General features: G+C 59.4%; 105 protein-coding genes, 4 tRNA genes and 1 pseudogene (2 of these 110 cut by a window edge). 53 read left to right on the forward strand and 57 right to left on the reverse strand.

Annotation, left to right across the window (positions count from 1 at the left end):
• The 5 genes from msrP to ACA054_RS27565 all read right to left on the reverse strand — a co-directional run.
• Window positions 1-276: the 5' portion of a protein-methionine-sulfoxide reductase catalytic subunit MsrP gene (gene msrP / locus ACA054_RS27545; protein ID WP_497687016.1), read on the reverse strand. 738 nt of this gene lie to the left of the window's left edge; 276 of the gene's 1,014 nt are visible here — the first part of the coding sequence; the start codon lies at window positions 274-276; the stop codon falls past the left edge of the window.
• Window positions 277-339: 63 nt separating this feature from the next.
• The gene (pssA, locus tag ACA054_RS27550; protein WP_008055839.1) at window positions 340-1,197 is read right to left on the reverse strand and encodes a CDP-diacylglycerol--serine O-phosphatidyltransferase; all 858 of its coding nucleotides are present in this window, start codon (window positions 1,195-1,197) and stop codon (window positions 340-342) included.
• A gap of 144 nt (window positions 1,198-1,341) precedes the next feature.
• Complete coding sequence (gene ilvC / locus ACA054_RS27555; RefSeq protein WP_056859781.1) at window positions 1,342-2,358, reverse strand: ketol-acid reductoisomerase; 1,017 nt, start codon at window positions 2,356-2,358, stop codon at window positions 1,342-1,344.
• 48 nt (window positions 2,359-2,406) lie between these two features.
• Window positions 2,407-2,898: an acetolactate synthase small subunit gene (gene ilvN, locus ACA054_RS27560; RefSeq protein ID WP_003176102.1), complete on the reverse strand. Its 492-nt coding sequence runs from the start codon at window positions 2,896-2,898 to the stop codon at window positions 2,407-2,409.
• Between the two features lie 2 nt (window positions 2,899-2,900).
• Window positions 2,901-4,625, reverse strand: coding sequence for an acetolactate synthase 3 large subunit (locus tag ACA054_RS27565; protein ID WP_497687017.1), 1,725 nt, complete (start codon window positions 4,623-4,625; stop codon window positions 2,901-2,903).
• A 400-nt stretch (window positions 4,626-5,025) separates the two neighbouring features.
• Between ACA054_RS27565 and ACA054_RS27570 the strand changes: the two genes are divergently transcribed.
• Window positions 5,026-5,448, forward strand: a complete 423-nt coding sequence (locus tag ACA054_RS27570) for a DUF4124 domain-containing protein (protein ID WP_497687018.1) — start codon at window positions 5,026-5,028, stop codon at window positions 5,446-5,448.
• A 115-nt stretch (window positions 5,449-5,563) separates the two neighbouring features.
• Here the strand turns inward: ACA054_RS27570 and ACA054_RS27575 are convergent, their stop codons facing one another.
• Genes ACA054_RS27575 through mrcB form a run of 3 tightly spaced genes read right to left on the reverse strand, consistent with a single transcriptional unit; the run spans window position 5,564 to window position 8,989 of the window.
• Window positions 5,564-5,899 (reverse strand): YqcC family protein, encoded by a 336-nt coding sequence (locus ACA054_RS27575; RefSeq protein ID WP_497636585.1) that lies wholly within the window; start codon window positions 5,897-5,899, stop codon window positions 5,564-5,566.
• Entirely contained in the window at window positions 5,899-6,648 is a 750-nt protein-coding gene (locus ACA054_RS27580; protein ID WP_497687019.1) for a tetratricopeptide repeat protein, read from the reverse strand. The genes ACA054_RS27575 and ACA054_RS27580 overlap by 1 nt, the downstream gene beginning before the upstream one ends.
• Before the next feature lie 16 nt (window positions 6,649-6,664).
• A complete protein-coding gene (gene mrcB, locus ACA054_RS27585; protein WP_497687020.1) occupies window positions 6,665-8,989 on the reverse strand; it encodes a penicillin-binding protein 1B in 2,325 nt (774 codons plus the stop codon).
• A 114-nt stretch (window positions 8,990-9,103) separates the two neighbouring features.
• Here mrcB and ACA054_RS27590 point away from each other — a divergent pair, with 114 nt between their 5' ends.
• The 5 genes from ACA054_RS27590 (at window position 9,104) to ACA054_RS27610 (ending at window position 13,035) form a co-directional block, all read left to right on the forward strand.
• Window positions 9,104-10,660 carry a bifunctional aminoglycoside phosphotransferase/ATP-binding protein gene (locus tag ACA054_RS27590; RefSeq protein ID WP_497687021.1) on the forward strand — a complete coding sequence of 519 codons (1,557 nt, stop codon included), beginning with the start codon at window positions 9,104-9,106 and terminating at the stop codon, window positions 10,658-10,660.
• 91 nt (window positions 10,661-10,751) lie between these two features.
• The gene (locus ACA054_RS27595) at window positions 10,752-11,096 is read left to right on the forward strand and encodes a pentapeptide repeat-containing protein (protein ID WP_497687022.1); all 345 of its coding nucleotides are present in this window, start codon (window positions 10,752-10,754) and stop codon (window positions 11,094-11,096) included.
• Between the two features lie 243 nt (window positions 11,097-11,339).
• Window positions 11,340-11,612 (forward strand): TfoX/Sxy family protein, encoded by a 273-nt coding sequence (locus tag ACA054_RS27600; protein ID WP_007971093.1) that lies wholly within the window; start codon window positions 11,340-11,342, stop codon window positions 11,610-11,612.
• A 16-nt stretch (window positions 11,613-11,628) separates the two neighbouring features.
• The gene (locus ACA054_RS27605; protein ID WP_497687023.1) at window positions 11,629-12,438 is read left to right on the forward strand and encodes a Crp/Fnr family transcriptional regulator; all 810 of its coding nucleotides are present in this window, start codon (window positions 11,629-11,631) and stop codon (window positions 12,436-12,438) included.
• Window positions 12,439-12,717: 279 nt separating this feature from the next.
• Window positions 12,718-13,035, forward strand: coding sequence for a Rieske (2Fe-2S) protein (locus tag ACA054_RS27610; RefSeq protein WP_497687024.1), 318 nt, complete (start codon window positions 12,718-12,720; stop codon window positions 13,033-13,035).
• On the opposite strand, the gene sfsA is transcribed toward ACA054_RS27610, so the two are convergent.
• The gene (gene sfsA / locus ACA054_RS27615; protein ID WP_497687025.1) at window positions 13,032-13,745 is read right to left on the reverse strand and encodes a DNA/RNA nuclease SfsA; all 714 of its coding nucleotides are present in this window, start codon (window positions 13,743-13,745) and stop codon (window positions 13,032-13,034) included. The genes ACA054_RS27610 and sfsA overlap by 4 nt on opposite strands.
• Window positions 13,745-14,917 carry a pyridoxal phosphate-dependent aminotransferase gene (locus ACA054_RS27620; RefSeq protein WP_497687026.1) on the reverse strand — a complete coding sequence of 391 codons (1,173 nt, stop codon included), beginning with the start codon at window positions 14,915-14,917 and terminating at the stop codon, window positions 13,745-13,747. The genes sfsA and ACA054_RS27620 overlap by 1 nt, the downstream gene beginning before the upstream one ends.
• Before the next feature lie 332 nt (window positions 14,918-15,249).
• Between ACA054_RS27620 and dksA the strand changes: the two genes are divergently transcribed.
• From dksA to ACA054_RS27695, 15 genes are all read left to right on the forward strand, one after another.
• Window positions 15,250-15,693: an RNA polymerase-binding protein DksA gene (dksA, locus tag ACA054_RS27625; protein ID WP_046815673.1), complete on the forward strand. Its 444-nt coding sequence runs from the start codon at window positions 15,250-15,252 to the stop codon at window positions 15,691-15,693.
• 202 nt (window positions 15,694-15,895) lie between these two features.
• Window positions 15,896-16,792, forward strand: a complete 897-nt coding sequence (gene gluQRS / locus ACA054_RS27630) for a tRNA glutamyl-Q(34) synthetase GluQRS (RefSeq protein WP_497687027.1) — start codon at window positions 15,896-15,898, stop codon at window positions 16,790-16,792.
• Between the two features lie 78 nt (window positions 16,793-16,870).
• A complete protein-coding gene (locus tag ACA054_RS27635; protein ID WP_003176118.1) occupies window positions 16,871-17,047 on the forward strand; it encodes a hypothetical protein in 177 nt (58 codons plus the stop codon).
• Window positions 17,031-19,985, forward strand: coding sequence for a sensor histidine kinase (locus tag ACA054_RS27640; RefSeq protein WP_497687028.1), 2,955 nt, complete (start codon window positions 17,031-17,033; stop codon window positions 19,983-19,985). The genes ACA054_RS27635 and ACA054_RS27640 overlap by 17 nt, the downstream gene beginning before the upstream one ends.
• A 22-nt stretch (window positions 19,986-20,007) precedes the next feature.
• Window positions 20,008-21,447 carry a sigma-54-dependent transcriptional regulator gene (locus ACA054_RS27645; protein WP_497687029.1) on the forward strand — a complete coding sequence of 480 codons (1,440 nt, stop codon included), beginning with the start codon at window positions 20,008-20,010 and terminating at the stop codon, window positions 21,445-21,447.
• A gap of 817 nt (window positions 21,448-22,264) precedes the next feature.
• Entirely contained in the window at window positions 22,265-23,665 is a 1,401-nt protein-coding gene (locus ACA054_RS27650) for a polynucleotide adenylyltransferase PcnB (protein WP_497687030.1), read from the forward strand.
• A gap of 3 nt (window positions 23,666-23,668) precedes the next feature.
• Window positions 23,669-24,154 carry a 2-amino-4-hydroxy-6-hydroxymethyldihydropteridine diphosphokinase gene (gene folK / locus ACA054_RS27655; RefSeq protein ID WP_497687031.1) on the forward strand — a complete coding sequence of 162 codons (486 nt, stop codon included), beginning with the start codon at window positions 23,669-23,671 and terminating at the stop codon, window positions 24,152-24,154.
• A gap of 377 nt (window positions 24,155-24,531) precedes the next feature.
• Window positions 24,532-25,332 (forward strand): 3-methyl-2-oxobutanoate hydroxymethyltransferase, encoded by an 801-nt coding sequence (gene panB, locus ACA054_RS27660; protein WP_497687032.1) that lies wholly within the window; start codon window positions 24,532-24,534, stop codon window positions 25,330-25,332.
• Window positions 25,329-26,189 (forward strand): pantoate--beta-alanine ligase, encoded by an 861-nt coding sequence (panC, locus tag ACA054_RS27665; protein WP_497687033.1) that lies wholly within the window; start codon window positions 25,329-25,331, stop codon window positions 26,187-26,189. The genes panB and panC overlap by 4 nt, the downstream gene beginning before the upstream one ends.
• 236 nt (window positions 26,190-26,425) lie before the next feature.
• Window positions 26,426-28,090, forward strand: coding sequence for a glucose-6-phosphate isomerase (gene pgi, locus ACA054_RS27670; protein ID WP_497687034.1), 1,665 nt, complete (start codon window positions 26,426-26,428; stop codon window positions 28,088-28,090).
• Window positions 28,091-28,261: 171 nt separating this feature from the next.
• The gene (gene acs, locus ACA054_RS27675) at window positions 28,262-30,199 is read left to right on the forward strand and encodes an acetate--CoA ligase (protein WP_497687035.1); all 1,938 of its coding nucleotides are present in this window, start codon (window positions 28,262-28,264) and stop codon (window positions 30,197-30,199) included.
• Between the two features lie 49 nt (window positions 30,200-30,248).
• Window positions 30,249-31,118 (forward strand): oxygenase MpaB family protein, encoded by an 870-nt coding sequence (locus ACA054_RS27680; protein WP_497687036.1) that lies wholly within the window; start codon window positions 30,249-30,251, stop codon window positions 31,116-31,118.
• A 135-nt stretch (window positions 31,119-31,253) separates the two neighbouring features.
• Window positions 31,254-32,270: a class I SAM-dependent rRNA methyltransferase gene (locus tag ACA054_RS27685; RefSeq protein ID WP_497687037.1), complete on the forward strand. Its 1,017-nt coding sequence runs from the start codon at window positions 31,254-31,256 to the stop codon at window positions 32,268-32,270.
• Window positions 32,271-32,363: 93 nt separating this feature from the next.
• The gene (locus tag ACA054_RS27690; RefSeq protein WP_497687038.1) at window positions 32,364-35,318 is read left to right on the forward strand and encodes a DUF748 domain-containing protein; all 2,955 of its coding nucleotides are present in this window, start codon (window positions 32,364-32,366) and stop codon (window positions 35,316-35,318) included.
• On the forward strand, window positions 35,318-35,626 hold the full coding sequence (locus ACA054_RS27695; protein WP_497687039.1) for a DUF2845 domain-containing protein: 309 nt from the start codon (window positions 35,318-35,320) through the stop codon (window positions 35,624-35,626). Before ACA054_RS27690 ends, ACA054_RS27695 begins: the two co-directional genes overlap by 1 nt.
• Window positions 35,627-35,813: 187 nt before the next feature.
• Here ACA054_RS27695 and ACA054_RS27700 read toward each other — a convergent pair whose 3' ends face one another.
• Together ACA054_RS27700 and ACA054_RS27705 are read right to left on the reverse strand one after the other, a co-directional pair.
• Complete coding sequence (locus ACA054_RS27700; protein WP_497687040.1) at window positions 35,814-36,167, reverse strand: BON domain-containing protein; 354 nt, start codon at window positions 36,165-36,167, stop codon at window positions 35,814-35,816.
• A 1,184-nt stretch (window positions 36,168-37,351) separates the two neighbouring features.
• Window positions 37,352-37,768, reverse strand: a complete 417-nt coding sequence (locus ACA054_RS27705) for a pilin (protein WP_497687041.1) — start codon at window positions 37,766-37,768, stop codon at window positions 37,352-37,354.
• A gap of 225 nt (window positions 37,769-37,993) precedes the next feature.
• Between ACA054_RS27705 and pilB the strand changes: the two genes are divergently transcribed.
• The 6 genes from pilB (at window position 37,994) to ACA054_RS27735 (ending at window position 43,401) form a co-directional block, all read left to right on the forward strand.
• Window positions 37,994-39,691 carry a type IV-A pilus assembly ATPase PilB gene (pilB, locus tag ACA054_RS27710; RefSeq protein WP_497687042.1) on the forward strand — a complete coding sequence of 566 codons (1,698 nt, stop codon included), beginning with the start codon at window positions 37,994-37,996 and terminating at the stop codon, window positions 39,689-39,691.
• Window positions 39,692-39,693: 2 nt separating this feature from the next.
• Window positions 39,694-40,911 (forward strand): type II secretion system F family protein, encoded by a 1,218-nt coding sequence (locus ACA054_RS27715; protein WP_497687043.1) that lies wholly within the window; start codon window positions 39,694-39,696, stop codon window positions 40,909-40,911.
• Window position 40,912: 1 nt separating this feature from the next.
• A complete protein-coding gene (locus tag ACA054_RS27720; protein WP_497687044.1) occupies window positions 40,913-41,785 on the forward strand; it encodes a prepilin peptidase in 873 nt (290 codons plus the stop codon).
• Complete coding sequence (coaE, locus tag ACA054_RS27725; protein ID WP_497687045.1) at window positions 41,782-42,405, forward strand: dephospho-CoA kinase; 624 nt, start codon at window positions 41,782-41,784, stop codon at window positions 42,403-42,405. Before ACA054_RS27720 ends, coaE begins: the two co-directional genes overlap by 4 nt.
• Window positions 42,402-42,602, forward strand: coding sequence for a DNA gyrase inhibitor YacG (gene yacG, locus ACA054_RS27730; RefSeq protein WP_060543361.1), 201 nt, complete (start codon window positions 42,402-42,404; stop codon window positions 42,600-42,602). Before coaE ends, yacG begins: the two co-directional genes overlap by 4 nt.
• A 238-nt stretch (window positions 42,603-42,840) precedes the next feature.
• A complete protein-coding gene (locus tag ACA054_RS27735; protein WP_497687046.1) occupies window positions 42,841-43,401 on the forward strand; it encodes a magnesium transporter in 561 nt (186 codons plus the stop codon).
• Window positions 43,402-43,433: 32 nt separating this feature from the next.
• On the opposite strand, the gene ACA054_RS27740 is transcribed toward ACA054_RS27735, so the two are convergent.
• Genes ACA054_RS27740 through ACA054_RS27760 form a run of 5 tightly spaced genes read right to left on the reverse strand, consistent with a single transcriptional unit; the run spans window position 43,434 to window position 48,452 of the window.
• Window positions 43,434-43,751: a cytochrome C oxidase subunit IV family protein gene (locus tag ACA054_RS27740; protein WP_497636611.1), complete on the reverse strand. Its 318-nt coding sequence runs from the start codon at window positions 43,749-43,751 to the stop codon at window positions 43,434-43,436.
• A 13-nt stretch (window positions 43,752-43,764) separates the two neighbouring features.
• Complete coding sequence (locus ACA054_RS27745; protein WP_497687047.1) at window positions 43,765-44,469, reverse strand: heme-copper oxidase subunit III family protein; 705 nt, start codon at window positions 44,467-44,469, stop codon at window positions 43,765-43,767.
• Window positions 44,470-44,475: 6 nt separating this feature from the next.
• A complete protein-coding gene (locus ACA054_RS27750) occupies window positions 44,476-45,168 on the reverse strand; it encodes a cytochrome c oxidase subunit 3 (protein ID WP_497687048.1) in 693 nt (230 codons plus the stop codon).
• Complete coding sequence (ctaD, locus tag ACA054_RS27755; protein ID WP_497690385.1) at window positions 45,165-46,937, reverse strand: cytochrome c oxidase subunit I; 1,773 nt, start codon at window positions 46,935-46,937, stop codon at window positions 45,165-45,167. Before ctaD ends, ACA054_RS27750 begins: the two co-directional genes overlap by 4 nt.
• A gap of 48 nt (window positions 46,938-46,985) precedes the next feature.
• Window positions 46,986-48,452, reverse strand: a complete 1,467-nt coding sequence (locus ACA054_RS27760) for a cytochrome c oxidase subunit II (RefSeq protein WP_497687049.1) — start codon at window positions 48,450-48,452, stop codon at window positions 46,986-46,988.
• A 184-nt stretch (window positions 48,453-48,636) separates the two neighbouring features.
• Between ACA054_RS27760 and ACA054_RS27765 the strand changes: the two genes are divergently transcribed.
• Window positions 48,637-48,978 (forward strand): hypothetical protein, encoded by a 342-nt coding sequence (locus ACA054_RS27765; protein WP_497687050.1) that lies wholly within the window; start codon window positions 48,637-48,639, stop codon window positions 48,976-48,978.
• Between the two features lie 16 nt (window positions 48,979-48,994).
• Here the strand turns inward: ACA054_RS27765 and ACA054_RS27770 are convergent, their stop codons facing one another.
• A complete protein-coding gene (locus ACA054_RS27770) occupies window positions 48,995-49,684 on the reverse strand; it encodes an energy-coupling factor ABC transporter permease (RefSeq protein ID WP_497687051.1) in 690 nt (229 codons plus the stop codon).
• A 76-nt stretch (window positions 49,685-49,760) separates the two neighbouring features.
• Window positions 49,761-50,693, reverse strand: a complete 933-nt coding sequence (locus ACA054_RS27775) for a LysR family transcriptional regulator (RefSeq protein ID WP_497687052.1) — start codon at window positions 50,691-50,693, stop codon at window positions 49,761-49,763.
• A gap of 121 nt (window positions 50,694-50,814) precedes the next feature.
• On the opposite strand from ACA054_RS27775, the gene ACA054_RS27780 reads away from it, so the two are divergent.
• Window positions 50,815-51,057, forward strand: coding sequence for a DUF2790 domain-containing protein (locus ACA054_RS27780; RefSeq protein ID WP_497687053.1), 243 nt, complete (start codon window positions 50,815-50,817; stop codon window positions 51,055-51,057).
• 13 nt (window positions 51,058-51,070) lie between these two features.
• On the opposite strand, the gene ACA054_RS27785 is transcribed toward ACA054_RS27780, so the two are convergent.
• From ACA054_RS27785 to ACA054_RS27795, 3 genes are read right to left on the reverse strand one after another with little or no spacing between them, the layout of a single operon-like run.
• Window positions 51,071-52,339, reverse strand: a complete 1,269-nt coding sequence (locus tag ACA054_RS27785) for an OprD family porin (protein WP_497687054.1) — start codon at window positions 52,337-52,339, stop codon at window positions 51,071-51,073.
• Window positions 52,340-52,356: 17 nt separating this feature from the next.
• Window positions 52,357-53,574 (reverse strand): benzoate/H(+) symporter BenE family transporter, encoded by a 1,218-nt coding sequence (locus ACA054_RS27790; protein WP_497687055.1) that lies wholly within the window; start codon window positions 53,572-53,574, stop codon window positions 52,357-52,359.
• Window positions 53,571-54,938 carry an aromatic acid/H+ symport family MFS transporter gene (locus ACA054_RS27795; protein WP_497687056.1) on the reverse strand — a complete coding sequence of 456 codons (1,368 nt, stop codon included), beginning with the start codon at window positions 54,936-54,938 and terminating at the stop codon, window positions 53,571-53,573. The genes ACA054_RS27790 and ACA054_RS27795 overlap by 4 nt, the downstream gene beginning before the upstream one ends.
• 218 nt (window positions 54,939-55,156) lie before the next feature.
• On the opposite strand from ACA054_RS27795, the gene ACA054_RS27800 reads away from it, so the two are divergent.
• The 4 genes from ACA054_RS27800 to ACA054_RS27815 are packed head-to-tail and all read left to right on the forward strand — an operon-like array spanning window position 55,157 to window position 57,891.
• Window positions 55,157-55,783, forward strand: coding sequence for a DUF1780 domain-containing protein (locus ACA054_RS27800; protein WP_007970534.1), 627 nt, complete (start codon window positions 55,157-55,159; stop codon window positions 55,781-55,783).
• Complete coding sequence (locus ACA054_RS27805) at window positions 55,780-56,307, forward strand: MOSC domain-containing protein (RefSeq protein ID WP_497687057.1); 528 nt, start codon at window positions 55,780-55,782, stop codon at window positions 56,305-56,307. The genes ACA054_RS27800 and ACA054_RS27805 overlap by 4 nt, the downstream gene beginning before the upstream one ends.
• A gap of 51 nt (window positions 56,308-56,358) precedes the next feature.
• A complete protein-coding gene (locus tag ACA054_RS27810; protein WP_497687058.1) occupies window positions 56,359-56,532 on the forward strand; it encodes a DUF3094 domain-containing protein in 174 nt (57 codons plus the stop codon).
• 60 nt (window positions 56,533-56,592) lie between these two features.
• Complete coding sequence (locus ACA054_RS27815; RefSeq protein WP_497687059.1) at window positions 56,593-57,891, forward strand: NAD(P)/FAD-dependent oxidoreductase; 1,299 nt, start codon at window positions 56,593-56,595, stop codon at window positions 57,889-57,891.
• A 173-nt stretch (window positions 57,892-58,064) separates the two neighbouring features.
• Here the strand turns inward: ACA054_RS27815 and ACA054_RS27820 are convergent.
• The 7 genes from ACA054_RS27820 to rluD all read right to left on the reverse strand — a co-directional run bounded on the left by ACA054_RS27820 (window position 58,065) and on the right by rluD (window position 63,160).
• Window positions 58,065-58,141, reverse strand: a tRNA-Pro gene (locus ACA054_RS27820).
• Between the two features lie 95 nt (window positions 58,142-58,236).
• Window positions 58,237-58,312, reverse strand: a tRNA-Lys gene (locus tag ACA054_RS27825).
• Window positions 58,313-58,317: 5 nt separating this feature from the next.
• Window positions 58,318-58,394: transfer RNA gene (locus tag ACA054_RS27830), tRNA-Pro, on the reverse strand.
• Between the two features lie 9 nt (window positions 58,395-58,403).
• Window positions 58,404-58,479, reverse strand: a tRNA-Asn gene (locus ACA054_RS27835).
• A 301-nt stretch (window positions 58,480-58,780) separates the two neighbouring features.
• Entirely contained in the window at window positions 58,781-61,345 is a 2,565-nt protein-coding gene (gene clpB, locus ACA054_RS27840) for an ATP-dependent chaperone ClpB (RefSeq protein WP_497687060.1), read from the reverse strand.
• A 130-nt stretch (window positions 61,346-61,475) separates the two neighbouring features.
• A complete protein-coding gene (pgeF, locus tag ACA054_RS27845; protein ID WP_497687061.1) occupies window positions 61,476-62,201 on the reverse strand; it encodes a peptidoglycan editing factor PgeF in 726 nt (241 codons plus the stop codon).
• Complete coding sequence (gene rluD / locus ACA054_RS27850) at window positions 62,198-63,160, reverse strand: 23S rRNA pseudouridine(1911/1915/1917) synthase RluD (protein ID WP_497687062.1); 963 nt, start codon at window positions 63,158-63,160, stop codon at window positions 62,198-62,200. The genes pgeF and rluD overlap by 4 nt, the downstream gene beginning before the upstream one ends.
• Before the next feature lie 151 nt (window positions 63,161-63,311).
• On the opposite strand from rluD, the gene ACA054_RS27855 reads away from it, so the two are divergent.
• From ACA054_RS27855 to ACA054_RS27870, 4 genes are all read left to right on the forward strand, one after another.
• On the forward strand, window positions 63,312-64,334 hold the full coding sequence (locus tag ACA054_RS27855) for an outer membrane protein assembly factor BamD (RefSeq protein WP_497687063.1): 1,023 nt from the start codon (window positions 63,312-63,314) through the stop codon (window positions 64,332-64,334).
• A 136-nt stretch (window positions 64,335-64,470) separates the two neighbouring features.
• A complete protein-coding gene (locus ACA054_RS27860; RefSeq protein WP_497687064.1) occupies window positions 64,471-64,704 on the forward strand; it encodes a PP0621 family protein in 234 nt (77 codons plus the stop codon).
• Window positions 64,694-66,283 carry a sensor histidine kinase gene (locus tag ACA054_RS27865; protein ID WP_497687065.1) on the forward strand — a complete coding sequence of 530 codons (1,590 nt, stop codon included), beginning with the start codon at window positions 64,694-64,696 and terminating at the stop codon, window positions 66,281-66,283. Before ACA054_RS27860 ends, ACA054_RS27865 begins: the two co-directional genes overlap by 11 nt.
• A 2-nt stretch (window positions 66,284-66,285) precedes the next feature.
• On the forward strand, window positions 66,286-67,617 hold the full coding sequence (locus ACA054_RS27870; RefSeq protein WP_497687066.1) for a sigma-54-dependent transcriptional regulator: 1,332 nt from the start codon (window positions 66,286-66,288) through the stop codon (window positions 67,615-67,617).
• A gap of 102 nt (window positions 67,618-67,719) precedes the next feature.
• Here the strand turns inward: ACA054_RS27870 and thiO are convergent, their stop codons facing one another.
• The 7 genes and pseudogenes from thiO to ACA054_RS27905 form a co-directional block, all read right to left on the reverse strand.
• Window positions 67,720-68,820 carry a glycine oxidase ThiO gene (thiO, locus tag ACA054_RS27875; protein ID WP_497687067.1) on the reverse strand — a complete coding sequence of 367 codons (1,101 nt, stop codon included), beginning with the start codon at window positions 68,818-68,820 and terminating at the stop codon, window positions 67,720-67,722.
• Between the two features lie 55 nt (window positions 68,821-68,875).
• Window positions 68,876-69,277: a type IV pilin protein gene (locus ACA054_RS27880; RefSeq protein WP_497687068.1), complete on the reverse strand. Its 402-nt coding sequence runs from the start codon at window positions 69,275-69,277 to the stop codon at window positions 68,876-68,878.
• Between the two features lie 14 nt (window positions 69,278-69,291).
• Window positions 69,292-71,175 (reverse strand): annotated as a pseudogene (locus tag ACA054_RS27885) (pilus assembly protein); the annotation flags it as partial.
• Window positions 71,176-71,278: 103 nt separating this feature from the next.
• Window positions 71,279-71,749, reverse strand: a complete 471-nt coding sequence (locus tag ACA054_RS27890; RefSeq protein ID WP_497687069.1) for a pilus assembly PilX family protein — start codon at window positions 71,747-71,749, stop codon at window positions 71,279-71,281.
• Window positions 71,750-71,760: 11 nt separating this feature from the next.
• Window positions 71,761-72,474: a prepilin-type N-terminal cleavage/methylation domain-containing protein gene (locus ACA054_RS27895; RefSeq protein WP_497687070.1), complete on the reverse strand. Its 714-nt coding sequence runs from the start codon at window positions 72,472-72,474 to the stop codon at window positions 71,761-71,763.
• Complete coding sequence (gene pilV, locus ACA054_RS27900; RefSeq protein WP_497687071.1) at window positions 72,471-72,920, reverse strand: type IV pilus modification protein PilV; 450 nt, start codon at window positions 72,918-72,920, stop codon at window positions 72,471-72,473. Before pilV ends, ACA054_RS27895 begins: the two co-directional genes overlap by 4 nt.
• Window positions 72,917-73,390, reverse strand: coding sequence for a GspH/FimT family pseudopilin (locus ACA054_RS27905; protein WP_497687072.1), 474 nt, complete (start codon window positions 73,388-73,390; stop codon window positions 72,917-72,919). The genes pilV and ACA054_RS27905 overlap by 4 nt, the downstream gene beginning before the upstream one ends.
• Window positions 73,391-73,458: 68 nt before the next feature.
• On the opposite strand from ACA054_RS27905, the gene ACA054_RS27910 reads away from it, so the two are divergent.
• On the forward strand, window positions 73,459-74,007 hold the full coding sequence (locus tag ACA054_RS27910; protein ID WP_497687073.1) for a GspH/FimT family pseudopilin: 549 nt from the start codon (window positions 73,459-73,461) through the stop codon (window positions 74,005-74,007).
• Here the strand turns inward: ACA054_RS27910 and ispH are convergent.
• The 6 genes from ispH to murJ all read right to left on the reverse strand — a co-directional run bounded on the left by ispH (window position 73,984) and on the right by murJ (window position 81,485).
• The gene (gene ispH, locus ACA054_RS27915) at window positions 73,984-74,931 is read right to left on the reverse strand and encodes a 4-hydroxy-3-methylbut-2-enyl diphosphate reductase (RefSeq protein WP_497636636.1); all 948 of its coding nucleotides are present in this window, start codon (window positions 74,929-74,931) and stop codon (window positions 73,984-73,986) included. The two genes, ACA054_RS27910 and ispH, sit on opposite strands and share 24 nt — an antisense overlap.
• A 153-nt stretch (window positions 74,932-75,084) precedes the next feature.
• On the reverse strand, window positions 75,085-75,522 hold the full coding sequence (fkpB, locus tag ACA054_RS27920) for an FKBP-type peptidyl-prolyl cis-trans isomerase (protein ID WP_497690386.1): 438 nt from the start codon (window positions 75,520-75,522) through the stop codon (window positions 75,085-75,087).
• Window positions 75,523-75,529: 7 nt separating this feature from the next.
• Entirely contained in the window at window positions 75,530-76,042 is a 513-nt protein-coding gene (gene lspA, locus ACA054_RS27925; protein ID WP_497687074.1) for a signal peptidase II, read from the reverse strand.
• Window positions 76,035-78,866, reverse strand: a complete 2,832-nt coding sequence (gene ileS / locus ACA054_RS27930) for an isoleucine--tRNA ligase (RefSeq protein WP_497687075.1) — start codon at window positions 78,864-78,866, stop codon at window positions 76,035-76,037. The genes lspA and ileS overlap by 8 nt, the downstream gene beginning before the upstream one ends.
• Window positions 78,867-79,817 carry a bifunctional riboflavin kinase/FAD synthetase gene (ribF, locus tag ACA054_RS27935; protein ID WP_034148228.1) on the reverse strand — a complete coding sequence of 317 codons (951 nt, stop codon included), beginning with the start codon at window positions 79,815-79,817 and terminating at the stop codon, window positions 78,867-78,869.
• A 129-nt stretch (window positions 79,818-79,946) separates the two neighbouring features.
• Entirely contained in the window at window positions 79,947-81,485 is a 1,539-nt protein-coding gene (murJ, locus tag ACA054_RS27940; RefSeq protein ID WP_497687076.1) for a murein biosynthesis integral membrane protein MurJ, read from the reverse strand.
• A 252-nt stretch (window positions 81,486-81,737) separates the two neighbouring features.
• Here murJ and rpsT point away from each other — a divergent pair, with 252 nt between their 5' ends.
• The gene (gene rpsT, locus ACA054_RS27945) at window positions 81,738-82,016 is read left to right on the forward strand and encodes a 30S ribosomal protein S20 (protein ID WP_020798646.1); all 279 of its coding nucleotides are present in this window, start codon (window positions 81,738-81,740) and stop codon (window positions 82,014-82,016) included.
• 182 nt (window positions 82,017-82,198) lie between these two features.
• Here rpsT and ACA054_RS27950 read toward each other — a convergent pair whose 3' ends face one another.
• From ACA054_RS27950 to rplU, 5 genes are all read right to left on the reverse strand, one after another.
• Window positions 82,199-82,663, reverse strand: coding sequence for a CreA family protein (locus tag ACA054_RS27950; RefSeq protein ID WP_046052761.1), 465 nt, complete (start codon window positions 82,661-82,663; stop codon window positions 82,199-82,201).
• An 11-nt stretch (window positions 82,664-82,674) separates the two neighbouring features.
• The gene (gene proB / locus ACA054_RS27955; RefSeq protein ID WP_033041014.1) at window positions 82,675-83,793 is read right to left on the reverse strand and encodes a glutamate 5-kinase; all 1,119 of its coding nucleotides are present in this window, start codon (window positions 83,791-83,793) and stop codon (window positions 82,675-82,677) included.
• A 137-nt stretch (window positions 83,794-83,930) separates the two neighbouring features.
• Window positions 83,931-85,154 carry an Obg family GTPase CgtA gene (gene cgtA, locus ACA054_RS27960; protein WP_497636640.1) on the reverse strand — a complete coding sequence of 408 codons (1,224 nt, stop codon included), beginning with the start codon at window positions 85,152-85,154 and terminating at the stop codon, window positions 83,931-83,933.
• A gap of 193 nt (window positions 85,155-85,347) precedes the next feature.
• On the reverse strand, window positions 85,348-85,605 hold the full coding sequence (gene rpmA / locus ACA054_RS27965) for a 50S ribosomal protein L27 (protein ID WP_003176049.1): 258 nt from the start codon (window positions 85,603-85,605) through the stop codon (window positions 85,348-85,350).
• Window positions 85,606-85,639: 34 nt separating this feature from the next.
• Window positions 85,640-85,954, reverse strand: a complete 315-nt coding sequence (gene rplU / locus ACA054_RS27970; protein WP_003176051.1) for a 50S ribosomal protein L21 — start codon at window positions 85,952-85,954, stop codon at window positions 85,640-85,642.
• Window positions 85,955-86,193: 239 nt separating this feature from the next.
• On the opposite strand from rplU, the gene ACA054_RS27975 reads away from it, so the two are divergent.
• The 3 genes from ACA054_RS27975 (at window position 86,194) to ACA054_RS27985 (ending at window position 88,115) form a co-directional block, all read left to right on the forward strand.
• Entirely contained in the window at window positions 86,194-87,162 is a 969-nt protein-coding gene (locus ACA054_RS27975) for a polyprenyl synthetase family protein (RefSeq protein WP_497687077.1), read from the forward strand.
• Window positions 87,163-87,304: 142 nt separating this feature from the next.
• The gene (locus ACA054_RS27980) at window positions 87,305-87,646 is read left to right on the forward strand and encodes a zinc ribbon domain-containing protein YjdM (RefSeq protein ID WP_497687078.1); all 342 of its coding nucleotides are present in this window, start codon (window positions 87,305-87,307) and stop codon (window positions 87,644-87,646) included.
• 211 nt (window positions 87,647-87,857) lie between these two features.
• Window positions 87,858-88,115, forward strand: a complete 258-nt coding sequence (locus tag ACA054_RS27985) for a PA4570 family protein (protein WP_497636642.1) — start codon at window positions 87,858-87,860, stop codon at window positions 88,113-88,115.
• Window positions 88,116-88,262: 147 nt separating this feature from the next.
• Here ACA054_RS27985 and bamJ read toward each other — a convergent pair whose 3' ends face one another.
• From bamJ to ACA054_RS28000, 3 genes are all read right to left on the reverse strand, one after another.
• A complete protein-coding gene (gene bamJ / locus ACA054_RS27990) occupies window positions 88,263-88,880 on the reverse strand; it encodes a BamJ family beta-barrel-assembly machinery protein (RefSeq protein ID WP_497687079.1) in 618 nt (205 codons plus the stop codon).
• A gap of 120 nt (window positions 88,881-89,000) precedes the next feature.
• A complete protein-coding gene (locus tag ACA054_RS27995; protein WP_497687080.1) occupies window positions 89,001-89,294 on the reverse strand; it encodes a DUF6482 family protein in 294 nt (97 codons plus the stop codon).
• 135 nt (window positions 89,295-89,429) lie between these two features.
• A complete protein-coding gene (locus ACA054_RS28000) occupies window positions 89,430-89,918 on the reverse strand; it encodes a TIGR00645 family protein (protein WP_497687081.1) in 489 nt (162 codons plus the stop codon).
• Between the two features lie 158 nt (window positions 89,919-90,076).
• Here ACA054_RS28000 and ACA054_RS28005 point away from each other — a divergent pair, with 158 nt between their 5' ends.
• Window positions 90,077-91,906: a hypothetical protein gene (locus ACA054_RS28005; RefSeq protein WP_497687082.1), complete on the forward strand. Its 1,830-nt coding sequence runs from the start codon at window positions 90,077-90,079 to the stop codon at window positions 91,904-91,906.
• 5 nt (window positions 91,907-91,911) lie between these two features.
• Here ACA054_RS28005 and ACA054_RS28010 read toward each other — a convergent pair whose 3' ends face one another.
• Window positions 91,912-92,253 (reverse strand): PA4575 family protein, encoded by a 342-nt coding sequence (locus tag ACA054_RS28010; protein WP_497636646.1) that lies wholly within the window; start codon window positions 92,251-92,253, stop codon window positions 91,912-91,914.
• 315 nt (window positions 92,254-92,568) lie between these two features.
• Window positions 92,569-95,007: a Lon protease family protein gene (locus tag ACA054_RS28015; RefSeq protein WP_497687083.1), complete on the reverse strand. Its 2,439-nt coding sequence runs from the start codon at window positions 95,005-95,007 to the stop codon at window positions 92,569-92,571.
• Window positions 95,008-95,284: 277 nt separating this feature from the next.
• On the opposite strand from ACA054_RS28015, the gene ACA054_RS28020 reads away from it, so the two are divergent.
• From ACA054_RS28020 to ACA054_RS28035, 4 genes are all read left to right on the forward strand, one after another.
• A complete protein-coding gene (locus tag ACA054_RS28020; protein WP_497687084.1) occupies window positions 95,285-95,773 on the forward strand; it encodes a DUF3015 domain-containing protein in 489 nt (162 codons plus the stop codon).
• Window positions 95,774-95,868: 95 nt separating this feature from the next.
• The gene (locus ACA054_RS28025) at window positions 95,869-97,722 is read left to right on the forward strand and encodes an Lnb N-terminal periplasmic domain-containing protein (RefSeq protein ID WP_497687085.1); all 1,854 of its coding nucleotides are present in this window, start codon (window positions 95,869-95,871) and stop codon (window positions 97,720-97,722) included.
• Window positions 97,723-97,914: 192 nt separating this feature from the next.
• Window positions 97,915-98,271, forward strand: a complete 357-nt coding sequence (locus ACA054_RS28030) for a hypothetical protein (RefSeq protein ID WP_497687086.1) — start codon at window positions 97,915-97,917, stop codon at window positions 98,269-98,271.
• A gap of 70 nt (window positions 98,272-98,341) precedes the next feature.
• Entirely contained in the window at window positions 98,342-98,836 is a 495-nt protein-coding gene (locus ACA054_RS28035) for a GreA/GreB family elongation factor (protein ID WP_497687087.1), read from the forward strand.
• Here the strand turns inward: ACA054_RS28035 and gdhA are convergent.
• Window positions 98,833-100,170 carry an NADP-specific glutamate dehydrogenase gene (gdhA, locus tag ACA054_RS28040; RefSeq protein WP_497687088.1) on the reverse strand — a complete coding sequence of 446 codons (1,338 nt, stop codon included), beginning with the start codon at window positions 100,168-100,170 and terminating at the stop codon, window positions 98,833-98,835. The two genes, ACA054_RS28035 and gdhA, sit on opposite strands and share 4 nt — an antisense overlap.
• A 346-nt stretch (window positions 100,171-100,516) precedes the next feature.
• A complete protein-coding gene (gene ettA / locus ACA054_RS28045) occupies window positions 100,517-102,181 on the reverse strand; it encodes an energy-dependent translational throttle protein EttA (protein ID WP_497687089.1) in 1,665 nt (554 codons plus the stop codon).
• 345 nt (window positions 102,182-102,526) lie between these two features.
• On the opposite strand from ettA, the gene ACA054_RS28050 reads away from it, so the two are divergent.
• From ACA054_RS28050 to ACA054_RS28070, 5 genes are all read left to right on the forward strand, one after another.
• Window positions 102,527-106,315 (forward strand): sensor domain-containing protein, encoded by a 3,789-nt coding sequence (locus ACA054_RS28050; protein ID WP_497690387.1) that lies wholly within the window; start codon window positions 102,527-102,529, stop codon window positions 106,313-106,315.
• Window positions 106,316-106,564: 249 nt separating this feature from the next.
• Window positions 106,565-107,818 carry a serine hydroxymethyltransferase gene (glyA, locus tag ACA054_RS28055; RefSeq protein ID WP_497687090.1) on the forward strand — a complete coding sequence of 418 codons (1,254 nt, stop codon included), beginning with the start codon at window positions 106,565-106,567 and terminating at the stop codon, window positions 107,816-107,818.
• Window positions 107,819-108,052: 234 nt separating this feature from the next.
• Entirely contained in the window at window positions 108,053-109,366 is a 1,314-nt protein-coding gene (locus tag ACA054_RS28060; RefSeq protein ID WP_497687091.1) for a C4-dicarboxylate transporter DctA, read from the forward strand.
• A gap of 84 nt (window positions 109,367-109,450) precedes the next feature.
• Window positions 109,451-110,155 carry a FadR/GntR family transcriptional regulator gene (locus ACA054_RS28065; protein WP_497687092.1) on the forward strand — a complete coding sequence of 235 codons (705 nt, stop codon included), beginning with the start codon at window positions 109,451-109,453 and terminating at the stop codon, window positions 110,153-110,155.
• 25 nt (window positions 110,156-110,180) lie between these two features.
• Window positions 110,181-110,870: a GntR family transcriptional regulator gene (locus ACA054_RS28070; RefSeq protein ID WP_497687093.1), complete on the forward strand. Its 690-nt coding sequence runs from the start codon at window positions 110,181-110,183 to the stop codon at window positions 110,868-110,870.
• Here ACA054_RS28070 and yjiA read toward each other — a convergent pair.
• The 3 genes from yjiA to ACA054_RS28085 all read right to left on the reverse strand — a co-directional run bounded on the left by yjiA (window position 110,867) and on the right by ACA054_RS28085 (window position 114,239).
• Window positions 110,867-111,838: a GTPase gene (gene yjiA / locus ACA054_RS28075; protein WP_497687094.1), complete on the reverse strand. Its 972-nt coding sequence runs from the start codon at window positions 111,836-111,838 to the stop codon at window positions 110,867-110,869. The genes ACA054_RS28070 and yjiA overlap by 4 nt on opposite strands.
• Window positions 111,839-111,959: 121 nt before the next feature.
• A complete protein-coding gene (locus ACA054_RS28080) occupies window positions 111,960-112,157 on the reverse strand; it encodes a YbdD/YjiX family protein (RefSeq protein ID WP_008052036.1) in 198 nt (65 codons plus the stop codon).
• Window positions 112,158-112,172: 15 nt separating this feature from the next.
• A complete protein-coding gene (locus tag ACA054_RS28085) occupies window positions 112,173-114,239 on the reverse strand; it encodes a carbon starvation CstA family protein (protein WP_497687095.1) in 2,067 nt (688 codons plus the stop codon).
• A gap of 159 nt (window positions 114,240-114,398) precedes the next feature.
• Here ACA054_RS28085 and ACA054_RS28090 point away from each other — a divergent pair, with 159 nt between their 5' ends.
• Window positions 114,399-114,480: the 5' portion of a PilZ domain-containing protein gene (locus ACA054_RS28090; RefSeq protein WP_497687096.1), read on the forward strand. Its footprint extends 287 nt past the window's final position; only the first 82 of its 369 coding nucleotides appear in the window; its start codon is at window positions 114,399-114,401; its stop codon lies off the right edge, out of view.

Consider the following 114,480-nt stretch of genomic DNA (forward strand, 5'->3'; position numbering starts at 1 on the left):
GTGCGTTGCGTCCTTGAACGGCGTGATCGCCTCATCCTTCACGCTGACGGCGCCCCACTGGGTGGAAGGAAGCTTTTCGCCAAACCAGGAGGGCGCGTTGCCAGGCTCGACATCCGGATAGCGCGCCGCTTCATCGGCCACAGCCCATCGAGGCAGGCTGGTCACGGCCAATCCGGCCACGGCAGCACCCAATACATTGCGTCGCGAAAGATAGAAGGATTCAGGCGTGACGTCCGACTCATGGCAGTCGGACGCTTTTGGGACTTTGATCAGCATGGCTACTCCGCAGCATTGGAGAACAGACGCACCAACAGACTGCGGAGTATGAGGGAAATTACATCACTCGGCGCTTTTGCGCCGACGAAGATGTAACAGGTATTGCACCGGACCGGATGCAGCGTAGGCGAGGAACACCAGGAGCAGAATACGCGGCGGATCACTGAACACGACCGCAAACACCAGCACCACGGCGAGGATCGCCACGAAAGGTACGCGCCCCTTCAGGTCCAGCTCCTTGAAGCTGTTGTACTTGATGTTGCTGACCATCAGCATGCCGGCCGCCGCCACCATCAGCGCAACCAGGAAGGACATCTTGGAACCCTGGATGCCGTAATCGCTGAACGCCCAGACAATCCCTGCCACCACACCAGCAGCGGCCGGGCTGGCCAGACCGATGAAATAGCGTTTGTCGGCCGTACCGACCTGGGTGTTGAAACGCGCCAGGCGCAACGCCGCGCCGGCTACATAGATGAAGGCGACCATCCAGCCGACCTTGCCCATATCGCCCAGGGCCCAGCCAAAGGCGAGCAATGCCGGTGCAACGCCAAAGGCGACCATGTCCGACAGCGAGTCATACTCGGCACCAAAGGCGCTCTGGGTATTGGTCATGCGAGCGACGCGACCATCAAGGCCGTCGAGCACCATCGCGACAAAAATCGCGATCGCTGCAAAAGCAAAATACTTGCTCGCACCGATCGAGTCACCGGCACTCAGGGCGCTCTGTGCGCTCATCGAGTTGATGATGGAATAGAACCCTGCGAAGAGATTCGCAGTGGTGAACAGATTCGGCAGAAGATAGATACCACGATGCCGGACTTTACGGCCTTCAGCGTCATGCCCTTCTTCGATGTGCTCATCGATGGGCAGAAGGCTTTCGGCGTCAGAAGCCTGCTTTGGCTCTTCGGGACGTTCGCTCATGGACATTACCTTGCAACGGGGTGGAAAGTTTCGACAGGTGTCTGGGACGACGGTTCGACCGCAAACGATGCAGCTTTATACCAGAACCGGTCACCCAAACGAAAAAACGCGGCCTAAGCCGCGTTTTTCGTACAAGTGCTCGACTTAGTTTTTGGCTTTGTCGACGATCTTGTTGGCACCGATCCAAGGCATCATGGAGCGCAGTTGCTCGCCGATGACTTCGATACCGTGCGCGGCGTTGTTACGACGCTTGGCGGTCATCGAAGGATAGCCGGTAGCGCCTTCGCTGATGAACATCTTGGCGTATTCGCCGTCCTGAATACGTTTCAGGGCGTTGCGCATGGCCTGACGGGATTCGGCGTTGATGACTTCCGGACCGGTCACGTACTCGCCGTACTCGGCGTTGTTGGAGATCGAGTAGTTCATGTTGGCGATACCGCCTTCGTACATGAGGTCAACGATCAGCTTCAGTTCGTGCAGGCACTCGAAGTAGGCCATTTCCGGCGCGTAGCCAGCTTCAACCAGGGTTTCGAAACCGGCTTTTACCAATTCAACGGTACCGCCGCACAGAACGGCTTGTTCGCCGAACAGGTCGGTTTCAGTCTCGTCCTTGAAAGTGGTTTCGATGATGCCGGTACGACCGCCACCAACGCCAGCAGCGTAGGACAGTGCAACGTTTTTGGCGTTGCCGGAAGCATCCTGATAGATAGCGATCAGGTCAGGGATACCGCCGCCCTTGACGAACTCGGAACGCACGGTGTGACCCGGAGCTTTCGGCGCGATCATGATCACGTCAAGGTCAGCGCGCGGAACAACCTGGTTGTAGTGGATCGCGAAGCCGTGGGAGAAGGCCAGGGTGGCGCCTTTCTTGATGTTCGGCTCGATTTCGTTCTTGTAGAGAGCGGACTGGAACTCGTCCGGGGTCAGGATCATGACCAGGTCGGCAGCCGCAACAGCGGAAGCAACGTCGGTCACTTTCAGGCCGTGAGCTTCGGCCTTGGCAACAGTCGCCGAACCTTTACGCAGGCCAACAGTAACGTCAACGCCGGAGTCTTTCAGGTTGCACGCCTGAGCGTGGCCCTGGGAACCGTAACCGATGATGGCAACTTTCTTGCCCTGGATGATCGACAGGTCGCAGTCTTTTTCGTAATAAACTTTCATGAAATTCCCCTATATATCCAGGCCGTTCAGGCCATTCGCTAATTTGGTTTAGATGCTGAGTACTTTGTCGCCGCGGGCAATACCGGTGACGCCACTGCGGACGGTCTCCAGGATCGAGGCGGTGCCAATGGACTGGATAAAGCTGTCGAGCTTGTCGCTGGTACCGGTCAATTGAACGGTATATACGCTGGCACTGACGTCGACGATCTGTCCACGGTAAATATCGGTGGTGCGCTTGATCTCGGCGCGCTGGGCGCCGGTGGCCTTGACCTTGACCAGCATCAGTTCGCGCTCGATGTGAGCACTTTCCGACAGGTCGACCAATTTGACCACTTCGATCAGCTTGTTCAAGTTCTTGGTGATCTGCTCGATGACCTCATCGTGACCGACAGTGGTCAGCGTCAGACGCGACAGGGTCGGGTCTTCGGTGGGTGCCACGGTCAGGCTTTCGATGTTGTAGTTGCGCTGCGAGAACAGGCCCACTACACGAGACAAAGCGCCAGGTTCGTTTTCCAGAAGCAAGGAAATAATGTGCCGCATGATTAAGTACGCTCCGTCTTGCTCAGCCACATATCGCGCATGGAGCCGTCTTTGATCTGCATCGGGTAGACGTGCTCGCTGGTGTCGACCGAAATATCGATCACTACCAGGCGATCTTTCATGGCGAACGCTTCTTCCATCTTCGACTTCAAATCTTTCGAATCGGTGATGCGCACGCCAACGTGGCCGTAGGCCTCCGCCAGCTTGACGAAATCAGGCAGCGATTCCATATAGGAATGAGAATGACGGCTGCCGTAGCTCATGTCCTGCCACTGGCGAACCATGCCCAGTACACCGTTGTTCAGGATGACGATCTTTACCGGCAAACCGTATTGCAGGCAGGTCGACAATTCCTGAATGTTCATCTGGATGCTGCCTTCGCCCGTTACGCAAGCGACGTCGTCATCCGGAAAGCTCAACTTGATGCCCATGGCTGCCGGGAAACCGAAGCCCATGGTGCCCAGGCCACCCGAGTTGATCCAGCGGTTTGGCTTGTTGAACTTGTAGTACTGCGCAGCGAACATCTGATGCTGACCCACGTCGGACGCTACAAAGGCATCGCCCTTGGTCACTTCGCACAGGGTTTCGATCACCGCTTGCGGCTTGATGACACTGCCGTCGCCCTTGTCATAAGGGAACAGGCCGCGGTCACCGCGCCACTCGTCGATCTGCTTCCACCAGCTGGCAACGGACTCCTTGTTCGGGGTCTCGCCGATTTCCTTGAGGATCGCGACCATTTCGGTCAGGACGCTCTCGACCGGACCCACGATCGGCACATCGGCCTTGATGGTCTTGGAGATCGAAGCCGGGTCGATGTCGATGTGAATGATCTTGGCGTTCGGGCAGAACTTCGATGGGCCGTTGATGACACGGTCGTCGAAACGTGCGCCGACGGCCAGGATCACGTCAGCATGGTGCATGGCCAGGTTGGCGGTGTAGCTGCCGTGCATGCCCAGCATGCCGATGAACTGGCGGTCGGTACCAGGGTAGCCGCCCAGGCCCATCAGGGTATTGGTCACTGGCAGGTTGAGCATCTTCGCCAACTCGGTGAGCGGCGCGGAGCCACCACCGAGAATCACGCCGCCGCCTGCGTACATCACAGGACGCTTGGCCGCCAGGAGCATTTCTGCCGCCTTGCGGATTTGCCCCGAGTGGCCGCGAACGGCCGGGCTGTAGGAGCGCAGCTTGGCTTTTTTCGGGAAGACGTATTCGAACTTCTCGGCCGGGTTGGTCATGTCTTTCGGGATATCGACAACGACTGGACCAGGACGACCGGATTGCGCCAGGTAGAACGCTTTCTTCATGACTTCCGGGATTTCCGACGCGTGCTTGATCATGAAGCTGTGTTTCACGATCGGCCGGGAGATACCGATCATGTCGGTTTCCTGGAAGGCGTCGGTACCAACCATGGTGCTAGGCACCTGGCCGGAAATCACCACCATCGGAATGGAGTCCATGTAGGCCGTGGCGATACCGGTGATGGCGTTGGTCGCGCCCGGGCCGGAAGTCACCAGTACCACGCCGGCTTTACCGGTGGCACGGGCGTAGCCGTCAGCCATATGGGTCGCGGCCTGCTCGTGACGAACCAGAATGTGGGTCACTTCCGGTTCTTTGAACAGGGCATCGTAGACATGAAGAAGAGCACCACCCGGGTACCCGTAGATATATTTGACGCCTTCGTCGCGCAAAAAGCGGACGAGCATCTCACCGCCAGATAAAAGCTCCACGTTGCTCACCTCTAAAACGCCAGAATACCGTCCACGAAAAGGGGGACGGGTCTTAATAGGTTTACTTCTCAGCAGAGCATGAGCGACGGTGGTCGCCGACTACGTCAGCACTGACTGAGCAAGTATTGGGATCGTCCCAAGTGTTGCGGGCCTTTCCCACCCAGCGCGAGGTAACGCGTTGCGGGTGTAACAGGTCGGCGCTGGTGTGCGCCTCATGATCTGCCGAGTGGGTCTGCTTCTGGCAGTCCCTCTACAGCGGACTTTGGATTCTTCTGTTTCGTCCCCTGCAAGTCAAGTCGTCTATGAGCTTTATTCTACTAACCACATGAGAACGCAAGAAAAAACCTGTAAACCCCATGTGTGTTAGCTTCAATTGCGCAACTTTTGACAAGGAATTGGCATGCGTACGCACTTCTTCATCGCCGGCCTGCTGGTCGCCCTTAGCCCGCTGTCCATGGCCGCGCAGATTTACAAGTGGGTCGACGCCCAGGGCGTCACCCATTTCGACGCTCAACCGCCTCGGGATCAGCCAGCCACTACTATCGTCACGCCCGCCTCACACTCAGGCAAGCCGGGCACTGCCGCACACAGCAGCACCATTGGCGACCAACAGGCTATCGACAAGTCGGTGAAGAAGCAGGTGACCGAGCAACAAAACCAGCTGAAGGCTTTCTGCGAACAGGCACGAACCAACCTGGCGCAGTTACAGAATAATCCGCGTTTGAGAGAGGAAGTGGATGGCCAGATGCGGCGTCTTGATGACTCCCAACGTCAGGAGCGCATCAGCGAAACGCAAAAGCAGATAACGCAGAACTGCATGTAGGAGCAAAGCTTGCTCGCGAAAAACGTCCAAGCAACGCGGGTATTCAGACAGCCCGTGTCACCGTTGACGACCATCGCGAGCAGGCTCGCTCCCACCTTTGATCGAAGATCGGGGTTCAGCGCGAAGCGGTGATCAATTGATCGAACTCTTTGAGCAAAACCTGCAGCTGCCGATCCTTGCCCTGGACATTGCGCCCGGCGAAGACCATTTCGGCCATCTCCTGAATTCCCGATGCATTCGGCAAGGGCAGATCCTGCTCCAGGATTGCTTTCATGCGCGGCAGGAAGATCCATTGCAGCCACTGCTCGAAGTCCAGCGTATCGACCGAAAACGGCTCAACGCTGGACAGCGCTTCAGCGGAGGGTGCGACTTCGTCCCACCACCCTTGCACCCGCAACTCACGCTCGATCAGCAGCAGCTGATCGGCGATTTGAAGAAAGCGCGCATCCATCACGAAGTAACCTTGGCTTTTTGACGAGCCAGCGTTGCGCCCGCAGAATCGCCCTGCTTCTCACGCGCCTGGGCGATCAATTCCCACAGGCTGGCCTGGAGTGCCGGACGCCCGTTGGCTAAGGTCAGGCCACGGCGAGCAAATTGCTCGGCCTGTGGCGCATCACCTTGAGCCATGCGCACTTGCGCCAGGCGATAGAGCACTTGCGGCTCACGCGGGGCGACACGCTGGGCACGTTCGAGGCTGGAAGAAGCGCCATTGAGGTCGCCGCCGGCCTGTTGCTGCTGAGCGGTAGTCAACAGGGCCAGTACCGGACCGTCCAGTTGTTCGTCGGCGGACAGGCCACCGGAACTGGCCGACGGAATCCCGCTCGGCGTCGAAGGCATGCTGTAGCTGCCCTGATTGACCGGCGCGGACTGGACCGGCGACGTGCCGATCGATCCTGGCGTAATCGGCCCCGGGGTAATCGGGCCTGGGGTAATTGGGGCAGTGCTGATCGGTGCCGACGTTGCCGCACCACCCCCTGGCACCATCACGACAACACCGGTATCGCCTTGTGGAATCTCTTGGGTCTGAGATTGCACAGGTCGTTTTACCGTCGTCTGACGGTAGCCTCCGTTCGCCGATACGCGCTCGCTATTGGAAACCTTGGTGCCGGAGTCTTCTACCGGAATCGAGCCGCGCTGTACCGTGGAGCAACCGCTGAGCAAAGCCACGGCGGTAACCGCTGGAATCAACCACTTGTTCACTTGAAACCCTCTTTGCTTAATTCATCCAGCCCTTGACCCAATCCATCACCGTTTCACCGTTGATAGGGCTTTCGCCACCACAAGCGGCACCGGGAGGCGGTTCGCTGCCGCGAATATACGGCATCTGCACGGCGCCCGGGCAACCGGCGTCGGAACCTTGGCCGGTTCGCGAATCGACCCAGGCCTGAACGATATTATCCGGCTGCGGCATGTCCAACGGCAACGGGTCGGCCTTGCGCATGAAGCTGGTCCAGACCTGCAACGCACCGGTGGCACCCGTGAACGGTGTCTTGCCGTTGTCGTCGCGTCCCAACCAGACCACCGCCAGCAAGTCCTGACTGAAGCCTGCGAACCAACTGTCTCGCGAGTCGTTACTGGTCCCGGTCTTGCCAGCCAGGGTCAAGGTTTTCGGCAACACGTTGTAGACCGAGCTACCGGTACCCTCACGCATCACGCGCTGCATGGCGCTCTGGATCAGGTAGATCGACGCCGGGTCAAAACGCTGCTGGATCTGGAACGGATAACGCTTGAGCGGCTCGCCTTCGGCCGTCAATACGCTACGAATCCCGCGCATCGGCGTATTGAAACCACCGTTGGCGAGCGTCTGGTACATGGTCGCCACTTCGATCGGGGTCATGCCGCCGGCGCCCAGCAACATCGACGGGAAGGCCGGGAACTCGCGACTGACACCCAGGCGCCCGAGTGTCTTGAGGACATTCGGCACACCCACGGCCAGGCCCAGGCGTGCGGTCGACAAGTTGTAGGAGTGCGCCAGCCCTTGATAAAGGAAAACCGTGCCGTGGGAGCGCCGATCATAGTTCTGCGGCTTCCAGACCTGGCCGTCCGCGCCCTTGACCGAGAAGGAATCGTCCGACAGCCAGCTGGTCAACGTGTACTGGCTCGGTTTTTCGAGTGCCGTCAGGTAAACCGCCGGTTTGATCAACGAGCCGATCGGCCGCACCGCGTCCAGTGCCCGGTTGAAACCGGCAAAGCCGGCCTGGCGACTGCCGATCATGGCCTGCACCTCGCCGGTTTCCGGATTGGTCACGACCATCGCCGCCTCGACTTCATCCGAACCCTTGCGGCCGGACAGACGCTTGAAGGTGTCGTTGACCGATGCTTCGGCTTTCATCTGCAGGATCGGATCGAAGCTGGTAAAGATCCGCAGCCCCTCTTCGGTCAAGTCTTCGTCGCGGTAGTCTTCGCGCAGCTGGCGCTTGACCAGATCAAGGAAACCGGGGAACGAGCTGTCCGCCAGACTGCCGCGCTTGGTCACGCCCAGGGGCATTTTCTTCGCGGCTTCGACTTGCTCGGCCGTGGCAACGCCCTGCTCCAGCAACACATCGAGCACCAGGTTGCGCCGCTCAAGTGCACGCTCCGGATACCGGCGCGGGTTGTAAGAGGACGGCCCCTTGACCATGCCTACCAGCAAGGCAACCTGATGCAGCTTGAGCTCGGCCAGTGGCTGACTGAAGAAGAACTGGCTGGCCAGCCCGAATCCGTGCACCGCGCGTTGACCGTCCTGGCCGACAAACACTTCGTTGAGGTAAGCCTCAAGGATTTCACGCTTGTCGTAGTGCAGCTCCAGCAGCAGCGCCATCATTGCTTCGGTCAGCTTGCGGCTCAGGCTGCGCTCGTTGGTCAGGTAGAAGTTCTTGACCAGCTGTTGGGTCAGGGTACTACCCCCCTGACGCATGCGACCCGACGAGCCGTTGACCCAGATCGCCCGGGCGATCGACTTCGGCGAGACGCCAAAGTGGTGATAGAAATCACGGTCCTCGACAGCGACCAGGGTCTCGAGCAGATACGGCGGCACCTGATCGATCTTGATCAGGATCCGGTCTTCGAGGTTTTTCGGGTACAGGCCGCCGATCAGCAGCGGTTCCAGACGGACCACCGACAACTTCGCACCCTTGGTCGCCGACAGTTCGGCCACGTAATCACCCGAGAAACGCACCCGCACCGGTTGCGCTTGCTCCATGCCTTCATAGAACTGGAAGCCACGGGTATTCAGATCGACGGTATTGCCGTTGACCGAGGCCGCGCCCGGACCGTTGGCCACGCTTTCACGGCGATAGCCCAAGGCATCGAGCTCGGTGAGAAAATCGTCCCTGCTCAGCTTTTGTCCGACGAACAGCTCGAGCGGACGCGCGTAGACCTTGGCCGGAATGGTCCAGCGCTTGCCGGAGAACTTCTCCTGCACGATGGCATCGAGGTAAACGGCGAACCCGGCCAGCACCACAAGGCCGACCAGGCTGAGTTTAAGGGCCCAGCCCAGCCAGGGCCGCAGGCCTCTGGAGGGGGGTTTCTTTGGGGTACGGGGGGATCGAGTACGAGTCATGGCGGCGGATTATACGCACTTTATTCATCCTCAACAGGAGGCCCGCGAGTTTGCGTTAGGCTGGCTAGACGCCATAATGACCGCCTGAATTTTTCCCACTCTTAAGGATCGCCTGTGAGCCAGTCACTGATCGCCGCCCTGCAAAACCCGGCCCTCTACCCGCATCCTGTAGATGGATTCAAGGTCATCGAGACCCACATTTCCTGGGTCGTGCTTACCGGCCCCTTTGCTTATAAAGTGAAGAAGCCGATGAACTTCGGCTTCCTCGACTTCACCACCCTTGAGGCTCGGGAGCATTTCTGCGCTGAAGAGCTGCGCCTGAACCAGCGCCTGACCCAGGATCTTTATCTCGAAGTGTTACCGATCACCGGTAGCGCTGAAGCGCCGCAACTGGGCGGCGAGGGTCCGGCCATCGAGTACGCGCTGAAAATGCGCCAGTTTGCCCAGGACGGATTGCTCAGCACGCTGCAAGCCAACGGCGAATTGACGCCCGCGCACATCGACCAGATGGCTGATCAGATCGCCCGCTTCCACCTGGACGCACCGCGTGTGCCGGCAGAACACGAAGCCGGTACCGCGGACAGTGTCATGGCTCCTGTGCTGCAAAACTTCGAGCAGATTCGCCCCTTCCTCAGCGACAAGGCCGACCTGCTGCAACTGGACGCCCTGCAGGCCTGGGCCGATAGCAGCTTCGAACGCCTCAAGCCACTGTTCGCGCAACGCAAGGCCGAGGGCTTCATTCGCGAATGCCACGGTGACATCCATTTGGGCAACGCCACCGTGATCGACGGCAGCGTGGTGATCTTCGACTGCATCGAATTCAACGAACCGTTCCGCTTCACCGACGTGTACGCCGACACCGCCTTCCTGGCGATGGACCTGGAAGACCGCGGCCTGAAGTGCCTGGCGCGTCGATTCATCAGCCAATACCTGGAGCTGACCGGCGATTACCAGGGCCTGGAACTGCTGAACTTCTATAAAGCCTACCGCGCACTGGTTCGCGCCAAGGTCAGCCTGTTCAGCATGCCGGCCGAGGCCACTCCGGTGCAGCGCGCCACGACACTGCGCCAATACCGCAACTACGCCAACCTGGCGGAAAGCTACAGCACCATCCCGTCGCGTTTCATGGCCATCACCCACGGTGTTTCCGCCGTTGGCAAAAGCCACGTGGCCATGCGTCTGGTGGAAGCGCTGGGGGCGATTCGCCTGCGCTCCGATGTGGAGCGCAAACGCCTGTTCGGCGAGCAAACCGTCGCCAATGACCTGCAGGCCGGCATTTATAGTGCCGACGCCAGCGCCGCGACCTACCAGCGCCTGCACGAAATTGCCGCGCTGATCCTGCACGCCGGTTTCCCGGTGGTAATCGATGCCACTTATCTCAAGCACGAGCAGCGCAACAACGCGGCGAAAGTGGCCGAGGCCACCGGTGCGCCTTTCCTGATCCTTGACTGCAATGCACCGCAAGCGGTGATCGAGAGCTGGCTGGCCCTGCGCCAGGCAGACAAAAAGGATCCGTCCGACGCCACCCTGGCCGTTATCGAAGCCCAGCAAGCCAGTCGTGAAGCATTGACGCCCGCAGAAATCCTCTGCAGCAAACGCGTGCAGACCAACGAAAGCGGAACCCTCGACACGGTGGTGGAACAGATTCGCCAGCGCCTGCCGGGCCTGTAAGGAAGCATTTCAGCCGTGAAGCCTGACCCGGCTTCGCGGCTGTCAAATAGCGGCACTATACTGGCGCCATGAATCCAACAGGTGACGCGACATGAGCCAGCCGAAACTGCTCGACACCCCGCTGTATGCCTTGCTGCACAAAGACGACATCTCGGGCTTCAACAAAGAGCGCCCAGAGCTTGGGCCTATCGACATGGTCGGTGGTGATTTCCGCGGCCTGGACCTGCGCGAACTGAACGCCGACGGCATCGATTTCACCGACGCCTATTTCCGCTCCGCCGATTTGCGCGGCATCGATTTTCGCAACACTTCGCTTGAAGGTGCGAGCCTGGCCCACGCACAGATTTCCGGCGCCTACTTTCCGGTGGAACTGAGCGCCGATGAAATCCTGATGTCGATGAATTTCGGTACGCGCCTGCGTTATCGCACCCGCTGACCGCCAGTCTGAATTGACAAGTCCAGCGCCCCCGCTTCGCGCTTGACTGTGGACTGCCTTGCTTGAAAATCTGCCAATTTGCTCGCTATTTCCCTCCTTTTCCTCGTTTTTAGCAGCACTACTGCCAGCTGCCGCTTAGAAGCATTTGCGTCAAAAACGAGCAAACAATCACGCTTTTCCTACTGATGGCTACACTCCTCAGAAGCTTGCCCACGCACCATTCGGCCATCGCAAGGAGGCTTGATGAATGATGAACTGCAACACCTGAAAAATCTTGGCAAGACGTCGGCGCAGTGGCTGCATGCCGTGGGCATCCACAGCGCCTCGGACTTGCGTCGCCTGGGGGCGGTGGATGCTTATCGGGCCGTGCGCACGCGCGGGTTTCGGGCGTCCAAGGTGTTGTTGTATGCAATCGAAGGCGCCCTAATGGACGTGCACTGGAACGACATTCCCGCCGAACGTAAGGAGGCATTGAACAAACAACTCGAAGCTATCTCGTCACGCCACAAGAATTGAACGAGTACCGCTCGCCATGTACCTACTCGGGGAACAACCGGCTTACGCCGAAACACTGATCAATCGACTGCAAAACATTCCCGCCAGACTGTTGCAGGGTTTGGCACCGAGTGGGCCCGCAGTCGAATTTCCTGCCATCGACGACCTCGCCGCCGCATTGCCCGGCGATCAACTGTTCACGCTGGATAACGGCCGGCTGCACGGATGTATCGATGATCGCGCGCTGTTCTATCTGCAGCAGGGCGATCTGATCGGTCTGCGCCAGGACGCGGGACTGCTCCGTTGTCGCTTGTGCAGCAAGACGCCCCTGGCGTTGACACCCTACCTTCGATCGCAGGTGTTCCAGCACATCCATGCAGACCAGACCCGCTCGGAGCTGTTCCTGCAGTACATGACAGGCCAGACCGCCCTGCTGTCCGATGCCGTGGCGCGCCTAAAGCAACCGGAATTTCGCGCCACCAACGGCTTCCAGCGCGTCGCCAGCGGCGAAATGCTGATCCATCAGGGCGATGAGGCGGACCATGTGTTCGTGATCATCGACGGCCACGCCGAAGCGTTTGTCGATGGATTGAAGGTGGGCGATGTGCCCAAGGACGAGATTTTCGGCGCCATGGCCGTGTTTACCGGCGAGAAACGCAACGCCACGGTCATCACCAGCGAACCTTGCACCATCATGCGCATTCCCAAAGACCAGTTTTTTAGCCTCACCCAGAGCAACCCGAAGATTGCCAGCAGCCTGATCGAGGGTATGGCCCGGCGAATAGACCTGCTGAATAAACAGGTTACGCAACTGACCGTACTAAAAACGACAGGCAGAACTCAATAAATACAAGGACTTGGAACGAGTGTGCGACACCAATTGAATAAATGAAAAATCACCTGTTGACTTGGTAATGAGAATCGATATGATTACCACAACTGGTCGCGAGACTAGTGGATATTCTGAAAAGCCCTTGGTTCGGACTCTCAGATTATCTCCTCATCAGGCTAATCACGGTTATTTGACCCGGCTCTTGCCGGGTCTTTTTTTGCCTATGAAAAAGTCGCGCAGCGCTGTAGCAAGTATCCTGAGCACCTGACACTGGCTTGCGACCTGAGGAACAGCATGAAATTTCTGTGTACAGGCATTGAGCTGGCCGATAACAGCAGCCGGGGGTTCGAGCTCGACCGCCAGAAACTGTTTGCCGTGCGCCGGGGCGGCCAGGTCTACGTCTATATCAATCGTTGCCCGCACCGTGGCGTCGGACTCGAATGGACCCCTGACCAGTTCCTCGACCCCAGCAACAGCTTGATTCAGTGTGCCACCCATGGCGCCCTGTTCTTGATCGAGGACGGTGAATGTGTCGCCGGCCCCTGCGCCGGGCAATCGCTGACCCAGGTCGATTGCCGCGAAGACGCACAGGGCATCTGGGTGAGCCTTTAACCGCCGAGCAATACCTCCAGACGCCGATCTACCACCATTTCCTCATGGGTCAGGCGCACACCGTAGGCCAGCACTTCAACCCCGCACGCCACGGCCTCACGCAAGGCCTGCGCGTAGGCTGAATCGATTTCTTCAGCCGGACGCACGGCTTCGATGCCACTCAGATTGACGCAATACAACTGCACCGCGCGAATCCCGTCCCGGGCCAGATGGGCCAATTCACGCAAATGCTTGGCCCCACGCTGGGTAACCGCATCAGGGAACGCTGCCACGGGCGTGCCGTCATAACCCAGGGTGACGCTTTTGACTTCCACGTACGCCGGCCCGCTCGGGTAATCGAGGCGAAAATCGATGCGGCTGCTTTCCTGACCGTAAGCGACTTCGCGTTTCAGCTCGGTGAAGCCGTTCAACTCGGTGATCACCCCCGCCCGCAATGCTTCTTCGATCAAGCCATTGGCCCGCCCGGTATTCACGCAGAACAAGCGCCCGTGCGGGGTTTCGCCGATTTCCCAGGTACCGGGCAACTTGCGCTTGGGGTCATTGGAGCGACTGAACCAGACCTGCCCGCCTTCGACCTGACAATTGAGCATCGAGCCCGTGTTCGGGCAGTGAATGGTCAGCAACTCGCCATCGACGGTTTCGATGTCGGCGAGAAAACGCTTGTAGCGGCGAATCAGCCGACCTTCTTCGAGGGGGGGATGAAAACGCATCAGCCTTGCCAACTCCGCAGACCGCGCCCGATACGTTCCACCGCTTCCTGCAAGCGTTCGAGGTTTTGAGTGTAGGCAAACCGCACGTGGTGCCCGGCTTGATACCGGCCGAAGTCCAGCCCCGGCGTAATCGCGACATGTTCGGTTTCGAGGAAGTGACGGCAGAACGCGAAGGCATCGCCGCCGAACTTGCTGATATCGGCGTACAAGTAGAACGCGCCTTCTGGTTCAACGGCGATACCAAAACCGAGATTCCTCAACGCAGGCAGCAGGAAGTCCCGACGACGACCGAATTCAGCGCGACGTTCTTCCAGAATCGCAATGGTAGCAGGCTCGAAACACGCCAATGCCGCGTGCTGGGCCATGCTTGGCGCGCTGATGTAAAGGTTTTGCGCGAGTTTTTCCAACTCTCCCACCGCCGCGTCCGGCGCTACCAGCCAGCCAAGACGCCAGCCCGTCATGCCGAAATACTTGGAAAAACTATTCAGCACAAAAGCACTGTCGTCGACTTCCAGCACGCTGGCCGCATCGGTGCCGTAGGTCAGGCCATGGTAGATCTCGTCCACCACCAAGTGACCGTGGCGCTGTTTGATGGACTGGGACAGCCCCGCCAGTTCATCGCGGGTGAGGATCGTGCCGGTCGGGTTGGCCGGCGAGGCCACCAGCGCACCCACGCTGTCGTGATCCCAATTCCGCTCGATCAAATCCGGGGTCAGTTGGTAACGCACGTCCGGACCTACCGGGACCAGCTGCGCGGCGCCTTCCACCAGCCGCAGGAAATGCCGGTTGCACGGGTAACCCGGGTCGGCCAGCAGCCAGTGCCTGCCCGGATCGACCAGCAAGGCGCTGGCCAGCAGCAACGCACCGGAACCGCCGGGGGTGATGAGGATGCGTCGCGGGTCGATGTTCAAGCCATAACGCTGCTGATAAAAACCCGAAATGGCCTCACGCAGTTCGGGGATTCCGCGGGCGGCGGTGTAACGCGTCTTGCCCCCCGCCAGTGCGGCCTGTCCGGCGCGGATGATCGGCTCGGCGGTGGTGAAATCCGGTTCGCCGATTTCCAGGTGGATCACATCGTGACCGGCAGCCTGCAATTCATTGGCCCGCGCCAGCAACGCCATGACATGAAAAGGTTCGATCGCGCGACTGCGGGCACTGTAGGACTGAGCCATTGGCCTTCCTTCAACAGGGAAAAGAACGATTCTACTCAAGCGCAGGAACGAGCGAGAACCTAAAGCGGTCAGAGGCCTTAAGACCCAGGCCACAAACGAGCTGAGCGAGTGCCCCAGGTTTGACTAAAATCATTAATTGAGCGGGTTCCAGAGCCACCAGGCAACGCTTTGCCATCATTTGCAAGCACCGCGGGCTGCGGCCTCGACATCCGGGAGTAGCGCGGTCTGATTTGATCTGGTAAGTTCGCCCGCTTGCAGCCGCAGGGCCGGCGGGTGCCGGTGATGGAGCAATCCTGCGCAGATGGATTACAAGAGTAGAGGCGGTCTATTTCATGTCCACCCAAGCAAAGCAACAAGCGAATCAGACGATCAGCGGCTTCGAGCCCTATGTTCAGAAAGCTGGCGAAGAGTACATGGGCGAGCCCATGCGCAAACACTTCACCAAAGTTCTGAATCAGTGGAAAAAAGAGCTGATGGAAGGTGTCGACAAGACTGTGGATCACATGAAGGACGAAGCGGCCAACTTCCCGGACCCGGCAGACCGTGCCAGCCAGGAAGAAGAGTTCGCTCTCGAGCTTCGAGCCCGCGATCGTGAGCGCAAGTTGATCAAGAAGATCGACAAGACGCTTCAGTTGATCGAAGACGAAGAGTACGGCTGGTGTGAGTCCTGCGGCATCGAGATCGGCGTCAAGCGCCTTGAGGCACGCCCTACCGCTGACTTGTGCATCGACTGCAAGACACTGGCGGAAATCAAGGAAAAGCAAGTCGGCAAATAATGGCGGCTTGAACGAAGAACGGAGCGTGCGAACGCTCCGTTTTTGTTTCCGAAATTCGCCTCGGCGCGAAACCCTGTGGGAGCGAGCCTGCTCGCGAAGGGGCCTTCAGTTTCAACATTAATGCTGGCTGACACACCGCCTTCGCGAGCAGGCTCGCTCCCACAGGTGGCTGGCGCAAGCCCGGACAAACAAACATCACCTCATGACCGCCATCACCAGTTCCTCCTACATCGGACGCTTCGCCCCCACGCCCAGTGGCCATCTGCATTTTGGTTCGCTGGTCGCCGCATTGGCTTCGTACCTCGACGCCCGCTCGGTCGGTGGCCGCTGGCTGATGCGCATGGAAGATCTCGACCCACCCCGCGAAGAACCCGGCGCTCAGGCGGCGATCCTCAAGGCTCTGGAGAGCTACGGTTTCGAGTGGGATGGCGAGATGGTCCGCCAGAGCGATCGCCACGATGCCTATGCCGAAGTGCTCAATCGCCTGTTCAACCACGGCCTGGCCTACGCCTGCACGTGCTCGCGCAAACAGCTGGAGCCGTACCACGGCATCTATCCGGGATTGTGCCGCAATGCCGGGCATGGCACCGAAGATGCCGCGATCCGGGTGCGCGCGCCCGAACTGGACTATCACTTCATCGACCGGGTGCAGGGCGAGTTCCACCAGCATCTGGGCCGGGATGTCGGCGATTTCGTGATTCGCCGGCGCGACGGGCTCTACGCTTATCAACTGGCAGTAGTGCTGGACGACGCCTGGCAAGGCATCACCGACATCGTCCGCGGTGCCGACCTGCTCGACTCCACGCCGCGTCAGCTCTACCTGCAGGAGCTGCTCGGCCTGCGCCAGCCGCGTTACTTGCACATCCCGCTGATTACCCAGCCCGATGGCAACAAACTCGGCAAGTCCTACCGTTCACCGCCGCTAACCGAAGATCAGGCTACACCGTTGTTGCTGCGAGCCCTGCGCGCTCTGGGACAAAAGCCCGGCGCCGAACTGGCTTACGCAACGCCTCGGGAAGTGCTGGACTGGGGAACTGCCCACTGGGATGCCCTGTTGATCCCGCGCACATTGAGCCTGCCCGAGGCGCAGCTACAGTGATCATGCTTGCAGTGGCGCGCCCATCCGTTACCATCGCCGCTCGTTTTCGGGCACGGGCATAAAAAAAGAGAGGCCGGGATGTACATCTATCGCTTGGTCCTGCTCCTGGTAGTGGGGATTTATCTGTTTTCCCCAGCCATCATGGATTGGTGGATCGACGCCACTGGCGCCTGGTATCGCCCTTATCTGCTCTGGCTGATCCTGATCGTCGTGACCTTCATCCTGCAGAGCCAAAAAGATGCCGATGAGCTTTAGCCTGACCCAGATGATCCTGATCAGCGCCGCGTACCTGGCGGTGCTGTTCGGCGTGGCCTGGGTCAGCGAACGGGGCATGATCCCGCGGGCGATCATTCGCCACCCGCTGACGTACACCTTGTCGCTGGGGGTCTACGCCAGTGCCTGGGCATTTTATGGCACCGTGGGCCTGGCCTATCAGTATGGCTACGGCTTCCTGTCAAGCTACCTGGGCGTTTCCGGCGCGTTTCTGCTGGCGCCGGTGTTGCTGTACCCGATCCTGAAGATCACCCGCACCTATCAGCTGTCGTCCCTGGCCGATCTGTTCGCGTTCCGCTTTCGCAGTACCTGGGCTGGCGCGCTGACCACGATTTTCATGCTGGTCGGGGTACTGCCCCTGCTGGCGCTGCAAATCCAGGCGGTCGCCGACTCCATCAGCATCCTCACCCGCGAGCCGGTCCAGCATCGCGTGGCGCTGAGTTTCTGCGCACTGATCACGCTGTTCACGATTTTCTTCGGCTCCCGGCACATCGCCACCCGGGAAAAACATGAAGGCCTGGTGTTCGCGATTGCCTTCGAGTCGGTCATCAAGCTGATCGCCCTCGGCGGCGTCGGCCTCTATGCGCTGTATGGCGTATTCGACGGCCCGCAACAGCTGGAGTTGTGGCTGTTGCAAAACCAGACCGCCCTTGCCGCGCTGCACACGCCGCTGCAGGAAGGCCCTTGGCGCACGCTGCTGCTGGTGTTCTTCGCCTCGGCAATCGTCATGCCGCACATGTACCACATGACCTTCACCGAAAACCTCAATCCGCGTTCGCTGGTCAGTGCGAGCTGGGGCTTGCCGCTGTTCCTGCTGCTGATGAGCCTGGCAGTGCCGTTGATTCTCTGGGCCGGCCTGAAGCTCGGCGCCACCACCAACCCTGAATATTTCACCCTGGGCATCGGCATCGCGGCCAACAGCAAGGCCCTGGCATTGCTGGCCTATGTCGGCGGTCTGTCCGCCGCCAGCGGCCTGATCATCGTCACCACCCTGGCCCTGTCCGGCATGGCCCTGAACCACCTGGTGCTGCCGCTGTACCAGCCACCGGCCGAAGGCAACATCTACCGCTGGCTGAAGTGGACCCGTCGGGCCCTGATCGTCGCGATCATCATGGCCGGCTACGGCTTCTACCTGCTGCTGGGTGCCGAGCAAGACCTGGCCAACCTCGGCATCGTCGCCTTCGTGGCCACGCTGCAGTTCCTCCCGGGCGTGCTGTCGGTCCTGTATTGGCCGACCGCCAACCGTCGCGGCTTCATCGCCGGGCTGCTGGCGGGGATCCTGGTGTGGCTGGTGACCATGTTGCTACCGCTGGTCGGTAACCTGCAGGGCTTCTACATACCGTTGTTGAACATGATCTACGTGCTCGATGACACCAGTTGGCACATGGCCGCGATCGCCTCCCTGGCCGCCAACGTACTGATGTTCACCCTGATTTCGCTGTTCACCAATGCCAGCACCGAAGAGGCCAGCGCCGCCGAAGCCTGCGCCGTGGACAACGTGCGTCGCCCGCAACGCCGGGAACTGCACGCCGCCTCGCCGCAGGAATTCGCCACCCAGCTTGCTAAACCGCTGGGTGCCAAGGCTGCGCAGAAGGAAGTCGAGCAAGCCCTGCGCGATCTCTACCTGCCCTTCGACGAGCGTCGGCCGTACGCCTTGCGCCGCTTGCGCGACCGGATCGAAGCCAACCTGTCCGGCCTGATGGGACCGAGCGTGGCCCAGGACATGGTCGAGACGTTCCTGCCCTACAAGGCCGGCGGCGAAAACTATGTCACCGAAGACATCCACTTCATCGAAAGCCGCCTTGAGGACTACCATTCGCGCCTGACCGGCCTGGCCGCCGAACTCGATGCCCTGCGCCGCTATCACCGCCAGACCCTGCAGGAGTTGCCGATGGGCGTCTGCTCGCTGGCCAAGGACCAGGAAATCCTCATGTGGAACAAAGCCATGGAGGAATTGACCGGGATCGCCGCGCAGCGTGTGGTCGGTTCGCGCCTGAGCACCATTGCCGACCCGTGGAAAGAACTGCTACAAGGCTTCATCAATGTTCCGGATGAGCACTTGCACAAACAGCACCTGGCCCTCGACGGCCAGACCCGCTGGCTGAACCTGCACAAAGCGGCGATCGACGAACCGCTCGCACCGGGCAACAGTGGCCTGGTGTTGCTGGTGGAAGACCTGACCGAAACCCAGATGCTCGAAGACAAACTGGTGCACTCCGAGCGCCTGGCCAGCATCGGTCGCCTGGCCGCGGGCGTGGCCCATGAAATCGGCAACCCGATCACCGGCATCGCCTGCCTGGCGCAGAACCTGCGCGAAGAGCGCGAGGACGACGGCGAACTCAAGGAAATCAGCGGGCAGATCCTCGAGCAGACCAAGCGCGTTTCGCGCATCGTGCAGTCGTTGATGAGCTTCGCCCATGCCGGCAGCCACCAGCACAGCGACGAGCCCGTCTGTCTGGCGGAAGTGGCCCAGGACGCGATCGGCCTGCTGGCCCTGAACCGGCGCAATTTCGAAGTGCAGTTCTACAACCTGTGCGACCCCGATCATTGGGTCGAAGGCGACCCGCAACGGCTTGCCCAAGTGTTGATCAACCTGCTCTCAAACGCCCGCGACGCCTCGCCTCCCCACAGCGCGGTGCGGGTCAAGAGCGAAGCCGGCGAACACACGGTCGACCTGATCGTGGAAGACGAGGGCAGCGGTATTCCGAAGAACATCATGGACCGATTGTTCGAACCCTTCTTCACCACCAAGGACCCGGGTGAAGGCACCGGTCTGGGCCTTGCACTGGTCTATTCCATCGTTGAAGAGCATTATGGACAAATCACCATCGACAGCCCGGCTGATGTTCAGAGCCAACGCGGCACCCGTATCCGGGTGACATTACCGCGTCATGTCGAAGCGACGTCCGCTGTGAACTGAGACCGTCGAGAGTATCGAATCAATGCCGCACATTTTGATCGTCGAAGACGAAACAATTATCCGCTCCGCCTTGCGCCGCCTGCTGGAACGTAACCAGTACCAGGTCAGCGAAGCCGGTTCAGTGCAGGAAGCACAAGAACGCTTCACCATTCCCACGTTCGACCTGATCGTCAGTGACCTACGCCTGCCGGGCGCGCCGGGCACCGAGTTGATCAAGCTTGGCCAAGGCACTCCGGTGCTGATCATGACCAGCTATGCCAGCCTGCGCTCGGCGGTGGACTCGATGAAGATGGGCGCGGTGGATTACATCGCCAAGCCTTTCGATCACGACGAAATGCTCCAGGCCGTCGCGCGCATCCTGCGTGACCGGCAATCGGCGCAAGCCAGCGGCGAACCGGTTGCCGGCAAAGTCGCCAATGGTGCGGCCAAAACCGGTAGCGATAACAGTAACGGTGAAATCGGCATCATCGGCTCGTGCCCACCGATGCAGGACCTGTATGGCAAGATCCGCAAAGTCGCGCCGACTGACTCCAATGTCCTGATCCAGGGCGAGTCCGGTACCGGTAAGGAACTGGTGGCGCGTGCCCTGCACAACCTCTCCAAGCGGGCCAAGGCACCGATGATTTCGGTGAACTGTGCGGCCATTCCAGAAAGCCTGATCGAATCCGAACTGTTCGGCCACGAGAAAGGCGCATTCACCGGCGCCAGCGCCGGACGTGCCGGCCTGGTGGAAGCGGCGGACGGCGGCACCTTGTTCCTCGATGAAATCGGTGAGCTGCCACTGGAAGCCCAGGCGCGCCTGTTGCGCGTGTTGCAGGAAGGTGAAATTCGTCGAGTGGGCTCGGTCCAGTCGCAGAAAGTCGATGTGCGCCTGATCGCTGCGACCCACCGCGACCTCAAGAGCCTGGCGAAGATCGGCCAGTTCCGTGAAGACTTGTATTACCGCCTTCACGTGATTGCCCTGAAACTGCCGGCCCTGCGCGAGCGTGGCGCGGACGTCAATGAAATCGCCAACGCCTTCCTGGCGCGTCAAAGCGCACGGATCAACCGGACAGACCTGAAGTTCGCCCCGGATGCCGAGCAAGCCATTCGTCATTACTCGTGGCCAGGCAACGTTCGCGAGCTGGAAAATGCGGTCGAACGTGCGGTCATCCTGTGCGAGAGCCCGGAAATTTCCGCCGAGCTGCTGGGCATCGACATCGAACTGGGTGACCTGGAAGACGACGAGTTCATCGGCCTGCCCCCACAGCAGGGCAACGGTAGTACAGGCAACAACAATCATGAGCCGACTGAAGACCTGTCCCTGGAAGACTACTTCCAGCACTTCGTGCTTGAGCATCAGGATCACATGACCGAAACCGAGCTGGCACGCAAACTCGGGGTCAGTCGCAAGTGCCTGTGGGAACGCCGTCAGCGCCTGGGCATCCCACGACGCAAAACCGGGGTACCGAGCGAGAGCTGAACCACACCTGTCTCATGTGCGGGTAACACGTGATTTTGTGAAAAAACTGTTACCTCAGGTTTTTCACGTAACAGAAGCCGGGGCTTACGGTAACGAAGCCCCGGTTTTTTTTGGCCCTCATTTACCCCAGCGACACGCCTAACCCCTTGTTTTACTGGGATTCACAAAAGTTGGCACGCACCCTGCTATATGTTTGGTACAAGAACAATAACAAGCAACGTACAAGACAATAAAAATAAGACGAATCGACTCACGCACAATAAAAACAAGACGGCGAGAGGCGCAGCTAACTGATTCTTTTGGAGAGGCGTTGTATTTGGGGCTTGCCCCACGACCAGGCCGAGAACAACAAAAAACTGTCTTAAGACAGAGCCTGAACTGGTTGGATCGCGAGATCACTGCAGCACAGCGACCAAAGCAATCCGTTTGCTCTTGGCTCCCGATTGGGAGGGTCATGAAGGAAAGCTTCATGGCAAGGGCACTCAACAAAAACAAAAAGCCCGAAACCAATAACAAAAATAGAGCATGCAACTACTTCTTGGGGAGCTTCGGCTCCCCTTGTAGTTTCTGCGATTTGAGCCCCGCCCCTGATTACTGTGGGAGCGAGCCTGCTCGCGAAAAACTCAAGAGCGGCGCTGGGTATCTGGTTCACCGCGTTATCGTTCACGTTTTTCGCGAGCATTCGAGCGTCGACCGGCTGCTCCTACGCCTCAAATCTGCTGTGTCCTACACCATCCCCCGACTAAATGCTAGAATCCCCGCCCATCATGCGGTCATTCTTCGTTTTGGCCGAACATTCCTTCAAACAGTGCATCCCATGCTGAAGAAGTTGTTCCAGTCATTCCGTACTCCCGTGCGTCGTACGCAACACATCCGCAGCACGCCTGAAGTGCTCAACAGCGGTCAACATTCGCTGCAAAAGGCGCAATTCAGCCGTTACGCGGTGAACATCGTCGATCGCCTGCAGGGCGCCGGTTACCAGGCCTATCTGGTCGGCGGCTGTGTGCGTGACATGCTGCTCGGCATCACGCCGAAAGATTTTGACGTTGCCACCAGCGCCACGCCCGAACAGGTACGGGCCGAATTCCGTAATGCACGGATCATCGGCCGCCGGTTCAAACTGGTGCATATCCACTTTGGCCGCGAAATCATCGAAGTCGCGACGTTCCGCGCCAATCACCCGCAAAACGATGAAGAGGAAGACACCAATCAATCCTCGCGCAACGAAAGCGGGCGCATCCTGCGCGATAACGTCTACGGGACCCTGGAAGAAGACGCGCAACGCCGTGACTTCACCATCAACGCCCTGTATTACGATCCGGTCAGCGAGCGCATTCTCGATTACGCCAACGGCGTGCACGACATTCGCAACCAACTGATCCGCTTGATTGGCGACCCCAAGCAGCGCTACCAGGAAGATCCGGTGCGGATGCTGCGCGCGGTGCGTTTTGCCGCCAAGCTGAATTTCGGTATCGAAAAACACAGCGCCGCGCCCATTCGCGAGCTGGCGCCCATGTTGCGCGAGATCCCGTCGGCCCGCTTGTTTGAAGAAGTGCTCAAGCTGTTCCTGTCCGGGCACGCTGCAGACACCTTTGAAATGCTGGTCGACCTGCAATTGTTCGATCCGCTGTTCCCGGCCAGCGCCGAGGCACTGGAACATAACCCGACCTACACCCATACCCTGATCAGCGAAGCCCTGATCAACACCGACCTGCGCATCAAGCAGAACAAACCGGTGACCCCGGCATTCCTGTTTGCAGCCCTGCTCTGGCCTGCCCTGCCGGCGCGCGTATTGCGCCTGCAAGACCGTGGCATGCCGCCGATTCCGGCGATGCAGGAAGCGGCTCACGAACTGATTGCCGAGCAGTGCCAGCGCATCGCCATCCCGAAACGCTTCACCATGCCGATCCGCGAGATCTGGGACATGCAGGAGCGCCTGCCACGGCGCAGCGGCAAACGTGCCGACCTGCTGCTGGACAATCCGCGATTCCGCGCCGGCTACGACTTTTTGCTGCTACGCGAAAGCGCGGGCGAGCAGACCGATGGCTTGGGCGAATGGTGGACCGACTATCAGGATGCCAATGACAGCGAGCGTCGCGACATGATTCGCGACCTCAGCGGCAAGGACGACGGCACCGGCGGCCCACGCAAACGGCGCCGCAGCGGCGGCTCCAAGCGCAAGCGCTCAGCAGACGCTTCGAGTACCACGGGCGAGTAATTCATGGAACGCATCTACATCGGCATGGGCAGCAACCTCGCTGACCCCGCCGAACAGCTGCGCAGCGCCATCGAGGCGCTGGCACAGTTGCCGCAATCGGAACTGGTCGGGGTTTCAGCCTTCTATCAAAGCGACTCGTTGCTCCCCGGCCAACCGCGTTACACCAACGCGGTTGCCGCTCTCGACAGCAATCTGGCACCGCTTGAGCTACTGGACGCTTTGCAGTCAATCGAAAACGGCCAGGGCCGCGAGCGCCTTGAGCGCTGGGGGCCACGCACGCTGGATCTCGACATCCTGCTGTTCGGTGACCGCCTGATTGACGAACCTCGGCTCAAAGTCCCGCACTACCATATGCAGGAGCGGGCCTTCGTGCTGTATCCGCTGGCCGAGTTGGCGCCTGCGAATTTGCGTCTGGCGGACGGTCGCCATCTGAGTGACTTACTCGCTGCCTGCCCGTTCGTCGGGTTGGAACGCATCACTACAAATTGACACAAACCCCTGTGGGAGCGAGCCTGCTCGCGAAAGCGATCCAGCATTCACCAGCAATGGTGACTGTCGATACGCCATCGCGAGCAGGCTCGCTCCCACATTGGTTCGTGCAGGACAAAAACTCCGCGATAAGCCCGCCCAGCCTGCTGAATCGCATCAGTAACCCCGGTAACACCACGGACGTAACAATGCGGTAACACACGCAATTGACTTCCCACGTTCTCCTCACGACTATAGGCGTCCCGCTGCCGCCAACACGGCATCAAGGGCGCAATCCAGGCCTTAAAAGCACGACAAAAGACCGTGCGCCTGTATTCAACGAAGAATCACGCGCGTTACTCGCAGTAGTTTCCACAGCGCCTGAATGAGGAATTTTCATGCCAGCCATCACCCTGACCACTCTGCAAGGTCTCAAGCACAAAGGTGAAAAAATCACCATGCTGACCTGCTATGACGCGACCTTCGCCCACGCCTGCAATCAGGCCGGTGTCGAAGTGCTGCTGGTGGGCGACTCCCTCGGCATGGTTCTGCAAGGTCATGACAGCACCCTGCCGGTCACCACCGCCGAAATGGCTTACCACGTGGCAGCCGTCAAACGCGGTAACACCGATGCGTTGATCCTTGCCGACTTGCCCTTCATGGCCTACGCCACCACGGAACAGGCCATGACCAACAGCGCCCTGCTGATGCAGGCCGGCGCTCACATGGTCAAGGTCGAAGGCGCGTTGTGGCTGGCGGACTCGATCCGCCTGCTGGCAGAACGAGGCATTCCGGTCTGTGCCCACATGGGCCTGACGCCGCAATCGGTGAACATCCTCGGCGGCTACAAGGTCCAGGGTCGCAACGAAAACCAGGCGCGGCAGATGCGTGCCGATGCGATTGCCCTGGAACAGGCGGGCGCGGCGATGCTGCTGCTCGAATGCGTGCCCAGCGAACTGGCCGAAGAAATCACCCAGGCCGTGAACATTCCGGTCATCGGGATTGGTGCCGGCCACAGCACCGACGGCCAGGTACTGGTCCTGCATGACATGCTGGGCCTGTCCATTACCGGTCGCGTACCCAAATTCGTGAAAAACTTCATGGCCGGCCAAACGAGCATTAACGCCGCCTTGAGCGCGTATGTCACCGAAGTCAAAGCGGCGACCTTCCCTGGCATCGAACATGGATTCTCTGCATGAACACCGTCAAAACCGTCCGCGAACTTCGGGCCGCCGTGGCCCGTGCCCGCAGTGAAGGCAAGCGCATCGGCTTTGTGCCGACCATGGGCAACCTGCACAGCGGTCATGTCGCGCTGATCACCAAGGCCACCCAACGGGTAGATTTCGTGGTCGCGAGCATTTTCGTCAACCCGCTGCAGTTCGGTGCCGGTGAAGACCTGGACAAATACCCGCGCACCCTCGCCGCCGATCAGGAAAAACTGCTCGAAGCCGGTTGCGACCTGCTATTTGCGCCAACCGTTGCAGAGATATACCCCGACGGCATGGCCGGCCAGACCCGCGTGAGCGTCCCGCAGATTTCCGAAGGCCTTTGTGGCACCAGCCGTCCGGGGCATTTCGAAGGTGTGGCAACGGTGGTCAGCAAGCTGTTCAACATGGTTCAGCCGGACCTGGCGGTCTTCGGCCAGAAAGACTTCCAGCAACTGGCGGTCATTCGCGCGCTGGTGCATGACCTGAACATGCCGATCCAGATCATTGGCGAGCCGACGGTGCGGGCCGCCGATGGCCTGGCACTGTCATCGCGCAATGGCTTCCTCAACGAAGATCAGCGAGCCGTGGCACCCGTGGTGTATCGCACGCTGAGCGAGATCGCCGAAGCGATCAAGCACGGTGAGCGCGATTACCCGGCCCTGATCCGCGCCAAGCTGCAACAGCTCGAAGCGGCGGGCCTGCGCCCCGACTACCTGGAAATTCGCCATGGGCTGAGCCTGCGCCCGGCAACCCCGGAAGATCGGGACCTGGTGATTCTGGTGGCGGCGTTCCTGGGGACGACGCGCTTGATCGACAACCTGCACCTGAACCTCGACACCCCCGCCTGAATTCCACCCCACATTTCCCCCCACACCTCCCCCCTGTAGGAGCGGCCGGTATAAAAAAGTACCGGTCGCAGGTCTTACAAAGCCAAGACAGATCGTCTCTCTGGGTTTACTGTTACCGGCCTGCGCTATTTAATCGTGTGCACGCAGGCTAACCGGGCACCACCCAGACAGTGGTCAGGACATTCCGGTATTTTCAGTGTCTTAAAGGCAGTTCAAGTAAAAGGAAACCCGCAGCGATGGCGTACTACCGCACCCCCCACGACGTGACCGCCCTTCCCGCCTGGCAAGCGTTGAAAGACCACCGCCAGGCCATGCAGGATTTCAACATGCGCGAGGCCTTCAACGCCGACCCGCAGCGTTTTACCCAATTCACCCTCAGCAGCTGCGGCCTGTTTCTCGACTATTCGAAAAACCTGATCAACGCCCAGACCCGCGACCTGCTGGTGTGCCTGGCCGACGAAGTCGACCTCAAGGGCGCGATCAAATCGCTGTTCGATGGCGAAATCGTCAACGCCTCCGAAGGACGCCCCGCCCTGCACACCGCCCTGCGTCGCCCGGTCGGCGACAAGTTGTCGGTCAACGGCGTCAACGTGATGCCTGAAGTGCACAAGGTGCTGAACCAGATCACCGACCTCGTGGGCCGTATCCACGACGGCCTGTGGCGCGGCTACTCCGAGAAGCCGATCACTGACGTGGTCAACATCGGCATCGGTGGTTCGTTCCTCGGCCCGGAGCTTGTGTCCGAAGCCCTGCTTGCCTATGCCCAGAAAGGCGTGCGCTGCCACTACCTGGCGAACATCGATGGCAGTGAGTTCCACGAACTGGCCATGAAGCTGCGCGCCGAGACCACGCTGTTCATCGTCTCGTCGAAATCCTTCAACACCCTCGAAACCCTGAAAAACGCCCAGGCCGCACGCGCCTGGTACCTGGCCCAGGGTGGTTCGGAAGCCGAGCTGCATCGCCACTTCATCGCGGTCTCGAGCAACAACGCTGCCGCCGTGGCGTTCGGCATCCGCGAAGAGAACATCTTCCCGATGTGGGACTGGGTTGGCGGGCGTTACTCGCTCTGGTCGGCCATCGGCCTGCCGATCGCCCTGGCCATCGGCATGTCGAACTTCAAGGAACTCCTGTCCGGTGCCTACACCATGGACCAGCACTTCCTGAACACCCCGTTCGAACAGAATATGCCGGTGCTGCTGGCCTTGCTCGGCGTCTGGTACGGCAATTTCTGGGGCGCGCAAAGTCACGCGATCCTGCCGTACGATCACTACCTGCGTAACATCACCAAGCACCTGCAGCAGCTGGACATGGAATCCAATGGCAAGCGCGTGCGCCAGGACGGTACTCCCGTCAGCACCGATACCGGCCCGGTGATCTGGGGCGGCGTGGGCTGCAACGGTCAGCACGCTTACCACCAGTTGCTGCACCAGGGCACCCAACTGATCCCGGCCGACTTCATCGTGCCGATCGTCAGCTTCAACCCGGTGGCCGACCACCACCAGTGGCTGTACGCCAACTGCCTGTCGCAAAGCCAGGCGTTGATGCTCGGCAAAACCCTGGCCGAAGCCCAGGCTGAGCTGCGTGACAAAGGCATGAGCGAAGAGCAGGTGCAGAGCCTTGCGCCGCACAAGGTGATCCCGGGCAACCGCCCGAGCAATACCCTGGTGGTCGAGCGCATCAGCCCGCGGCGCCTGGGTGCGCTGGTGGCGATGTACGAACACAAAGTCTTCGTGCAAAGCGTGATCTGGGGCATCAACGCCTTCGACCAATGGGGCGTGGAACTGGGCAAGGAGCTGGGCAAAGGCGTCTACAACCGTCTGGTCGGCAGCGAAGAAACGCCGGCTGATGACCCGTCCACTCAAGGGCTGATCAACTACTTCCGCGGTCGTCACCGCGGTTGATCTGACGCCATTCCTGCGGGGGTACTAACCTTGTAGGAGCCGGCTTGCTGGCGAAAGAGCCGTGTCATTCAACATTTTTGTCGACTGATACGCCGCTTTCGCCAGCAAGCCGGCTCCTACGAGGGTCGCGCAGCTCCCCTCTTGTCGCCAAAACAAGAATAAGGAACCGTCATGTTCGATATCAGCACGTTCCCCAAAGCCGATGCCGTCCGCCGGGCTGCACAACTGAGTCAAGACGACTATCACCGCCTGTACCGCGAATCCATCGAACACCCCAGCACCTTCTGGGCCGAACAAGCCACCCGCTTCCTCGACTGGAGCACACCGTGGCAGACTGTCCAGCGCTACGATCTGAAAACCGGTGAAGCCCACTGGTTTGCCGGCGCCAGGCTGAACGTCAGCTACAACTGCATTGACCGTCACCTGGCAACTCGCGGCGATCAAACCGCGATCGTCTGGGAAGGCGACGATCCCGCCGAATCCACACAGATCACCTACAAGAAACTTCACCATTACGTCTGCCGCCTGGCCAACGTGCTCAAAAGCCGTGGCGTGAAGAAAGGCGACCGTGTGTGCATCTACATGCCGATGATCCCTGAAGCGGCCTACGCCATGCTCGCCTGCACACGCATCGGTGCAGTGCATTCGGTAGTGTTCGGTGGGTTCTCGCCGGATTCGCTGCGCGACCGGATCCTCGACGCCGACTGCCGCACGGTGATTACCGCCGATGAAGGCGTGCGCGGCGGTAAGTTCGTGCCGCTCAAGCACAATGTCGACAAGGCGCTGCAAAGCTGCCCGGATGTCAGCACCGTGGTCGTGGTCGAACGGACCCAGAACCCGGTGAATTGGGTCGAGGGCCGCGACCTCTGGTATCACCAGGCGCTGCGCGACGTCGGCGACGACTGCCCGCCCGAGCCGATGGACGCCGAAGACCCGCTGTTCATCCTCTACACCTCCGGCAGCACCGGCAAACCCAAAGGCGTGCTGCACACAACGGGAGGCTACCTGCTGCAAGCGGCAATGACCTTCAAATATGTGCTGGACTACCGCGATGGCGAAGTGTTCTGGTGCACCGCCGATGTCGGCTGGGTCACTGGCCACAGCTACATCGTCTATGGCCCCCTGGCCAATGGCGCCACCACCCTGATCTTCGAAGGCGTGCCGAGCTACCCGAGCACCTCGCGGTTCTGGCAGGTGATCGACAAGCACAAAGTGAACATCTTCTACACCGCCCCCACCGCGCTGCGCGCCCTGATGCGCGAGGGCGCAGAACCGTTGAAGGAAACGTTCCGCGCCAGCCTCAGATTGCTCGGCACTGTCGGTGAGCCGATCAATCCGGAAGCGTGGGAGTGGTACTTCAATGTCGTCGGCGAACAACGTTGCCCGATCGTCGATACCTGGTGGCAGACCGAAACCGGCGGCATCATGCTCAGCCCTCTGGTCAGTGCCCAACACATCAAACCCGGCTGCGCCACAAAACCGATGTTCGGTGTACAACCGGTGCTACTGGACGAGCATGGCAAGGAAATCAAAGGCGCCGGCAGCGGCGTGCTCGCCATAAAATCAAGCTGGCCGGCGCAGATCCGCAGCGTCTACGGCGACCCGCAACGGATGGTCGACACCTACTTCAAACCCTATCCCGGCTACTATTTCACCGGCGATGGCGCCCGCCGCGACGAAGATGGCGACTACTGGATCACCGGGCGCATCGACGATGTCATCAATGTCTCCGGGCACCGCATCGGCACCGCCGAAGTGGAGAGCGCCCTGGTACTGCACGACAGCATCGCCGAAGCCGCCGTGGTCGGTTACCCCCATGACATCAAGGGCCAGGGCATCTACGCCTTCGTCACCCCCATGAACGGCGTCGAGACCAACGAAGAATTGAAGAGAACCTTGCTGGCCCACGTCAGCAAGGAAATCGGTAGCTTCGCCAAGCCCGACCTGATCCAGTGGGCGCCGGCCTTGCCGAAAACCCGTTCAGGCAAGATCATGCGCCGCATTCTGCGCAAGATCGCCTGTAACGAACTGGACAGCCTGGGAGATACCTCGACCCTGGCCGACCCGAGCGTGGTCCAAGGCTTGATCGACAAGCGCCTGAACCAGTAGTCCCCAAGGCGCGGCCAGTGGCCGCGCCCCCCCTCTGCCACGAGCCTCCATGGAATTCATCCGTAGCCGTATTGAAACCCAGATCATGAGCCTGACCGGTCTGTCCCTGGGCAAGCTCGACCTGGAAAACCCCAAGGGCGACCCCGGGCTGTTCGGACCGGATTCGGTGAGCTGGCAAGTCCACGGCGACTTCAGCAGCATGTTGATCGGCGGTATCAGCGCCCTGATGTTGCAAGCCTTGCACCCGCTGGCCCTGGCCGGCGTGTGGGACCATTCGAATTTTCGCGAGGATATGCTCGGTCGCCTGCGCCGCACCGGGCAATTCATCTCCGGTACCACCTTCGGCTCACGACAGGACGCCGACTGGCTGATCGAGAAAGTCCGCACCATCCACCTGCAAGTCACCGGCACCGCGCCCGATGGCCGGCCCTATGCCGCCAGCGATCCCGACCTGCTGACCTGGGTGCACGTGGCCGAGGTCAGCAACTTCCTCGCCGCGCATTTGCGTTATCGAAATCCGCACCTGTCCCTGGCCGATCAGGATCGTTATTACGCAGAGATCGCGTTGGTGGCTGAACGCCTGGGCGCCCGTGACGTGCCGCGCTCCCGGCAGGAAATTGCCGCTTATCTTGAGCGCGTTCGCCCGCAACTGTTGTGCGACGAGCGCAGTCGTGAAGTGCTGCGGCTGTTGTTGAATGCTCCCTCCCCCAGTCGTTTGGCCAGGCCGTTCGGCGGTTTGATGATGCAGGCCGGGATCGACCTGCTGCCGGATTGGGCCAGTGACATGCTCGGTGTGAGCCAAGGGCCGCTGCAACGCAAACTGATCCGCGCCAGCGTCAATCGCAGCGCACCGATGCTGCGCTGGGCGGTGCGCAATGGCTCGGTACATCGTGCGAAACGGCGTATGGGCCTGCTGTAGGAGCGAGGCTTGCCCGCGAAGAACGATAACGCGGTGAATCAGCCAGACCGGGGTGCCTGCTTCGCGGGCAAGCCTCGCTCCTACAGCTCAAGCTGTTAAACTCCCGCGCCCAATTCCACCTGCAAGGCGCCCAGCATGTCATCCTTGAATCAGGCGCTGCGCGCCGCCCTTGAACATCGCCAGGCTCTGCTGGCCGAGCTGCACAGCCAGGGCACAGACTGCTATCGCCTGTTCCATGGCAGCCAGGAAGGCGCCGGGGGGCTGACCATCGACCGCTATGGCCCACAACTGATGGTGCAGAGCTTCCACCAGTCGCTGGACCGCGAAGCATTGCTGCAACTGCACGAAATCGTCAATCAACACCTGGGGCTTGAAACCCTGCTGGTCTATAACGACCGTTCCCGTGGCAACTCGCGCATCGATCGTGAAGACACCGTCTACCGCGCCGATGAAGCCGCGCTGCAGGACCTGGTTGGCCACGAGTGGGGCCTCAATTACCGGGTACGCGGGCGCCATGCCGGGCAAGACCCACTGCTGTTCCTCGACCTGCGCAACACCCGTGGCTGGGTCAAGGAGCACAGCAAGAACAAACGCGTGCTGAACCTGTTCGCCTACACCTGCGGGGTCGGCCTCAGCGCCGCAGCCGGTGGTGCCAGCGAGGTGTGCAACCTGGACTTTGCCGAAGGCAACCTGGCGGTCGGTCGCGAGAATGGCTTGCTCAACCCGCAATTGCCGCCCATGGAATTCATCCAGTCCGACTACTTCCCGGCCATTCGCCAGTTGGCTGGCCTGCCCATCAGCCAGCGGCGCGGGCAGAAACTGCCGAGCTATCAACGCCTGGAACAGCGTCAATACGACCTGGTGCTGCTCGATCCCCCTGCGTGGGCCAAGAGTGCTTTCGGAACTGTCGACCTGCTGCGCGACTATCAGAGCCTGCTCAAGCCGGCAGTGCTGACCACCGCTGACAATGGCGTGCTCATCTGCTGCAACAACCTGGCAAAAGTCAGCATGGACGACTGGCGTGAGCAGGTTTTGCGTTGCGCCGAGAAGGCCGGCCGGCCGGTACGGGAGTGGACAGTCATGCAACCTGGCGGCGACTTCCCGTCGATGGACCAGCAGCCCCCCCTGAAAACCCTGATTCTGCAGTTCTGAAAGTCGCCCTTGTTTTCAGACAAATCCTGCCAGATGTGAGGACTTCGGAACCGAAATCGCGTGCCATACTCCAAGGCACTCCGATCCAGACAGATGAAGCCGCACATGTACAAAGGATTGATTCGCGCCATCGGCGCCTTGTTGACTGCTCTGGCCCTCTACAGTCTGCTGGGCTTTCTGATTTTGCCGGGCATCGCGTTGCGCGTTGCCAACCAACAGCTGGCCAACTACGCCACGACGCCCGCCACCCTCCAGCGTATCGAACTCAACCCGTTCAGCCTTGAAGTGACCCTTTGGGGCTTGAACATCGGCGAACCCGGCAAGGAGCAGCTTGGCTTCGAACGCCTGTACGCCAACCTGCAGCTCGACAGCCTCTGGACCAAGGCGCTGCATCTGTCGGATGTCGAACTGGAAAAGTCCAAGACCGAGGTGCTTTTCGACAAGGACGGCAAACTGAACCTGATCGGGTTGTTCAAACTGCCACAGAGCGAGCCGACGCCCGTGGATCCCGAGGCTAAACCGTTCCCGCTGCGCATCGACCGGATCAATCTGGCGGGTGGTGCCGTGCACTTCGTGGATGACCGTCCCAGCGAACCCATCGAATTCCTCTACGACAAACTCGATTTCGAGTTGAAAAACCTCAGCACCCTGCCCGAAGACAGTGCCGACATGACCTTGGTCGCCATCGGCCCGGGAGGCGGACAGGTCGACTGGACCGGCAATTTCAGCCTGATCCCGCTCGCCTCCGAAGGTAAGCTGAAAATCACCGACGGCAAGATGAAATCCTTTTGGCCCTATGTGCGCGACGCCGTGCCCCTGGACCTTGAAAGCGGTGTACTCAACCTCAGTACCGATTACAAACTCAACCTGTCCAAGCAAACCGAACTGCTGCTGAGCAACGTCGCGGTCAGCGTCGCCCCCTTCGCGATCAAGGCCCCGGACGGTCGGCCGCTGGTGAAACTCGAGCGTCTGGACATCAGCGAAACCACGGTGGACCTGGCCAAGCAACAAGTGGTGGTCGGCAAGATCCGCAGCCACAAGCTGGAAACCTGGGCAGCACTCGAAGCCGACGGGCAACTCGACTGGCAGAAACTGTTCGCCAGCCAACCGTCCAAACCGGCGGCCAAGGCCAACGCCGAAAAGCCGAGCACCCCGGCGGCCGCCGATTCACCGAAACCCGAACCGGCGACGCCAGGCAAACCCTGGCAAGTGCTGCTCAACGATGTGCAGTTGCGCGATTACAAAGTGCATCTGGCGGATCGCAAAGCGCAGCCTGCCGTGGAACTGGAACTGAGCCCGCTGAATCTCGATTTGCAGAAGTTCGACAGCCTCAATGGCTCGCCCTTCATCCTCAAACTCGACACCGGCGTAGGCAAACAGGGCAAGCTCACGGCCGATGGCGAGGTCAATCTGGCTCCAGTCAGCGCTCGACTCAACGTAAAGACCAAGGACATCGACCTGCGCGTCGCCCAGTCCTACATCAGCCCGTTCATTCGCCTGGAACTGCGCAGCGGCATGCTCGGTAGCGACGTGGCGGTCAACCTGAAAAGCACCGAACCGCTGGCCCTCAGCGTCACCGGCCGGGCCCAGGTCGATCAATTGCATACTCTCGACACCCTGAAAACCCGCGACTTCCTGAAATGGCAACAGTTGGTGGTCGAAGGCCTGAACTATCAACACGGCGACAGCCTGTCGATCGACAAGGTAAACCTGCTGCAACCCTATGCGCGCTTCATGATCAACGATGACCGGACCACCAACATCGATGATCTGCTGATCCCGCAACCGGCCGATACCGGCGCCAAGCCCGCCGCCGCCAAACCCGCCGCCAGCAAGGACAAGCCCCTGGGCATCCATATCGGTGGCATTGCCATCAACGACGGTTCTGCGAACTTCGCCGACTTCAGCCTGACCCCGAACTTTGCTACCGCCATTCAGCAGCTCAACGGTTCGATCGGAACCATCGACAGCCGTCAGGCGAAACCGGCCAGTGTCGATATCAAAGGCAAGGTTGACCGCTACGCACCGGTGACCATCAAGGGCGCGGTCAACCCGTTCGACCCGATGGCCAGCCTCGACATCGCCACCAGCTTCAAACGCGTGGAACTGACCACACTGACCCCCTATTCCGGCAAGTTCGCCGGTTATCGCATCCGCAAGGGTCGACTCAACCTCGATCTGCATTACGTGATCATCAAGGGCCAGCTCAAGGCTGAAAACAAGGTGGTGGTCGAGCAGTTGCAACTGGGCGAGAAGGTCGACAGCCCGGATGCCGTGAGCCTGCCACTGAAACTGGCGATTGCCTTGCTCAAGGATGTCGATGGCAAGATTTCCATCGAACTGCCGGTGACCGGCGACCTGAACAATCCGCAGTTCAGCGTGATGCCGATTGTCTGGCAGACCCTGCGCAACCTGATCGTCAAGGCCGCCGCCGCTCCGTTCAAACTCATTGGCGGATTGGTGGCCGGTGGTGGTTCGCAAGACTTGGGTACCGTGTCGTTCGCGCCGGGGTCGAGCGACCTGAACAAGGACGCCGAAGCGGCACTGGTCAAGCTGTCCCAGGCCCTCAAGGAACGCCCGGCCCTGCGTCTGGAAATTGAAGGCACCGCCGCCAAGAGCAGTGACGGCCCGCTGATTGCCGAGCAACGCCTGGAACGGGAATACCAGTACAACTACTACAAAATGCTCCAGCGCCGCGGCGACAAGGTGCCGGCGAAGGCGAATTTGCTCGAGGTGCCCGACAGCGAGAAAGGTCCGTTGCTGGAAGGGATCTACCGCACACGCCTGAAGGTCCAGCCACCCGCCGAATGGAAAGACCTGGGCAAAGAAGAACGCACCGCGAAAATGCGCGCGGACGTGATCCAGTTCTGGAGCTCCAGCGAAGTGCTCTTGCGTGAGCTGGGCCAGGAACGCGCCAGCAGCATCAAGGACTATCTGGTCGACAAGGGTCAGCTCGCCGACGACCGTGTGTACTTCATTGATGCCCAGTTGGGCGAAGCTGAAAAAGACGGCAAGGTCGTTACGCCATTGCATCTGGACGCCGAGTGATGGGCAAACGTCTGCTGCCGGATCTGGGTCTGGGTCTGGCGCTGGCGATCTCGGCCAGCCAGGCCGTTGCGGCGGATACCTTGCGTTGCGGCAGCCAGTTGATCAGTGTCGGTGATCGCTCCAGCGAAGTGCTGCAAAGATGTGGCGAACCGGTCAGCCGTGATCTGCTGGGCTACAAGCGCAGCGCAAATCGCCGGGAAGAGTTTCAGGTCGAAGAATGGACCTACGGGCCGAATGGCGGGATGTATCAGTACCTGCGGTTCGAAGGTAACCGCTTAGTGCAGATCACCAGTAAACGCGGCAGTTAAATCCAACACATACCCCTGTGGGAGCAGTTATTTTGCGTGGTCCTCAATAGAACAAGCCCCGACACGAATGCCAGGGCCTGTAATGGCCACATCCTTATGGCCGGTCGCATGAACTCTTCAGTTGCGGCAGACGTATGTCTCGGCCCGTCTACCGCGTCTTCTCCCAGTCCAGGCGAGAAGTCTTGCCTTAATCGGCTTTCAGGCCGTCAGCGGAGACCGCTTTGACGCCTTTGATTTTCTTGGTGATTGCCACGGCGGTGGATTTCTGGGCATCCGTTACCGCAACAGTGGACGACAGGGAAACAACACCTTTGTTGGTTTCGACCTTGATGTCAGTGCCTGGAATGCCTTTTTCGGTCACCAGGTCTGTTTTGACTTTGGTAGTGATCCAGGTATCGGAAACATCCTCTTTCGCTTCGGTGACTTCACCGGCGGCCAGCATCATCGGTGCTTGTGTGGCCTGAGTCTGGGCAAATGCAGCGTTGGCCATGGTCAGGGTCAGCGCGGTAGCAGTAGCGGCAGCAATAGCGAACTTCTTCATACGAGTAACTCCTGTTTTTCTGGAAAATCTGCTGGGTTATCTGTCAGCAGGGTTACTGGAGATATTGCGAACGCTGTGCCAACTTTGAAACAAGTGATAATTACTTATAAATCAACAACTTATAAAAACAGTCATTTTTCGCAATCATGCAAAATGCATGAGTTGGAAATTATCTACATGCAAGTTGCGGGTTTTGAAGAAGGCCTAAGGCCATGAATTGTTGGAAGTTTTCTCAATTACTCGATATTGCTGAACGACGAACAGAAAAATACCCCGCACAGGCCCAATGCTGTTCACTTAAGCATGGGGTTGTATATAAGAACTGGATTAGGGGGATATCCATTGCTGCGGTAACGGCCACCTATGGTTTCGCCCTTACGGCGAGTCCCTTTTTCAAACGCCAAAAAGGAACCAAAAGGCTTTGCCCCACCACTCGGTGCCTCGCTTAGGCTCGGCATACCCTCACTCCGGCATTGCTCCGTGGGTCGCCGCGATGGGCCATCCCTGGCCCAGCGCGGCTAAACCGGCGTCCTGCCGGTTTACCCACTGCGCAATGCCTGCGTTCGGCCATCGTGGTTTAACGGGGCGCCCAGATCTAAAGCCAAAGCGAGGCGGCCTGACAGCCGACCTGATTTTTACGGCTGTACCTGATCCCCTGTGGGAGCGAGCCGGCTCCGGGCGGCGTTCCGACGATGGACGTCAACGATAACGCGCCCTGTCTGGATTAACGCGCTGTCTGGACGTTCATCGCGAGCAGGCTCGCTCCCACAATTGGATCGCGGACAGACCTGCAATCAGGTCGGCTGTCAGGCCGCCTCGCTTTGGCTGTTGCTGTTGCTTTTGATTTTCTTGCCACATCGAGAGGCCGAGTGGAGGTTCTGCGCAGTGGGCAACCCGGCATGGATGCCGGGTTAGCCGCCGCCGGCCATGGATGGCCGATGGCGGCGGGCCCACGGAGCAGGACCGGAGCGAGGGTATGCCGAGCCACAGCGAGGCACCGAACGCCAGGGGCAAGAGCCCTTGGTTACTTGGGGCTCTTCCAAGTGACTCGCCGTAAGGGCGAAACCTTAGGTGGCCGTTACCGCAGCAACGGATATACACCCAATCCAAATATGCATCAGCCCCCAACCCAAAGTGAATAGCATTACCCGCACAGGCGAGGTATCAGGCAATAAGTGGATGGTTCAAGCTTTCGGGGCAACACCCGTGCAGCCTTTCGGCGCGTATTCCTGGTCGACACCGGTGGTGCACACCCAACCAGTCAACGAACGCGTCAGGGTAATGGTTTTATTCAGCACTGGCGCCGGAGCATTGAGGATTGTGCAACCAATCGTGCCCGTACCCTCTGCGGCTTTGCCCGCTGCTGTCGTGGTGCAGTTGGACGTGGTTGTACCGCCCACCTTCGTCAGATCCGGATCGGTCCCTTGATTCATGAGGTCTTCAAAAGGCACCTTCAATGCTGAAATCTCGGCCAGCCCAGCTGTGACCTTGGCCTTTGCCTGGTACTTGGAGTAAGCCGGGATCGCAAACGTCGCCAGAATCCCGATGATCGCCACCACGATCAGCAACTCGATCAGCGTAAAACCTTTTTGATTGTTCATGGACAGCCTCCGTGCATGAGTCGAAATCTCATGATCTGTACCTGCTGCAGCACAGCCCATGCCAGGCCCGACGCGCCCTGTTCGTGGGGTGCTCCGTCGCCAAGAAGCACCTTCCTACCCTCAGGAACCGCACTATCTGACACTTTTTGTCACCTCAAGACCGCAGGTTTGGTTCCATCGCTTGACTAGGCTATAAGTCTTGAATCGCTTGTGCCCGGTATCCCAATGAATGACATCGCCCTCAGCGGTCTGGCCAAACAATTGGTCCTGGCCGGACTGCTCACCGACAAAAGCGCGCAACAGGCGTATCAGCAAGCCCAACGCAACCGACTTTCGCTGGTCAGTTACCTGGTGCAAAACAAACTGGTGAAAAGCCGCCAGGTGGCAGAGATCGCCTCCGAGCACTTCGGCATGGCCCTGCTGGACCTTCATTGCCTGGACAAGGACACCCAACCCAAAGGGCTGGTCAGTGAGAAACTGGTGCGCCAGCACCACGCCCTGCCCCTCTGGCGCCGCGGCAACAAACTGTTCGTGGGGGTTTGCGACCCGACCAATCACCAGGCCATCAACGACATCCAGTTCAGTACGGGGCTGATCACCGAAGCGATCCTGGTCGAAGAAGACAAGCTCAGCGACGCTATCGAGAAGTTCTTCGACACCCACGCCACGGGGCTCGGAGACATGGCCGATGTCGACCTCCATGGCGTGGACATCGAAGCGATCGACGACAGGCAAGACGCGATGGTCGGCCAGGATGCCGATGACGCACCGGTGGTGCGTTTCGTCCACAAGATGTTGCACGACGCGATCAGGAGCGGCTCGTCCGACCTGCATTTCGAGCCCTACGAAAAAACCTACCGGGTGCGCATGCGCACCGACGGCATGCTGCGCGAGGTCGCCAGACCACCGATTCAATTGGCCAATCGTATCGCAGCACGCCTGAAAGTCATGGCCAGCCTGGACATCTCCGAGCGCCGCAAACCCCAGGACGGGCGAATCAAGATGCGCCTGTCAAAGAGCAAATCCATCGATTTACGGGTCAACACCCTGCCGACCCTGTGGGGCGAGAAAGTGGTGCTGCGGATTCTCGACCCCACCAGCGCCCAAATGGGCATTGATGCCCTGGGCTATGAACCCGAACAGAAAGACCTGTACATGGCCGCGCTCAGGCAGCCACAGGGGATGATCCTGGTCACAGGTCCCACCGGCTCGGGAAAGACCGTTTCGCTGTACACCGGACTGAATATCCTCAACACCGTGGATATCAATATCTCGACCGCCGAAGACCCGGTGGAGATCAACCTGGAAGGCATCAATCAGGTCAACGTCAATCCGAAACAGGGCATGGACTTCGCCCAGGCGCTGCGCTCGTTCCTGCGCCAGGACCCGGACGTGATCATGGTCGGCGAGATCCGTGACCTCGAAACCGCCGAAATCGCCATCAAGGCCGCCCAGACCGGGCACCTGGTGCTCTCGACCCTGCACACCAACAGCGCCGCGCAAACCCTGACCCGCCTGCACAACATGGGCATCCAGGGTTTCAACATCGCCACCTCCGTCAGCCTGATCATTGCCCAGCGCCTGGCGCGCAAGCTCTGCAGCCATTGCCGGGTGCCCCTGGAGATTCCCCGCGAAACATTGCTCAAGGAAGGTTTTCCCGAGGAACGCATCGGCACATTCACGATCTATGAGCCGGTCGGTTGCGATCAATGCAACGGCGGTTACAAAGGACGAGTGGGAATCTATGAAGTGGTGAAGAACACTGCGCAGCTGCAGCGGCTGATCATGGCCGAAGGCAATTCACTGCAAATCGATGAGCAGATGCGCAGGGACGGCTTCAACGACCTGCGCACCTCAGGCTTGATCAAAGCCATGCAGGGCATTACCAGCCTTGAAGAAATCAACCGGGTCACCAAGGACTGAACATGGCAGTCAAGGCAGTAAGAACCAGCGTGTACACCTGGGAAGGCACAGACAGGAAAGGCACGAAGGTGTCGGGCGAGTTGAGCGGCCAGAACCCGGCGCTGATCAAGGCGCAGTTGCGCAAGCAAGGCATCAATCCCGGCAAGGTGCGCAGGAAAACCACGTCGATTTTCCATCTGGGTAAACGCATCAAGGCCCAGGACATTGCCCTCTTCACCCGGCAGATGGCGACCATGATGAAAGCCGGCGTGCCGTTGCTGCAGTCGTTCGACATCATCGGTGAAGGCTTCGACAACCCTGCCATGCGCAAGCTGGTCGATGAGGTGAAACAGGAAGTGGCGGCGGGCAACAGCTTCGCCGCGGCCCTGCGCAAAAAACCGCAATATTTCGATGAGTTGTACTGCAACCTGGTGGACGCCGGGGAACAGGCCGGCGCACTGGACACCCTGCTCGAACGGGTAGCGACCTACAAGGAAAAAAGCGAAAGTCTCAAGGCGAAAATCAGGAAAGCCATGACCTACCCGCTGATCGTCGTGTGCGTCGCGATCATCGTCACCGGTATCCTGCTGATCAAGGTGGTGCCGCAATTCGAATCCGTCTTCAAGGGCTTCGGCGCTGAGCTGCCGGCCTTCACCCTGATGGTCATCGGCCTCTCGCAATTCATGCAAACGTGGTGGTGGCTGTTGCTGGGTGCGCTCACCGCGGCCGTTTTCGCTGTGCGCCACGCCCTGAAAACCTCGCAAGGTTTTCGCGACCGAATGGACACCTGGTTGCTGAAACTGCCGCTGATAGGCACCTTGATGTACAAGTCCGCCGTGGCCCGTTTCGCCCGCACCCTATCGACGACCTTCGCCGCCGGTGTGCCGCTGGTCGAAGCCCTGGAGTCGGTGGCCGGCGCCACCGGCAACATCGTGTTCAAACGCGCGGTGTTGCGCATCCGGCAGGACGTTGCAACGGGCATGCAGCTGAATTTTTCCATGCGCACGTCCGGCATATTTCCGAACATGGCCATTCAGATGACCGCCATTGGCGAGGAGTCTGGCGCTCTCGACGACATGCTCGACAAAGTCGCCGGTTTCTACGAGGACGAGGTCGACAATATGGTCGACAACCTCACCAGCCTGATGGAGCCGTTCATCATGGTGGTGCTGGGTGTTATTGTCGGCGGCCTGGTGGTCGCGATGTACCTGCCCATCTTCCAACTCGGCTCAGCGATCTGACATGCCCTTGAACGAAATTCTGACTCACTTCCCGCTGGCTTTCGTCGTCATCGCCGGGGTGATCGGCCTGCTGGTTGGCAGCTTCCTCAATGTACTGGTCTGGCGCCTGCCGAAAATGCTCGAGCGCGAGTGGCGCGTGCAGGCCCATGAAATCCTCGGGCTGCCCGGCGAAACGCCGTTGCCAACCTACAATCTGATGCTGCCGCACTCCCAATGTCCACATTGCGGCTACCGGATTCGTGCCTGGGAAAACATTCCAGTATTCAGCTTCCTGTTCCTGCGTGGGCGCTGTTCGGCCTGCGCGACGCCGATCAGCAAACGCTATCCATTGACCGAACTGGCCTGCGCCCTGCTGTCGGCATTCATTGCCTGGCACTTCGGTTTCGGCTGGCAAGCCGGCATGGCGATGCTCCTGACCTGGGGCTTGCTGGCCATGAGCCTGATCGACGCCGAGCATCAACTGCTGCCGGATGTACTGGTGCTACCGTTGATGTGGCTGGGGCTGATCGTCAACAGCCTCGATCTGTTCGTGCCATTGCCCGAGGCGTTGTGGGGCGCCATTGCCGGCTACATGGCGCTGTGGACAGTGTCCTGGGTGTTCAAGCTGATCACCGGCAAGGACGGCATGGGGCATGGCGATTTCAAGCTACTGGCGATGTTTGGCGCCTGGGGCGGTTGGCAGATCCTGCCGCTGACGATCGTCTTGTCATCCCTGGTGGGCGCGATCATCGGCGTGATTTACCTGCGAATGCGCAAGGCAAAAACATCGACGCCAATCCCTTTCGGCCCCTATCTGGCCATTGCCGGCTGGATTGCCATGCTCTGGGGTGGTCAAATAACCGACTTCTATTGGCAGTTTGTCGGTCTGAAATGAATACCCCTGTGGAAAAACCCTGGATTCTCGGCTTGACCGGCGGCATCGGCAGCGGCAAAAGCGCGGCGGCCCAGCACTTCATCGACCTGGGTGTGCACGCGGTCGATGCCGATCATGCCGCTCGCTGGGTGGTGGAACCTGGTCGCCCGGCACTGGTGAAGATTGCCCAACACTTCGGCCCCGGCGTGTTGCAAGCCGACGGGCAACTGGACCGCGCCGCGTTGCGCAAACTGATCTTCGAAGTACCCGAGCATCGCCTTTGGCTGGAAGCCTTGTTGCATCCGCTGATCGCCGAAGAGATTGCCCATCACCTGGCACTGGCAAAATCACCTTACGCGATCCTGGTTTCGCCGCTGCTGATCGAGTCCGGCCAGTACGCCATGACCCAACGGGTCCTGGTGATCGATGCCCCCGAACAATTGCAGATCGAGCGCACCCTGCGGCGTGACCAGACCAGCGAACAGCAGGTCCAGGCGATCCTCAAGGCCCAGTCCAGCCGTCAGGATCGCGTAAGCCATGCCGACGACGTCGTGGTCAATGACCGCGACCTCGCCTGGCTGCACAGCGAGGTCGAACGCCTGCATCACTTTTACCTTACTTTGCGTGGAGGCCAGTCATGAGCCAGATCCCAACCGTCGAATGCCCAACCTGTGGTGCCCCTGTCGAATGGAGCCCCGAGAGCAAATTCCGGCCGTTCTGTTCCGATCGGTGCAAACTGATTGACCTGGGCGCCTGGGCGTCGGAAGAGCACAAGATTCCAGTGGCCCCGGATGCCGAGGACGAGCTGTTCAGTGGCGATTTCGACCCGCGTCACTGATCCCGATCACCGGGGGCCTGACTTGCGCCAGAGATCGACGAGATGTGCCAGGCCCTGATGCAGTTTTTTTTGGATCTTGACACCTAATTTTCCGCATGCTAGCGAGTGCTATACTTCTTTCGGGTTGCATGAAGAGTGCAACGTTTCCTACGGGAACCAATACCGACGGTGAATCTCAGTTAACGGCTGCTGGACAGAGGAGGTCTACAGCAAATAAAAACGAGATGGGAGGTGTGGCATGAACCGACACTATTACATCAGTGACAATCTCGACGATCTTGAAACCGTTGAAAATGAACTGGAAGCCAGCGGCATCAATTCAGAACAGATTCATGTGCTCAGTGAACAGGTTGCCGATGTTGAACAACATCACCTCCACGAGATCAGCTCGTTGATGGAACAAGATGCCGTTCACTCTGGTGAGATTGGTGCGGTGATCGGTGTGCCACTCGCGGCGCTGGTCCTGGGTGGCGCCTATTGGATGGGCTGGACGGAATCCGCTGCAGGCTGGATGCCCTTCATCTTCCTTGCCATTGTTATTTTGGGCTTCAGCATCTGGGAAGGCGGTTTTTTTGGGTTCCAGGTGCCGAACACTCACTTCCGCAATTTCAAGCAGGCGGTACAAGAGGGCAAACACATTTTCTTCGTGGATGTTGAACCGAATCAGGAATCGGTACTGGACCAAGTAATCGGACATCATCCAATGCTGGAAATCGCCGGCACGGGAGCGGCAGCCCCCCACTGGACAGTTGCCTGGCAGCACAAATGGCATCAATTCAAGCGTGTGATATCGGGTTAGCGCCTGGAGACTGAGGGCCATCCGAAAGCGGCTTATTGGCCAAAGGAAATGACCCTACTGAGGAAAACATAGTCTGCCTCGGTGGCCATCAGTCCGACGAGCACCAGTAAACATAAAGGTGGCACCAATATGGCGTACACCATGGCCAACCGTTCCCAGGCCATATGCATGAAGATGGAGACAATCAAGCCTGCCTTCAGCAACATGAAAGTGATAATCAGTGACCACCGGAGGTAGCCGTGGAACTGGAAATAGTCGACAAGGTACGACAGCGTACTGAGGACGAATAACAGACCCCAGATTTTGAGATACAAGCTTATTGGATGTTGCTGACCCTGAGCATGTGCCATCACCCGTGCTCCTCTACCATAAATAGAAGAAAGCAAAAATAAACACCCACACCAAATCCACGAAGTGCCAATAAAGCCCGGCTATCTCGACGTTCTGATAGTTTCCGGAGCGCTCATAATCTCCCCGCATTACTTTCATCGCCACAATGCTTAGATAGATAGCGCCGATTGACACATGCAGGCCGTGGAAACCGGTAATCATGAAAAAGCTGGCACCAAATTGCGCCGCCCCCATGGGGTTCCCCCAGGGGCGCACCCCTTCTGAGATGAGCTTGCTCCATTCAAATGCCTGCATGCCGACGAAGGTCACCCCCAAGGCAGCGGTTGCCAGCATCAGGGCAGTGGTTTTCGCGCGATCACGGCGATAGGCGTAATTGACGGCCATGGCCATGGTGCCGCTGCTACTGATCAGCACAAAGGTCATGATGGCGATCAGAATCAGCGGGATTTCCTTACCGCCGATCGTCAATGCAAACACTTCACTGGGGTTCGGCCAGGCATCGGTGATGGTCATGCGGACCGACATGTAGCCGGTTAAAAAGCAGGTGAAGATAAACGTATCGCTGAGCAGGAATATCCACATCATCGCCTTGCCCCAGGGGATTTGCTTGAAAGCGTCTTTATCCGAGGACCAGTCGCTGGCGATGCCCTGCCATCCCGGCGCAGGCAGCGGACCTGTTGAATCGGACTCGACTGGGGCTTGTGGATGCGATGCCATGGCTTTTCACCTCAGGCCGCAGAATCTGGCGATGGCTTCATAGGTTTCTGGCGTGCTGGTCAGCAGCGCGAACAGCACGAACCAAAGACCCAACAAGTAGTGCCAATAGATGGCACAGAGCTCTACGCTGGCGCTGAGTTGCGGCAACGGCACATGACGCCAGAATTTAGCCACGGTCCTGCCCCAGGCAATCAACCCGCCCAACAGGTGGAGGCCGTGCACGCCGGTCAACAAGTAGAAGAAACTGTTGGCCGGATTGCCGGCGACAAAGTAGCCCCAGGTGACAAACTGCTGCCAGACCCAAAGTTGCCCCCCCAGAAACGCAATGGCAAATCCTCCCCCCACTACAAAGCCAATGACCGTTGCGTCCATTCGAGCCCGGCGGGCGGCCATGCGCGACCACTGCAGTGCGATGCAACTCAATACCAGAAAAGCCGAATTCACCCACAGCTGCCAAGGATTGGCCAGCGGCGCCATGGGTTCTGTCAGGGGCAGCCAGTCGGCCATTTGTGACCGGGCGATAAAGGCCAGCAGGAAGAGAAAGAATAACGAGCTCACCACGCCCAGAAACAAGCGCAGGCCTGTTTTTGCGATTTGGTTTCTATCGGCGCCCTGGGCCGACTGAACACCTTCAGGGTCGCGATTCCAACTGCCGCCGGGGTCAGCGCCGTCGGCATTTCTCAATAGCAGTCTGTTCATGTCTTAACGTCCGCTATCTTGGTTCCGCCGAGTTGCCGCATTTGCTCCAGTTCCTCGGCGGAGACCGTTTGCGGCACGAAATCCTGCTCTATCCCTGGCACGCTGTAGTCATAGGCCCAGCGATGCACCACTGGCAGCTTCGCTCCCCAGTTACCGTGTACCGGTGGGGTGTCCGGCGTTTGCCATTCCAGACTGGCCGCGCCCCAGGGGTTACTGCCTGCGGGTTTACCTTTAAATACACTCCAGGCCATGTTGAACACGAACAGCAATTGAGAAACTCCGACGGCCAATGCGACCACCGTAATGAAGGCATTCAACTCTTGCGCCGACTGCGGAATGAAGGCGTAGTTGTCATAGGCGTAGTACCGACGAGGCATCCCCTGGAAGCCCAGATAGTGCATCGGGAAGAAAATGGCGTAGGTGCCCAGAAAAGTTATCCAGAAATGCAACTTACCCAGGGTGTCGTTAAACATGCGCCCGGTGACTTTCGGGAACCAATGATAAATACCGCCGAACACCACCAGTACCGGTGCGACCCCCATGACCATATGAAAATGGGCGACGACGAAATAGGTGTCCGAGAGCGGAATATCCACAATCACATTGCCGAGGAACAACCCGGTCAGACCGCCGACCAGGAAGGTGACGATAAAGGCCAGGGCAAACAGCATCGGCACGGTCAGATGGATGTCGCCCCGCCACAGGGTCAGCACCCAGTTGTAGACTTTCAGTGCAGTCGGCACCGCGATGATCAAGGTGGTGACGGCGAAGAAAAAGCCAAAGTACGGGTTCATTCCGCTGACATACATATGGTGCGCCCAGACCACAAAGCTGAGTACGCCAATCGCAATAATGGCCCACACCATCATTCGGTAGCCGAAGATATTCTTACGCGCATGCGTGCTGATCAGGTCGGAGACCAGGCCAAACGCAGGGAGCGCAACGATGTAGACCTCCGGGTGGCCGAAGAACCAGAACAGGTGCTGGAACAATATCGGGCTGCCACCCTGGTGATCGAGCTGCTGCCCCAGCGAGATCATCGCCGGCATGAAGAAGCTGGTGCCCAACAGCTTGTCGAACAGCATCATGACCGCACTGACGAACAACGCAGGGAAAGCCAGCAAGGCCATGATCGAGGCCATGAAGATTCCCCATACGGAGAGCGGCATGCGAAACAACGTCATGCCGTGCGTGCGCGCCTGCAACACCGTGGTGACGTAGTTCAACCCGCCCATGGTGGCGGCGACGATAAAAATCGCCAGTGAGACGAGCATCAGGACGATGCCCCACTCGACCCCTGGTGTCCCCTGACTAATGGACTGTGGCGGATAAAGCGTCCAGCCCGAACCGGCGGGGCCGCCAGGGACAAAGAAGCTGGCGAGCAACACCACTACCGCCAACAGGTAGAACCAGTAACTCAGCATGTTGACATAGGGGAAGACCATGTCGCGGGCGCCCACCATCAGTGGGATCAGATAGTTGCCGAAGCCCCCCAGGAACAAGGCCGTCAGCAAGTAAATGACCATGATCATGCCGTGCATGGTCATCGCCTGATAGTAAGCACTGGCGTCCATGAACGCCAAACTGCCGGGGAAGCCTATCTGCATGCGCATCAAGCCGGACAACACCACGGCGATAACACCTACGAACAGAGCCGTCAGGGAGTATTGAATGGCTATGACCTTGTGGTCCTGACTCCAGATGTATTTGGTCAGGAAACTTTTAGGCTCGTGCAGTGCTTCTGTTTCGGCTTGCTCCGCATAGGCCATCACGTCATCCTCCTGTCGAAGTTTCGGTGCATTCCTGGCTGCTTACGGCTACTTCCCTGACTGCGCCTTGCTCGCATCAGCGTCGGCGTTGGCTTTGGATTTGATAAAGGCGATCAGTGCGTTCAACTCCTGATCACTCGGGGTAAAGGCCGGCATGACGGCTGCATAGCCTTTGACGATTTTGGCGCTGGGATTAAGAATCGAATCCTTTATGTAGCCCTCATCGGCCTTGATACTCGTACCGTCGGCAAAGGTTACGGTCTCGCCATACAGGCCCTGCCAGCTGGGGCCGACACCCTTGCTGCCATCGACACTGTGGCAGGCCAGACAGCCGAGCGACTCGGACAGCCGCTGCCCCTGGGTCGCCAAGTCGTCACCCCTGTCCAGCTTTTCGCTGGCAGAAGGTTCTTGCTGCGCGGCACCCAGTGATTTGATCAGGGCGACGACAGCAGCCAGTTCATCGTCATTGAGAGTATAGGCCACCATGACCGGCGGGTAGCCCTGTACCAGGCGGGCCTGCGGATTGAGGATCGACTCTTTCAGGTAAGCCTCATCGACCAGCGCACTGGTGCCATCGGCAAACTGTTCAGTGCGACCGTACAGCCCCTTCCATCCCGGGCCGAGACGGGTACTGCCATCTTGGCTATGGCAGGCACTGCAGCCGTATTGTTCGACCAACTGGCGACCTTTTTCCAGTACGCTGTCCTGACTGGGTTTGGCAACTGTGGCTAATGTCTGGGCAAAGGTCGGCTGGCCGCTCAGCCATTGATCGAAGGCGCCCTGCTCCTCCACGATCATCTGGCCGCGCATGTTGTAATGACCTACGCCACAAAACTCAGCGCAAAGGACTTCATATTTCCCGGTTTTGGTTGGGGTAAACCAAAAGTACGACACCATCCCTGGCACCATGTCCATCTTGCTACGGATTTGCGGGATATAGAAGTTGTGCAACACATCTTTGGAACGCAGTAAAACTTTTACCGGTTTATTCAGTGGAAGTCTGATTTCATTATTTTTTATAAGTACATCGTCCTGCCCAGCGGGATCCTTGGGATCAACGCCGAGGGGATTGGTGGCATCGACAAATTTGATATCCGATTTGCCCAACTTTCCGTCCTGGCCGGGAAAACGATAGGCCCACTGCCACTGCTGGGAGACTACTTCAAGTTCATAAGCCTCTTTCGGCACCCGGATGAAATCATTGTAGACAACCAGGCCCGGCGCCAACATCGCGGCGATACCGATCGAGGTCACTACAATCAACCAGAACTCCAACCTTTTACTTTCGGGCTGGTAGTGCGCCCTGGAACCTTCCTTATGGCGATAACGCATCACGGCGACTGCCATGAACACCGTAATGGCGATGAAAAATATTCCGCTAATGATCAGGGTAATGAAAAGCGTGGTGTCTATTGATCCCCAGTTGGAAGCGGGCGGTGCTGCATGCCAAGGCGCTAGTACATGAAAGAGCACTGAGGCAATAACGATTAGAATCAAGACAATTGCTATCGCCATTTTCTCTTCATCCTATTCCTGTTGCTCATTGGTTATGCGCAAGCATCGCCACTGACGTCCAGGCAGGGCAGGCAACTACCACCCGTGGTGCCAAAACCAGTAAAAAGTATAGGTCGGCAAGCGAGATCCGGCTGGTAGCTATACTCAATTGCAGATTTCCAGCAGCCCCGATGGAGGATTCGTCATGAGTAACCTGACGCTCGAAGGCAGGTGCAAACCCAACCCCGACCAACCATCCGACCCGATAGGCGAGATCCATTTTTACGTCGACGGCCCCCTCCATCTACGCCTGGAGGAAGCGGAAGAACGCCTGCAGAAGACCCCTGAGCTGAAAGAACTCATGGTCGATGTCGACATGGACACATTGAACCTGGTGTTGCCAGAGGAGTACGGCCCCCTGTCCGACTGTCAAATGCGCGTCTATTTGCACTTCGAGCGCGGTCAGTTCCATCTGGTCGGACACCGGGCGAGCGATGGCAGCCTGATCTATTCCAACGTGGTCCTGATTGATCAGCTGATTGATTGAAACGGCGGATCTGGAATCAAGACTTTGGATCGTCGTCCTTCCAGGGCGCCGACAGATAGCGCGTGCGGTTGAAGGTCTCCAGCCATTCCGGGCAGAACACCACCAGCGCACTGACCACCATGCCGTTGATGAACGCCTCGGGAAAAATGATCAGCCACAGGTAACCGACAAAATCTTCCAGCCAGTACGGCATGGCAAAACGCTCGTCGTACCACAACAACGTCAGCGCTAGCACCAGGCACAGCAACGCTGAAAGGGCTGCGGCGAAGAACCCGGAAACGAAGATGTACACGAAGGGATTTCGTGGCTGCGCGCGCTCCACCAGAATCGCACAGCATTCGGTGATCAACACCGGCAACAAAATGAACAGCGTGCCATTGACCCCCATGGCCATCAGGTCCTGACGGCCCAGCAGCACCAGACCTGCTTGCGCCACCAGACCGCCGACGATCGCCAGCGGCCAGTCCAGCAACAGCGTCACCGCGGTCATGCCGATGAAGTGATAGGACACGCCGGTATCGAAATCCCGCCGCACCAGCCACAACGCAAACAGCGCAAACACCGTACCGAACAGTAAATGCTGGCGACGCCTGTCGCTGAACAGCTCGACCCAGGACACTCGCGCAACGGCCCAGATCAGCACCGGCACATAGATCAGCCACCCCACCGTGAGGGTTTCGGATGACAGTAACTCGGCGCCGATCATGGCGGGGCACACTCCCTTGGCTTGCCGAAAGAGAACAGGCCCTCAGTCTACACCGCCCTCTGCCCGCCCTTCGACTTCACGCCCAATGCCGTGGGTCGTTCATCACTGCTTCATGCTCAGCGAACAACCTGGGTAACTCGGCCTTGAGAAAGTCCACCCACGTGCGGACCTTGGCATCGAGAAAGCGTCGCGACGGATACAGCGCATAAACATTGCGCTGACGCGGGCGGTAGTTCGGCAGCAAGCGCAACAAGGTGCCGTCGCTCAGGGGCCGCGTCGCGGTGTAGAACGGCAGCAGGCTGATGCCCATGCCGGCCTCCGAAGCCTTGACCATCGACTCGGCAACGTTGCACTGAAAGGTCCTGGCCGGGCTGACGGCATGCTCGCCCGCTTCGTCCTGGAACAGCCATTGATCGCTGTACAACGGGTCGAGCATCCGCAAACACTGGTGATCGTTCAGCGCCAGCGGATTGTCTGGTACACCCCGGCGTTGCAGGTACTCCGGGGAAGCGCAGGGCACGCTGTAGATTTGACCGATGGCCTGGGCGACCAATTGCGAATCGGCCAGTTCGTGGGCAATCGAAATGACGACATCGTGTCCTTCTTCCAAAGGATCCGGATTGCGCTGCGACAGGGTCAGTTCGAATACCACATCGGGATAAAGCTCGCTGTAGCGGGCAATCAGCGGCGTGATCAACACCCCCAGGCCGTTCATGCTGTGCACCCGCAACCGACCGCTTGGCTTGAGATGGGCACCGCGAGCCTCCGCGGTCGCCTCCTCCATTTCTTCGAGTATCAGCCGACTGCGCAACAGGAAGCGCTCGCCGGCCTCGGTCAAGCTCAAGCGGCGCGTGGTGCGTTGCAGCAGGCGCGCTTGCACATGCTGCTCCAGGTCGGCAACCAGGCGCGAGACTTGCGCGGTGGACAATTCCAGCGCGTCGGCGGCGGCGGTGAAACTTGCGCAGTCCACGACACGGACGAACACGCGCAAGTTGTTAAGCAAATCCATGAGTCCTCCAGGGTGGGTGACTGTTACGTTTAATGTAAGGCTGTATCAGGCGTTGGGCCCTTTTTCGGTTGCGGGCAAAGACTAGAATTCAGGTATCGGAATCAACGCGGAGTACAGAAAAATGAAAACCTTGATCAGCCTGTTCCTGACCCTCTTCGCCACCTCGGCCATGGCCGCTGACAACGAGCCCCTCGCTGTCTTGTACAACCCGGCACAGCCGCTGGACATCGCCAAGGTGGTGTCTGTGTCGAACACCGCGACTTCATGCGGGGTTGTACCGGCAACCATGGTGTATGTCGATCATCAGGGCCAGACCCGCCGCGTGACGTACAACGTCATCGGTGATTGCACCAGCAGCCTGTAATCTGCCGCTGCACTCAGAGCAGTGTCCAGGTGTAACTGAGGATCAAGCGGTTTTCATCGATATCACTGCGGTAGTTGGAACGCGCCATCGCATTGCGTACACGGATACCAAGGCCTTTGAGACTGCCGCTCTGCAGCACATAGCCGATATCCAGGTCACGCTCGCGGTCCTTGCCTTCGTAGCCTTTGCCGGTGTCGACGTTGTTGCCCGAGATGTAGCGCACGGTGCTGGTCAGACCCGGCACGCCGAGGGCCGCAAAGTCATAGTCATAGCGTGCCTGCCAGGAGCGCTCATCGGTGTACGCGAACTCGTAGGTCGGCACTTCGTTGCCCAGCGGTGAGATGTTGGCAAACACCCGCGGGAACGCGCTGTCGCCGAACATACCCTGATAACCGAGATAAAACGTGTGACCGCCACGCTTGGCCGACAGAAGCGAGAAGAACGCCTGGTTGTCGATATTGCCCAGCAGCTTTTTGCCGTCCTCGCGCGAATCGAAGTAGCCGAGGTTTGCCCCCAATATCCAGTCACCCATCGGCTGGTTGTGCTTGAAACCCAGGAAACGCTGGTTGTAGATATCTTCCAGTTGCCCGAACCAGGCGCTCACCGAGCTGCGTTTATCGTTAAAGGCGTAATCGGCCCCGGCAAAATTGAAGCCATCACTGCTGACCTGACGTTGCGGTACGTGACCGAGCATGGCCTGCATTTTTTCGTCACCGGCCTCGTTGCGCAGGCTGGTCGTATTCAAATGACCGGCCTGCAGTGTCAGGCCATTGATCTCATTGGAGCTGATGCTCGCACCCTGATAGCTGGGCGGTAGCAGTCGGATATCACTGAACACCAGCACCGGCAGGTTGGGCTGCAGCTCACCGGCCTTCAGTTCGGTTTTGGAGTAGCGCACTTTCAACGCGCCCTCCAGACGGCTGTAATTGTTCGCCGCGCGCCCGTCATCCTGTACGGGCAGCAAACCGGTATTGACCCGATCCGGGCTGCTGTCGAGCTTGAGGCCGAGCAGGCCGATCACATCCACACCGAAACCGACTGTCCCTTGGGTGTAACCCGATTTAACGTTGAGGATGAATCCCTGCGCCCATTCTTCGGCCTTCGATTGTTGATTGGCCCCGACGATGTCGGAAAAGTCCCGGCTGAAGTAGTAATTGCGTGCCTGCAAGGTGGCCGTGGTGTCTTCGATGAAACCGCCCTCGGCGGCCGTAGCGCCGGAGGAGAAACTCGAGACGACAGCCATGGACAACACTAAACCGGTTGTTGGAAGAATCTGTTTCATCGTTTTTTCTCTTATTTTTATTGATCGACAGGTTGAAGTGCTTCAGCAGTGGACTCACTGCGAGAGACGCAGTGACGGGCGCTCAACATCAAGTGGGTGGCCATGCCGAAAATCAGTCCCCAAAAAGCCGCGGACAACCCAAACAGCGACATGCCCGAGGCGGTGGTAAGAAAGGTCACCAGCGCGGCTTCGCGATCACTGGGCACCGCCATCGCGCCCGCCAGCGCTCCGGCAATCGCAGCGAACAACGCCAGCCCGGCGAGGGCCGCGATCAGTTCCTTGGGGAATGCGGAAAACAGTGAGACCAGGGTGGCGCCGAAGATCCCCAGCACCAGGTAACACAGGCCACCCACCACCCCGGCCACATAGCGCTTGCCGGGATCTTCGTGGGCCTCGCGGCCAGTGCAAATGGCCGCGGTAATCGCCGCCAGATTCAGCCCGTGGCAACCGAACGGCGCCAACAGTGCCGTGCCCAGTGCGCTGCTGGCGATGATCGGGCCGGATGGCGTGGCGTAGCCGCTGGCGCGCAATACCGCCATGCCGGGAACGAACTGGCCGGTCAGCGCCACCATTACCAGTGGCAAGGCGATGTTCAGCGTTGCGCTGAGGCTGAACGCCGGGGTGATCCACACCGGCGTGGCCAAACCGATGACCAACGCCTCGCGATGCAGATCACCGGCGAGCAAAGCCATCGAGCAGCCCACCAGCAGGACCATCAGCACCGCATAACGCGGCATCAGCCGTTTGCAGATCAGGTACGTGGCAAACATCGCCAGCACCAGCAACGGCTTACCCTGCAACGAGACGAACAACCCGGTGCCGAAGCTGAACAGAATCCCCGCCAGCATCGCCGCCGCAACCGCTGCCGGCAGCTTGCCGATGATCCGGTCAAACGCCCCCGACACCCCGACCAGGAAAATGATCAGGCTGCTGACCAGGTAAGCACCCACCGCTTCCGGCATGGAAATCCCTGGCAACAACGCCACCAGCAACGCCGAACCGGGCGCCGACCACGCGATGATCACCGGCACGCGGTATCGCAAACTCAGACCGATGCCGAGCACGGCGCTGCCGATGGAAATCGCCCAGACCCACGACGACAGCACTTCCCGCGACAGGTGTGCGGCCTCGGCGGCCTGGAAAATAATCACCAACGGACCTGCGTAGGAAATCACTGTGGCGATGAATCCGGCGACGGCCGCAGACAGGGAAAAGTCGCGCATCAAGGTTTTCATGAAGCCTCGCCGACAGCTCCGTCAGACGAGCCCTGCTGCGCGCCTGATAGTGGTTGTCGGGCACTGCGCCGACTGCTAATGGCGAACACCGTCATGGCGACGGCGGCAATCGCACCGGGCAAGGCAAACGCCATGAAGTTCAGTTGCAGCGGCAGGCTGATCCCGAGCAAGGCACCACCCAGCAATGGTCCGACGATCGCACCGTTGCGACCGATGCCAGAAGCCCAGCCCAGACCGGTAGAGCGGATGTTCATGGAGTAGAACTGGGCGGCGCAGGCGTACAGCAGAATTTGCGAGCCGATGGTGGTGGCGCCAGCGATGGCGATCAGCAGGTACAACACCGGCATCGGGCTGTTGAAGCCCAACAGGGTGATCGACACCGCCGACATGGCGAAGAATACCGATAGCACTCGCGGCAGGTTGAGCTTGTCACCCAGCACACCGCCGCCGACTGCACCGAAGATCGCCCCGAAGTTCAGCACCAGCAGGAACGACAGGCTCGAACCCAGGCTGTACCCGGCGTTGGCCATCAGTTTGGGCAGCCAGGAACTCAAGGCGTAGACCATCAGCAGGCAGCAGAAAAACGCCAGCCACAACATCAACGTGCGCAGTGCACGGCCCTCGCGGAACAACTGCAACACCGGGGTGCCGGTGCCCTTCACTTCACTCATGTGCAACTGATCATCGGTTTGTGCGACGTAGGTCGGGTCGATCCGCTGGAGAATGTTGCGGGCTTCTTCATTGCGCCCCTGGCGCAGCATGAAACCCACCGACTCGGGCAGGAAGTACATGATCAGCGGCAACAGCAGCAATGGCAGGACCGCCACGTAAAACACCGACTGCCAGCCAAAACTCGGGATCAGCACGATACCCAGCCCGGCGGACAGCATGCCGCCCACCGAGTAGCCGCTGAACATGATCGCCACCAGGGTGCTGCGGATTTTTTTCGGCGCGTATTCGTTCATCAACGCCACGACATTGGGCATCACGCCACCAATGCCCAGGCCGGCAATGAAGCGACAAAGACCAAACTCGGTGGGGTTTCGGGCGAACCCGTTGAGCACGGTGAAACCACTGAAGAGCATCACGCAGATGGTGATGGCTTTCTTGCGGCCGATCCTGTCCGACAGCGGACCGAAGAACAGCGCGCCGAACATCATGCCGAACAGTGCATAGCTGCCCAGTGCACCCGCTTGCAGAGGACTGAGCCCCCACTCTTTCATCAGCATCGGCAAGACCACGCCGTAGATCACCAGATCGTAACCGTCGAAAATGATGATCAGGGCACACCAGAACAGCACCATCCAGTGAAAGCGGTTGAACCGAGCGTTGTCGATAGCCTCATGTACGTCGATCTTGCGCATGGCATTCATCTCTTGTTGTTGTTTTAAGGCGCAGCGGTAGCACGGCTCACGTCCGTACAGCCGAGGGTAGAGTCATCAGGCGCGGGTCAATATCCGCATTGCGCAGACCACTATCCGTTTTGTGCAGCGCCCTGAACCGGGCTCGGAGGCGCGAGGATTTGCCCTTCTCCGACAAATTGTCTTCTTTGCAATCACATTTGGACGCTAAGCTTGGGCGTATGGATGATTCAGATTACCTACGCCTGCTGACCATTGCGGCCGAGCAAGCCAACGCGTTCCTGTCCAATGCCCGCAAATGGGAGCGTGAGCGTTGGGTCTGCCAACGCCTGCTGCAAGGCCTGAACATTCCCTACCGTGCCGACGAATTCGCCCCGGCCGGGGAACCGCCGGACGTGTTGTTTCGCGACGCCAGTTTCGAGGTGTTCTTCGTGCTCGACGAGGGCCGACGCCTCAATGATGAATGGCGCGACGAACTGCAGCGGCGGCGTAGCGCGTTCTCCCTGAGCCAGCTGGTACGGCGCGAAGCCAAGCCCCGGCGCATACCGGCCAACGAGTTCTTGCTACGGCTGGCGCCGACCTTGCGCAAAAAAGCGCACAACTACAAAGAACGCGGCATGGATCTGGGCGAGCTGGACATTATTGCCTTCGCCAGCCTCAAGCGCGAAGTGCTGGACCTCAACAGTCATTTCCCGCCGCCCACCGAATACCTGCGCCAGGGCTGGCGCTCGCTGTCACTGGTGGGCCCGACCTTCGCCCGTGTGCTGTTCGCACATCCCGATGCGCCGGATTTCCTGCGCAGTAACCTGGGACGCAGCATCGTGTTCGACGTCGGGATCAGCCTGTGAGCCCATTGCAGGAACTGCTTGCCGAAGTCCCGCAAACCGGCCGCGTGCGCTGGATTGGCGTACGTCCGGAGCGTCACGTACCGATGATCGAACTGGATGCCGTGGAAGCGCGACTGGAGGCCGGCTTGACTGGCGATCGTGCCCGACCCGGCGTACGCAATGCGCGGCAGGTGACGCTGATTCAGTGGGAGCATCTGGCGGTGATCAGTTCGCTGATGAGCCGCCCGGACGATCAACCAGTCAAGCCTGAAGATTTGCGGCGCAATCTGGTTATCAGTGGGATCAATCTGTTCAGCCTCAAGGGCCGGCGCTTCCGGATCGGCCAGGCGATTTTCGAAACCACTGGCTGGTGCCAGCCCTGCGCACGTCTGCAACACAACCTGGGGCCCGGGACGTTTCAGGCCGTGCGCGGACATGGCGGAATCACCGCCCGGGTGTTACAAAGTGGCATCATTCGACTGGACGATACGGTGAGCGTCGAGCCCATTCCGGACAGCGGCTATGCTCCGTTCAACGTTCGTTGAGTCTGCCTGTAGCTTCTTCACCTTCAGCAACGTCTACCTGACGAGGCCTTTATGACCAGCCGCCTGAACCCCGAAGACCAAAAGCATGTCGAAAAGTACCTGCAATTATCCCAACACCGAGTCGAGCGCCGGCCTTTCCGGCCGTGGATGCTCCTGGTGATGGTGCTGGCAGTGACCATTGGTTTGGGCCTGTTGAGCCGACTTATCAGTTACCTGACGCTATGAGCTGCTTCGCGCTCGCTTGGGTAACCACACCTATTTCCTTTAGCCTTGCGAGTTATCCCCATGTCCCATCGTATTGTTATTGTCGGCGGCGGCGCCGGCGGTCTGGAGTTGGCTACCCGTCTGGGTAAGACTCTGGGCAAGCGCGGCACGGCCAGCGTGATGCTGGTCGACGCGAACCTGACCCACATCTGGAAACCGCTGTTGCATGAAGTCGCGGCCGGGTCGCTGAACTCGTCCGAAGACGAACTCAACTATGTTGCCCAGGCCAAATGGAACCACTTCGAGTTCCAGCTGGGGCGCATGAGCGGGCTTGATCGCGCCAACAAAAAAATCCAGTTGGCCGCCACTTATGATGAAGCCGGGCTGGAACTGGTGCCCGCCCGGGAAGTGCCTTACGACTCGCTGGTGATCTCCGTCGGCAGCACCACCAACGATTTCGGCACCCAGGGCGCGGCGCAACACTGCCTGTTCCTGGATACGCGCAAACAGGCCGAGCGCTTCCATCAGCAGCTGCTCAACCACTACCTGCGCGCCCACGCGGGGCAGACCGACAAGGTCGAGCAGATCAGCGTCGCCATCGTCGGTGCCGGTGCCACCGGGGTCGAACTGGCCGCCGAACTGCATAACGCCGCCCATGAACTGGCGGCTTATGGCCTGGATCGGATCAAACCGGAAAACATGCACATCACCCTGATCGAAGCCGGACCACGGGTCCTCCCGGCCCTGCCCGAGCGAATCGGCGGACCTGTGCATAAAACCCTGGAAAAACTCGGGGTCAACGTCATGACCAACGCCGCAGTCAGCGAAGTGACGGCCGACAGCCTGATCACCGCGGATGGCAAAGTGATTAACGCCAGCCTGAAAGTCTGGGCCGCCGGGATTCGTGCACCAGGGTTCCTCAAGGACATCGATGGCCTGGAAACCAACCGCATCAATCAACTGCAAGTGCTGCCGACCCTGCAAACCACCCGTGACGAGAACATCTTCGCCTTCGGTGACTGCGCGGCTTGCCCGCAACCGGGCACTGATCGCAATGTGCCGCCTCGCGCCCAGGCTGCGCATCAACAAGCTTCGTTGCTGGCCAAATCGCTGAAACTGCGGATCGAAGGCAAGCCTTTACCTTCGTACAAGTACACCGACTACGGGTCGCTGATCTCGCTGTCGCGTTTTTCGGCTGTGGGTAACTTGATGGGTAACCTGACCGGTAGCGTAATGCTGGAAGGCTGGCTGGCGCGGATGTTTTACGTGTCGCTGTACCGCATGCACCAGATGGCCCTGTACGGACCGTTTCGCACGGCGATGCTGATGCTGGGCAGCAAGATCGGGCGTGGGACTGAGCCACGACTGAAGCTTCACTGATGTAAAAACCTGTGGGAGCGAGCCTGCTCGCGAAAGCGGTGGGTCAGTCAACATAAATGTCGGCTGACCCGGCCTCTTCGCGAGCAGGCTCGCTCCCACAATGATTTGCAGCACGCATGAGATTTTTTGGACAAAAAAAATCCCCGTATCTTTCGATACGAGGATTTTTAATATGGTCGGGGTAAGGGGATTCGAACTCCTGACATCCTGCTCCCAAAGCAGGCGCGCTACCGGACTGCGCTATACCCCGGTAAAAAAAAGGCACCTTTGAAAGGCGCCTTCTGCGAACAGAGCTTTTGGCGTCTGATCTTAAGATTCGATTCCAGCGTTAACTGGTTTCAAAAATGGTGGGTCGTGTGGGATTCGAACCTACGACCAATTGGTTAAAAGCCAACTGCTCTACCAACTGAGCTAACGACCCAAAAATGGTCGGGGTAAGGGGATTCGAACTCCTGACATCCTGCTCCCAAAGCAGGCGCGCTACCGGACTGCGCTATACCCCGGCTTGAAATTGGCTCCGTGACCAGGACTCGAACCTGGGACCCAATGATTAACAGTCATTTGCTCTACCGACTGAGCTATCACGGAACTACATATTTCAATTACAACATTTGAAGCTTTACTGCGTTCTCTTCGACCCGTTCGCATCGCTGCGTTCGTGTGTCTGAGGCGCGCTATTCTACAATCTTCAGCACCTCTGTCAACCCCCTAAATTGCTTTCAAGTTAATGATTTGCAACTTATTTTCGATTCCTGCTTTGGGAGCAGAAACCCTGGCGGGTGACTTACTGCGGGGCGCACTTTACAAGCCTTTTCCTTAGAGTTCAACAGCCTAGATGAAAAAAAGGCCTCGCAATGCGAGGCCTTTTCAATTTTGCTGCGGTTATGGATCAGACGAAGACGATTTCGTCGTTTTCTACAACGCCGTGAGCCACGTCGCCCGGCATGAATCGACCGGAAAGGATCAACTGCGCCAGCGGGTTCTCGATCCAGCGCTGGATGGCCCTCTTGAGCGGCCGTGCGCCGTACACCGGGTCGTAACCGACCGCGATCAGCTTGTCCATGGCCTCAGGGCTCAGTTCCAGCTTCAGTTCCCGCTCGGTCAGGCGACTGCGCAGACGACCCAACTGGATCTCGGTAATGCCAGCGATCTGATCCCGCGCCAATGGCTCGAAGATCACCACTTCGTCGACCCGGTTGATGAACTCCGGCCGGAAGTGGCTGGAAATCGCATCCATCACCGCAGCGCGCTGCGCCTCGCGATCACCTACCAGTTCCTGGATCTGCACCGAGCCGAGGTTGGAGGTCATGACGATCACGGTGTTCTTGAAGTCCACCGTGCGACCATGGCTGTCGGTCAAGCGACCATCTTCCAGCACCTGGAGCAAAATGTTGAACACATCCGGGTGCGCCTTCTCGACTTCGTCCATGAGGATCACCGAGTAAGGCTTGCGGCGCACCGCCTCGGTCAGGTAACCGCCCTCTTCATAACCGACGTAGCCTGGTGGCGCGCCGATCAGGCGAGCCACGGAATGCTTCTCCATGAACTCGGACATGTCGATCCGCACCATCGCCTCTTCAGTATCAAAGAGGAATTCGGCCAGCGCCTTGCACAGCTCGGTTTTACCGACACCGGTCGGGCCGAGGAACATGAACGAGCCGCTCGGGCGATTCGGGTCGGACAACCCGGCGCGGGAGCGCCGTACCGCGTTGGAAACGGCGACCACCGCTTCGTCCTGGCCGATCACACGCTGGTGCAACAGGCTTTCCATCTTCATCAGTTTTTCGCGCTCGCCCTCGAGCATTTTCGACACGGGAATGCCGGTCCATTTCGACACGACTTCGGCGATTTCCTCTTCGGTCACCTTGCTGCGCAGCAGCTGGTTTTCGCTCTTGCCATGCTGATCGACCATTTGCAGGCTGCGCTCCAGGTCCGGGATCACCCCGTACTGCAACTCGGCCATGCGGTTCAGGTCGCCTTTGCGGCGAGCGCTTTCCAGCTCCTGACGTGACTGTTCGATCTTCTGCTGGATCTGCGCCGAACCCTGCACCTCGGCTTTTTCCGAGTTCCAGATTTCTTCGAGATCCGAGTACTCACGCTCGAGACGCGCGATTTCTTCCTGGAGTTTTTCCAGGCGTTTCTTCGCCGCGTCGTCGCTTTCTTTCTTCAGCGCCTGGGATTCCACCTTCAGCTGAATCAGACGACGTTCCAGGCGGTCCAGCACCTCCGGCTTGGAGTCGATCTCCATGCGGATGCGGCTGGCGGCCTCGTCGATCAGGTCGATGGCCTTGTCCGGCAATTGCCGGTCAGTGATATAGCGATGGCTGAGTTTGGCCGCCGCAATGATCGCGCCATCGGTGATCGCCACCTTGTGGTGGACCTCGTAGCGCTCTTTCAGGCCACGCAGGATGGCGATGGTGTCTTCTTCGCTCGGCTCGTCCACCAGCACTTTCTGGAAGCGTCGCTCCAGGGCAGCGTCCTTCTCTATGTATTGGCGGTACTCGTTGAGCGTGGTGGCACCGACGCAATGCAGTTCACCACGCGCCAAGGCTGGCTTGAGCATATTGCCCGCATCCATCGAGCCCTCGCCTTTACCGGCGCCGACCATGGTGTGCAGTTCGTCGATGAACAAAATGATCTGCCCTTCCTGCTTCGACAGTTCATTGAGCAGGGATTTCAGGCGCTCTTCGAACTCGCCACGATACTTGGCACCGGCAATCAATGCCCCCATGTCCAGGGACAGCAGGCGCTTGCCCTTGAGACCATCGGGCACTTCGCCATTGATGATGCGCTGGGCCAGGCCTTCGGCGATGGCGGTTTTACCCACGCCAGGCTCACCGATCAGCACCGGGTTGTTCTTGGTGCGGCGTTGCAGCACCTGAATCGTCCGGCGAATCTCATCGTCACGGCCGATTACCGGATCGAGCTTGCCGTCTTCGGCACGCTTGGTCAGGTCGACGGTGTATTTGTCCAATGCCTGGCGCGCTTCCTCGTGGTTGGGGTCATTGACCGCCTCACCACCGCGCAGGTTGTTGATCGCGTTTTCCAGGGCTTTCTTGCTCACGCCCTGACCGAGCAACAGCTTGCCGATCTTGCTGTTCTCGTCCATGGCGGCGAGCAGCACCAGCTCACTGGAAATGAACTGGTCGCCCTTCTGCTGGGCCAGGCGATCGGCCTGGTTGAGCAGACGCGCCAGATCCTGCGACATATTCACGTCGCCGGTCGGATTCTGGATTTTCGGCAGCTGGTCGAGCTCTTTGGTCAGCTCTTTACGCAGGCTGTTGACGTCGAAGCCCACCTGCATCAGCAGGGGCTTGATCGAGCCGCCCTGTTGTTCGAGCAGAGCTTGCATCAAATGCGCCGGCTCGATGGCCGGATGATCGAGACCGACGGCCAGGGATTGGGCATCGGACAACGCTAACTGCAATTTGCTGGTTAAACGGTCTATACGCATGGGTCACCTTCCTTTTGAGCAGGCCGGACCTATAAAACATCCTGAATGAAGAAACCTGCCAGATAGCACAATAGATGTGGTCGATTCTGGGAGTTTCAAGCGTCGAGACGTTGATGCAGGTCAGGCAAGTCTAGCGGTCGAGCCAGATAAGGGAGGCAAATCGGCCGGTGCGGGACGCACGGCGGTAAGAAAAGAAGCGTGGATCGGTGACGGTGCAGAATCCGCCACCGTAGACAGCCGTGACACCACGCGCTGCCAGACGCAAGCGCGCCAGCGTGTAGATGTCGGCCATGAACTTGCCGGCGTTTTGACTCGGTGCAAAGGCGTTAGACGTTTCGGGCAACTGCTGAACGAAGGTTTCGCGCACTTCCGGGCCGACTTCAAACGCTTGCGGGCCAATGGCCGGGCCAAGCCAAACCAACACCTCGTCAGGTGGCACGGCCAGACTGTCGAGGGTGGCTTCCAGCACGCCCGCCGCCAACCCGCGCCAACCGGCATGTGCCGCTGCAACGCGAGTACCGGCACGGTCGCAAAACAGTACTGGCAGGCAATCGGCAGTCATCGCCGCACAGGCGATACCGGGAGTTGCCGTCCAACTGGCGTCGGCAGTCACCACCCGACTCGGGTCCGCATCCGCCACGACAATGCCGTGGACCTGCTGCAGCCAGGCCGGTTGAATGGAGAAGTGTTCGGTAAGGCGACGGCGGTTTTCGGCGACAGCTTCGGGGCTGTCGTCGACGTGATCGCCAAGATTGAGGCTGTCGAACGGCGCCAGACTGACGCCGCCCGCACGGGTGGTCACACAGGCTTTGACCCCGGCCGGCGCGGGCCAGTCAGGAATCAGCCAGTCACTCATCCGACAAACGCCTCGCGGTCTTGCTTGAGCAGGGTCAGCAACCAGACGAAGTCTTCCGGTAGCGGCGACTCCCAGCTCATGCGGATACCGGTGGTCGGGTGATCCAGCTCCAGGAACCGCGCATGCAGCGCCTGACGCGGGAAGTTCTTCAGCGACTCGACCATGGTCGGGTTGGCTGCCGGCGGAATCCGGAAACGACCGCCATAGGCAGGGTCTCCGACCAACGGGAAGTTGATGTGTGCCATGTGCACGCGAATCTGGTGCGTACGACCGGTTTCCAGTTTCACCCGCACGTGGGTGTGGGAACGGAAACGCTCGAGCACGCGGTAATGGCTGACGGCCTGCTTGCCACCTTCCATCACGGCCATGCGCTGGCGTTGCTGGCCATGACGACCGATTGGCGCGTTGATCTTGCCACCAGCCGTCACCACGCCGATCACGATGCACTCGTAGATCCGGCTGACGCTGCGGCTCTGCAACTGTGTCACCAGCTGCGTCTGCGCCTGAATGGTCTTGGCCACCACCATCAGACCGGTGGTGTCCTTGTCCAGGCGATGCACGATCCCGGCGCGGGGCACATTGATGATGTCCGGCACGTGATGCAGCAAGGCGTTGAGCAAGGTGCCATCAGCGTGGCCGGCGGCCGGATGCACCACCAGGCCCGCAGGCTTGTTGATCACCAGGATGTCGTCATCTTCATAGACGATGTCCAGCTCGATGTCTTGAGCGATCCATTCGCCCTGAGCTTCCTGCTCGGCAGTGAGTTCAAGAATGGCACCACCATGAACGATGTCTCGCGGGCGGATAACCGCCCCATCCACAGTCAGGCGGCCGTCTTTGATCCAGGCGGAAAGGCGCGAGCGCGAGTGCTCAGCGAATAATTGTGCGGCGACTTGATCGAGGCGTTGGCCGCCCAATTCGGACGGCACCTCTGCGCGAAGTTCAATTTTATCGGACATGCTCGGACTGGGCGTCGGCACAGCCTTTGGTTTCGGCTGCGCGCTTGTGGTTAAATACGGCGTCTTTTGCCCCGAGGCTATTCAACGGGGCGCTCATCATAACAGGACGGCCTCGCCCAAGACAGCGGCCGTCATAGGGACGCAAGCCGCCATGCAAGTGAAACACCTGCTGCTGATCGCCATCCTCGCATTGACCGCTGCTTGCTCTTCGAAGGAAGTCGTAGACGAAAACCTGAGCGAAGTCGAGTTGTACCAACAGGCTCAAGCCGATCTGGACAATAATAGCTACACCAGCGCCACTGCCAAGCTGAAGGCTCTGGAATCGCGCTATCCGTTCGGTCGTTATGCCGATCAGGCTCAACTGGAGCTGATCTACGCCAACTACAAGAACGCCGAACCGGAAGCCGCCAAGGCGGCCGCCGAGCGCTTCATTCGCCTGCACCCACAACATCCGAACGTCGATTACGCCTACTACCTCAAGGGCCTGACTTCGTTTGACCAGGACGTTGGCCTGCTGTCGCGCTTCCTGCCGCTGGACATGACCAAGCGTGACCCGGGCGCCGCTCGCGACTCCTACAACGAGTTCGCCCAGCTGACCAGCCGCTTCCCCAACAGCCGGTACTCGCCGGATGCCAAGCAGCGCATGATCTACCTGCGCAACCTGCTGGCAGCCTACGAAATCCACGTGGCCGACTACTACCTGACCCGCCAGGCCTATGTCGCCGCCGCGAACCGCGGTCGCTACGTGGTGGAAAACTTCCAGGAAACCCCTTCGGTCGGCGACGGCCTGGCGGTGATGACCGAGGCCTACCAGCGCCTGCACCTGGACGAACTGGCTGCCACCAGCCTCGAAACCCTGAAGCTCAACTACCCGAATCACCCAAGCCTGGTGGACGGTCAGTTCGTGCCGTCGATGGACGAAGCCGACAACCGTTCGTGGCTGAGCAAGGCGACTCTGGGCCTGATCGAATCCAGTGCTCCGCTGCCGCCGGGAGAAACCCGCGCCAACCAGGACGTGCAGAAGCAGTTCCAGGATGCCAAGGACGCGATTCCGAGCGAGCTCAAGCCTAAAGACAGCAATGGCGATGTGATCGAGGAAGAGGAACACGAAGCGGAAGGCAACAATGAAGACCGCTCGTGGTTCAGCTACATGACCTTCGGCGTATTCGACTGATACGACCGGCGGTGCATAAAGGGAGACTCTTGAGTCTCCCTTTTTTATTGCGCCGTTTTTATGCAATGCGAATACGCTGTGCGCCTGCCATGTCCTTGGCTAAACTGGCGATTCATCCGTCATAAAGCAGCTCACCATGCTTCGTTTATTATTCTGGATCGCAGTGATTGCCGCCGCTGTTTGGCTCTGGCGCAAGTACAAGGGCCAGGCTTCTGCACCCAAGTCCTCCGCCGAGCTGGAAGCAGCTCCCATGGTCCGCTGCGCCCATTGCGGCGTGCACCTGCCCCGCGACCGCGCACTAAGTCTTCAACAACAGTGGTATTGCAGCCAGGCTCACCTTGAGCAAGGCCCCGGTCCAAGTGATCGCTGAGACGTCCAGTCCCGGCGAAAAACAGGCCCAGCGACTGCTGCGTCTCTATCATCTCTACCGTTTAAGCATCGGCATCACCCTGGTGCTGCTGATTTCCAGCAACCTGGACAACCGGTTGCTGACGTTCGCCAATGACGACCTGCTGCGCAGCGGCAGCTGGTTGTATCTGGTGCTGAATATCCTGCTGGTGGTCTTCTTCGAGAACACCCGCCGCCCGGCGCAACTGTTCAGCCTGGCGCTGGTCGACGTCCTGCTGCTTTGCGCGTTGTTCTACGCCGGCGGCGGTGTAGCCAGCGCCATTGGCAACTTGCTGATCGTCTCGGTGGCTATCAGCAATACCTTGTTGCGAAGACGTATCGGCCTGCTGATTGCCGCCATCAGCGCACTTGGAATCCTGGGTTCAAGTTTCCTGCTGAATGTCAGCCATCGCGCCAGCCCCAACGATTATTTGCAGGTCGGCACCCTCGGCGTCCTGTGTTTTGCCGCCGCGCTGCTGGTCCAAGGCCTGATCCGACGACTGGAAGTCAGCGAAACCCTGGCGGAACAGAAGGCCAGCGAAGTCGTCGGCCTGGAAGCTCTCAATGCCCTGATCCTGCAACGCATGCGCACTGGCATCCTGGTGCTTGACGACCAATGGCGCGTGCAACTGGCCAATCATAGCGCCTTGACCCTGCTTGGCTGCGAGCGCCTCGAAGGCCGACGGATCGACGAACATGCCCCTTCCCTGGTCGAGCGTCTGCAACTGTGGATCAACAACCCGACGCTGCGCCCGCACAGCCTGAAAATCGCCAGCAGTGGCCTTGAGCTACAGCCGAGCTTCATTGCCCTGGACCCCAGCCCGCATCACCAGACCCTGGTCTTTCTCGAAGACCTCGCCCAGATCACCCAACAGGCTCAACAACTGAAACTCGCCGCCCTGGGCCGCTTGACCGCCGGTATCGCCCATGAAATCCGCAATCCGTTGGGTGCCATCAGTCACGCCGCGCAGCTATTGCGAGAATCGGAGGAACTGAATGCCGCGGACCGACGTCTGACGCAGATTATTCAAGACCACTCTCAACGCATGAATCGGGTTATCGAAAACGTCCTGCAACTGTCCCGCCGCCAGCAAACCGTGGCCCAACGACTCGACTTGAAGCCGTGGCTGGAACAGTTCGTGACGGCAACTCGCGAGCAGGCGACCGAGCGCCAGAAGATCCATCTACGCATTGTTCCCGGTGACTTCAAGACTTTGATGGACCCGAACCAGCTGGAGCAGATTCTCGACAATCTGGTACGCAATGCATGGCGCCACAGCGCCCTGAACCACGACCAGGCACAGGTCTGGCTTGAGTTGTTCACCGATCCCGACAGCCAGCTGCCGATCCTCGAAATCCTCGACGACGGCCCCGGCGTAGCCCCGGAGCATCAAGCGCAATTATTCGAGCCTTTCTTCACCACCAGCCACCAGGGCACTGGCCTGGGGCTTTACCTGTCCCGTGAGCTGTGCGAAAGCAACCAGGCCCGCCTGGACTTCAAATCACGCCAAGGCGGCGGCTGCTTTCGCATCACCTTTGCTCACGGACGCAAACAAGGTTGAACATGAGCCCACGGCAAAAAGTCCTGATCGTCGACGACGAACCGGACATCCGCGAACTCCTGGAAATCACCCTGGGACGGATGAAACTCGATACCTACAGCGCCCGCAACGCTGGCGAGGCCCTGTCCCTGCTCCAGCGCGAGACGTTCGACCTGTGCCTGACCGACATGCGCTTGCCGGACGGCAGCGGCCTCGAGCTGGTGCAACACATCCAGCAACGCTACCCCCAAGTCCCGGTGGCCATGATTACGGCCTACGGCAACCTCGACACGGCGATCAATGCGCTGAAGGCCGGTGCGTTCGATTTTCTGACCAAGCCGGTAGACCTGACCCGCCTGCGGGAACTGGTGACCAGTGCCTTGTTGCTGCCCGCCCCTGGCACCGCCATCGATCGCCGCTTGCTGGGCGACTCGCTACCCATGCGCAATCTGCGCAAGCAGATCGACAAATTGGCCCGCAGCCAGGCACCGGTGTACATCAGTGGCGAGTCCGGCAGTGGCAAGGAACTGGTCGCCCGCCTGATTCATGAGCGAGGACCACGGGCCAACCAACCCTTTGTCCCGGTCAATTGCGGCGCGATTCCGACGGAGCTGATGGAGAGCGAGTTTTTCGGCCATCGCAAAGGCAGCTTCAGCGGCGCCATCGAGGACAAACCCGGATTGTTCCAGGCGGCCCACGGCGGCACCCTGTTTCTTGACGAAGTGGCAGACCTGCCTCTGCCGATGCAAGTCAAACTGCTGCGGGCCATCCAGGAGAAAGCTGTACGCAGCGTCGGTGGGCAACAGGAGATGGTGGTCGATGTGCGCATACTGTGCGCTACTCACAAAGACCTTGGCGCCGAAGTCGCTGCTGAACGTTTTCGCCAGGACTTGTACTACCGCCTGAACGTGATCGAGCTATGCGTTCCACCTTTGCGCGAACGCCGTGACGACATCGAGCCGCTGGCCAGCCACGTGCTCCAGCGCCTGGCTGCAGACACTGGGCAGCCCGCGGCAAAACTCCACCCCAATGCCCTCGACGCCCTGAAAAGCTACCGTTTCCCGGGCAATGTGCGGGAGCTGGAGAACATGCTCGAACGGGCTCACACCTTATGCGAAAACCAGCAGATCGAGGCCAGCGACCTGCGCCTGGCCGAAGGTAACTGTGCCGCCGAAGCGGGCGTGCCGGACCTCACGCAGATCGATAACCTGGAAGCGTACCTGGAAAACGTTGAACGCCAACTGCTTCTCCAGGCGCTGGAAGAGACCCGCTGGAACCGCACGGCGGCGGCTCAGCGGTTGAATCTGTCGTTCAGGTCGATGCGCTACAGGCTGAAAAAATTAGGGTTGGATTGAGGGCCTCTTCGCGAGCAGGCTCGCTCCCACAGTTGATCGCATTCCACTGTGGGAGCGAGCCTGCTCGCGAAGGCCATCTGACAGACGCCAGATCTTTCCAGGTTAGATCCGCCCAGCCGGCGCATACGGTGCCGGATCAATGATCGGCGCCCTTCCCAACATCACATCGGAAAACAATTGGCAGGACGCTGGCGCCAGTACCAACCCGTTGCGGTAGTGCCCGCAATTGAGCCAGAGACCGTCAAACCCCGGCACCCGGCCAATGTAGGGAATGCCCTCCGGCGAGCCTGGCCGCAACCCGGCCCAATGCCCCACCACCTCGGCGTCGGCCAGCGCCGGAATCAACTCCACGGCCGAGGCCTTGAGGCTTTCCAGTGCCGATTCGGTAGGCGTCTTGTCGTACCCTTCATGCTCCAGGGTACTGCCAATCAGGATGTGTCCATCGCGCCGGGGAATCGCATAACGCCCTTTGGCCAGCACCATGCTCGGCAGGAAGTCCGCCGCGCACTTGTAGAGGATCATCTGCCCTTTCACCGGTTCGACCGGCAACTCAAGACCCAGGCTCTTGAGCAAATCGCCGCTCCAGGCGCCAGCGGTCAGGACCACTTGATCGCCATGGATCGCGCCTGTGGAGGTCTGCACACCGACTATTTTTTCATCCTGATGAATAAACCCGCTGACTTCGCACTGCTCATGAATTGTCACGTTCGGCAGCGCCTGCAATGCCGCCTTGAGCGACTTCACCAGCCGTGGATTGCGCACGTTGGCCACGTCGGCCATGTAGATCGCTCGAGAAAAGCTACCACCGAGCACCGGCACCGCATCGTGGGCCGCCGAGATATCCACAGCCCGCAGCGGACGGCCCTCGCGCGCGGCCCAGGCCAGCGCCTCGGCTTCATCGTCCAGGTCCAGCCAGTACAGGCCTGTGGTGTGCACCTCGGGATCAATTCCGGTAGCAGCAAACAAGCGCTCGCCCAGCTGTGGATAAAAATCCTGGGACCAATGCGCCAGCGCGGTCACCGCAGGGCTGTAGCGCCATGGATAGAGCGGAGAAACGATGCCGCCGCCCGCCCAGGACGACTCCTGGCCGACGTTCGATCGATCCAGCAGCACAATACTCTTCACTTGGGACGCGAGATTGAATGCCGTCAGCAGGCCGATTACCCCTCCACCGACGATCACCACTTGCTGTTGCCTGGTCATGTTCTGATCCAACCGTTAAATAGACAGAGGCGCAAAGAGCGCCGGAAAAGAAAACTCAGCGACCCCAGCAATCCTTGGTGGTCAGGCCGGCCGTAGCATTGACCATGCTTCTGACACCGGTGTTGGTGAGGGTGAAATCACCACACTTGTCAGTGGCCATGGCGCTACCGCTCTTGCGTGTTGCCGTCAGCAGGAACGTCTGGTCGGTCAGGGTCGGCGTGATGCTGTAGTAGTCGTTGCCGGCGCTCAGGCCGGTGGCATTGGTGTAGACGTTAGTCTTCGAATAGTAGCGCTCGAGGATCTGCGCCTGTTCGGAGAGCAGACCGGCGACTTCGGTGCGACGACCCTTTTTCACGTACTCGGTGAGGCTCGGATAGCCAATTGTGATGACGATCCCGATGATCGCAATCACGATCATGATTTCGATCAGGGTAAAACCGCGGTTGGATCTGCGCATGCCTCAACTCTCACTTACTGTATTTGTCGCCACATGATGCGACGGCTGCCGCCGCCGGATTTTTCCACCAGCGTGGTGATACCGCCACTGGAATCGTTCACGATCTTGCGGGTCGCGCCATTGACGATGGCGTTCAGGGTCGGAATCCCGCCGGTAAAGACAACGCCGCTGGACAGCGTGTCGGTGCTGTCGACCACACCGTCGCCGTTGGTGTCGAGCACTGCGTAATTGAGCATCTTACCGCTGAACGCATCGAGTTCGACCAGTTTGCCGGTACCAAAGCTGGCGCAAGGGTCCGTGGTATCCACGTTTGCCGTGGTAAAGACGATCCGTCCAAGCACCAGACTGGCCTGGTTGATCACCCGCTCACCGGCCAGCGCGCTGTTATACAGCAGTGGCAAGTACCACCCCTTCTCTGCCGGGTAGGTCACGTCGTTCTGGCTGGTGGTGATGAACTGCCCCGAACTTCCCGAAAACACCCCGGTCACCGCCTGAGCCTGCAGACTGGAGGTGGTGATCTGCCCGGAGCCACCGTCCGCGTCCCACACCGCGTAGAACGCCTGCAGGTCCTTGTTGGTCTTGTCCGCCGTCTCGTTGAATTTCCCTGTGCCGAAAAACACCACCTTGCCACCCAGGGCATTGTCCGCCAGCAACGGCTGCGCGGTGATTGGCTGGGTTGCGCCGCCGGCGGCGGTAAACAACGGCTTGCCGGCAAATGCCAGGCCCCAGGTGTCCGGGGTGGCGCCACTGAGATCAAACTTCCAGAGCCGTCCCTTGAGATCGCCGCCATAAGCAGCCTGCACCACATTCTGCGAGTTCACCTTGAGTTTCACCGAAGACAACCCGTTAGTGGTTTCGCTGCTGTCGATCACGATTTTCTTGATCAGGCTGCCGTCGCGAATGTCCACCACGTACAACGCCGCCACCCCTGAATTGCTGCCATAGCCGTTGGATATGAACGCCGCCCAGCGTCCATCCGCCAAGCGTGCCACCTCCGGACGGGCGTAGGCATAACCCAGATCATTGAAAGCGTTCGCCGCACTGGCAGCGGCAGGCGCGCTGATTTCCCACAAAGCCCTCGTAACATTCCCGGCCGACGCGTCGAACAGCTGCAGCGCATAGAAAGTTCGCCCGCCCGCCCCTGTTCCGCCCAGTGCGAGGGTTTTCCAGGCACTGTTCAACTGAGCATCGAACACGCCCACCTGCCCATCCACCAGAAACTTGTGGCTGACGCCATTGATGTAGGTGGTATCGGCGATGTAACGCAAAGACGGCACCACGCTGGAAGGCATGTAGGCGTAGCGCCGGGCACCGTTGCCGGTATTGATGACGCTGACGAACCCGTCGTTGGCGTTGACCACCAGACTGGCATTCATGTTCGCCGCCTTGGTGGCCAGGTAAGTGCTGTAGGTGGTGTCCCCCGACAAGTCCGATGCGGTTTTATCCGCAGGTGCCGCGAGGACTAGCGGTGAGTTGACGATATCGCCCAGCAACACACTGCGCACTTTCAGGCCGGTCTTGTTGGTGCCCTTGCTCCACTCCACCAGATCGCTGCCCGTAATACCGCTGGGCATGCCCTGGTTGAGAACGGCTTGCTGGGCCGCGGACAAGTTGGCGAAGGCCAATGTCACGACGCTGTTGGTCTGGCTGTTCCATGATTGATAGGTCGGTGCCGTAGCGCCCGGCACGATGGCGGTATCGGTGGACCACAGCACCGATGCGCTATTGACCGCGCCACTGGCGGTGAAGCCGTAGGACTTGATCGTGCCACGCCAGTCCTTGGGGTCGTAACTGGTCTGGAAATAGCGGGTGTCGCTGGCGACACCACTGCCGCCGGAGCCGGCCTTGGAAGTCATGCCGCTCAGGGTAGAGGACAGCGCCGGGGACAGCGCCGCGGTGCACAACAAGGGCGAGTCCGATGGCGTGAAGGCATAGGCCGGCGCTGCCAGGTACAAGGCGCAAATGGCACCACTCAACAACCGCCACAGCTGCGCGCGCCTTTCAATACTTCGCATAAATGCTCTCCACCACACTGCGCGAGCTGCCCGCAATGCCCACGGAGGTCACCCGGTACAACGTTGCCGAGGTGTTGCTCGGCACGTTCACCGCCGTCAAGGTGGTGCCAATGTTCTGCACGCCGTAGAAACCGTTGCCGGACGCGATCCAGGTCACCCCCGAGGTGGAATTGAACCCGGCCGCCTTGAGGGTCGCCGATTCGGCAGGCGGTGCGCACTGGGTCGTGCCGCTGCACACTGGCAACGAATAACTGTCGAGCTGCACCGCGCTTTCACCGACGCGCAAAACCGCTTCGGCGCCCTGGAATGACTGATTGCGCAAGCTCAGGCTACCGGCCATTTTTTCCTGCAGGGTGGCGTTTTGCATTGATGAAATGCCGATCAGCGTCAACAGCAACAGGAACACCAGGCTGACCAGCAGCGCCATGCCGCGCTGGGAACCAGGGGATACACTCATCGGCCCTCCCTTCATGGCAAGCGGTTGCGCAGGGCGGCAACCACGTTGAAGGTTTGGTTGCCCACCCGATTGTTCGGGTCAGTGAGGGTCAGGCTCAGGCGTACGCTGCGGATGCGCGCCGGGTCCGACGGGTTGCTGCTGTAACTGGAAGCCGCCGAATCGGAAGCCGAGCTGGCGAGGCCGAAGCTCACGTTGAAGGCACTGACGTTATCCACCAGCACTTGCTGGGGCGGCGTCCCTCTCCCGGCACCCAGCGTCAGCTGACCGTTCTTCAAGCTGTAGATCAATCGCCGGATGGGAAATGCCAGTTGCCCCGAAGCAGGTGCGCGCAAGTCGGAATAAGCCGTCGCGCTGTTTCGACAATCGGAAACCACCGTCCAGGCCGGCGTCCCGCCATTATTGCCGACGTCCGCCGTCACCAGGATCAGCCTGAGACTGGCGTTGTCCCAACTGATCGGCGTTATCTGGCTGGCATTGAAGTCACTCGCAGTGCTGGCATCGGTGATCGTCCCCAGGCAGCCGAACATGCCGACCATGCGGATTTCCTGAATCATTTTGCTCAGCACGAAACGCGCGTCCTCCTGCATGGCCGCGGCGGCATTCTGGCTGATGTAAGTGTTTTTCGCGGCGATGAAAACCTGCACCACACCCAACACCACGACCAGGCTCAACGCCAGGGCGATCAGCAACTCGATGAGGCCGAACCCCCGATTGAAGCGGCTCATGGCGTCGCCACCGGGTCGACGGTGGCGCGGCTGCTGAGGACGAAACTGCGCCGTGAGTTGGCGCTGTTGGCGGCCCGCGAGTCATCCCAGGTAATGGTGATGGTGTATACCCGGTGACTCAGGGAGATGCTGCCGGTCGCCGTGGCGCCTCCGAAATTGACAATGTTATTGGTGAAATCGTAGAGGTCCTGATCCCGTACGACGTTCAGATTGCCCGAGGTTGGCGGTGTAACGGTGTAATCGGCGGCAGCATTGGCGCGAATGCGGTCCATCATGTCGTAGGCGATAAAACTGGCCTGGCTGGTCATGCGCGCACTGTCGGTGTACTTCAAGGCATTCAATTGAAAGGCCGCCGCACCCAACAGGCCCACGCCCAGAATCAGCAACGCCACCAGGACTTCAATCAGCGTCATGCCCTCCTGGGCACGCTTGCTCCATGAACTCATCCGCAACTTCCACCCAATAGAATTCGTCCGTTCAAACACACATTCAGCGTCCTGCTTTGCGTTCCGAGCACATAGCTGATCACCACTGCCGTGGAGGGTGACGACAGCCCGCCCAGATTATTGAAATCGATGGCTGTCACACCTGAGGTTAGCGTCAGAGTCGCGCCGCTGCTCATCGCTGGAACAACCCGCAATACATTGGCCGGGGTGCCCGTACCGTCATAGACCGACAACTCCCCGGTCCAAACGCTCCCACCCACCGTGGGTCGTACCCGGATGGTCACACCTCGGTCGATGGCTTCCAGCCTGGCGTAGTTCAGGCCACGCTGCAGATCCCCCATCTCGGTGTCGGCCTTGGTGCCTTGTGTCGAACGGGTAAACGCCGGGACCGCCAGGGTGATCAGGACCAGAAAGATCGCCAGCGCGACCAACAACTCGATCAGCGTGAAACCTTTTGTACGATGATCCATCGTTGCCCTCCGTTGCCGTCGGCTATACCTGCTTCAACACGCTAGAACATTCCAGGGAGGAAAATCTCATGCGTGAGCAAGGTTTCAGTCTGATCGAATTGCTTATGGGACTCGCGATTGTCGGGATTGTTCTGCACCTGGTCAGTCCGGCATTCGCTGCCGTCACGGAAGCGAATTATCGCGAGGAAGCGGCGAGGTCGCTTTTTAGCGGCATACGCACAGCAAGAACCGAGGCCATTACACGCAATCAGACCATCGTTATTCACGGCATCAACAATGACTGGGCCCAAGGCTGGCGGATGATTCTGGATATCAATGGCAAGGGACATGAGGACAGCAGCAATCCGCTGCTTTTCGAACGCCAGAGCAGTGCTCGGGTGCCTGTTGTGGGCAATCGACCGGTCATGAGTTTTGTCAGGTTCAGCGGCCTGGGTGAGCCACTGCTACCAAGCGGAGCTTTTCAAGCGGGGACATTACACATTTGCTCAACCCGTGAACCGTTGAGCCAATACCAAGTGGTACTGGCCCGTACCGGCCTCGTCAGCCTGCGCAGCAAAAAGACTGAACAGGCGCTATGTGTAGGTGGTGAAGACTCAGAGCAAGGAGCGAACGCGTAGTTCTTTGGGCATGGAGAACGTGATGTTCTCTTCACGACCGGCCAACTCATCGGCACCGGTAGCGCCCCAGGCCTGCAACTGCTGAATCACGCCACGCACCAGGACTTCCGGAGCGGAAGCGCCGGCGGTGATGCCGATCCGCTCGACACCGTCGAACCAGCTCTTTTCCAGGTCCTCGGCACCATCGATCAGGTAGGCCGGGGTAGCCATGCGCTCTGCCAGTTCGCGCAGGCGATTGGAGTTGGAGCTGTTCGGACTGCCGACCACCAGCACCACATCGCATTCGTCGGCCAGCTGCTTGACGGCGTCCTGGCGGTTTTGCGTGGCGTAGCAGATGTCGTCCTTGCGCGGGCCGCCGATGGCCGGGAAACGCGTACGCAATGCGTCTATGACGCGACTGGTATCGTCCATGGACAAGGTCGTCTGGGTGACGAACGCCAGTTTCTCCGGGTTGTGCACCTGCAGTTCGGCGACATCCTTTTCGTCTTCGACCAGATAGATTGCACCACCGTTGCTGGCATCATACTGGCCCATGGTGCCTTCGACTTCCGGGTGACCGGCGTGGCCGATGAGGATGCATTCACGACCATCACGGCTGTAACGGGCGACTTCGATGTGCACCTTGGTGACCAGCGGGCACGTGGCGTCGAACACTTTCAGGCCACGGCCGGCGGCTTCGGTACGTACGGCCTGGGACACGCCGTGGGCACTGAAGATCACGATCACGTCGTCCGGCACCTGATCCAGTTCCTCGACGAAAATCGCCCCGCGGTTACGCAGGTCTTCGACGACGAACTTGTTGTGGACCACTTCGTGGCGCACATAGATCGGCGGCCCGAAGACCTCCAGGGCGCGGTTGACGATTTCGATTGCCCGGTCAACACCGGCGCAGAAGCCACGGGGATTGGCGAGTTTGATTTGCATGCTGTGCCTCGTGTCTTGCGCGCGAAAACAATGAAAAACCAAACTGTGGGAGCGAGCCTGCTCGCGAAAGCGGTGTATCAGTCAACATTTATGCTGAATGTGATGACGCTTTCGCGAGCAGGCTCGCTCCCACAGTGGACCGCATTGGGTCAGTTACAGCGCCTTGACGGAAATGATTTCCACGTCAAAGGTCAGCGTCTTGCCAGCCAGCGGATGATTGAAGTCGATGGTCACTTGCGCGTCGTCGAACTCTTTGACCACACCCGGCAATTCAGTATTGGCCGCATCGTTGAAGATCACCAGCAAACCTGGCGACAGGTCCATGTCCTGGAACTGTGAGCGCGGGATGATCTGCACGTTTTGCGGGTTGGGCTGGCCGAATGCGTTTTCCGGCTCGATGCTCAGGGTACGCTTGTCGCCCGCCTTGAAACCGAACAGCGCCACTTCGAAACCTGGAAGCAGGTTGCCATCACCGACCTTGAAGGTCGCCGGGGCCTTGTCGAAGGTGCTGTCCACTGTGTCGCCGTTCTCTAGGCGCAATGCGAAATGCAAGGTGACTTCCGTGTTCTGGCCGATGCGTTGCTCAGCCAATACCTGTTCAGTCATGAACGGTTTCTCCGGTCTTTTTACTTTTAAACATATCCAGTGCCAGCATTACAGCACCGACGGTAATTGCACTGTCGGCAAAGTTGAATGCCGGGAAATGCCAGATGTTCTGCCAATGCACCAGGATGAAATCGATCACATGGCCCAAGGCTATGCGGTCATACAGATTGCCCAGCGCGCCACCCAACACCAGCGCCAAAGCGATGGCCAGCCAGGTTTCGTTACGTCCCAGGCGTTTGAGCCACACCACCAGCACAGCACTGACCACCACGGCGATCAGGGCAAACAGCCAGCGCTGCCAGCCGGAGCTGTCGGCCAGGAAACTGAACGCCGCGCCAGTGTTGTAGGCCAGGGTCCAGCTGAACAAATCGGGGATCACCACGATTTGCTGATACATCTCGAGCTTGCCTTCGAAGTAAAACTTGCTGGCCTGGTCGATGACCAGGACCAGCAAGCTCAACCAGAGCCAGCTCAGCCGTCCGAAACGGCCAGCAGCGTTAGGCATAATGACGAACCTCGCCAGCGCCGCTGATGTTGTCGACGCAACGACCGCAGATTTCCGGATGCTCCGGGTTCACGCCGACGTCTTCACGGCAGTGCCAGCAACGGGCGCACTTGGCGAAGGCCGACTTGACGATTTTCAGCTTCAGGCCGCTGACTTCGGTGACAACCGCGTCTTCTGGCGCCTGAACAAAAGGCGCAACGCTGGCGGTGGAAGTGATCAGCACGAAGCGCAGTTCATTGCTCAGCTTGGCCAAATCAGCGGTCAGCGCGTCTTCGGCGAACAGCGTCACTTCGGCTTGCAGGTTGCCACCGACGGCCTTGGCCGCGCGCTGGATTTCCATCTCTTTGTTAACCGCGACCTTCACTTCCATGATGCGGTCCCAGTAGGCGCGACCCAGCTCGAAGCCTTCCGGCAGTTCGCTCAGGCCTTCGTACCAGGTGTTGAGCATCACAGATTCGTTGCGCTCGCCCGGCAGGTATTGCCACAGCTCGTCGGCGGTGAACGCCAGGATCGGAGCGATCCAGCGCACCAGCGCTTCGGAGATGTGGAACAGCGCGGTCTGGCACGAACGACGGGCCTTGCTGTCGGCGCCCGTGGTGTACTGGCGGTCCTTGATGATGTCCAGGTAGAAACCACCCAGCTCCTGCACGCAGAAGTTGTGGATCTTCGAGTAGACGTTCCAGAAACGGTACTCGCCGTAGTTCTCTTGCAGCTCGCGTTGCAGCAGCAAGGTGCGATCCACCGCCCAACGGTCCAGCGCGAGCATTTCTTCGGCCGGCAGGATGTCGGTGGCCGGGTTGAAACCGGTCAGGTTGGAAAGCAGGAAGCGCGCGGTGTTACGGATCCGCCGGTAAGCGTCCGCACTGCGTTGCAGGATCTGCTCGGACACGGCGATTTCGCCGGAATAGTCGGTCGAAGCGACCCACAGACGCATGATGTCGGCGCCCAGGGTGTCGTTGACTTTCTGCGGTGCGATCACGTTGCCCAGGGATTTGGACATCTTGCGGCCGGACTCGTCGACGGTGAAGCCGTGGGTCAGCAACTCGCGGTACGGCGCGTGGTTGTCGATGGCGCAACCGGTCAGCAGCGACGAGTGGAACCAGCCACGGTGTTGGTCCGAACCTTCCAGGTACAGGTCGGCACGCGGGCCAGTTTCGTGGCCCATCGGGTGCGAACCGCGCAGCACGTGCCAGTGAGTGGTACCCGAATCGAACCAGACATCGAGAGTGTCGCTGATCTTGTCGTACAGCGGCGCTTCATCGCCCAGCAACTCGGCAGCGTCCATCTTGAACCAGGCCTCGATGCCTTCGACTTCGACGCGCTTGGCAACTTCTTCCATCAGTTCAACGGTACGTGGGTGCAGCTCGCCGCTTTCCTTGTTCAGGAAAAACGGGATCGGCACGCCCCAGTTACGCTGACGCGAGATGCACCAGTCCGGACGGTTGGCGATCATCGAATGCAAACGCGCCTGGCCCCAGGCCGGAACGAACTTGGTCTCTTCGATGGCTTTGAGCGAGCGCACACGCAGGGTGTCGCCGCTGACTGGCTCTTTGTCCATGCCGATGAACCACTGCGCGGTGGCGCGGTAGATCAGCGGGGTCTTGTGGCGCCAGCAGTGCATGTAGCTGTGTTCGATGACGGTGGTGTGCAGCAGCGCACCGACTTCGGTCAGTTTGTCGACGATGGCCGGGTTGGCCTTCCAGATGAACTGGCCGCCGAAGAACTCCAGCGCTGGCACGTAAACGCCGTTGCTCTGCACTGGATTGAGGATGTCGTCGTTGACCATGCCGTATTTCTTGCAGGTCACGAAGTCGTCCACACCGTAGGCCGGGGCGGAGTGAACCACGCCGGTGCCAGCGCCCAGTTCCACGTAGTCAGCCAGGTACACCGGCGACAGGCGGTCATAGAACGGGTGACGGAAGTTGATCAGCTCCAGTTCTTTACCGGTGGTGGTCGCAACGACCGAACCTTCCAGGTTGTAACGAGCCAGGCACGCCTCGACCAGCTCCTCAGCCAGTACCAGCAGCTTGTCGCCGACATCAACCAGCGCGTAGTTGAATTCCGGGTGGACGTTCAGCGCCTGGTTGGCCGGGATGGTCCACGGGGTGGTGGTCCAGATCACGATCGAAGCAGGTTTGCCCAGCGATGGCAGACCGAAAGCGGCAGCCAGCTTGGCTTCATCGGCAATCGGGAACGCCACGTCGATGGTCGAGGACTTCTTGTTCTCGTACTCGACTTCCGCTTCGGCCAGGGCCGAACCGCAATCGAAGCACCAGTTCACGGGCTTGAGGCCCTTGAACACGAAACCGCCCTTGACGATTTCAGCCAAGGCACGGATTTCACCGGCCTCGTTCTTGAAGTCCATGGTCTTGTACGGGTTGGCGAAGTCGCCCAACACGCCCAGACGGATGAATTCGGATTTTTGCCCTTCGATCTGCTCAGTGGCGTAGGCACGGCACAGTTCGCGGGTCTTGTCCGCGCCCAGGTTCTTGCCGTGGGTCACTTCGACTTTGTGCTCGATCGGCAGGCCGTGGCAGTCCCAGCCTGGAACATAGGGCGCATCGAAGCCCGAAAGGGTCTTCGAACGGATGATCATGTCCTTGAGAATCTTGTTCAGTGCGTGACCGATGTGAATCGTGCCGTTGGCGTACGGAGGACCGTCGTGCAGGACGAACTTCGGACGATCCTTGCCAATCTCGCGCAACTTTCCGTACAGGCCAATGCTGTCCCAGCGCTGCAGAATCTGCGGTTCGCGCTGAGGCAGGCCGGCCTTCATTGGGAAGGCGGTGTCCGGAAGGTTTAGCGTGGCTTTATAGTCGGTCATTTAAGGCTCTTCATTAGCGATTGGCGCTAGGTGCGACAGGGCACGGGCGGCGGCGACATCCGCATTGATCGCCGTCTTAAGCGCCTCCAGAGAGGCGAAACGCTGCTCTTCACGCAGCTTTTGGTGGAAAACCACCGTCATACGCCGGTCATACAAATCGCCGGCAAAATCTAAAAGATGTACTTCGAGGTGGGCTTTGCCATCTCCCTGGACCGTGGGTCGAACGCCGATATTGGCGACGCCTGGCCAGGTCTTGCCGTCCAGGTCGACGCTGACCAGGTACACCCCGGTCAGCGGCACGCGCCGACGCTTGAGTTGAATGTTGGCGGTGGGCGTACCCAACTGCCGCGCCAGCTTCTGACCGTGCAACACGCGACCGGCGATCCGGTACGGGCGACCCAGCAGACGCTCTGCGAGGGCAAAGTCAGCGGCGGCCAGCGCATTACGTACCTGGGTGCTGCTGACGCGAATGCCATCGAGCTCGACGGTCTGCGCCGCTTCGACAGTGAAGCCCTGCATGACGCCGGCCTGTTGCAGGAAATCGAAATCCCCTACCCGGTCACAGCCGAAACGGAAGTCGTCGCCGACTTCAAGGTGCTGCACACCGAGACCGTCCACCAGGATGGTATCGACGAATTCACTGGCGCTGAGCTTGCTCAGGCGCTGGTTGAAGGCCAGGCACAAGACTCGGTCGACCCCTTCGGCGGCCAACAGCTGCAGTTTGTCACGCAGCCGGGCCAGGCGGGCCGGTGCCGTGTCCGGGGCGAAGAACTCCCGTGGCTGCGGCTCGAAAATCACCACGCAGCTGGGCACGCCTAACTCCAGCGCACGCTCGCGCAGCCGCGCCAGGATAGCCTGGTGGCCACGGTGTACACCGTCAAAGTTGCCAATAGTGGCGACACAGCCCCGATGCTGGGGGCGCAGATTGTGGAGGCCTCGAACCAGCTGCATAACGCGCTTCTTGCTCATAAAGTGGTCGATTATAACCACACCCGGCGGCCGACGACAGGCAACACCGTATCCCAAAGTAATCGAGCCGACAAAAACGCCGGCTCGCCCGTGTTTATTGAGGTCTTTGCCTCAGCCAAGCGTCTTGCGATTGAAGTCGCGCAACCTGAAGCCCATCAACACTAACATGCCGAAATACGCCACCACACCAGCGATCACCAAAGCGCCCAGGCGCAGGAAACGCTCAAGCATCTGCCCCTCGCCCCAGGCGGGCATGAAATGCATCCCGGCCAGCAATACAGCGGACATCACCGTCACCGCGATCACCAGCTTGAAGCCGAACTTCGCCCAACCAGGTTGCGGCTGGTACATCTGCTGTTTGCGCAGTTGATAGTAGAGCAGCCCGGCATTCAGGCAGGCACCGGCACTGATGGCAAGCGCAAGGCCAGCATGGGCCAGCGGGCCAATCAACAACAGGTTGAACAGCTGGGTGACCACGAGGGTGAAAATCGCGATTTTTACCGGCGTGCGGATGTTTTGTTGCGCATAAAAGCCCGGCGCCAGCACTTTGATCACGATAATCCCGAGCAATCCGACCGAATAGGCAATCAGTGCGCGCTGGGTCATGGCCGCGTCATGGGCATCGAACTGACCGTACTGGAACAGTGAAACCGTCAGCGGCTCGGCCAGAATCCCCAACGCCAGGGCGCAAGGCAATACCAGCACGAAACACAGGCGCAGGCCCCAATCGAGGATTCGCGAATATTCCTGGCGATCCTGGCTGGCGTAGGTCTTGGCCAGGGTCGGCAGCAAAATCGTGCCCAACGCCACGCCCAGCACACCGGACGGCAACTCCATCAGGCGATCGGCGTAGTACATCCATGACACCGAGCCGGCAACCAGAAAGGAAGCAAAGATGGTGTTGATGATCAGCGAGATCTGACTCACCGACACCCCGAGAATCGCCGGCAACATCTGCTTCATTACCCGCCAGACGCCGCTGTCGCGCAGATTCAGGCGCGGCAGGACCAGCATGCCGATCTTTTTCAGGTGTGGCAGTTGGTACAGCAACTGCGCCAGACCGCCCACCAGCACCGCCCAGCCCAGCGCCATCACCGGGGGATCGAAATACGGCGTCAGGAACAGCGCAAAGATAATCATGCTGACGTTAAGCAGGGTCGGCACAAAGGCCGGCACCGAAAAACGGTTCCAGGTGTTGAGGATTGCGCCGGCCAATGAGGACAGGGAGATCAGCAAGATGTAAGGAAAGGTCACCCGCAGCAAACTCGTGGTCAGCTCGAACTTCTCCGGTGTATCGATGAAACCCGGGGCGGTCACCCAGATGACCCACGGGGCGGCAATCATGCCCAACGCCGTGACGAGTGCCAGCACCAGCGTCAGCAGGCCAGAAACATAGGCAATGAAAGTTCGCGTCGCCTCATCGCCTTGCTGACTTTTATATTCGGCAAGAATCGGTACGAATGCCTGGGAAAACGCCCCTTCGGCAAAAATCCGCCGCAACAGATTGGGCAGTTTAAAGGCGATGAAGAAGGCGTCGGTCGCCATTCCCGCGCCGAATGCACGTGCAATAAGAGTGTCACGAACAAACCCCAAAACCCGGGAAAGCATCGTGATAGAGCTGACGGCGGCCAACGATTTGAGCAGATTCATTGAAAGAGTTTGTGCCTGTCGATAAACAGCAGGCGAACTACGCGCCTACTTATGCGATACTCCGCGCCGCAACAGCACAGAGCCAAAGCTCGCGAGTTTACAGGTCGCACGCTGGAAAGAAATATCCAGAGGTGTAGCACCTACCACTTAGCGGAACGTCTCAACCGCCCTTGACAAGACCTCAACTCATCGGCATGATTCGCGGCCTATTTTGTTTGCTATTTCCTAAAAAGTCTTTCGAGGAGCTCGACGGTGGCCAACTCACCTTCCGCCAAAAAACGTGCAAAACAGGCTGAGAAGCGTCGCAGCCACAACGCCAGCCTGCGTTCCATGGTTCGTACCTACATCAAGAATGTAGTTAAGGCCATCGACGCAAAAGACGCTGAAAAAGCTCAAGCTGCTTACGTTCTGGCTGTGCCAGTTATCGACCGTATGGCCGATAAAGGCATCATCCACAAGAACAAGGCTGCTCGTCATAAGAGCCGCTTGAATGGCCACGTAAAGGCCCTGAACGTTGCCGCTGCTGCCTAAGCGACACGCTCATTAAAAAACCGACCTCAGGGTCGGTTTTTTATTGCCTGCGATTTGCTACGCACACAAAAAAACTGTGGGAGCGAGCTTGCTCGCGATGACGGATTAACATTCAGCATTTGTGCTAGCTGAAAATCCGCTATCGCGAGCAAGCTCGCTCCCACAGTTCTGATTGCGTCAGATTATTGAGCGTTCGCCCACGGCAAAATCGGGATCGCCGTCACCGCATTCTGCGGACTGCCTTCAATCACACGATCGCTGTACACCAGATACACCAGCGTATTGCGCTTCTTGTCGAGAAACCGCACCACCTGCATGGTCTTGAACACCAGGGAGGTACGCTCCTTGAACACCTCATCACCGTCCTTGAGCTCACCCTTGAAGCTGATGGGCCCGACCTGGCGACAGGCGATGGACGCCTCGGCGCGATCCTCGGCCAATCCAAGCCCACCCTTCACGCCACCGGTCTTGGCGCGCGACAGGTAGCACGTCACACCCTCGACCTTGGGATCATCAAAGGCCTCGACCACGATGCGATCATTCGGGCCGACAAACTTGAACACCGTCGACACCTGGCCGATTTCCTCGGCCGACGCCAGCAGCGGCATCGCCAACAACAACCCCAACAATCCTTTTGCCACGCGCATCAGGTATTCCTTCAGACCAGAATCAGGTTATCGCGATGAACCAGTTCCGGTTCCGCCATGTAACCCAAGAGACCGACAATCGCTTCAGACGACTGACCGATGATTTTTTGTGCTTCCAGCGCACTGTAGTTGGCCAACCCACGGGCAATTTCACGACCGTCAGGCGCCACGCACACCACCATTTCGCCGCGACGGAAGCTACCCTGGACCAATTTGACCCCAACCGGCAGCAAGCTCTTGTTGCCCTGGGACAACGCCGTCACCGCACCCGCATCCAGCACCAGGGTGCCACGGGTTTGCAGATGCCCGGCCAGCCACTGCTTGCGCGCCGCCAGCATGCCGCGCTCAGGTGAAAGCAAGGTGCCGATGCGCTCACCCGCCTTGAGGCGATCCAGCACACGCTCCAGACGACCACCGACGATGATCGTATGCGCACCCGACCGCGCCGCCAGGCGTGCCGCGCGCAACTTGGTCTGCATGCCACCACGCCCCAGCGCACCGCCAGTACCGCCCGCCACCGCATCGAGCGCCGGATCATCGGCGCGCGCTTCGTAGATCAGCTGGGCATCAGGGTTGTTGCGCGGATCGGCGTCGAACATGCCATCACGATCCGTCAGGATCACCAGCAGGTCGGCCTCGACCAGGTTGGCCACCAGCGCCGCCAGGGTATCGTTGTCGCCGAAACGAATTTCGTCGGTGACCACGGTGTCGTTCTCGTTGATCACCGGGATAACCTTCAGCTCGACCAGCGCGCGCAAGGTGCTGCGGGCGTTCAGGTAGCGCTTGCGGTCGGACAGGTCATCGTGAGTCAGGAGAATCTGCGCAGTGTGCCGGCCATGCTCGGCAAAGCTCGACTCCCAGGCCTGCACCAAGCCCATCTGGCCGATTGCAGCAGCGGCCTGGAGCTCGTGCATCGCACTGGGTCGCGCGGTCCAGCCCAGACGGCTCATGCCGGCCGCCACCGCCCCTGAGGACACCAGCACCAGCTCGACACCCGCCTCATGCAAGGCCACCATCTGTTCAACCCAGACACCCATTGCCGCGCGATCCAGGCCCTTGCCATCCGCCGTCAGCAAAGCGCTGCCGATCTTCACGACCCAACGCTGCGCACCTGTCACCTTGCTCCGCATCATCTTCAACCTTAGCTTGAGGGCAGCGCGACCTGGCACTGCCCGTGACGTTATTCGTGGTTATTCGTGACCAACAATCGATTTCCAGATACTAAAACGCCGCTCGATTGAGCGGCGCTTAAGTTTATCGCAACGAATCAGTCACGCACGTAAATGATTTCCGGACCGTCTTCGTCATCCACATCTTCTTCATCCCAATCATCGTCGCCGATGTCGTGGACCGACTTCACGCCGCTACGACGCAGGGCACGCTGATCATCCAGCGCCTGCAGCTGGGCACGGGCTTCGTCTTCGATGCGCTGATCGAGATCAGCCAGCTCTTCCTTGTAGGCCGGGTCGTTAGCCAGGCGATCGGCACGATCTTCCAGGTAACGCATGATGTCGTGGCACAGCCGCTCGGTGTTCTGCTTGGCGATGGCTGAGATCACATAGACCGGACCCGTCCATTCCAGGCGATCGACGATTTCCTTGACCCGCTCATCGTGCTCTTCTTCAAGGATCTGGTCGCACTTGTTGAGGATCAACCAACGATCACGCTCAGCCAGGGACGGGCTGAACTTGGTCAGCTCGTTGACGATGACTTCGGCAGCGTCTGGAGCACTGGTGTCATCCAGCGGCGCCATGTCGACGAGGTGCAGCAGCAGACGGGTACGCGACAAGTGCTTGAGGAAACGGATCCCCAGGCCGGCGCCATCGGAAGCACCTTCGATCAACCCCGGAATGTCCGCGACCACGAAGCTTTTCCAGCGATCGACACTGACCACACCCAGGTTCGGCACCAGGGTGGTGAACGGGTAATCAGCGACTTTCGGCTTGGCAGCCGAGACCGAACGAATGAAGGTACTTTTACCGGCGTTCGGCAAGCCCAGCAGACCCACGTCAGCCAGCACTTTCATTTCCAGCTTGAGATCACGCTGCTCACCCGGCTTACCCGGAGTGGTTTGACGCGGCGCACGGTTGGTACTGGATTTGAAACGGGTGTTGCCCAGACCGTGCCAGCCGCCCTGCACAACCATCAACTTCTGACCAGCCTTGGTCAGGTCGCCGATGACTTCCTGGGTAGCGGAGTCGATCACGGTCGTGCCGACCGGAACGCGCAGCACCAGATCTTCACCTTTCTTGCCGGTACAGTCGGTGCTGCCGCCGTTGGAGCCACGCTCGGCATCGAAGTGCCGGGTGTAACGGTAGTCGACCAGGGTGTTGAGGTTTTCGTCAGCCATCATGTAGATGGAACCGCCGTCACCGCCATCACCGCCGTTAGGGCCACCGTTTTCAATGAATTTTTCCCGGCGGAAACTCATGGCACCGTTGCCACCGTCGCCAGCTTTTACGCGAATCGATACTTCATCAACAAACTTCATAACCAACGCCTCTCGCCATACGGACGAGCCGAAAAACAATCAAGACATAAGACTCTTGCAAAAATGAGCGCAGCGACCCCAATCCACGACCTACATCGTACGCCGACAGCCCATACAAACAGTTTTGCAAGAGACTCACCCCACAAACGAAAAAGCCCCGTCGCGAGACAGGGCTTTTCCAGCGATCGCGCAATTAAGCGGCGACAACGCTCACGTAACGGCGGTTGAACGCGCCCTTTACTTCAAACTTGATCACGCCTTCGATTTTTGCGAAGAGGGTGTGATCTTTACCCATGCCAACACCGTAACCGGCGTGGAATTGGGTGCCGCGCTGACGCACGATGATGTTGCCCGGAATGATTTTCTGGCCGCCATACATCTTCACGCCAAGGCGTTTGGCTTCTGAGTCGCGACCGTTACGGGTACTACCACCAGCTTTTTTGTGTGCCATGAGTCAATTCTCCTAGTGAGGAATTAGGCTGAAATTAAGCCTGAATACCGGTGATTTTGATCTCGGTGTACCACTGGCGGTGGCCCATGCGCTTCATGTGGTGCTTACGACGACGGAACTTGATGATGCGGACTTTATCGTGACGACCTTGGGAGATCACTTCAGCCACAACGGTAGCGCCGGCAACAACTGGAGCGCCGATGTTCACGTCATCGCCATTGGCGACCAACAGAACGCGATCAAAGGTAACGGATTCGCCGGTAGCGATTTCCAGTTTTTCGATCTTCAGGTATTCACCTGGGGCGACCTTGTATTGCTTGCCACCAGTAACAATTACTGCGTACGACATGGTATTTCTCCGATAATCCTGCTCACCCAGCTCTTTATAAGAAGAGGTATTGGCTGGCATGGCTGCATGGGGCTGGAGGCCCGCTTGCAATTGCGTAAGGCAGGTGCTGCCCAGGAAGTTCAGGGTGCGCGATTGTACGCAAGGCACGAGCGCCTTGCAATAGGCCGTCCATCGCGCCTTGACACCTGCAGGCGTGGGTCCTAGCATGCCGCGCAACCCTTCTGGAGCAACTGTCGCTGATGCAACCCCAAGCTTTCTACCGCGCGGTGGCGGACGATTTTAGCGCCGTCGACGGCATCATCAAGAAGCAGCTGACTTCCCGAGTGCCGCTGGTATCGAAAATCGGCGATTACATTACCTCGGCCGGCGGCAAACGCCTGCGTCCATTATTAGTGCTGCTGTGTGGCAAGGCCCTCGGCCGTGAAGGCGACGACCTGCGCCTGCTGGCCGCCACCATCGAATTCCTGCACACCGCGACCCTGCTGCATGACGACGTGGTCGACATGTCCGGCATGCGCCGTGGCCGCTCGACTGCCAATGCCATGTGGGGCAACGCCCCAAGCGTGCTGGTGGGCGACTTCCTGTATTCACGCTCCTTCGAAATGATGGTCGAGCTGGGCTCCATGCCGGTGATGAAGATCCTTTCGCAAGCCACGCGCATCATCGCCGAAGGCGAAGTGTTGCAGCTGTCGAAGGTCCGCGACGCCAGCACCACCGAAGAAACCTACATGGAAGTCATCCGCGGCAAGACCGCGATGCTCTTCGAAGCCTCGACCCACAGTGCGGCAGCCCTGGCCGGTGCGACGCCTGAGCAGTGCGAAGCGCTGCGCACGTTCGGCGACCATCTGGGCGTGGCCTTCCAACTGGTCGACGACCTGCTGGACTACAAAGGCGATGCCGAGACCCTGGGCAAGAACGTCGGCGACGACCTGGCCGAAGGCAAACCGACCCTGCCGCTGATCTACACCATGCGCGAAGGCACGCCGGAGCAGGCTGCACTGGTGCGCAAGGCGATCCAGAAAGGCGGCATCGAAGACCTGGAAAACATCCGCGAAGCCGTGGAGTCTTCGGGTTCGCTCGAATACACCGCGCAGTTGGCCCGCGACTACGTAGCCCGCGCCATCAAATGCCTCGACGCGCTACCTGCCAGCGAGTATCGCGATGCATTGGTCGAATTGAGTGAGTTCGCGGTCGCCCGCACGCACTGACCCCTGTAGGAGCCGGCTTGCTGGCGATTGCATCACCAAGGTGTTCCTGACACACCGAGTTGCATGCATCGCCAGCAAGCCGGCTCCTACAAAACCCTATACAATGTGCGCTTTTTAGCGATCCTGAATCCAAGGAGCCTTAGTGAGCACGTTGCCACCCTGCCCGAAATGCAATTCCGAATACACCTACGAAGACGGCGCCCAGCTGATCTGCCCCGAGTGCGCCCACGAATGGTCCGCCAGCGGTGAAGCCGAAGTGGTCTCCGATGACGCGGTGAAGAAGGATTCGGTCGGCAATGTCCTGCAGGACGGCGACACCATCACCGTGATCAAGGACCTCAAGGTCAAGGGCACGTCGCTGGTGGTCAAGGTTGGCACCAAGGTCAAGAACATCCGCTTGTGCGATGGCGATCACGACATCGACTGCAAGATCGACGGCATCGGCCCGATGAAGCTCAAGTCCGAATTCGTCAGAAAAGTCTAATTCAGCTGTAAGCCATCCCGCGCCCAGACGTGGGGTGGTGCTTCGCCCATCCCCGCCTCGCCCAATGAATCCTCGTCGCAATAGCCAAACGCCAGCCGTTTTGACCTTACACAAGCTTTACCCAGAAAAACCCCGAATCCGCCAATAGGCCCTTGCTATTTACTGAATAAGAATTATTCTCATTGAATCCAATCAATGGAGATGAGAACCCATGACTTATTTGATCGATGCCTGGCTGGACCGCCCACACCCCTACCTCAGGATTCTGCATCGGGAAACCGGGGAAGTCTGTGCAGTACTGGAAGAGGAAGCCTTGAACGAACTGCAGGATCAAGGGGACCTGGACGTCAATGGCTTGAGTTCCAGCGAGCCGGTGGTGCTCAAGGAAGTGGTGAGAAATCTGTTTCTGTTCTGCTATGCCCGGGCATTGCGCCCGACCAGTGAGCTGCATCACAAGATTGAAATATGAAAGTAGCCCAAAAAACTGTGGGAGCGAGCCTGCTCCGGGCGGCGTTCCGACGAAGGCGGTGTGCCAGACAACATCAGTGTTGAATGTCAGACCGATTCGCGAGCAGGCTCGCTCCCACATTAGCCCGAAGTGAATTCAGGCAAGGTATTACAGAACGTTAAGCAGCTCGACGTCGAACACCAGTACGCTGTGCGGCGGAATGCTGCCAACGCCTTGAGCGCCGTAAGCCAGTTCGCTCGGCACGTACAAACGCCATTTGCTGCCGGCATTCATCAGTTGCAGCGCTTCGGTCCAGCCAGCGATCACGCCGCCGACCGGGAACTCTGCAGGCTCGCCGCGCTCGTAGGAGCTGTCGAACACAGTGCCGTCGATCAGGGTGCCGTGGTAGTGAGTACGCACGGTGTCTTCACGGGATGGCTTGGCGCCTTCACCGGCGGTCAGTACTTCGAATTGCAGGCCGGAAGCCAGGGTGGTGATGCCATCACGCTTGGCGTTCTCAGCCAGGAACTCCAGACCAGCGCCAGCGGCCGCTTCAGCCTTGGCTGCAGCTTCGGCCTGCATGATTTCGCGAATCACCTTGAAGCTCGCGGACATTTCTTCCTGGCCAACACGGCTTGGCTGACCGGCAAAGGCGTCGGTCAGGCCTGCCAGGATCGCGTCCAGGCTAACGCCCGGTGGCGGGTTGTCGCGCAGCTGGTCGCCCAGCTGACGGCCAATGCCGTAGCTGACGCGAGTTTCGTCGGTGGACAGATTTACTTCGGACATGACACTACTCCGCTGTGCGGACGCCTCGGAACTGGCCGTGCGTGCACAGCGCGTCCCGGAGCGCCCGGAACCAAAAGGGCCAGCAGACTAGCACAGTTGTAGTGGCGTTGATCAGAGGCGTCAGGCGATCGGCACCTTCAGGTTTTCCTCGAGATCATCGGCAACCAACCCGCACATTTCGTCATGAACCACGGTATGTACGAGATTGAAGTTCAACTTGGGAAAGGAACGCAGCACATCACGGGCATGCTCCACCGAGCGCAACTGCATCGTGTGACCTGGCGTATCGTTCAATGGATACGCCGCGCCATGCATCCGCGCCTCCAGCAGGTAGATACCTCCCTCCATCGAGATCAGGTTCAGCTCATCGACCTTCCCGGCGACGGCATAGGCATTCAACTCTTGCAGGTTCATGAACGCACCTCACGCAGTGACCAGCCAACACCTTTACAGGGATAGGCCTCGGCGCCTCAAAGCACAAGCCATAAACGACGCCGCCCGTCTGTTTTGCAACAGACGGGCGGCGCGCAAGAACAGGGCAGCCGTTGTTTAGTGCTTGGTCAATTTATCCAGGTAACCCATGGCAAATGCCGACACCACAAAGGTCATGTGGATGATGACATACCACTGCAAATGCTCGGGATCGACGTTCTTGGCATCCATGAAGACGCGCAGCAGGTGGATGGACGAGATCGCCACGATCGACGCGGCCACCTTCATTTTCAGCGACGACGAGTCCATGGTGCCCAACCAGTTGAGCTTCTCCTTGCTGTCGTCGATGTCCAGTTGAGAAACGAAGTTCTCATAACCGGAAATCATCACCATCACCAGCAAACCGCCTACCAGCGCCATGTCGATGAGCGACAGCAGCACCAGGATCAGGTCCGATTCGGCCATCGAAAAGACGTTGGGGATGACGTGAAAGACTTCCTGGAAGAATTTCAGCGCCAGTGCCAGCAGCCCAAGGGACAGACCGAAGTAGATCGGCGCCAGCAGCCAGCGCGAGGCGTACATTGCATTTTCGATAAAGCGTTCCATTGAATCTCACATGTGGACTGGAAATGGCCGCGAGTATAACAGCCGCCCGTTACAGCCAAAACCATCGACAAATCCGCCACCTGCGCATGTGTGTCAAATTTTTTCTGCTAGTGTCCAAGCCATTGACAGCAAAATGACATCAGACAGGAAGACTGGAAATGGATGGGCGATTGCCGTTAACGAGTGCCGGAATTTGCCTGGCCCTGCTGATCAGCGCCTGCTCGCCCAGCGACGAGAAGCGTCAGGTCAGCCTCGAGGAAAAGACTGCGCAGTTCGAGAAGTCCCTGGATGCCATCGAGGACCCGAAACTCAAGGATGCGGTGGCCGAACTGGGCGGCTCGCTGTTGTTGCTCGAGCGCGCGCAACTCAAACTCGACAGCAAACCCGTGGAAACCGAGTACGGCGAAGACGCCCTCGCCGTGCTCAAGCACTACCCAACGCCTCAGGCCTTGGTCGACACCTACATCAACGGCCTGTTCGTCCTGCACAAAGACTCCAGCTCTGACTATCTGACGGACCTGCAACCGGTGTTTCCCTTCAACTTCAGCATTCCGGCGGCGTTTCTGTTTCCCCATGGCCTGCAATGGCAGTCGGTCACCCTGAGCAACAAACAAGTCATCGCCTTCCAGCCGGAATGGTCGGAAACCGACCCTGGCATTCAACTGAGCCCATCGAGCTCCAACGTGACCAACCCAGACGACCTGACCGTGACCTACCCGTTCATTGAAGGCCTGGACGTCGACATCAAGAACCAGCCACAACCGGTAAGCCTGCAAGGCACGGTGGATGTCATTGCACCGCGCCGGCTCTACAGCTTCGACCTGACGAAAAAGGACATCGGCCAGACCCGCACCAATGACAATTTGAGCATCACCTTGCTGAAGCTTGCGGACAACTACGCCGAAATCGAGTTCAGCAACAGTGCACCGCTGGCCCCCGAGATCGCTGAAACACCGTTGAATCCGCTGATCGTCCAGGCCAGGGATGCCACCGGGCAGTTTCTGTCGCGCTCAGGCTCGATCAATGAAACCGCCGCGCAAATTGCCTTCTACCAGAAGCAGCTGACGAAGATGCAGCAACAGAAGCTCTGGAGCGAGTCGCTGGAAAAACAGCTCAACGAAGAGCAGCGAACTTTCGAGAAACAACAGAAAAGCCACTACTCCAAGGTGTACTTCAACGGGACCATCGAAACCCTTGAAGTCAGCCTGCTGGATTTCTCCAGCGTTACCCTGACCCGCAAGGACCTGGACCTGCCGGTACGCCGCTTCGACCGCCATACCACGGCGAAGACCATCCAGCCGCTGGACTTGCCGGTGGTGGTGTATGACGACAGCGCGCCAGCCTGGCTCAAGGGCGCGACCTTGACCGAGGAGCAGTTGAAAAAAGGTGTCAGGATCAATCAATCGGTCGAGGACCCCAGCGCTGCGCGCGTCGAGTTCACTCACCTGCGCAGCTTCAACGATGAACTGCTCGGTACCTCTTTCAACCCGGGCGATAGCCCTGTCAGCTTCTTCACCGAAGACAGTAACGGCAAGCGCGATGAGCCGATCGAATTGCCTCCAGAGGCATATGATGTCGACCCCTTGCGCGGCACCATCACCTACGACCTGAACCTGTTTCCACAAACGCCTGCCTTTGTGGTTGGTTCCATCCCGCTGTTTCTGGCCACCGTCGACAAGCAAACCTTCGATGTCCACCAATTGCCCAAGGGGCTTGAACTCAAGGGCAATGCACTGGTGGTGGATTCGAAAGTGTTTGCCGAACAGGACTGGCGTTTTTTTGCCAAGGATGACAGTGGCAATTACCTGAAGGAGATTCTTGCGGTCAGCCATGACGCGAGCACAGAAGGCCCCGCGTTATTCGCCGTGCATTACTTCTACGGGCAGCCGACGCGCCTGGAAACCTATCAACGAACTGACCTCGCCACCGTGCAATACGGTTTCGAGGTCAAGCTCGACAAGGCGGACATGTCCAGCCAGGCCCAATAGCGCTGTCAGTGCTCGGGCCGGAACTCGAAGCCACCCACGTTACGACAACGGCCACCGTTGATTTCCCGCAACTGGGCTTGCAGATGCAGGCACCAGATCTGCGGGTCATCGGCCAGTTCATAGCCGTGCAGGGTCAGGCTTTCAACGATGGTATCGAGGATGGACTCAGCCACAAAAGGGCCATGAAACGGGCCTTGGGCCTTGATGGCTGAAGGTTGTTCACCGGCCATTCCGGCGGCGAAGAGCAAGGTCCACATGCCCGTATCGCCCGCCAGGGGGCGGATGGCGCATTCAATACGGGTCACAAGACCTAGACATTGACGAGTTAGGCAGAGGTTGCGCGGCATGGCGGCGACCCTCGGTAGATCCGGTATTCAGCCTCCACGGGAAGGCTGTCTCGATCCAGTGATACTGTCGATATCCTTGAGCAGAGAATAGAGGAAAAGTCTGACTAGCACGTCAAGTAAGACCAGAAGGCGCCGAATGGTCACTGTGTGAATATTGACGCCAGAGTGATGGCACTTTATTGCGATTCACAAGCAAATGTGGGAGCGAGCCTGCTCGCGAAAGCGGACGATCATCCAACATCAATGTTGAATGAGAAACCGTCTTCGCGAGCAGGCTCGCTCCCACAGTAGATCGGTGAAAGCCTCAGGTTTGCATCAAGCCGGCTTGGCCTCCACCAGCGCCTCGACCGCCATCTCCTTTTCGGCCTCTTTCAGATCATCCTCGCTGATCATCTCCGCGATCACCCGCAAGCGCTCCACCACCCGTGCGTTGACGCTGCCTTCAGGGAACTCGCCATTTTCATCCGGCTCGCCCGCCGGCTCGCCCACCAGCAGGCTCAGCGCCTCGTCGGCCTGACGCACGGCGTAGACGTGAAACTGTCCGGCGCGCACGGCGGCCAGCACTTTCTCGTCAAGCATCAGCGTAGCAACGTTGGCCTGGGGAATAATTGCCCCCTGCTCGCCAGTCAGCCCGCGGGCTTCGCAGAGACGGAAGAAGCCTTCGATCTTCTCGTTGACGCCGCCCACGGCCTGCACTTCACCGAACTGGTTGATCGAGCCGGTAATTGCGAAGCACTGCTTGAGCGGGGTTTTCGACAATGCCGAGATCAGGGTGCACGCCTCGCCCAGGGAAGCACTGTCACCATCGACGTAGCCATAGGACTGCTCCAGCGCAATGCTCGCGGAGATCGCCAGCGGAAACTCCTGGGCGTAACGGCTGCCCAGGTAACCGGTGAGAATCATCACCCCTTTGGAGTGGATCGGTTGACCGAGGTTGACCTCGCGCTCGATGTCGACGATGCCGCTGCCGCCGGGATACACCGTGGCGGAAATCCGCGCCGGTACACCGAAGGCCGAGTCGCCGACTTCCAGCACGGTCAGGCCGTTGCACTTGCCGACCGCCGCACCCGCGGTGTCGATCAGGATGATCCCCGCCAGCATGTCATCGAGAATCCGCGCCGACACACGTCCGGTACGGGTGGCCTTGGCCTTGAGCGCGCGCTCGATGTGACCGGCGTCGGTCATTTCATCCCCGGCCAGGTGACGAATGAAGTCCGCCTCGCTGACCAGCTGAAACAGATCACCGATGCGCGCCGACAACCGCCCCTGATGCTCGGCCAGACGCGCGCTGTAGGTCGCCAGGCGCGCCACCGCATCGGCGGTCAACGGCGCCATGCCCTCCTCGGAAGTACGGGTCTTGAGCAACTGGGCGAACTGCTCCAGGCTCTCGTCGACCATCGGAATGTCTTCATCGAAATCCACCAGGACGCGGAACATTTCCTGGAAGTCCGGATCGAGGTCCTGCAGTGTGTAGTAGAGCTGGCGGGCCCCGATGATGACGACTTTGACCTGCAATGGAATGTGCTGCGGCGTCAGGGTCACGGTTGCGAAACGGCCCATCTCGCCCAGTGGCGATTCCATTTTCAGTTTGCGCGATTGCAGGGCGCGCTTCAGCGCGTCCCACACGAACGGTTCGCCGAGCATTTTATCCGCTTCAAGGATCAGGAAACCGCCGTTGGCCCGGTGCAACGCACCCGGTCGCAGTTGCCGATACGTGGTGTAGAGCGAGCCCTGGTCGGTGCTGTATTCGATGCGGCCGAACAGGTTCTCATAGGTCGGATGCGGCTCGAACACGACGGGCGCACCCCCACTGGCCGAATGCCCGACCACCAGGCTCGGCGCGTATTGCTCCTCCAGCAGCTTGCGGGCGACCGCATCGGTCTTGCTGTCGTCGACCAATTGCTCGACCACGGTCTTGAGCAAATACACCTGCATCGCTTGCAGGTAACCGCACACCGCCGCGTTCTCGGCGTATTTCTCCGACAACGGCGACAGCAATGGCTGCAGGGCCAGGGTAATGGTTTCTTCGTTGAGATGGCGCAGTTGATTGCTCGACTCGCGCTTCCATTGCGGCAGGCTGGCGAGTTCCTCGTTCAGGCGCTCTTCGAGGTTGGAAATATCCTCGTGGAAGCGCTCGCGCTCGGCTTCCGGCAACTGGGCGAATTCCGCCTCGTCCAACGCCTTGCCTTCGAGCATCGGAGTGAATGCGATATTGCTGCTGTCGCGGTAGAGCGCGACCTCTTTTTCCAGCGCCAGCCGCTCGATCACATCCAGCGCCTTGTCGTAGCGCTGATTGAAGGTGCGGTCGATGGCGCTTTTTTTCTGCTGGTAGGACGGGTGCTCGAACACCGCCGGAAAGGTCGCCAGCAGGTTGTCGATCAAGCCGTTGATGTCACCGATGAAGGCACCGGCGGTGCCCGACGGCAACTCCAGGGCACGCGGTTCGCGCGGCTCATCGAAATTGTTGACATAGACCCAGTCCGCCGGGGTCTGCAGGCGTTTGCCTTCGGCCTTCAGGTAGCGTTTGACGAACGAGAAGCGACCGGTGCCGGGCTCGCCCATGACGAATACGTTATAACCGGGGCGTGGCATGGCCACACCGAACTGCAAGGCTTCGACCGCGCGTTCCTGGCCAAGCACACCGCGAAAGGGCTCCAGATCATTGGTGGTAGAGAAGCTGAACTGTTCAGCGGAAAACGGACGGGTCAGCGCTTCAGGCGCTAGACGCAAGCTGGCAGCAACAGGATCAGGCATCGGGCTTCCTTAACAATCAGGCGGGGCAGATAGCGGCATTCTGGCGCTGCCCATGCTGACTGGCAAGGAGCGCCTCAAGGCAAAGCATAGACAAACCACCAGCCTCAGGCGGGCCGGGGCTAAATCAATGTTTGCGGTGAATCTTTTGCAAAAAATCACGGAACCCCGCGATCGTGCCTAAACTCCAAACTGCGCGGCTGGACTAATAACCGGCCCACTGGCGCCGGGATGGGCCAGAACCCTTGTCCATTGGTATGCACATAAAGAGAACAAAGCTATGAAACGGATTCTTCTTGGTACTCTCTTCACCGCTGTATCCATCAACGCCATGGCTCAGGCGCCAGGCGGCCCGGATTGCGGTTGGGGCAACATGCTGTTCGAAGGTCAGCGTGGCACCCCGGCTCACTTCCTGGCATCCACCACCAACGGCACTTCCGGTAACGCAACTTTCGGTATGACTTCCGGCACCAACGGTTGCGCTACTAACGCGTCGCTGACCTATGGCGGCAAATCCTGGTTTGCCATGAATGGCATGATGAACGAGCTGTCCGAAGACATGGCTAAAGGTCAGGGCGAAGCGCTGACCACCTACGCCGTGGTACTGGGCGTGGCGCCGGAAGACCGTGCGCACTTCGCCGCCGTCACTCACGAGCACTTCCAGCAGATCTTCAGCAAGGCTGACGTGACCGCGGAAGATGTGCATACCAACACCCTGGCCGTTCTGAAGAGCGATCCTCGTCTGGCCAAGTACGCAACTCAGGCTTAAGCTCGACCCGCCCCGCTTCTTTCGGGAAGCGGGTTTTGTTTTTTTGGAACTGCCCTGCTTTGGGTCTTTGTTTCTTTCGACTTAAGTTGCCACTTATGCTCAAACGCCTTGCCTGGCTGGCGCTCTGTGTCTGCGCCCCGCTGTCCGCCGCGCCTCACATCGATCCTCAACGTTTGCAGCAACTGGCCAACGACCCCTTCTGGATTTCCCTGGGTCATTACGAAACCGCCAAGCTCGGTGGCTGGCGCAGCTATGTCAGCGACAAAAAATTCTTTCTCGCCGCCGATGGCAACGAACATCCGGACCATGAACTGGCCGCCACCGTACAGGCACTCTACGCACCGGCAACCGCTGGCGAACAACACGCCCAATGTGTTTACCCCGCCCGAACACGCTGGCTCAAAGCGCAGCTCAACCTGACCGATCTACCGGCACCGGATTGCGCCGAGTTCAAGCAATGGTTCAAGGACGTCTCGCCCCACAGCGCGGTGATGATCTTTCCGGCGGCCTACCTGAACAGCCCGTCATCGATGTTCGGCCACACGTTGCTGCGCATCGATCAGGCCGATGTGCAAAGCGACAAGACCTCGCTGCTGAGTTACGCGATCAACTTCGGCGCTTACATCGAGGGTTCGGACAACAGCATCCTGTACGCCTGGAAAGGCTTGATGGGGGGCTATCCGGGGCTGTTTGCGCTGGTGCCTTATCAGGAAAAGCTCTCGGAATACCGCAGTCTCGAAAACCGCGACTTGTGGGAGTACCGTCTGAACCTGACCCAGCAAGAAACAGCGCGCATGGTCGAGCACGTCTGGGAACTGAAACAGATTCAGTTCGACTATTTCTTCTTCGACGAAAACTGCTCCTATCGCCTGCTGGAACTGCTGCAAGTGGCGCGTCCGAGCCTGCGGCTGACCGAGCAATTCCCGCTGACTGCCATTCCCACCGACACCGTCAAGGCCGTGAAAGAGGCCGGGCTGGTGGAGTCCATCCAGTATCGTCCGTCTCGCGAACGGGAATTGCTGAGCCGCGCCGAGCCTCTGACCGATGAAGAACAACAGTGGGTGCTGAAAGTCAGCGCCGACCAGAAGCAACTGCAAACGCCGGAATTCAAGGCACAGCCCCGTGACCGTCAGGCGCTGATCATCGATGCGGCGTATCGCCTGGAGCGCTATCGCGCCAACGGTCAGGAACGCGACCCGCAACGGGCTCAACGCAGCTTTGAGTTGCTGCGAGCGATCAACCAGAACCCCGCGCCGGAGCTAGACATCCCGCAGCCTGGCCTGCCCGAGGATGGCCACGAATCGCGCACCTGGCAGGCCGGCCTCGGTACCCGCGGCGACCGTGCCTTTGGCGAGTACGGCCTGCGCATGGCCTATCACGACCTCAACGACAACGCCGAAAGCTTCCCTCTCGGCGCACAGATCGAAATCCTGCAACTGAAACTGCGTCAGTACGAAGGCAATGACTGGCAAGTGCAGCAACTGGACCTGGCGACGATTCGCTCCCTGACCCCGCGCAACGAGTTGCTGCAACCGCTGTCGTGGCAGGTCACCGGTGGGCTGGAGCGGGTGCCGGGCAAACATGACGATGAAACCCTGGTCAGCCACGTCAATGGCGGCGGCGGCGGAACCTGGCAACTGGCCGACAACCTGCTCGGCTTTGCCCTGGGTACCGTGCGCGTGGAGCACAACAATGACTTCGCCGAATTCATATCGCCGGCGGCGGGTTTCAATACAGGCTTGCTGTGGAAAAACCCGCTGGGCAATTTGAGCCTGGAAGCAAAAGGCGATTTCTTCACCAATGGTGAAGTGCGCCGTAGCGTGAGCCTGAATCAGCAGTGGGAATTGTCGCGCAACCTCGGTTTACGCCTGAGTGCCCAGCGCGAATTCAGCCACCTGGCCACGCCTGAGAATGAAGTGATGCTTGAGGTGAAGTGGTATCACTACTAACCCATAACCTGTAGGAGCACAGCTTGCTGGCGATGGCATCTACGCGGTCATTCAGACATACCGAGGGGATGCCATCGCCAGCAAGCTGTGCTCCTACAGGGGCTGCGATCTTTTGATCTTTCTTTCACATCCCGCTCACGATCCCACTTCTAGACTTCCCTTATAGGCCGTATTGCGGCCCGGGAGTCCGAGATGTGGCGTTGTGCAGGCGTGGTTGTTTTGTTGGTCTTGATCGCAGGTTGCCAGACAACCCACGAGGACCTGATCGCCAAGGGTTACCCACCCGCCTTTGCCGATGGTTTCGATGACGGCTGCAGCAGTGGTCGGCAAGCGGCCGGAGCCATCACCGGCGAGTTTCGCAAAAACGTCCCGCGCTATCTCAAGGACAAAAACTACGCCGAAGGCTGGAGCGATGGATTGCGCCAGTGTCAGGCCATGCGCGAAAGCGAGGACCGCGATGACTATCGCAATCGCCATTGGGACGACCGTGACAAAGCCTGGCAACAACAGAAGGATCAGGATGCCGCACGAGCCTATCGCTCGCCCTAAGTCGCTTTCAGACATCCAGTGCAACCAAATGCCTGCGAGCATGGCCCAAACCCTATTACGGGAGAAAACCATGAGCCGGGCTTTCGTCAATGAAGACAATGCCGCCGCGCAAGCCGATCAGCCGGTCGAACGACAGGTCAGCGCGCAGCCCAACTACGTCACGCCACCTGGCCTGAAACTGCTGCAAGGCAAAGTTGCCGAACTGCAAACCTTGCATGCCGAACAAACTGCGAAGGGCGAACAGGCGGACAAGCAGCGCCTGGCGGATCTTGAGCGCGACCTACGTTACTTCAACCAACGCCTGAGCAATGCCCAGGTCGTGCCCGTCGCCACGTCCTCCGAAAAAGTGCAGATCGGCAGCTGGGTGACCTATGCCGACGAACATAACACCGAACACCGGGTGCAACTGGTCGGCGAAGATCAGGCCGATGCGAGCAATGGCCTGATCAATTGGGGGTCCCCTCTGGGTCGGGCGTTGCTCGGGGCGCAACTCGGTGACGAGGTGCTGTGGCAACGCCCGGCCGGCGATCAACTGATCGAGGTCATCCGCATCGATCCGGCTTAAACCACGCCCTGGGCGAGCATCGCGTCGGCGACTTTGACGAAGCCGGCGATGTTTGCACCCTTGACGTAGTTGACCTGGCCATTCTCCTCACCGTAATGCACGCAGGCGTGATGGATCGACTGCATGATTGCGTGCAGCTTGCTGTCCACCTCACCTCCGGTCCATAGCAGACGCATGGCGTTCTGCGACATCTCCAGACCGCTGACGGCAACACCACCGGCATTGGACGCCTTACCCGGCGCGAACAGGATGCCGGCTTCGATAAACAGGTCCACGGCTTCGAGGGTGGTCGGCATGTTCGCGCCTTCCGCCACACAGATGCAGCCATTGCGCAGCAACGCATGTGCCGCATCGGCATCCAGTTCGTTTTGCGTGGCGCACGGCAGCGCGATGTCGCAACTGAGCCCCCAAGGGTGCTGGCCAGCCAGGAACTCCAGGCCAAAACGCCCCGCCAATTCACTGATGCGCCCGCGCTGGACGTTTTTCAATTCCAGCACGGCCTGCCATTGCACCTCGGTCAGCCCGCTTTCGCAGTACAGAGTGCCTTCGGAGTCAGACAGCGAAATCACTTTGCCGCCCAGGTCCATGACCTTGCGCGCGGCGTATTGCGCAACGTTGCCGGAACCCGAGATCGCCACGCGTTTGCCTTCGACCGTTTCACCGCGACGCTTGAGCATTTCCTCGGCGAAGTACACGCAACCGAATCCGGTGGCTTCAGGGCGAATCAGGCTGCCGCCATAGCTCGGTCCCTTGCCGGTCAACACGCTGGTGAACTGATTGCTCAGGCGCTTGTACTGACCGAACAGGAAACCGATTTCGCGGGCACCGACGCCGATGTCACCGGCCGGCACGTCGACATCGGCACCGATGTGACGGTACAGCTCGCTCATGAAGGCCTGGCAGAAGCGCATGACTTCGGCGTCGCTTTTGCCTTTGGGGTCGAAATCCGAACCACCCTTGCCGCCGCCCATGGGCAACGACGTCAGCGAGTTCTTGAAAGTCTGTTCGAAGGCGAGAAACTTCAGCACGCCGAGGTTTACCGAAGGATGGAACCGCAACCCGCCCTTGTACGGGCCGATCGCGCTGTTCATCTGGATGCGGAACCCCCGATTGACCTGCACCTTGCCATGATCGTCCACCCACGAAACCCGGAACACAACCGCCCGCTCCGGCTCGCAGATGCGCTCCAGTATGCCGGAGGTCAGATAGTGTGGATTGGCTTCAAGAAATGGCCACAGGCTACTCAAGACCTCTTCGACGGCCTGGTGGAATTCAGGCTGGTCCGGATCGCGTTTTTTCAGGCGCGCAAGGAAGGATTCGACGGATTCGATCATGGAAAAAGTCTCGGAAAATTATTGTCGTTGGAAGAAATTGGGCCGGACTTTAACAAACGAATCGCGCACAGGAATAGAGCAGAATGTCGCCTTTATGAAATTAAATGGTGCATTGGATATAAATTCAGTCCGGTTATCGGCCACTTTTGCACCTAAACAGGGATTCACATATCGGATTCTGCACCACCAACGACTCCGCCTTCGCGAGCAGGCTCGCTCCCACAATTGAAATGCGTTCCCCTGTGGGAGCGAGCCTGCTCGCGAAGCCCGCAACTCGATGCAGCTGAAAAAATGCAAAAAAAAACGGAGCCCGAAGGCTCCGCTTTCTCATGCAACCAACCCGATATCAGGCCAGTTTCTTGTGCCGTACCCGGTGCGGCTGAGCAGCCGCTTCGCCGAGGCGTTTGCGACGATCGGCTTCGTACTCGGTGTAGTTACCTTCGAAGAACACCGCTTGCGAGTCATCTTCGTACGCGAGGATGTGAGTTGCCACACGGTCAAGGAACCACCGATCGTGAGAGATCACAATGGCGGCGCCCGGGAAGTCCAGCAGGGCTTCTTCCAGGGAACGCAGGGTTTCAACGTCGAGGTCGTTGGACGGTTCGTCGAGCAGCAGGACGTTGCCGCCCTCTTTCAGGGTCAGGGCCAGGTGCAAGCGACCGCGCTCACCACCGGACAGGTCCTTGACGAACTTCTGTTGATCGCCGCCCTTGAAGTTGAAGCGACCGACGTAGGTGCGCGACGGGATCTCGTAGTTGCCGATGCGGATCTGGTCGGAACCGTCGGAGATTTGCTGGAATACAGTCTTGCTGCCATCCAGGTCTTCGCGGCTCTGGTCGACGCACGCCAGTTGCACGGTTTCGCCGACTTCAATGCTGCCCGAATCCGGTGTTTCCTTGCCCATCAGCATGCGGAACAGGGTCGATTTACCCGCACCGTTACCGCCGATCACGCCAACGATGGCGCCTTTAGGCATAGAGAACGACAGGTTGTCGATCAACACGCGATCGCCATAGCCCTTGGAGACGTTCTTGAACTCGATGACCTTGTCGCCCAGGCGCGGACCGGCCGGGATGTAGATCTCGTTGGTTTCGCTGCGCTTCTGGAATTCCTGCGATTGCATTTCTTCGAAGCGTTGCAGACGTGCCTTGGATTTCGACTGGCGGGCCTTGGCGCCTTTGCGCACCCACTCCAGTTCTTCCTTCATGGCTTTTTCGTGAGCCGACTGCGACTTGGATTCAGCAGCCAGACGATCGGACTTGGCTTCAAGCCAACCCGAATAGTTGCCCTCGTAAGGAATGCCCGCGCCGCGGTCGAGTTCCAGAATCCAGCCAGCGACGTTGTCCAGGAAGTAACGGTCGTGCGTGATCGCTACCACGGTGCCTGGGAAGTCGTGCAGGAAGTGCTCCAGCCACGCAACGGAATCGGCGTCCAGGTGGTTGGTCGGTTCGTCGAGCAGCAGCATGTCCGGGGCGGACAGCAGCAGGCGGCACAGGGCCACGCGACGTTTTTCACCACCGGAGAGGACTTCGACCTTGGCATCCCAGGCTGGCAGACGCAGCGCATCGGCGGCGACTTCCAGTTGGCGCTCCAGGTTATGGCCATCGCTGGCTTGCAGGATGGCTTCGAGCTTGGCCTGTTCGGCAGCCAGTTTGTCGAAATCTGCATCTTCATCAGCGTAAGCCGCGTAGACCTCGTCCAGTCGAGCCTGGGCGTTCTTGATCACGCTGACCGCTTCCTCGACCACTTCACGCACGGTCTTGGTCGGGTCCAGGATCGGTTCCTGCGGCAGGTAGCCGATGTTCAACTCCGGCATCGGACGAGCTTCGCCCTCGAACTCGGTGTCGACGCCAGCCATGATTTTCAGCAGGGTGGACTTACCCGAACCGTTAAGACCGAGTACGCCGATCTTGGCGCCCGGAAAGAACGACAAGGAAATGTTTTTCAGGATTTCCCGCTTCGGCGGCACAACTTTGCCCAGCCGATGCATGGTGAATACGTATTGAGCCATGGAGAACCTTGGGTCAGTGACTGATGAATGAATAGAGCGCAGGCGATGCCCGGCCAGACCATGCGCGCTGTACGCTTGACGAGGCCAATGCGTATGCGCTGAAAAAAGTCTGATTCTAGGAGCTGGAACGCTCCCGCGTAACCGGCAAAGCTACCTTAATGACAGATGGCAGTCCAGCCGAGCGGGACTGGCACTTCGCCACAACTCAAGGCATGCTAGCCGCCCTTCGGGCGTCCGGCTTATAGTGCACGTCGCGCCAGTCCAGCCAAACCGCAGGATTACAGTTTGTCCAGTGTCCCTCCGTCCCTGATCACCCGTGCACCGACTGTTGCACCCGGCTCGCCCATGCGCGGCACACTCAAGGGCGCTTTGGCGATGCTCGTGTTGCTGCTGCTCGCCTTGTTGCTCTGGCAACTCCTCGATCAGCTGCGGGAAACCCAGAAAAGCCAGCGCCAGGCCACCATCGACCATACCGCCGACCTGGCCGCACAAGTCAGCCTGAACATGGCGCTCAACGCCCAGATCGCCCTCAACCTGCTACCGATTGTCGAGCAGCCGCAAAGTGCCGACGAGCTGCAGGACTTGCTGCGCAAATTGCAAAAGTCCTTGCCCGACCTGCTAAGCCTGGCACTGCTCAGCCCCTCGGGAAGAATCACCAGTGACACGGCTGGCACCAGCGACGATGCCGACTATCTGGGGGAACTGGTCCGACGCAGTCGCGCCCAACCCCACTATTACAGCAACGCCATCGACGGCTCACGGGTGCATCTGCTGTTGCATCAAGCCAGCGGCAGTACTCGCGGCTATTGGGCGTTGCGCTTCAAACCGACTTTTTTCGCCTCACTGACCAAACTGCATGAAACGGGCACTGCCCCGCTGTGGCTGGTGGAAAATCGCTTCAATCACCAGATCATCAGCCGCGAAGAGGCGTTGCCGCAGGTCAATCCGGGCACCTTGACCCAGGACGATGTGGCCAACAGCGTACTGACCGTTGCGCTGAGCAGCAGCGACTGGCAACTACGCGGGCTGTTCGATCGCCAACGAGTGCTCGAAGAACTGCTGCCGGCTTTCATCGGCAAATGCCTGCTATGCCTGGCCTTTTCCATGCTGCCGTTCATCGTCCTGCTGAACATGCGCCGTCGCCAGCGACAGCTGCACGAAGGTCGCCGACGCTACCAGGAGATTTTCGAAGGCACCGGCGTGGCATTGTGCGTACTCGACATGTCCGGCCTGCGCAGCGTGTTCGACAAGGCCCAGCTACTGCGCGACGAGCAACTGCAAGCATGGCTGGCGGCCCCGGAACAACGCCGGCAGTTGTTGCAGGAGCTGCGCATTACCGAGGTCAATCAGGTCGCTTTGCAACTGCTTAACGTCAATACCTGCGATCAAGTCTGGAGACTGCTGATCGATGGCAACCCTGTGGGGGGCAGCGCCATCGGCAATCAGGTACTCGAAGCGGTGCACAGGCAACAGCAACAGCTTGAACTGGAAATCAAACTCCAGGACGCCACGGGTCGTGACCAGCATCTGTGGCTGGTGTTGCGCTTGCCGGAAAACCCTGACGACTTCAAGGCGGTGATCCTGAGCATCACCGATATCACCAGCCGCAAGCTCATCGAGCTGTCGCTGCAGGAGCGCGAAGGTTTCTGGTCCGACGTCGTGCGGACCGTGCCCGATCACCTTTACGTGCAAGACGTGATCAGCCAGCGAATGATCTTCAGCAACCACCATCTGGGCCAGACGCTGGGCTACAACCACACCGAACTGCAGCAGATGGGCGAGTACTTCTGGGAAATCCTCCTGCACCCCGACGACGCCGAATACTACCACCGCTCGCGCCAGAGCCAGCGGCAAGGCGGTTACAGCCAATTGATGCAGTGCCAGCTGCGCTTCCGCCACCGTGACGGGGAATGGCGGCGTTTCGACATTCGCGAGCAGGCACTGGCACGGGACAAGCATGACCAGGTCACCCGCATCATCGGCGTGGCCAAGGACATTACCGAGCAGATCGAGGCCAGTGAGTCGCTGCGCGACAGCGAGCAGCGTTACCGCATGCTCGCCGAAAGCATCAGCGACGTGATTTTCTCCACCGACAGCCGCATGGCGCTCAACTATGTCAGCCCTTCGGTGCAGGCGGTGCTGGGCTACGAAGCAGAGTGGATTTTCCAGAACGGCTGGCAATCGACCATTGCCAATCCTCAACAGTTGAGCGGCATCTACAACCTGATGGATCGGGTCAGCAAAGCGCTGGATAAACCCGAACAGCTGGCCCTGTTACGGAGTCAGGTGCAGACCCAACTGTTTTTGTTCGACTGCCTGCGCGCCGACGGGCGCAAGATTCCTATCGAACTGCGGCTGGTACTGGTCTGGGACGAGCACGGTGCATTCGAAGGCGTGCTGGGGGTCGGTCGCGACATCAGCCAGCAACGCCGGGCCGAGAAAGACCTGCGAATGGCCGCCACGGTATTCGAACACTCGACCTCGGCGATCCTCATCACCGACCCGGCCGGCTATATCGTCCAGGCCAACGAAGCCTTCAGCCGGGTCAGCGGTTATGCCGTGGAACAGGTACTCGACCAGTTGCCGAATATGCTCACCGTCGACGAGCAGCAGGAAGCCCATTTGCGCTACGTGCTCAAGCAACTGAACCAGCACAGCACCTGGGAAGGCGAAGTGTGGCTGCGTCGCCGCAATGGCGAGCATTACCCGGCCTGGGTTGGCATTACCGCGGTACTGGACGACGAAGGCGACCTGGCCAGTTACGTGTGTTTCTTCAGCGATATCAGCGAACGCAAGGCCAGTGAGCAACGGATTCACCGCCTGGCCTATTACGACGCTTTGACCCACCTGCCCAACCGCACGCTGTTCCAGGATCGCCTACACACCGCGTTGCAAGCGGCTGAACGGCAGAGGTCCTGGGTGGTGTTGATGTTCCTCGACCTGGACCGCTTCAAGCCGATCAACGATTCCCTGGGCCATGCTGCCGGTGATCGCATGCTCAAGGAAATGGCCACGCGCCTGCTCGGTTGCGTCGACGACGACGATACCGTCGCACGCATGGGCGGCGATGAGTTCACCTTGCTCCTGCAACCGCGAGCCAACCGTGAAATCGCCTTGAACCGGGCGATTCACGTGGCTGAGCAGATCCTCGCCAGCCTGGTCAAACCCTTCGTTCTCGAAGGCCGCGAGTTCTTCGTCACGGCCAGTATCGGCATCGCCCTGAGCCCGCAGGACGGCAATGAACTCAGCCAGTTGATGAAGAACGCCGATACCGCGATGTACCACGCCAAGGAGCGCGGCAAGAACAACTTCCAGTTCTATCAGGCGGACATGAACGCCAGCGCCCTGGAGCGCCTGGAGCTGGAAAGCGACCTGCGACATGCCCTGGAACAGAACGAATTCGTGCTGTATTACCAACCGCAGTTCAGCGGCGATGGCAAACGCCTGACCGGCGCCGAAGCTTTGCTGCGCTGGCGTCATCCGCGCCGTGGCCTGGTACCGCCGGGGGATTTCATTCCGGTGCTCGAAGAGCTCGGCCTGGTGGTGGATGTCGGCGACTGGGTGATCAGCGAGGCCTGCCGTCAGCTCAAGACCTGGCATCAGGCCAAGGTGCGCGTGCCGAAGGTATCGGTGAACATCTCCGCCCGGCAGTTCTCCGACGGCCAGCTCGGCACGCGGATCGCCAACATCCTGAAGGAAACCGGCCTGCCCCCGGCGTGCCTGGAACTGGAGCTGACCGAAAGCATCCTGATGCGCGAAGTCAGCGAAGCCATGCAGATTCTCGCCGGGTTGAAAAACCTCGGCCTGAGCATCGCGGTCGACGACTTCGGCACGGGCTACTCATCGCTCAACTACCTCAAGCAGTTCCCGATCGACGTACTGAAAATCGACCGCACCTTCGTCGACGGCCTGCCGTCGGGTGAACAGGATGCGCAGATAGCCCGGGCGATCATCGCCATGGCCCACAGCCTCAACCTGGCGGTAATCGCCGAGGGTGTGGAGACCCAGGAGCAGCTGGACTTCCTGCGAGAACACGGTTGCGACGAGGTTCAGGGCTATCTGTTCGGCCGTCCGATGCCGGCGAACAAGTTCGAAGAGCAATTCAGCAATGATGCCCTCTTCATGTTCGACTGAAACTTTGCAGCGAGGCTGATGGCCTCTTCGCGAGCAGGCTCGCTCCCACAGGGTTCTGGGTGTACACAAGACTTTTGACCACTGAAGATCCACTGTGGGAGCGAGCCTGCTCGCGAAGAGGCCGGCACATTCACCGCTGATCCCGTCATGAAGCCCACTTGTCTGCGACATGATGTCGTTTCATATGCCTTCCAAAACCCATTGGGTTAGAATGCCCCCCTTTTCTGCCCCCGATCCTTGAGGACCGCCATGTTCAGCCGTGATTTGACTATTGCCAAGTACGACGCCGATCTCTTTGCCGCCATGGAGCAAGAAGCTCAGCGCCAGGAAGAGCACATTGAGCTGATCGCTTCGGAAAACTACACCAGCCCTGCGGTGATGGAAGCTCAAGGCTCGGTACTGACCAACAAGTACGCCGAAGGCTACCCGGGCAAGCGCTACTACGGTGGTTGCGAGTACGTCGACGTCGTTGAGCAGCTGGCCATCGACCGTGCAAAAGAACTGTTCGGCGCCGATTACGCCAACGTTCAGCCACACGCAGGTTCGCAAGCCAACAGCGCCGTTTACCTGGCCCTGCTGCAAGCGGGCGACACCATTCTGGGCATGAGCCTGGCACACGGTGGTCACCTGACCCACGGTGCCAGCGTCTCGTCTTCCGGCAAGCTGTACAACGCCATCCAGTACGGCATCGACGCCAACGGCCTGATCGACTACGACGAAGTCGAGCGCCTGGCTGTTGAGCACAAGCCAAAAATGATCGTGGCCGGTTTCTCTGCCTACTCGCAGATCCTCGACTTCCCGCGTTTCCGCGAAATCGCTGACAAGGTCGGCGCCTACCTGTTCGTCGACATGGCCCACGTGGCCGGTCTGGTCGCCGCTGGCGTCTACCCGAACCCGGTGCCATTCGCTGACGTCGTGACCACCACCACCCACAAGACCCTGCGCGGTCCACGTGGCGGCCTGATCCTGGCTCGCGCCAACGCCGACATCGAGAAGAAGCTGAACTCCGCGGTATTCCCGGGCGCCCAAGGTGGCCCACTGGAGCACGTAATTGCCGCCAAGGCGATCTGCTTCAAGGAAGCACTGCAGCCTGAGTTCAAGACTTACCAGCAACAAGTGGTGAAAAACGCCAAGGCCATGGCCGGCGTATTCATCGAGCGCGGCTTCGACGTGGTTTCCGGCGGTACTGAAAACCACCTGTTCCTGCTGTCGCTGATCAAGCAGGAAATCTCCGGTAAAGACGCCGACGCCGCTCTGGGCAAGGCTTTCATCACCGTGAACAAAAACTCCGTACCGAACGATCCACGCTCCCCGTTCGTCACTTCCGGCCTGCGCTTCGGTACTCCGGCTGTGACCACTCGTGGCTTCAAGGAAGCAGAGTGCAAGGAATTGGCCGGCTGGATCTGCGACATCCTGGCAGACCTGAACAACGAAACGGTGATCGACGCCGTTCGCGAGAAGGTCAAGGCCATCTGCAAGAAACTGCCGGTGTACGGCGCTTAATCAGCCCGCCAAACCGCAACAGTAAAAAAACCGGCCAGTGATGGCCGGTTTTTTTTGGTCCCGGCACAACTGGTCAGACCGGTCATGCCAATTTTTCGATTTCCGCTTGTAAACCTGAAAAAAACCAGCGTAGACTGAGCCCGCACTGGACATACCGGTAAGACCACAATAATTAAGTCCTGAATCTGATGCGCGATGCGCACGGCAGCCAGGACACCGACCAGGATTCCTCCCATGCTCAGATGGTGCTCGCGTTCAATCTTCCTCCAAGTGGTTCTCGGACTGGTGCTCGGCATCGTCTGCGGGCTGACCCTTCCCGAATACTCCGCTCAGCTCAAACCGCTTGGTGACGGTTTTATCAAGCTGATCAAAATGCTCATCGGCCTGATTGTGTTCTGCGTGGTGGTCAGCGGCATTAGCGGTGCCGGCGACCTGAAGAAGGTCGGACGCATCGGCCTGAAATCAGTGATCTACTTTGAAATCCTCACCACCATTGCGCTGGTGATCGGCCTGGTGTTTGCCTTCAGTACTGGAATCGGCAGCGGCGCGAACATTCATCTGGATCAGCTTTCCGCCGCCGACATGGGCGATATCGCCCAACGTGGCCAGCACATGCACACCACCACGCAGTTTCTGATGGACCTGATCCCGACCTCGGTAATCGGTGCCTTCGCCGACAACAATATCCTGCAAGTGCTGCTGTTTTCGGTGCTGTTCGGCAGTGCGTTGAACCTGGTAGGTGAAGCCGCGTCCGGCATCTCGCGACTGATCAATGAGCTCAGCCACGTGATCTTCCGCATCATGGGCATGATCGTGCGCCTGGCGCCGATCGGTGTGTTCGGCGCAATCGCCTTCACCACCAGCAAATATGGCCTGGACTCGCTGCAGCATCTGGGAAGCCTGGTCGGTTTGTTCTACTTGACCTGCGTGGCCTTCGTTGCATTGATTCTAGGCCTGGTGATGCGCCTGTCCGGCCTGCGGATGTGGCCGTTGCTCAAGTATCTGCGCGAGGAGTTGCTGATCGTCATGGGTACCGCTTCGTCCGATGCCGTACTGCCACAGATCATGCGCAAGCTGGAGCATCTGGGCATCGGCAGCTCGACGGTCGGGCTGGTGATTCCCACCGGATACTCGTTCAACCTCGACGGTTTCTCGATCTACCTGACCCTGGCCATTGTGTTCATCGCCAATGCCACCGGCACGCCGCTGGCGATGACCAACCTGCTGACGATTCTGCTGGTGTCGTTGATCACCTCCAAGGGCGCGCACGGTATTCCAGGCTCGGCCCTGGTGATTCTGGCAGCCACCCTGACGGCGATCCCGGCGATTCCGGTGGTGGGCCTGGTGCTGGTGCTGGCAGTGGACTGGTTCATGGGCATCGGCCGGGCGCTGACCAACTTGATCGGCAATTGCGTGGCGACCGTCGCTATCGCCCGGTGGGAAAAGGACATCGATGTGCAACGGGCGAACAAGGTACTTTCCGGCCAGGTGGGTTATACCTTCCAGCCGCGAAAACCGGTGACGCCCGCCCATCAACAGGACTTCTGAATTCAGCACTGTAGGAGCTGCCGCAGGCTGCGATCTTTTGATCTTGCCTGCGACGCCGCCCTTACAGGCTCATGGAGCAATCAAGTGATTACCACATCAACCGTCGTAACTTCAGTAGTAGAAAAACTCCGGGCCGCATTGGCCCGTGGTCAGTGGCGCTCCGGCGAAATGCTGCCGGGGCAACGCGAGCTGGCCGAACAACTGGGCATCAGCCGCCCGAGCCTGCGTGAGGCTGTCATCGTCCTGGAAACCCTCGGACTGGTGCGCTCCATGCCGGGCAAAGGCGTGGTGGTGCTGGACGCGAATCTCAACGACAGCCAAAGCCACGATAGCGCAGTGGCCGGCGCGAGCCTGGAAGACGTGCTGCAACTGCGCTACACCCTTGAGCCGTTTATCGTCGGCCTCGTGGCGCAGTCCATCAGCAGCAAGGAAGTCGGGCAACTGCGCCTGACCCTGATGGACATGCGCGAAGCCCTGGAAGCCAACGACAGTGAGGCCGGCGTGAATGCCTACATCGCGTTCCATGAAGAGCTGTTCACGCTGACGTCGAATCCGATTTTCCAGAGCGTGGTCCAGCAGACCAGCAATGCCCTCAAGCAGAGCGCCGACGTGTTGCGCAACTCCCCGGAACACCTGGCTGAACGCCTTGAAGAAAACGAATCAGTGGTGCGCGCGATCCGTAGCAAGAACAGCGCCCAGGCCAGTGCCGAGATGCGCCGGCACATCTTGCGCGAAGGCCAGCGCATGGGCATCGAACTGAACATTCCGGACGACAACCTCGGCAATTGAATCCGCTTCGAACTGGAGACAGGCCATGAACAGCTTCGCTTCGCCACAGACACTCGCTGCCCTACCCATCCCCCTTCTGGTGGATGATCTGTATTCACGGGTTTTCAACGCCATTCTCAAACAGCGTATCCATTCGGCCAGTCGCTTTACCGAAGAGAGCCTGGCGCAGATGTTTGGCGCTCGACGCAGCGACATTCGTGGAGTGCTGGCGCGACTGTCCCACCAGCAGGTCATTGTCCTTCGGGCCAACCATCGTCCTCGCGTCGCCGAGCTCGATGCCGAGCAAACCCGGCAAACGTTGCATGCCCGGCGCCTGACCGAACTCATGCTGGTGAGGCTGGCCTGCCAACGCCCCTGCACGCATGCCTTGGAGCGCCTGCGAGCGCTGGTCGAAAGCGAGCGCCAATGCGCCGAGCGTGGCCTGGCCATTCGTCTGTCGGGAGATTTTCACCTGCAGTTGGCAGAAATGGCGGGCAACGCACCGTTAGCGCATTTTCTCGGCAGCCTGGTGCCACTGACCTCGTTGGCGATTGCACAGTTTGACGTTGCCTTCGAGGACTATTGCGTTTGGCAGCTGCACGAGAAAATCGTGGATGCGCTAACGCGTAGGGATTCCGCGATGGCGGTGACATTACTGAACCGGCACCTGGATCATCTGGAGGCGGTATTGCTGAACGCTCAACCGCTCTCCAGCCAGAAGCGTATTGCCGGTTAGCTCGCCGCCACTCGCGCGAACCCCTGGCGAATCTTTTCTTGCGGCAAATCATCGGCAATGAACACGATCACGCTTTCACGGGTTTCATCGGCCGCCCACTCCGTGTCCCAGTCGAAACCGTAAAGCTTCAGAACGCCCTGAAACACCATGCGGCGCGGCTCGCCGAGGATGTTCAATACGCCTTTGTAGCGCAGCAGTTGCTTGCCGTGCTCCTCCAGCAGCTCGTTCATGAACTCGCTGAGCTTGTCGATATCCAGCGGTTTTTCAGTGCGCAGCACCAGGCTGGAAATACGGTCGATGGACGGGGCCTGGCTCACTGGGCGCAAACTCACGCCGCCGCCCAGATCTGCGTTGAGATTGAACCCACGCACATCAAGCAGTTCTGCCAGGTCGATCTTGCCGTGGTCGACCACGCGGATCGGTGCACGACGATTGATACGGGTCAGGCGTTCGCTCAACGCCGTGAACGCAGGTTCGTCCACCAGATCACGCTTGCTCACCAGCAAGCGGTCGGCGAAACCGATCTGCGCCTGGGCGATGGTCTGGGTCAGGTGCTGTTCGGCGTGTGCCGCGTCCACCAACGTGATGATGCCGTCGAGGATGTAGCGCTCGCGCAACTCCTCGTCGATGAAGAAGGTTTGTGCCACCGGAGCCGGGTCGGCGAGGCCGGTACATTCGATCACCAGGCGGTCGAAGGCGATGTCACCGTTATCCAGGCGTTCGAGCAGCAGATACAGGGCCTTGGTCAGGTCGGTGTGGATGGTGCAACAGACGCAGCCGTTGGACAGCGTCATGACCTGTACCGGTTCGTCACCCAACAGTTGGGTGTCGATGCCGGCGTCGCTGAATTCGTTTTCGATCACGGCAATTTTCAGACCGTGCTCGGCTTTGAGCAGGTAGCGCAACAGCGTGGTTTTGCCGGCGCCGAGGAAGCCGCTGAGGATCGTGACCGGAATTGGAGTGAGCAAAACAAAATCTCCCATATGCTAAAAAACTGTAGGAGCCAGGCTTGCCGGCGAAAGCGTCCTGAAGATCGCTTTCGCCGGCAAGCCTGGCTCCTACAGTGTTGTGTTGCTTAGCCTGCGTGCATCAACAGCACTTCGGCCCACCCTTGCCACCGTAACGAGCCTCCTGGCGTTCCCGAAAGAACATCTCGTAGCTCATCACCGGTTTGTCCGGGTGCTTGCTTTGCATGTGCTCGACGTAGTTGTCGTAGTCGGGCATCCCCACCATCAGGCGCGCGGCCTGACCGAGGTATTTACCGAGGCGACTCAGGTCATTGAACATGCTGCATTCCTCAGGTTAAGCATCCGGCAGCGCCTGGAAGGGCGATTCTTTATCCGTGCGCTCTTTTTTACCCCAGGCGGCAATACCGACCTTGAGCGCATAGAACAGGATGCTGAACACCACGAACAGGAACAGCGCGGTCAGCGTGGCGTTGGTGTAGGCGTTGAAGATCACGTGCTGCATCTGAGTGATGTCCTTGGCCGGGGCGAGGATCTGACCGTTGGCCAGGGCATCGCTGTATTTTTTCGCCAGGGCCAGGAAGCCGATCGCCGGGTTGGCGTCGAACAGCTTGATGAAGCCGGCAGTGGTGGTGCAGATCAGCAACCACACGGCGGGCAGCATGGTGACCCAGACATAACGCTGGCGTTTCATCTTGATCAGCACCACGGTGCCGAGCATCAGCGCGATACCGGCCAGCATCTGGTTGGAGATGCCGAACAGCGGCCACAGGGTATTGATGCCACCCAGCGGATCGATCACGCCCTGATACAGCAACCAGCCCCACATGGTCACGCAGCCGGCGGTGGCGATCAGGTTGGCGGTCCACGATTCGGTGCGTTTTAGCGCCGGTACGAAGGAGCCGAGCAGGTCCTGCAGCATGAAGCGCCCGGCACGGGTACCGGCGTCTACCGCGGTCAGGATGAACAGCGCTTCGAACAGGATCGCAAAGTGGTACCAGAACGCCATGGTGTTTTCACCCGGCAGCACGCTGTGCAGGATCTGCGCGATGCCAACGGCCAGGGTCGGCGCACCGCCGGCACGGGCCAGGATAGTGGTTTCACCGATGTCCTTGGCCACCGCTTGCAGCGCCTCCGGGGTAATCGCAAAGCCCCAGTTGCTGACCGCGGTCGCCACTGCCACCACATCACCGCCAACCACGGCGGCCGGGCTGTTCATGGCGAAGTACACCCCTGGCTCGATCACCGAGGCAGCGACCATGGCCATGATGGCCACGAAGGACTCCATCAGCATACCGCCGTAACCGATGTAACGGGCATTGACCTCGTTATCAAGGAGCTTCGGCGTGGTGCCGGAAGAAATCAGTGCGTGGAAACCCGAGACCGCACCACAGGCAATGGTGATGAACAGGAACGGGAACAGGCCACCCTTCCACACCGGGCCTGTGCCGTCGACGAATTGGGTCAGCGCCGGCATTTTCAGCTCAGGCATGGTGATCAGGATGCCAATCGCCAAGGCCACGATGGTGCCGATTTTCAGAAAGGTCGACAGGTAGTCACGGGGGGCCAGGATCAGCCACACCGGCAATGAGGCTGCCACGAAACCGTAACCAATCAGCATCCAGGTAATCTGCACACCGGTGAAGGTAAAGGCCTTGGCCCAGACCGGATCGGCGGCAATTTGCCCGCCAAGCCAAATGGAACCCAGCAGCAGCAACACACCGATCACGGAAATTTCACCGATGCGACCCGGGCGGATGTAGCGCATGTAGATGCCCATGAACATCGCGATCGGGATGGTCGCCATCACCGTGAAGATCCCCCACGGGCTCTCGGCCAGGGCCTTGACCACGATCAGCGCCAGCACCGCGAGGATGATGATCATGATCAGGAAGCAGCCGAACAGCGCGATGGTGCCGGGGATGCGGCCCATTTCCTCACGGACCATGTCGCCCAGGGAACGGCCGTTGCGGCGGGTGGACATGAACAGGACCATGAAGTCCTGCACGGCACCGGCCAGCACCACGCCGGCAATCAGCCACAGCGTGCCGGGCAGGTAGCCCATCTGCGCTGCCAGGACCGGACCGACCAGCGGCCCCGCGCCGGCGATGGCCGCGAAGTGGTGACCGAAGAGGATATGCTTGTTGGTCGGGACATAATCCAGACCGTCGTTGTTGAGCACAGCGGGAGTGGCCCGCCGAGCATCGAGTTGCATGACATTATTAGCGATGAACAGACTGTAGTAACGGTACGCAACGAGATAGATGGCCACGGCAGCGACCACAATCCACAAAGCGTTGATCGCTTCACCTCGGCGCAGTGCCACTACGCCCAGGGCGCACGCCCCAACGATTGCCAGCACCAGCCAGGGTAAGTGGCGTAGCGGGCTATTATTATTTTTCATTTTATTATTCCAGCCAGAGTGGACAAGAAAGACAGCCACCTCGAGTTTAGCTTGCCTGACAGCAAAGGCCATACTCCTACATTGGTCTAGACACCTGGCGCGCTGGCAGCCTTTTGCAATGCCGGTCTATAGTCAGCGTACATTTCCGAGGATCGTGCCATGAGCGAGCACCCTGCCGAACGTCGCCGCTTCAAACGTATTGCGTTCGATGCCAGAACCGAGCTGGGCCAAGGGGCGTCCA

The sequence above is a fragment of the Pseudomonas sp. LBUM1653 genome (assembly GCF_059716115.1).

Excerpts from the sequence above, each read along its gene's own strand:
- ACA054_RS27745 (WP_497687047.1), bottom strand. The coding sequence starts at position 44,469 with ATGGCATCGCATCCACAAGCCCCAGTCGAGTCCGATTCAACAGGTCCG.
- murJ (WP_497687076.1), bottom strand. The coding sequence starts at position 81,485 with ATGAATCTGCTCAAATCGTTGGCCGCCGTCAGCTCTATCACGATGCTT.
- ACA054_RS27815 (WP_497687059.1), top strand. The coding sequence starts at position 56,593 with ATGTCCCATCGTATTGTTATTGTCGGCGGCGGCGCCGGCGGTCTGGAG.
- ACA054_RS27950 (WP_046052761.1), bottom strand. The coding sequence starts at position 82,663 with ATGCGCGTGGCAAAAGGATTGTTGGGGTTGTTGTTGGCGATGCCGCTG.
- coaE (WP_497687045.1), top strand. The coding sequence starts at position 41,782 with ATGAATACCCCTGTGGAAAAACCCTGGATTCTCGGCTTGACCGGCGGC.
- ettA (WP_497687089.1), bottom strand. The coding sequence starts at position 102,181 with ATGGCTCAATACGTATTCACCATGCATCGGCTGGGCAAAGTTGTGCCG.
- ilvN (WP_003176102.1), bottom strand. The coding sequence starts at position 2,898 with ATGCGGCACATTATTTCCTTGCTTCTGGAAAACGAACCTGGCGCTTTG.
- ACA054_RS28010 (WP_497636646.1), bottom strand. The coding sequence starts at position 92,253 with ATGCCGCGCAACCTCTGCCTAACTCGTCAATGTCTAGGTCTTGTGACC.
- ribF (WP_034148228.1), bottom strand. The coding sequence starts at position 79,817 with ATGCAGCTGGTTCGAGGCCTCCACAATCTGCGCCCCCAGCATCGGGGC.
- ACA054_RS27605 (WP_497687023.1), top strand. The coding sequence starts at position 11,629 with ATGTACCTACTCGGGGAACAACCGGCTTACGCCGAAACACTGATCAAT.
- mrcB (WP_497687020.1), bottom strand. The coding sequence starts at position 8,989 with ATGACTCGTACTCGATCCCCCCGTACCCCAAAGAAACCCCCCTCCAGA.
- rpmA (WP_003176049.1), bottom strand. The coding sequence starts at position 85,605 with ATGGCACACAAAAAAGCTGGTGGTAGTACCCGTAACGGTCGCGACTCA.
- ACA054_RS27765 (WP_497687050.1), top strand. The coding sequence starts at position 48,637 with ATGAGTAACCTGACGCTCGAAGGCAGGTGCAAACCCAACCCCGACCAA.
- ACA054_RS27690 (WP_497687038.1), top strand. The coding sequence starts at position 32,364 with ATGAAGCCGCACATGTACAAAGGATTGATTCGCGCCATCGGCGCCTTG.
- ACA054_RS27700 (WP_497687040.1), bottom strand. The coding sequence starts at position 36,167 with ATGAAGAAGTTCGCTATTGCTGCCGCTACTGCTACCGCGCTGACCCTG.
- ACA054_RS27855 (WP_497687063.1), top strand. The coding sequence starts at position 63,312 with ATGCAAGTGAAACACCTGCTGCTGATCGCCATCCTCGCATTGACCGCT.
- folK (WP_497687031.1), top strand. The coding sequence starts at position 23,669 with ATGGAACGCATCTACATCGGCATGGGCAGCAACCTCGCTGACCCCGCC.
- ACA054_RS27985 (WP_497636642.1), top strand. The coding sequence starts at position 87,858 with ATGACTTATTTGATCGATGCCTGGCTGGACCGCCCACACCCCTACCTC.
- ACA054_RS27610 (WP_497687024.1), top strand. The coding sequence starts at position 12,718 with ATGAAATTTCTGTGTACAGGCATTGAGCTGGCCGATAACAGCAGCCGG.
- ACA054_RS27995 (WP_497687080.1), bottom strand. The coding sequence starts at position 89,294 with ATGAACCTGCAAGAGTTGAATGCCTATGCCGTCGCCGGGAAGGTCGAT.
- ispH (WP_497636636.1), bottom strand. The coding sequence starts at position 74,931 with ATGCAAATCAAACTCGCCAATCCCCGTGGCTTCTGCGCCGGTGTTGAC.
- ACA054_RS27680 (WP_497687036.1), top strand. The coding sequence starts at position 30,249 with ATGGAATTCATCCGTAGCCGTATTGAAACCCAGATCATGAGCCTGACC.
- pgeF (WP_497687061.1), bottom strand. The coding sequence starts at position 62,201 with ATGAGTGACTGGCTGATTCCTGACTGGCCCGCGCCGGCCGGGGTCAAA.
- ACA054_RS27800 (WP_007970534.1), top strand. The coding sequence starts at position 55,157 with ATGGATGATTCAGATTACCTACGCCTGCTGACCATTGCGGCCGAGCAA.
- ACA054_RS28080 (WP_008052036.1), bottom strand. The coding sequence starts at position 112,157 with ATGTTCAATGACCTGAGTCGCCTCGGTAAATACCTCGGTCAGGCCGCG.
- panC (WP_497687033.1), top strand. The coding sequence starts at position 25,329 with ATGAACACCGTCAAAACCGTCCGCGAACTTCGGGCCGCCGTGGCCCGT.
- ACA054_RS27895 (WP_497687070.1), bottom strand. The coding sequence starts at position 72,474 with ATGAGCCGCTTCAATCGGGGGTTCGGCCTCATCGAGTTGCTGATCGCC.
- ACA054_RS27570 (WP_497687018.1), top strand. The coding sequence starts at position 5,026 with ATGCGTACGCACTTCTTCATCGCCGGCCTGCTGGTCGCCCTTAGCCCG.
- dksA (WP_046815673.1), top strand. The coding sequence starts at position 15,250 with ATGTCCACCCAAGCAAAGCAACAAGCGAATCAGACGATCAGCGGCTTC.
- ACA054_RS27645 (WP_497687029.1), top strand. The coding sequence starts at position 20,008 with ATGCCGCACATTTTGATCGTCGAAGACGAAACAATTATCCGCTCCGCC.
- ACA054_RS27650 (WP_497687030.1), top strand. The coding sequence starts at position 22,265 with ATGCTGAAGAAGTTGTTCCAGTCATTCCGTACTCCCGTGCGTCGTACG.
- ACA054_RS28050 (WP_497690387.1), top strand. The coding sequence starts at position 102,527 with ATGCGCGGCACACTCAAGGGCGCTTTGGCGATGCTCGTGTTGCTGCTG.
- pgi (WP_497687034.1), top strand. The coding sequence starts at position 26,426 with ATGGCGTACTACCGCACCCCCCACGACGTGACCGCCCTTCCCGCCTGG.
- ACA054_RS27720 (WP_497687044.1), top strand. The coding sequence starts at position 40,913 with ATGCCCTTGAACGAAATTCTGACTCACTTCCCGCTGGCTTTCGTCGTC.
- ACA054_RS27685 (WP_497687037.1), top strand. The coding sequence starts at position 31,254 with ATGTCATCCTTGAATCAGGCGCTGCGCGCCGCCCTTGAACATCGCCAG.
- ACA054_RS28000 (WP_497687081.1), bottom strand. The coding sequence starts at position 89,918 with ATGGAACGCTTTATCGAAAATGCAATGTACGCCTCGCGCTGGCTGCTG.
- rplU (WP_003176051.1), bottom strand. The coding sequence starts at position 85,954 with ATGTCGTACGCAGTAATTGTTACTGGTGGCAAGCAATACAAGGTCGCC.
- ACA054_RS27975 (WP_497687077.1), top strand. The coding sequence starts at position 86,194 with ATGCAACCCCAAGCTTTCTACCGCGCGGTGGCGGACGATTTTAGCGCC.
- rluD (WP_497687062.1), bottom strand. The coding sequence starts at position 63,160 with ATGTCCGATAAAATTGAACTTCGCGCAGAGGTGCCGTCCGAATTGGGC.
- ACA054_RS28030 (WP_497687086.1), top strand. The coding sequence starts at position 97,915 with ATGTGGCGTTGTGCAGGCGTGGTTGTTTTGTTGGTCTTGATCGCAGGT.
- ACA054_RS28020 (WP_497687084.1), top strand. The coding sequence starts at position 95,285 with ATGAAACGGATTCTTCTTGGTACTCTCTTCACCGCTGTATCCATCAAC.
- ACA054_RS27790 (WP_497687055.1), bottom strand. The coding sequence starts at position 53,574 with ATGAAAACCTTGATGCGCGACTTTTCCCTGTCTGCGGCCGTCGCCGGA.
- ACA054_RS27760 (WP_497687049.1), bottom strand. The coding sequence starts at position 48,452 with ATGGCGATAGCAATTGTCTTGATTCTAATCGTTATTGCCTCAGTGCTC.
- ACA054_RS27910 (WP_497687073.1), top strand. The coding sequence starts at position 73,459 with ATGCGTGAGCAAGGTTTCAGTCTGATCGAATTGCTTATGGGACTCGCG.
- ileS (WP_497687075.1), bottom strand. The coding sequence starts at position 78,866 with ATGACCGACTATAAAGCCACGCTAAACCTTCCGGACACCGCCTTCCCA.
- ACA054_RS27600 (WP_007971093.1), top strand. The coding sequence starts at position 11,340 with ATGAATGATGAACTGCAACACCTGAAAAATCTTGGCAAGACGTCGGCG.
- ACA054_RS27870 (WP_497687066.1), top strand. The coding sequence starts at position 66,286 with ATGAGCCCACGGCAAAAAGTCCTGATCGTCGACGACGAACCGGACATC.
- glyA (WP_497687090.1), top strand. The coding sequence starts at position 106,565 with ATGTTCAGCCGTGATTTGACTATTGCCAAGTACGACGCCGATCTCTTT.
- ACA054_RS27715 (WP_497687043.1), top strand. The coding sequence starts at position 39,694 with ATGGCAGTCAAGGCAGTAAGAACCAGCGTGTACACCTGGGAAGGCACA.
- ctaD (WP_497690385.1), bottom strand. The coding sequence starts at position 46,937 with ATGGCCTATGCGGAGCAAGCCGAAACAGAAGCACTGCACGAGCCTAAA.
- sfsA (WP_497687025.1), bottom strand. The coding sequence starts at position 13,745 with ATGCGTTTTCATCCCCCCCTCGAAGAAGGTCGGCTGATTCGCCGCTAC.
- ilvC (WP_056859781.1), bottom strand. The coding sequence starts at position 2,358 with ATGAAAGTTTATTACGAAAAAGACTGCGACCTGTCGATCATCCAGGGC.
- pilB (WP_497687042.1), top strand. The coding sequence starts at position 37,994 with ATGAATGACATCGCCCTCAGCGGTCTGGCCAAACAATTGGTCCTGGCC.
- ACA054_RS27770 (WP_497687051.1), bottom strand. The coding sequence starts at position 49,684 with ATGATCGGCGCCGAGTTACTGTCATCCGAAACCCTCACGGTGGGGTGG.
- ACA054_RS27575 (WP_497636585.1), bottom strand. The coding sequence starts at position 5,899 with ATGGATGCGCGCTTTCTTCAAATCGCCGATCAGCTGCTGCTGATCGAG.
- ACA054_RS27640 (WP_497687028.1), top strand. The coding sequence starts at position 17,031 with ATGCCGATGAGCTTTAGCCTGACCCAGATGATCCTGATCAGCGCCGCG.
- gdhA (WP_497687088.1), bottom strand. The coding sequence starts at position 100,170 with ATGATCGAATCCGTCGAATCCTTCCTTGCGCGCCTGAAAAAACGCGAT.
- ACA054_RS27810 (WP_497687058.1), top strand. The coding sequence starts at position 56,359 with ATGACCAGCCGCCTGAACCCCGAAGACCAAAAGCATGTCGAAAAGTAC.
- ACA054_RS27635 (WP_003176118.1), top strand. The coding sequence starts at position 16,871 with ATGTACATCTATCGCTTGGTCCTGCTCCTGGTAGTGGGGATTTATCTG.
- pilV (WP_497687071.1), bottom strand. The coding sequence starts at position 72,920 with ATGAGTTCATGGAGCAAGCGTGCCCAGGAGGGCATGACGCTGATTGAA.
- ACA054_RS27705 (WP_497687041.1), bottom strand. The coding sequence starts at position 37,768 with ATGAACAATCAAAAAGGTTTTACGCTGATCGAGTTGCTGATCGTGGTG.
- lspA (WP_497687074.1), bottom strand. The coding sequence starts at position 76,042 with ATGCCTAACGCTGCTGGCCGTTTCGGACGGCTGAGCTGGCTCTGGTTG.
- ACA054_RS28085 (WP_497687095.1), bottom strand. The coding sequence starts at position 114,239 with ATGAAAAATAATAATAGCCCGCTACGCCACTTACCCTGGCTGGTGCTG.
- ACA054_RS28005 (WP_497687082.1), top strand. The coding sequence starts at position 90,077 with ATGGATGGGCGATTGCCGTTAACGAGTGCCGGAATTTGCCTGGCCCTG.
- ACA054_RS27880 (WP_497687068.1), bottom strand. The coding sequence starts at position 69,277 with ATGCGCAGATCCAACCGCGGTTTTACCCTGATCGAAATCATGATCGTG.
- ACA054_RS27860 (WP_497687064.1), top strand. The coding sequence starts at position 64,471 with ATGCTTCGTTTATTATTCTGGATCGCAGTGATTGCCGCCGCTGTTTGG.
- ACA054_RS27795 (WP_497687056.1), bottom strand. The coding sequence starts at position 54,938 with ATGCGCAAGATCGACGTACATGAGGCTATCGACAACGCTCGGTTCAAC.
- ACA054_RS27890 (WP_497687069.1), bottom strand. The coding sequence starts at position 71,749 with ATGAGTGTATCCCCTGGTTCCCAGCGCGGCATGGCGCTGCTGGTCAGC.
- ACA054_RS28025 (WP_497687085.1), top strand. The coding sequence starts at position 95,869 with ATGCTCAAACGCCTTGCCTGGCTGGCGCTCTGTGTCTGCGCCCCGCTG.
- thiO (WP_497687067.1), bottom strand. The coding sequence starts at position 68,820 with ATGACCAGGCAACAGCAAGTGGTGATCGTCGGTGGAGGGGTAATCGGC.
- ACA054_RS28060 (WP_497687091.1), top strand. The coding sequence starts at position 108,053 with ATGCTCAGATGGTGCTCGCGTTCAATCTTCCTCCAAGTGGTTCTCGGA.
- ACA054_RS27735 (WP_497687046.1), top strand. The coding sequence starts at position 42,841 with ATGAACCGACACTATTACATCAGTGACAATCTCGACGATCTTGAAACC.
- clpB (WP_497687060.1), bottom strand. The coding sequence starts at position 61,345 with ATGCGTATAGACCGTTTAACCAGCAAATTGCAGTTAGCGTTGTCCGAT.
- ACA054_RS27620 (WP_497687026.1), bottom strand. The coding sequence starts at position 14,917 with ATGGCTCAGTCCTACAGTGCCCGCAGTCGCGCGATCGAACCTTTTCAT.
- pssA (WP_008055839.1), bottom strand. The coding sequence starts at position 1,197 with ATGAGCGAACGTCCCGAAGAGCCAAAGCAGGCTTCTGACGCCGAAAGC.
- yacG (WP_060543361.1), top strand. The coding sequence starts at position 42,402 with ATGAGCCAGATCCCAACCGTCGAATGCCCAACCTGTGGTGCCCCTGTC.
- ACA054_RS27905 (WP_497687072.1), bottom strand. The coding sequence starts at position 73,390 with ATGGATCATCGTACAAAAGGTTTCACGCTGATCGAGTTGTTGGTCGCG.
- ACA054_RS27740 (WP_497636611.1), bottom strand. The coding sequence starts at position 43,751 with ATGGCACATGCTCAGGGTCAGCAACATCCAATAAGCTTGTATCTCAAA.
- ACA054_RS27780 (WP_497687053.1), top strand. The coding sequence starts at position 50,815 with ATGAAAACCTTGATCAGCCTGTTCCTGACCCTCTTCGCCACCTCGGCC.
- ACA054_RS28070 (WP_497687093.1), top strand. The coding sequence starts at position 110,181 with ATGAACAGCTTCGCTTCGCCACAGACACTCGCTGCCCTACCCATCCCC.
- ACA054_RS27595 (WP_497687022.1), top strand. The coding sequence starts at position 10,752 with ATGAGCCAGCCGAAACTGCTCGACACCCCGCTGTATGCCTTGCTGCAC.
- bamJ (WP_497687079.1), bottom strand. The coding sequence starts at position 88,880 with ATGTCCGAAGTAAATCTGTCCACCGACGAAACTCGCGTCAGCTACGGC.
- ACA054_RS27785 (WP_497687054.1), bottom strand. The coding sequence starts at position 52,339 with ATGAAACAGATTCTTCCAACAACCGGTTTAGTGTTGTCCATGGCTGTC.
- proB (WP_033041014.1), bottom strand. The coding sequence starts at position 83,793 with ATGCGGAGCAAGGTGACAGGTGCGCAGCGTTGGGTCGTGAAGATCGGC.
- ACA054_RS27695 (WP_497687039.1), top strand. The coding sequence starts at position 35,318 with ATGGGCAAACGTCTGCTGCCGGATCTGGGTCTGGGTCTGGCGCTGGCG.
- ACA054_RS28035 (WP_497687087.1), top strand. The coding sequence starts at position 98,342 with ATGAGCCGGGCTTTCGTCAATGAAGACAATGCCGCCGCGCAAGCCGAT.
- gluQRS (WP_497687027.1), top strand. The coding sequence starts at position 15,896 with ATGACCGCCATCACCAGTTCCTCCTACATCGGACGCTTCGCCCCCACG.
- acs (WP_497687035.1), top strand. The coding sequence starts at position 28,262 with ATGTTCGATATCAGCACGTTCCCCAAAGCCGATGCCGTCCGCCGGGCT.
- ACA054_RS28015 (WP_497687083.1), bottom strand. The coding sequence starts at position 95,007 with ATGCCTGATCCTGTTGCTGCCAGCTTGCGTCTAGCGCCTGAAGCGCTG.
- panB (WP_497687032.1), top strand. The coding sequence starts at position 24,532 with ATGCCAGCCATCACCCTGACCACTCTGCAAGGTCTCAAGCACAAAGGT.
- ACA054_RS27775 (WP_497687052.1), bottom strand. The coding sequence starts at position 50,693 with ATGGATTTGCTTAACAACTTGCGCGTGTTCGTCCGTGTCGTGGACTGC.
- ACA054_RS27750 (WP_497687048.1), bottom strand. The coding sequence starts at position 45,168 with ATGAACAGACTGCTATTGAGAAATGCCGACGGCGCTGACCCCGGCGGC.
- cgtA (WP_497636640.1), bottom strand. The coding sequence starts at position 85,154 with ATGAAGTTTGTTGATGAAGTATCGATTCGCGTAAAAGCTGGCGACGGT.